This window comes from Chitinophaga niabensis (genome assembly GCF_039545795.1).
In the GTDB taxonomy this organism is placed as follows: domain Bacteria; phylum Bacteroidota; class Bacteroidia; order Chitinophagales; family Chitinophagaceae; genus Chitinophaga; species Chitinophaga niabensis_B.
The window spans coordinates 4,213,485-4,328,827 of sequence record NZ_CP154260.1 but is presented as its reverse complement, the minus strand read 5'-3'; the positions used below and the strand labels follow the sequence as shown (position 1 = coordinate 4,328,827).

89 protein-coding genes (2 of these 89 cut by a window edge) are annotated in these 115,343 nt (G+C 46.9%); 52 read left to right on the top strand and 37 right to left on the bottom strand.

Annotated elements, in window-relative coordinates:
• The 3 genes in view from AAHN97_RS17055 to AAHN97_RS17045 are tightly spaced (at most 28 nt apart) and all read left to right on the top strand, a layout consistent with a single transcriptional unit that may run on beyond the window.
• On the top strand, nt 1-547 hold the 3' portion of the coding sequence (locus tag AAHN97_RS17055) for an antibiotic biosynthesis monooxygenase (protein WP_343303266.1). 98 nt of this gene lie to the left of the window's left edge; 547 of the gene's 645 nt are visible here — the last part of the coding sequence; its start codon lies off the left edge, out of view; the stop codon is at nt 545-547.
• 28 nt (nt 548-575) lie between these two features.
• On the top strand, nt 576-1,367 hold the full coding sequence (locus AAHN97_RS17050; RefSeq protein WP_343303265.1) for a type 1 glutamine amidotransferase domain-containing protein: 792 nt from the start codon (nt 576-578) through the stop codon (nt 1,365-1,367).
• Nucleotides 1,368-1,375: 8 nt separating this feature from the next.
• Nucleotides 1,376-2,014, top strand: coding sequence for an NAD(P)H-binding protein (locus tag AAHN97_RS17045; protein ID WP_343303264.1), 639 nt, complete (start codon nt 1,376-1,378; stop codon nt 2,012-2,014).
• Between the two features lie 43 nt (nt 2,015-2,057).
• On the opposite strand, the gene AAHN97_RS17040 is transcribed toward AAHN97_RS17045, so the two are convergent.
• On the bottom strand, nt 2,058-2,390 hold the full coding sequence (locus tag AAHN97_RS17040; RefSeq protein WP_343303263.1) for a HopJ type III effector protein: 333 nt from the start codon (nt 2,388-2,390) through the stop codon (nt 2,058-2,060).
• Between the two features lie 85 nt (nt 2,391-2,475).
• On the opposite strand from AAHN97_RS17040, the gene AAHN97_RS17035 reads away from it, so the two are divergent.
• The 3 genes from AAHN97_RS17035 to AAHN97_RS17025 are packed head-to-tail and all read left to right on the top strand — an operon-like array spanning nt 2,476 to nt 3,897.
• Nucleotides 2,476-2,928, top strand: coding sequence for an SRPBCC family protein (locus AAHN97_RS17035; RefSeq protein WP_343303262.1), 453 nt, complete (start codon nt 2,476-2,478; stop codon nt 2,926-2,928).
• On the top strand, nt 2,909-3,232 hold the full coding sequence (locus tag AAHN97_RS17030) for an ArsR/SmtB family transcription factor (RefSeq protein ID WP_343303261.1): 324 nt from the start codon (nt 2,909-2,911) through the stop codon (nt 3,230-3,232). The genes AAHN97_RS17035 and AAHN97_RS17030 overlap by 20 nt, the downstream gene beginning before the upstream one ends.
• 2 nt (nt 3,233-3,234) lie before the next feature.
• On the top strand, nt 3,235-3,897 hold the full coding sequence (locus tag AAHN97_RS17025) for an NADPH-dependent F420 reductase (RefSeq protein WP_343303260.1): 663 nt from the start codon (nt 3,235-3,237) through the stop codon (nt 3,895-3,897).
• 176 nt (nt 3,898-4,073) lie between these two features.
• Here the strand turns inward: AAHN97_RS17025 and AAHN97_RS17020 are convergent, their stop codons facing one another.
• A complete protein-coding gene (locus AAHN97_RS17020) occupies nt 4,074-4,838 on the bottom strand; it encodes a MerR family transcriptional regulator (RefSeq protein ID WP_343303259.1) in 765 nt (254 codons plus the stop codon).
• A gap of 161 nt (nt 4,839-4,999) precedes the next feature.
• Here AAHN97_RS17020 and AAHN97_RS17015 point away from each other — a divergent pair, with 161 nt between their 5' ends.
• Nucleotides 5,000-5,833, top strand: coding sequence for an isocitrate lyase/PEP mutase family protein (locus AAHN97_RS17015; RefSeq protein WP_343303258.1), 834 nt, complete (start codon nt 5,000-5,002; stop codon nt 5,831-5,833).
• Between the two features lie 94 nt (nt 5,834-5,927).
• Complete coding sequence (locus tag AAHN97_RS17010) at nt 5,928-6,338, top strand: fasciclin domain-containing protein (protein ID WP_343303257.1); 411 nt, start codon at nt 5,928-5,930, stop codon at nt 6,336-6,338.
• A 38-nt stretch (nt 6,339-6,376) separates the two neighbouring features.
• Here the strand turns inward: AAHN97_RS17010 and AAHN97_RS17005 are convergent, their stop codons facing one another.
• Nucleotides 6,377-7,168: an acetolactate decarboxylase gene (locus AAHN97_RS17005; protein ID WP_343303256.1), complete on the bottom strand. Its 792-nt coding sequence runs from the start codon at nt 7,166-7,168 to the stop codon at nt 6,377-6,379.
• A gap of 48 nt (nt 7,169-7,216) precedes the next feature.
• On the opposite strand from AAHN97_RS17005, the gene AAHN97_RS17000 reads away from it, so the two are divergent.
• Nucleotides 7,217-8,437 (top strand): hypothetical protein, encoded by a 1,221-nt coding sequence (locus AAHN97_RS17000; RefSeq protein ID WP_343303255.1) that lies wholly within the window; start codon nt 7,217-7,219, stop codon nt 8,435-8,437.
• Nucleotides 8,438-8,475: 38 nt separating this feature from the next.
• On the opposite strand, the gene AAHN97_RS16995 is transcribed toward AAHN97_RS17000, so the two are convergent.
• Nucleotides 8,476-9,453 (bottom strand): GlxA family transcriptional regulator, encoded by a 978-nt coding sequence (locus AAHN97_RS16995; protein WP_343303254.1) that lies wholly within the window; start codon nt 9,451-9,453, stop codon nt 8,476-8,478.
• Between the two features lie 151 nt (nt 9,454-9,604).
• On the opposite strand from AAHN97_RS16995, the gene AAHN97_RS16990 reads away from it, so the two are divergent.
• The 9 genes from AAHN97_RS16990 to AAHN97_RS16950 all read left to right on the top strand — a co-directional run bounded on the left by AAHN97_RS16990 (nt 9,605) and on the right by AAHN97_RS16950 (nt 32,201).
• Entirely contained in the window at nt 9,605-13,579 is a 3,975-nt protein-coding gene (locus AAHN97_RS16990) for a hybrid sensor histidine kinase/response regulator transcription factor (RefSeq protein ID WP_343303253.1), read from the top strand.
• Between the two features lie 111 nt (nt 13,580-13,690).
• Nucleotides 13,691-16,534, top strand: coding sequence for a TIM-barrel domain-containing protein (locus tag AAHN97_RS16985; RefSeq protein ID WP_343303252.1), 2,844 nt, complete (start codon nt 13,691-13,693; stop codon nt 16,532-16,534).
• A 5-nt stretch (nt 16,535-16,539) separates the two neighbouring features.
• Complete coding sequence (locus AAHN97_RS16980) at nt 16,540-19,659, top strand: SusC/RagA family TonB-linked outer membrane protein (protein WP_343303251.1); 3,120 nt, start codon at nt 16,540-16,542, stop codon at nt 19,657-19,659.
• A 23-nt stretch (nt 19,660-19,682) separates the two neighbouring features.
• The gene (locus tag AAHN97_RS16975; protein ID WP_343303250.1) at nt 19,683-21,260 is read left to right on the top strand and encodes a RagB/SusD family nutrient uptake outer membrane protein; all 1,578 of its coding nucleotides are present in this window, start codon (nt 19,683-19,685) and stop codon (nt 21,258-21,260) included.
• Between the two features lie 55 nt (nt 21,261-21,315).
• Nucleotides 21,316-22,959: a glycoside hydrolase family 9 protein gene (locus AAHN97_RS16970; RefSeq protein ID WP_343303249.1), complete on the top strand. Its 1,644-nt coding sequence runs from the start codon at nt 21,316-21,318 to the stop codon at nt 22,957-22,959.
• A 16-nt stretch (nt 22,960-22,975) separates the two neighbouring features.
• The gene (locus AAHN97_RS16965) at nt 22,976-23,911 is read left to right on the top strand and encodes an ABC transporter ATP-binding protein (protein WP_343303248.1); all 936 of its coding nucleotides are present in this window, start codon (nt 22,976-22,978) and stop codon (nt 23,909-23,911) included.
• 19 nt (nt 23,912-23,930) lie between these two features.
• On the top strand, nt 23,931-25,679 hold the full coding sequence (recD, locus tag AAHN97_RS16960; RefSeq protein ID WP_343303247.1) for an exodeoxyribonuclease V subunit alpha: 1,749 nt from the start codon (nt 23,931-23,933) through the stop codon (nt 25,677-25,679).
• Nucleotides 25,679-28,843, top strand: coding sequence for an exodeoxyribonuclease V subunit gamma (gene recC / locus AAHN97_RS16955; protein WP_343303246.1), 3,165 nt, complete (start codon nt 25,679-25,681; stop codon nt 28,841-28,843). Before recD ends, recC begins: the two co-directional genes overlap by 1 nt.
• Nucleotides 28,836-32,201 (top strand): UvrD-helicase domain-containing protein, encoded by a 3,366-nt coding sequence (locus AAHN97_RS16950; RefSeq protein WP_343303245.1) that lies wholly within the window; start codon nt 28,836-28,838, stop codon nt 32,199-32,201. Before recC ends, AAHN97_RS16950 begins: the two co-directional genes overlap by 8 nt.
• Here AAHN97_RS16950 and AAHN97_RS16945 read toward each other — a convergent pair.
• A complete protein-coding gene (locus AAHN97_RS16945; RefSeq protein WP_343303244.1) occupies nt 32,178-32,591 on the bottom strand; it encodes an SWIM zinc finger family protein in 414 nt (137 codons plus the stop codon). The two genes, AAHN97_RS16950 and AAHN97_RS16945, sit on opposite strands and share 24 nt — an antisense overlap.
• 22 nt (nt 32,592-32,613) lie before the next feature.
• Complete coding sequence (locus AAHN97_RS16940) at nt 32,614-33,501, bottom strand: SMP-30/gluconolactonase/LRE family protein (RefSeq protein ID WP_343303243.1); 888 nt, start codon at nt 33,499-33,501, stop codon at nt 32,614-32,616.
• Nucleotides 33,502-33,551: 50 nt separating this feature from the next.
• Between AAHN97_RS16940 and AAHN97_RS16935 the strand changes: the two genes are divergently transcribed.
• Nucleotides 33,552-34,694, top strand: coding sequence for a methionine aminotransferase (locus tag AAHN97_RS16935; RefSeq protein WP_343303242.1), 1,143 nt, complete (start codon nt 33,552-33,554; stop codon nt 34,692-34,694).
• Nucleotides 34,695-34,726: 32 nt separating this feature from the next.
• On the top strand, nt 34,727-35,515 hold the full coding sequence (locus tag AAHN97_RS16930; RefSeq protein WP_343303241.1) for a DUF5995 family protein: 789 nt from the start codon (nt 34,727-34,729) through the stop codon (nt 35,513-35,515).
• On the opposite strand, the gene AAHN97_RS16925 is transcribed toward AAHN97_RS16930, so the two are convergent.
• Both AAHN97_RS16925 and AAHN97_RS16920 read right to left on the bottom strand, forming a co-directional pair.
• Nucleotides 35,516-37,639, bottom strand: a complete 2,124-nt coding sequence (locus AAHN97_RS16925; protein WP_343303240.1) for a gamma-glutamyltransferase family protein — start codon at nt 37,637-37,639, stop codon at nt 35,516-35,518. It abuts the gene before it with no gap.
• A gap of 303 nt (nt 37,640-37,942) precedes the next feature.
• The gene (locus AAHN97_RS16920; RefSeq protein WP_343303239.1) at nt 37,943-38,812 is read right to left on the bottom strand and encodes an acyl-CoA desaturase; all 870 of its coding nucleotides are present in this window, start codon (nt 38,810-38,812) and stop codon (nt 37,943-37,945) included.
• A 383-nt stretch (nt 38,813-39,195) separates the two neighbouring features.
• Between AAHN97_RS16920 and AAHN97_RS16915 the strand changes: the two genes are divergently transcribed.
• From AAHN97_RS16915 to AAHN97_RS16905, 3 genes are read left to right on the top strand one after another with little or no spacing between them, the layout of a single operon-like run.
• A complete protein-coding gene (locus AAHN97_RS16915) occupies nt 39,196-42,315 on the top strand; it encodes a SusC/RagA family TonB-linked outer membrane protein (RefSeq protein WP_343303238.1) in 3,120 nt (1,039 codons plus the stop codon).
• 11 nt (nt 42,316-42,326) lie between these two features.
• Nucleotides 42,327-43,808 carry a RagB/SusD family nutrient uptake outer membrane protein gene (locus AAHN97_RS16910; RefSeq protein ID WP_343303237.1) on the top strand — a complete coding sequence of 494 codons (1,482 nt, stop codon included), beginning with the start codon at nt 42,327-42,329 and terminating at the stop codon, nt 43,806-43,808.
• Nucleotides 43,805-44,779: a TlpA disulfide reductase family protein gene (locus tag AAHN97_RS16905; protein WP_343303236.1), complete on the top strand. Its 975-nt coding sequence runs from the start codon at nt 43,805-43,807 to the stop codon at nt 44,777-44,779. The genes AAHN97_RS16910 and AAHN97_RS16905 overlap by 4 nt, the downstream gene beginning before the upstream one ends.
• Nucleotides 44,780-44,845: 66 nt before the next feature.
• On the opposite strand, the gene AAHN97_RS16900 is transcribed toward AAHN97_RS16905, so the two are convergent.
• From AAHN97_RS16900 to AAHN97_RS16890, 3 genes are all read right to left on the bottom strand, one after another.
• Nucleotides 44,846-45,046 carry a hypothetical protein gene (locus AAHN97_RS16900; RefSeq protein ID WP_343303235.1) on the bottom strand — a complete coding sequence of 67 codons (201 nt, stop codon included), beginning with the start codon at nt 45,044-45,046 and terminating at the stop codon, nt 44,846-44,848.
• Nucleotides 45,047-45,253: 207 nt separating this feature from the next.
• Nucleotides 45,254-46,300 (bottom strand): agmatine deiminase family protein, encoded by a 1,047-nt coding sequence (locus AAHN97_RS16895; protein ID WP_343303234.1) that lies wholly within the window; start codon nt 46,298-46,300, stop codon nt 45,254-45,256.
• Nucleotides 46,297-47,175: a carbon-nitrogen hydrolase gene (locus AAHN97_RS16890; protein ID WP_343303233.1), complete on the bottom strand. Its 879-nt coding sequence runs from the start codon at nt 47,173-47,175 to the stop codon at nt 46,297-46,299. The genes AAHN97_RS16895 and AAHN97_RS16890 overlap by 4 nt, the downstream gene beginning before the upstream one ends.
• Before the next feature lie 126 nt (nt 47,176-47,301).
• Here AAHN97_RS16890 and AAHN97_RS16885 point away from each other — a divergent pair, with 126 nt between their 5' ends.
• The 3 genes from AAHN97_RS16885 to AAHN97_RS16875 all read left to right on the top strand — a co-directional run bounded on the left by AAHN97_RS16885 (nt 47,302) and on the right by AAHN97_RS16875 (nt 50,849).
• On the top strand, nt 47,302-48,807 hold the full coding sequence (locus AAHN97_RS16885) for a sensor histidine kinase (RefSeq protein WP_343303232.1): 1,506 nt from the start codon (nt 47,302-47,304) through the stop codon (nt 48,805-48,807).
• Entirely contained in the window at nt 48,804-49,967 is a 1,164-nt protein-coding gene (locus AAHN97_RS16880) for a DUF4407 domain-containing protein (RefSeq protein ID WP_343303231.1), read from the top strand. Before AAHN97_RS16885 ends, AAHN97_RS16880 begins: the two co-directional genes overlap by 4 nt.
• Before the next feature lie 180 nt (nt 49,968-50,147).
• Nucleotides 50,148-50,849: a LytR/AlgR family response regulator transcription factor gene (locus AAHN97_RS16875; RefSeq protein WP_343303230.1), complete on the top strand. Its 702-nt coding sequence runs from the start codon at nt 50,148-50,150 to the stop codon at nt 50,847-50,849.
• A gap of 56 nt (nt 50,850-50,905) precedes the next feature.
• Here AAHN97_RS16875 and AAHN97_RS16870 read toward each other — a convergent pair whose 3' ends face one another.
• Nucleotides 50,906-51,340: a hypothetical protein gene (locus tag AAHN97_RS16870; protein ID WP_343303229.1), complete on the bottom strand. Its 435-nt coding sequence runs from the start codon at nt 51,338-51,340 to the stop codon at nt 50,906-50,908.
• A gap of 127 nt (nt 51,341-51,467) precedes the next feature.
• On the opposite strand from AAHN97_RS16870, the gene AAHN97_RS16865 reads away from it, so the two are divergent.
• Nucleotides 51,468-51,944: a DUF4920 domain-containing protein gene (locus AAHN97_RS16865; protein ID WP_343303228.1), complete on the top strand. Its 477-nt coding sequence runs from the start codon at nt 51,468-51,470 to the stop codon at nt 51,942-51,944.
• Between the two features lie 56 nt (nt 51,945-52,000).
• Here the strand turns inward: AAHN97_RS16865 and AAHN97_RS16860 are convergent, their stop codons facing one another.
• Nucleotides 52,001-52,693, bottom strand: coding sequence for an alpha/beta fold hydrolase (locus tag AAHN97_RS16860; protein ID WP_343303227.1), 693 nt, complete (start codon nt 52,691-52,693; stop codon nt 52,001-52,003).
• 227 nt (nt 52,694-52,920) lie between these two features.
• The gene (locus tag AAHN97_RS16855; RefSeq protein ID WP_343303226.1) at nt 52,921-53,313 is read right to left on the bottom strand and encodes a VOC family protein; all 393 of its coding nucleotides are present in this window, start codon (nt 53,311-53,313) and stop codon (nt 52,921-52,923) included.
• Nucleotides 53,314-53,497: 184 nt separating this feature from the next.
• Between AAHN97_RS16855 and recQ the strand changes: the two genes are divergently transcribed.
• The 3 genes from recQ to AAHN97_RS16840 all read left to right on the top strand — a co-directional run bounded on the left by recQ (nt 53,498) and on the right by AAHN97_RS16840 (nt 57,156).
• Complete coding sequence (recQ, locus tag AAHN97_RS16850; RefSeq protein ID WP_343303225.1) at nt 53,498-55,663, top strand: DNA helicase RecQ; 2,166 nt, start codon at nt 53,498-53,500, stop codon at nt 55,661-55,663.
• A gap of 111 nt (nt 55,664-55,774) precedes the next feature.
• Nucleotides 55,775-56,806 carry a sugar phosphate isomerase/epimerase family protein gene (locus AAHN97_RS16845; RefSeq protein WP_343303224.1) on the top strand — a complete coding sequence of 344 codons (1,032 nt, stop codon included), beginning with the start codon at nt 55,775-55,777 and terminating at the stop codon, nt 56,804-56,806.
• An 11-nt stretch (nt 56,807-56,817) separates the two neighbouring features.
• Nucleotides 56,818-57,156 (top strand): hypothetical protein, encoded by a 339-nt coding sequence (locus AAHN97_RS16840; protein WP_343303223.1) that lies wholly within the window; start codon nt 56,818-56,820, stop codon nt 57,154-57,156.
• Between the two features lie 48 nt (nt 57,157-57,204).
• Here the strand turns inward: AAHN97_RS16840 and AAHN97_RS16835 are convergent, their stop codons facing one another.
• Nucleotides 57,205-57,987: a FecR family protein gene (locus tag AAHN97_RS16835; RefSeq protein WP_343303222.1), complete on the bottom strand. Its 783-nt coding sequence runs from the start codon at nt 57,985-57,987 to the stop codon at nt 57,205-57,207.
• A 115-nt stretch (nt 57,988-58,102) separates the two neighbouring features.
• Complete coding sequence (locus AAHN97_RS16830; RefSeq protein WP_343303221.1) at nt 58,103-58,669, bottom strand: RNA polymerase sigma factor; 567 nt, start codon at nt 58,667-58,669, stop codon at nt 58,103-58,105.
• A 163-nt stretch (nt 58,670-58,832) separates the two neighbouring features.
• Between AAHN97_RS16830 and AAHN97_RS16825 the strand changes: the two genes are divergently transcribed.
• The 4 genes from AAHN97_RS16825 (at nt 58,833) to AAHN97_RS16810 (ending at nt 66,621) form a co-directional block, all read left to right on the top strand.
• Nucleotides 58,833-59,852, top strand: a complete 1,020-nt coding sequence (locus AAHN97_RS16825) for a FecR family protein (RefSeq protein ID WP_343303220.1) — start codon at nt 58,833-58,835, stop codon at nt 59,850-59,852.
• Between the two features lie 236 nt (nt 59,853-60,088).
• Nucleotides 60,089-63,478 (top strand): SusC/RagA family TonB-linked outer membrane protein, encoded by a 3,390-nt coding sequence (locus tag AAHN97_RS16820; RefSeq protein ID WP_343303219.1) that lies wholly within the window; start codon nt 60,089-60,091, stop codon nt 63,476-63,478.
• 21 nt (nt 63,479-63,499) lie between these two features.
• Nucleotides 63,500-65,317: a RagB/SusD family nutrient uptake outer membrane protein gene (locus tag AAHN97_RS16815; protein WP_343303218.1), complete on the top strand. Its 1,818-nt coding sequence runs from the start codon at nt 63,500-63,502 to the stop codon at nt 65,315-65,317.
• Nucleotides 65,318-65,442: 125 nt separating this feature from the next.
• The gene (locus AAHN97_RS16810) at nt 65,443-66,621 is read left to right on the top strand and encodes a proline dehydrogenase family protein (RefSeq protein WP_343303217.1); all 1,179 of its coding nucleotides are present in this window, start codon (nt 65,443-65,445) and stop codon (nt 66,619-66,621) included.
• Between the two features lie 54 nt (nt 66,622-66,675).
• On the opposite strand, the gene AAHN97_RS16805 is transcribed toward AAHN97_RS16810, so the two are convergent.
• Nucleotides 66,676-67,974, bottom strand: a complete 1,299-nt coding sequence (locus AAHN97_RS16805; protein ID WP_343303216.1) for a RagB/SusD family nutrient uptake outer membrane protein — start codon at nt 67,972-67,974, stop codon at nt 66,676-66,678.
• Nucleotides 67,975-68,002: 28 nt separating this feature from the next.
• Complete coding sequence (locus AAHN97_RS16800; RefSeq protein WP_343303215.1) at nt 68,003-70,969, bottom strand: SusC/RagA family TonB-linked outer membrane protein; 2,967 nt, start codon at nt 70,967-70,969, stop codon at nt 68,003-68,005.
• Between the two features lie 586 nt (nt 70,970-71,555).
• Between AAHN97_RS16800 and AAHN97_RS16795 the strand changes: the two genes are divergently transcribed.
• On the top strand, nt 71,556-72,350 hold the full coding sequence (locus tag AAHN97_RS16795; protein WP_343303214.1) for a thymidylate synthase: 795 nt from the start codon (nt 71,556-71,558) through the stop codon (nt 72,348-72,350).
• Nucleotides 72,347-72,868 (top strand): type 3 dihydrofolate reductase, encoded by a 522-nt coding sequence (folA, locus tag AAHN97_RS16790; RefSeq protein WP_343303213.1) that lies wholly within the window; start codon nt 72,347-72,349, stop codon nt 72,866-72,868. Before AAHN97_RS16795 ends, folA begins: the two co-directional genes overlap by 4 nt.
• A gap of 147 nt (nt 72,869-73,015) precedes the next feature.
• Here the strand turns inward: folA and dnaG are convergent, their stop codons facing one another.
• Nucleotides 73,016-75,031, bottom strand: a complete 2,016-nt coding sequence (gene dnaG, locus AAHN97_RS16785) for a DNA primase (protein ID WP_343303212.1) — start codon at nt 75,029-75,031, stop codon at nt 73,016-73,018.
• Between the two features lie 115 nt (nt 75,032-75,146).
• On the opposite strand from dnaG, the gene AAHN97_RS16780 reads away from it, so the two are divergent.
• Nucleotides 75,147-76,319, top strand: coding sequence for an acetyl-CoA C-acyltransferase (locus AAHN97_RS16780; protein ID WP_343303211.1), 1,173 nt, complete (start codon nt 75,147-75,149; stop codon nt 76,317-76,319).
• 89 nt (nt 76,320-76,408) lie between these two features.
• Nucleotides 76,409-77,392, top strand: a complete 984-nt coding sequence (locus tag AAHN97_RS16775; protein ID WP_343303210.1) for a pyruvate dehydrogenase complex E1 component subunit beta — start codon at nt 76,409-76,411, stop codon at nt 77,390-77,392.
• A gap of 261 nt (nt 77,393-77,653) precedes the next feature.
• Here the strand turns inward: AAHN97_RS16775 and cysM are convergent, their stop codons facing one another.
• Together cysM and AAHN97_RS16765 are read right to left on the bottom strand one after the other, a co-directional pair.
• Nucleotides 77,654-78,538 (bottom strand): cysteine synthase CysM, encoded by an 885-nt coding sequence (gene cysM, locus AAHN97_RS16770; protein WP_343303209.1) that lies wholly within the window; start codon nt 78,536-78,538, stop codon nt 77,654-77,656.
• A 2-nt stretch (nt 78,539-78,540) separates the two neighbouring features.
• Complete coding sequence (locus tag AAHN97_RS16765) at nt 78,541-79,341, bottom strand: serine O-acetyltransferase (protein ID WP_343303208.1); 801 nt, start codon at nt 79,339-79,341, stop codon at nt 78,541-78,543.
• A 222-nt stretch (nt 79,342-79,563) separates the two neighbouring features.
• On the opposite strand from AAHN97_RS16765, the gene AAHN97_RS16760 reads away from it, so the two are divergent.
• Genes AAHN97_RS16760 through AAHN97_RS16750 form a run of 3 tightly spaced genes read left to right on the top strand, consistent with a single transcriptional unit; the run spans nt 79,564 to nt 81,591 of the window.
• Nucleotides 79,564-80,748: a sigma-54-dependent transcriptional regulator gene (locus AAHN97_RS16760; protein ID WP_343303207.1), complete on the top strand. Its 1,185-nt coding sequence runs from the start codon at nt 79,564-79,566 to the stop codon at nt 80,746-80,748.
• Nucleotides 80,749-80,762: 14 nt separating this feature from the next.
• Nucleotides 80,763-80,942 (top strand): helix-turn-helix domain-containing protein, encoded by a 180-nt coding sequence (locus AAHN97_RS16755; protein WP_343308276.1) that lies wholly within the window; start codon nt 80,763-80,765, stop codon nt 80,940-80,942.
• Nucleotides 80,935-81,591, top strand: coding sequence for an alpha/beta hydrolase (locus tag AAHN97_RS16750; protein WP_343303206.1), 657 nt, complete (start codon nt 80,935-80,937; stop codon nt 81,589-81,591). The genes AAHN97_RS16755 and AAHN97_RS16750 overlap by 8 nt, the downstream gene beginning before the upstream one ends.
• Here AAHN97_RS16750 and AAHN97_RS16745 read toward each other — a convergent pair.
• Entirely contained in the window at nt 81,586-82,479 is an 894-nt protein-coding gene (locus tag AAHN97_RS16745; protein ID WP_343303205.1) for a MerR family transcriptional regulator, read from the bottom strand. The two genes, AAHN97_RS16750 and AAHN97_RS16745, sit on opposite strands and share 6 nt — an antisense overlap.
• Nucleotides 82,480-82,646: 167 nt before the next feature.
• On the opposite strand from AAHN97_RS16745, the gene lepB reads away from it, so the two are divergent.
• From lepB to AAHN97_RS16730, 3 genes are all read left to right on the top strand, one after another.
• Nucleotides 82,647-83,822, top strand: a complete 1,176-nt coding sequence (gene lepB / locus AAHN97_RS16740; protein WP_343303204.1) for a signal peptidase I — start codon at nt 82,647-82,649, stop codon at nt 83,820-83,822.
• A gap of 108 nt (nt 83,823-83,930) precedes the next feature.
• A complete protein-coding gene (locus AAHN97_RS16735) occupies nt 83,931-84,428 on the top strand; it encodes a cytidine deaminase (protein ID WP_343303203.1) in 498 nt (165 codons plus the stop codon).
• A gap of 46 nt (nt 84,429-84,474) precedes the next feature.
• Nucleotides 84,475-85,485, top strand: coding sequence for a tetratricopeptide repeat protein (locus AAHN97_RS16730; RefSeq protein ID WP_343303202.1), 1,011 nt, complete (start codon nt 84,475-84,477; stop codon nt 85,483-85,485).
• A 3-nt stretch (nt 85,486-85,488) separates the two neighbouring features.
• Here AAHN97_RS16730 and AAHN97_RS16725 read toward each other — a convergent pair whose 3' ends face one another.
• Nucleotides 85,489-87,420: an arginine--tRNA ligase gene (locus tag AAHN97_RS16725; RefSeq protein WP_343303201.1), complete on the bottom strand. Its 1,932-nt coding sequence runs from the start codon at nt 87,418-87,420 to the stop codon at nt 85,489-85,491.
• A gap of 107 nt (nt 87,421-87,527) precedes the next feature.
• On the opposite strand from AAHN97_RS16725, the gene AAHN97_RS16720 reads away from it, so the two are divergent.
• Nucleotides 87,528-88,187, top strand: coding sequence for an HAD family hydrolase (locus AAHN97_RS16720; RefSeq protein ID WP_343303200.1), 660 nt, complete (start codon nt 87,528-87,530; stop codon nt 88,185-88,187).
• Nucleotides 88,188-88,220: 33 nt separating this feature from the next.
• Here AAHN97_RS16720 and AAHN97_RS16715 read toward each other — a convergent pair whose 3' ends face one another.
• Nucleotides 88,221-88,805 carry a porin family protein gene (locus AAHN97_RS16715; protein WP_343303199.1) on the bottom strand — a complete coding sequence of 195 codons (585 nt, stop codon included), beginning with the start codon at nt 88,803-88,805 and terminating at the stop codon, nt 88,221-88,223.
• A 108-nt stretch (nt 88,806-88,913) separates the two neighbouring features.
• Nucleotides 88,914-90,278, bottom strand: a complete 1,365-nt coding sequence (locus AAHN97_RS16710) for an OmpA family protein (RefSeq protein WP_343303198.1) — start codon at nt 90,276-90,278, stop codon at nt 88,914-88,916.
• A gap of 208 nt (nt 90,279-90,486) precedes the next feature.
• Between AAHN97_RS16710 and dnaK the strand changes: the two genes are divergently transcribed.
• On the top strand, nt 90,487-92,403 hold the full coding sequence (dnaK, locus tag AAHN97_RS16705; RefSeq protein WP_343303197.1) for a molecular chaperone DnaK: 1,917 nt from the start codon (nt 90,487-90,489) through the stop codon (nt 92,401-92,403).
• An 86-nt stretch (nt 92,404-92,489) separates the two neighbouring features.
• Here dnaK and AAHN97_RS16700 read toward each other — a convergent pair whose 3' ends face one another.
• The 3 genes from AAHN97_RS16700 to AAHN97_RS16690 all read right to left on the bottom strand — a co-directional run bounded on the left by AAHN97_RS16700 (nt 92,490) and on the right by AAHN97_RS16690 (nt 95,956).
• Nucleotides 92,490-93,782: an amidohydrolase gene (locus AAHN97_RS16700; protein WP_343303196.1), complete on the bottom strand. Its 1,293-nt coding sequence runs from the start codon at nt 93,780-93,782 to the stop codon at nt 92,490-92,492.
• Between the two features lie 56 nt (nt 93,783-93,838).
• Nucleotides 93,839-94,366: an ester cyclase gene (locus tag AAHN97_RS16695; RefSeq protein WP_343303195.1), complete on the bottom strand. Its 528-nt coding sequence runs from the start codon at nt 94,364-94,366 to the stop codon at nt 93,839-93,841.
• 111 nt (nt 94,367-94,477) lie between these two features.
• Nucleotides 94,478-95,956, bottom strand: a complete 1,479-nt coding sequence (locus tag AAHN97_RS16690; RefSeq protein WP_343303194.1) for a discoidin domain-containing protein — start codon at nt 95,954-95,956, stop codon at nt 94,478-94,480.
• Between the two features lie 375 nt (nt 95,957-96,331).
• On the opposite strand from AAHN97_RS16690, the gene AAHN97_RS16685 reads away from it, so the two are divergent.
• The 3 genes from AAHN97_RS16685 to AAHN97_RS16675 all read left to right on the top strand — a co-directional run bounded on the left by AAHN97_RS16685 (nt 96,332) and on the right by AAHN97_RS16675 (nt 102,237).
• On the top strand, nt 96,332-98,698 hold the full coding sequence (locus AAHN97_RS16685) for a cellulase family glycosylhydrolase (RefSeq protein WP_343303193.1): 2,367 nt from the start codon (nt 96,332-96,334) through the stop codon (nt 98,696-98,698).
• A gap of 75 nt (nt 98,699-98,773) precedes the next feature.
• Complete coding sequence (locus AAHN97_RS16680) at nt 98,774-101,185, top strand: 4-alpha-glucanotransferase (RefSeq protein ID WP_343303192.1); 2,412 nt, start codon at nt 98,774-98,776, stop codon at nt 101,183-101,185.
• A gap of 32 nt (nt 101,186-101,217) precedes the next feature.
• Nucleotides 101,218-102,237 carry a dipeptide epimerase gene (locus AAHN97_RS16675; protein WP_343303191.1) on the top strand — a complete coding sequence of 340 codons (1,020 nt, stop codon included), beginning with the start codon at nt 101,218-101,220 and terminating at the stop codon, nt 102,235-102,237.
• On the opposite strand, the gene AAHN97_RS16670 is transcribed toward AAHN97_RS16675, so the two are convergent.
• The 3 genes from AAHN97_RS16670 to AAHN97_RS16660 all read right to left on the bottom strand — a co-directional run bounded on the left by AAHN97_RS16670 (nt 102,234) and on the right by AAHN97_RS16660 (nt 104,641).
• Complete coding sequence (locus AAHN97_RS16670; RefSeq protein WP_343303190.1) at nt 102,234-102,767, bottom strand: hypothetical protein; 534 nt, start codon at nt 102,765-102,767, stop codon at nt 102,234-102,236. The genes AAHN97_RS16675 and AAHN97_RS16670 overlap by 4 nt on opposite strands.
• Before the next feature lie 112 nt (nt 102,768-102,879).
• On the bottom strand, nt 102,880-103,158 hold the full coding sequence (locus tag AAHN97_RS16665; protein ID WP_343303189.1) for a hypothetical protein: 279 nt from the start codon (nt 103,156-103,158) through the stop codon (nt 102,880-102,882).
• Complete coding sequence (locus tag AAHN97_RS16660; protein WP_343303188.1) at nt 103,145-104,641, bottom strand: hypothetical protein; 1,497 nt, start codon at nt 104,639-104,641, stop codon at nt 103,145-103,147. The genes AAHN97_RS16665 and AAHN97_RS16660 overlap by 14 nt, the downstream gene beginning before the upstream one ends.
• Before the next feature lie 141 nt (nt 104,642-104,782).
• Here AAHN97_RS16660 and AAHN97_RS16655 point away from each other — a divergent pair, with 141 nt between their 5' ends.
• Nucleotides 104,783-105,967: a PmoA family protein gene (locus AAHN97_RS16655; protein ID WP_343303187.1), complete on the top strand. Its 1,185-nt coding sequence runs from the start codon at nt 104,783-104,785 to the stop codon at nt 105,965-105,967.
• Here the strand turns inward: AAHN97_RS16655 and AAHN97_RS16650 are convergent.
• From AAHN97_RS16650 to AAHN97_RS16635, 4 genes are all read right to left on the bottom strand, one after another.
• Nucleotides 105,931-106,716 (bottom strand): polysaccharide deacetylase family protein, encoded by a 786-nt coding sequence (locus tag AAHN97_RS16650; RefSeq protein WP_343303186.1) that lies wholly within the window; start codon nt 106,714-106,716, stop codon nt 105,931-105,933. The two genes, AAHN97_RS16655 and AAHN97_RS16650, sit on opposite strands and share 37 nt — an antisense overlap.
• Before the next feature lies 1 nt (nt 106,717).
• Nucleotides 106,718-107,497 (bottom strand): glycosyltransferase family 2 protein, encoded by a 780-nt coding sequence (locus AAHN97_RS16645; protein ID WP_343303185.1) that lies wholly within the window; start codon nt 107,495-107,497, stop codon nt 106,718-106,720.
• A gap of 9 nt (nt 107,498-107,506) precedes the next feature.
• Complete coding sequence (locus AAHN97_RS16640) at nt 107,507-108,670, bottom strand: glycosyltransferase family 87 protein (protein WP_343303184.1); 1,164 nt, start codon at nt 108,668-108,670, stop codon at nt 107,507-107,509.
• Nucleotides 108,671-108,829: 159 nt separating this feature from the next.
• Nucleotides 108,830-110,185, bottom strand: coding sequence for an NAD-dependent succinate-semialdehyde dehydrogenase (locus tag AAHN97_RS16635; protein ID WP_343303183.1), 1,356 nt, complete (start codon nt 110,183-110,185; stop codon nt 108,830-108,832).
• A 65-nt stretch (nt 110,186-110,250) separates the two neighbouring features.
• Between AAHN97_RS16635 and AAHN97_RS16630 the strand changes: the two genes are divergently transcribed.
• Nucleotides 110,251-111,426 carry an MFS transporter gene (locus AAHN97_RS16630; RefSeq protein WP_343303182.1) on the top strand — a complete coding sequence of 392 codons (1,176 nt, stop codon included), beginning with the start codon at nt 110,251-110,253 and terminating at the stop codon, nt 111,424-111,426.
• 16 nt (nt 111,427-111,442) lie between these two features.
• Here the strand turns inward: AAHN97_RS16630 and pyk are convergent, their stop codons facing one another.
• Both pyk and pfkA read right to left on the bottom strand, forming a co-directional pair.
• Nucleotides 111,443-112,933, bottom strand: a complete 1,491-nt coding sequence (gene pyk, locus AAHN97_RS16625) for a pyruvate kinase (RefSeq protein WP_343303180.1) — start codon at nt 112,931-112,933, stop codon at nt 111,443-111,445.
• A gap of 10 nt (nt 112,934-112,943) precedes the next feature.
• The gene (gene pfkA, locus AAHN97_RS16620; RefSeq protein ID WP_343303179.1) at nt 112,944-113,924 is read right to left on the bottom strand and encodes a 6-phosphofructokinase; all 981 of its coding nucleotides are present in this window, start codon (nt 113,922-113,924) and stop codon (nt 112,944-112,946) included.
• A gap of 193 nt (nt 113,925-114,117) precedes the next feature.
• Here pfkA and AAHN97_RS16615 point away from each other — a divergent pair, with 193 nt between their 5' ends.
• On the top strand, nt 114,118-115,343 hold the 5' portion of the coding sequence (locus tag AAHN97_RS16615) for a prolyl oligopeptidase family serine peptidase (protein WP_343303178.1). Its footprint extends 904 nt past the window's final position; 1,226 of the gene's 2,130 nt are visible here — the first part of the coding sequence; its start codon is at nt 114,118-114,120; its stop codon lies off the right edge, out of view.

Sequence of the window (115,343 nt, the reverse complement as noted above, 5' to 3'; positions counted from 1 at the left end):
TAAGTATGTGAGGTATGCTATTGGTCTTGAAAGTAACATTATGGCAGAAGCATATTATGAGCAGGAGAACCCCTCCATACTATGGCTTATAGAAAGATGGAGCAGCAAAGGCGCACTGGAAAATGGGTGGAAATTAAACCAGATACGGCTGATACAACCTGCAGAAAAGATCTACATAAAAGACCTGGAGCCGATTTCAAAAAATGAATGGCGAAAGGCGCCCAAAAAAGATGATAAGCCGGTCACCATCATGTTATTTGTGGATAGCAGGGAGGGCACCGAAGGCAATTTTAAAGCAGTGTATCACACTGCCATGCCACAGTTCCGAAGTGAACCGGGTGTTATTAATTACCAACTTTCACAACTTGAAGAGGACAGTACCCGGTTTGTTACTTATGAAAAATTCAGGAGCGAAGATGCCTTTCAGTATCACCTGAATTTTCCTCCCATACAACCTGTGATTGATTATCTGAATACCAGTATCAAAAAACAACCTTTTCAAACCGGCCTTCACAGGCTTATACCGTTTTCACCTAAAAAACCATAATAAAATGAGATCTATTAAACTAATCATCATGACAGGCACAATAGGAATAATTACTGCATTTAATGCAACGGCTCAGGATAGAGTAAGAGCCGCACAGATCAGTGACCATGAACTGTCTGTATTGAATCAGCTGGCCTCTCCTTCAGTTGTTGTTAACATGCCTGTATCGCAATTGCTGAATGCTCCCGGAAACGAGGCATTACGGGCATTCTTTTTTACCCCGGTAAAGGATGCAACAGTATTAAAGGATAAAAGAATAGCCGTGCTTGCCGCCGATGGTTTTGAGGAAATTGAATTATTAGGCCCCGTATGGTATTTCAAACAACTGGGTGCTAAAGTAGACATCGTGGCGCCAAAATACAGTCCAGCCCCCGAGAGATATGGCCTTATGTATCCTGAAATGGCAAAAACACATATCATGGCCATACAATACCTGCAGCCTGTGGGCTGGGTGAAATTTGACCGTACTGCAGATCAGGTCAAAGTAGGGGATTACGATGCTGTGTTCATTCCTGGTGGTGCATGGAATCCGGATAACCTGCGATACGATAAGGACGTGATAAAATTCATACAGGACTTCAACAAGTCCGGAAAACTGATCGCGGCTATCTGTCACGCACCTGTTGTATTAGCTTCCGCTGATATTTTGAAAGGCAGAAAGTTGACAGGTTATTGGAACATACAGGTTGATCTGAAGAATGCGGGAGGAATTGTATCGGATCAACCAGTGGTAACAGAGGGGAACCTGGTTACCAGCAGGCATCCTATTGATGTGGCTGATTTTTCAAGAGCAGTGGAAAGTTGGCTGATTAAAAAGTGATCAGAGATATGAAAGCATTGATCATAGGAGCAACAGGCGCCACGGGCAAAGATCTTGTTCAGGTATTGTTGCAGGACCCTGACTATACAGCGGTTGTAATATTTGTGCGCCGTTCCGCCGGAATCGTTCATCCAAAACTGGTAGAGATCACGATTGACTTTGATAAATTGGAAAATGAATCGAACCTCATCAAAGGGGATGTGTGGTTTTCCTGCCTGGGAACTACGATGAAAACAGCTGGCTCCAGAGAAAAACAGTGGCATATAGATTATGATATCCCTGCAAAATTTGCTGAGATCGCCAAACGGAACGGCGTTTCCAAAGTAGTGCTGCTATCCGCCTATGGTGCTTCCGCCAAAAGCAATGTATTTTATTCCAAAGTAAAGGGTAACCTGGAAGACAGGATCACCAGCCTGGCATTTGAACAATTCATTATTTTCAGGCCGGGATTATTGCAGCGAAAGGATACGGACCGCCTGGGTGAACGAATAACCGCTGGTATATTAGAGCTGCTGAATTGTTTTGGATTGATCAGGAAGTTCCGCCCATTACCCACATTTACACTCGCTGAGAAATTAGCCAAAGCGCCGAAAGTACTCACACCCGGATTGCACCTGATAGAGTTGGAAAAGATATTCAGTTTTTAGAGCAAGCTATGGATCATCGATCCATAGCTGCTTATAATTCAAGTTACCTCGCCCGCAAAGCCTCTCTCTCAAAAACAATCCCAGACCAGCCATGCTTCATAAACTGCCTGATATTCTGGTGATCTGTCCCTTCCGGATTACCTAACACGGATTGATAGTGTTCTGCAAACAGGTATAATGTATCGGCTGCACTTAAGCCATTTAATTGAGCGAATGCAAAAACCTTGGCACTCCCCTGGTTTTGAGTTGCTTCATTATATGTTTCCCCATTTTTAAAAGCTGTCGGTTGATGTTGATATTGCGTTTCAATGAATTCAATCACCTCCTTGAACGGCAGGGAATTATCCTTTAATTTTTTAATCAGTTGCTCTTTCATACAGGCAAAAATAGGAATCCTGAGAAAATTATTTGCGTAACTTGAAAGTTACCTATATATTTGTGTAACTTAAAAGTTACTTATTATGGCCAGAAGTATTAAACACCAGTTTTCCTTCCCCCATCCACCTGCAATAGTTTGGGAATACCTGACAAGATCAGAATTGATGGAGTTATGGCTGATGAAGAACAATTTTCAGCCAATTGTGGGAGCCGACTTTCAATTCAGAACAAATCCCATCCCCGGTCTTGATTTCGATGGTATCTTCTACTGCAGGGTATTAGAGATCGTTCCCTTTAAAAAACTTTCTTATTCCTGGCAAAGCGGCCCGGGTAATGGCGAGATCACACTTGATTCCGTTGTTGTATGGAAGTTGGAGGCAACTGATAAAGGCACGGAACTTTTCCTGGAGCACAGTGGCTTCGCGAAAGAAGAAAACCTCAATTTCTACAACGGTTTAACAAATGGATGGCTGGAGAAATTCCCCAGGATCGCAGACCTTTTAAATGCAGCGCAACATGTCAACCCCAACGCTTGATGTATTCCAGGTCATAGGAGACCCCAGCAGAAGAAAGATGCTGATGTTGCTCTCGTCAGATAGCCTCACCATCAACACCCTGGCAGATCATTTCGACATGAGCCGCCCTGCTGTTTCAAAGCATATTAAAATACTATATAACGCAGGATTTATCTCCATCCAGGACATTGGCCGGGAGCGCTATTGCACGTTGAAGAAAGATGGCTTTGAAGAACTGCAGGCCTGGATCTCTTACTTCGATGAGTTCTGGAAATTTAAACTGAAAAAGCTGGAAACCTTATTAAATAAAAAACTATCCAATTAAGCATGAACATAGCCATTATCGGTTCAGGCGAAATGGGAGGTTGCCTGGCAGCAATGCTTATTAAGCTGGGGCATACTGTTTCGGTGGCTAACTCCAGGGGGCCTGCCATAGAAGAAGTTGTGGAAAATAAAGAGGTCATCATTGTTTCCATTCCACAAAAGAATATACCCACTCTTTCTAAACGCTTTCCAAAGGATGCGGTGGTTATTGATACAGGAAATTATTACCCCAATCTCCGCGATGGAAATATACCAGCTCTTGACCAAAGTGGTATTGATAGCCTGTGGGTGCAGGAGCAATTAGGCGTTCCTGTTGTTAAAGTATTTAACTCCATTCTTGCCACCAGCCTGAAAGACAAGAGCACACACAAGAGAATCGCTTTAGCCGTATCCGGGGATGATGCAAAAGCAAAGGAAGTGGTATTTAAGATGGTGGAAGATCTGGGCTTTGATCACTTTGATATTGGTACTATTGCCCAATCATGGAAGCAACAACCTGGCTCTGTTATTTATTGCAGGGATATTAATCTTGAAGAACTTAAAAGGAGAGTTGATACAATGGGCAATGATATGCAGGCCGTGATCACAAAACGAAAAGCAGACGAAGTGCTAATGAAGAATGATTACCCGGCTTATCTGGAGTATTTGCAGCGCGGCCTGCAGTAACCAGCATTTTGGAGACCTGATGTCGCACTGGGGGTAGGTTTCACACGTTATCCTTGCTTCATCCTAGCTTCAAAGTAGCTTAAACCCGCTCCGGACTGCAACATGAAGCAAGGATGAAGCAAGGATGGTGCTACCATAGCGGATTTAAAAAGGGGCCCCGCGGGGCCCCTTTTAGTTTATTCCTGTGTTTTAACATAATAGTCCGTGGCCTCTTTCAGAAAGAGTGCCAGCTCCTTACTGGGCATGCCATTCACTGTCGCATAGCGATTATCTGCTACGTATAACTCCCCCAGCTTCCTGAAATACTCCAGTTTGCCCATTTCTATTTTTCCACCGCTCAGCCGGAGGATAATCTGATATCGCCGGGCAATATGCTGTTGTACCTCCGGGCTTTTGGGATCGCCGGACATGAGGGCCGTTAACTTGCCGGAGATCTCATTCAGCTCAGTTTTCAGGGCATCCATTTCATCTTTGCTAAATCCACGCAAGGTATCTTCAGCATTTAAAATGGTATCCTTGCCCCATTTAGCCATGGCTTCCGTACGGTAGGCCTCCATTTTATCCCGGGGAATGCCTTCATATAGATCTTCTACCTGTAACATAGTGTTGTTTTTAATTGTTACCAATGTTTTGTCTATGGTACCAACCAATGTGTTTATCCTTTCCTTCTTTGCCAGCAGCGCTTTCCTGTGCCCTTCCAAAGCCTGCACCAGATCAAATGCAGGATCGTCCAGAATGGCGCAGATATCTTTCAGCGGAAAATCCAGTTCCCGGTAAAAGAGTATCTGCTGCAACCGCAACAGTTCTTTTTCGCCATACAGCCGGTACCTGGCCTCGGTACGGACGGAAGGTTTTAATAAGCCCATCTTATCATACAGATGTAAGGTGCGCACACTCACACCCGCCAGTTTAGAGAGCTTTTTTACAGAATACTTGTCCATCGTTTGGATTTATACCTTGTTGGGAGCAAATATAGGGTATGACGTAAGGGGAGAGTCAAGAGAAAAGTCAAATTTTTTCTGAATAAATAAAAATCATCAAACAGTTTGGTGTGAAAGGATGGAATGGTATTTGAGCGATTGAGGTAAATAAGCAAATTAAGATGTTAACAGCGCAACACAGCAAAGCCACTGCCCTCAAAGCCCTCCACGAACGGGAAGGTATTTTTGCTATACCCAATCCATGGGACGCCGGCTCTGCAAAACTACTGGCCCATCTTGGATTTGAAGCCCTGGCCACTACAAGTGCCGGCCTGGCCTTTATGCTCGGAAAACCCGATGGAGAAGGAGCTGTAACCCGGGAAGAAACACTGAAGAATGTACAGGATATTGTAGCAGCCACTACACTGCCTGTTTCTGCAGATCTGGAAAACGGTTATGGAGATGAACCGGAAGCATGTGCCGCTACAATTCTGCAGGCCGCAAAAGCAGGCCTTGTCGGAGGTTCTATTGAAGATGCCACCGGCCGTCCGGATGATCCCATCTATCCTTTTGAGCTTTCGGTAGAGCGTGTACGCGCAGCTATAAAAGCCGCACGCAGTCTGTCATTCCCTTTTACATTCACTGCAAGGGCAGAAAATCTTATATATGGACGCATAGATCTGAAGGATACCATAAAACGTTTAGTAGCTTATGCTGAAGCAGGCGCGGATGTACTCTTTGCTCCCGGGTTGAAAACACGGGAAGAAATTGAAAGCGTTGTAAAAGCTGTTGCACCTAAACCGGTGAGTGTAGTAATGGGATTAGGCAGTGTTGTTTTCTCATTGGAAGAACTGCAGCAAATGGGTGTAAAAAGAGTAAGCCTGGGCTCTTCTCTTTCACGTGCAGCATATGGTAGTTTCTACCAGGCTGCACAGGAGATTAGAGAAAAGGGCACTTTTTCTTTTGCGAAAGATGCTATCGCCTATGCAGAATTAAATAGGATCTATCACATGTAGTATTACTGACCTATATAACATTTCCGGTAGTTACGTTTAATTAAGCTTACCTTTTGATGTTGCCGGCTATACTGCCGGCAGGTAAATCAACAAAATGTCAAATATTACGCAGGTTGTTAACACAGACAAATACCTGAAAACTTTAAAGAAAGGTGTACATGCTTCAGACCTGGACCAGTTACTGAGCAGCAGAGGCCCTTTCACTTTTTTTGCACCGAATGACGTTGCTTTTGAGAAATTGGAAAGTGGACTGATGGAAGGCCTTCTTGCAAAAGAAAAAAAGCAGCAACTTACTGATCTGATGAATAATCATATCGTGAATGGAAAGATCCTTTTCAAAGACCTGAAAAACGGAGATAAATTAAATACATTGGGCGGCACTGTGCTGGCGGTAGAAGTGCAGAATGGAAAAGTGAGCATCGGCGGCGCTGTTATCCTTGAACGTGAAGCCAGAATAACAAACGGTACAATACATTCCACTGATACAGTCTTTGTGAAAAGCTGATAATTCAAAAGAAGGTCGTACAGACCTTCTTTTTTTAATTAATTCTTTCCGCCCCGCTCCACACTTTTAATATCTTCCTCTCTGTTCTTTTTAAAGTCAAAATGTTCAAAGTCTTTCGTTGACGGAACCTGTACCGTATAACTATCCAGTACATCTATTTCAATGACAATATCCGATGCTTTCAGATCTATGATATGCCCACCAGCATTCTTCTGCTGAGAGAGGTAATGAAAGTGATAACCTGAAATATTGGTATTGTCCATAAAAGGAGGCAGGCGGTATCCAATAAGGTCTCCCTGGCAATCCTTAAATTCAAAGAATTGCTGCAGGGGCAGCATATCTGCTAATGGTGTATGCTGATGTGCTTTAACGGGAGGGAAAGCCCTCGTTTTGAGGTAACTGAATTTCCCACTTATATGGATCGCATACATACCATTGACATTGCTCAACACACTATCCAGGTACTGAAAGAGTATGGCTTTATCCATAGGCTGAGGGGGAGTGATCTTTTTGTCCGGATGAAAGAAGTTCACCATGGCGAAAGGTGTGAGCGCCTTATCATCCACGATAAAAGTTTTACCGCTATGTTGCGTCTGATAGATCTTTCCTTTGAATACAACAATCTCTCCATCCAGTTTATCCGGTGCCCCCAGCCCAAAATCACCATGTGCCTTCAGTGACTTATAAGGATAGATGCCATCATAAAGACCACCGATCAGCCCTGCGCCGATGCCAACAGTAAACAGGGAATTGTGGCCTTTGGAAGGAGTGAGGCCGGCAGATAGGGTAATGATCATCACTGCCGGGAAAAAGATATGGATAAGTCGCATGTTATTGATATGTTTCGGGAAGTAAATATAAATCATTAATTTTCAGCATTGAACTGGAAACTGCTCATATGGCTTATGTTGTTAACCGGCACTGTAAAGGCACAGGCTGATAAATGGACTGGTACCTGGCAGATGAGCAGTAAGCCCTGGCCCCATATCCCCGCCATCATCCTTGATTTCCAGATAGGCGTTCCGGAACAGGGTGTGCTCTATCCTGCAAAGATCAAATTGCAATACGGATCATTCACTGGTATTTACGAAGTACTGCTGGCAAAGAAAAATGATCATCAGCTGGGCATCGGCCGTGCTAAATATCCTTTGCAGCAATCCCCTTTCAAGCTGGGGATCTGGATGTGGTACCTGAATGGCACCCTGGATTTCCATAATACAAAGCTCACGCTGAACAGGATGTGGATAGATGGTTTTGGCATCTGGATGCGCGGATTATATGATGATGATGAGATCTTCGTGAACACCAAAGTGATGTTGCGGAATTTCCTGTATCATGATTCCATTACTCTCAAAAAGATCAATAACCAACCCCTGGCTGATTCTTCCGTACGGAGGATACTGGGTATACAAACTTCCGAGATCTACTACGGCATCTATGACCGTATCTTCTCTTCAGATAGTGTTATCACCATGCAGGTGGAGGACCAGGAGAAATATGATAAGGATACCGTTACCCTGTTGCATAACAACAGAACGATCTTTAGCCGGCAGGAAATAAATGACCAGAACCGGCGTCAGCAGATACAACTGGATACCGGCCGGAACCTCTTTGTATTCTTTGCCGATAATTATGGCCGCCTTCCACCCAATACCGGAAACCTGTACACGAAGATCGGGGAGAAGGAATACAGTTTTGACTTCAGCCACCGTTCCAATGCCTTTGCTACTTTTGTGGTAGCGGATATCTATTATAAACAAAGCGCCCAAAGAGAATCCATTCCCCTCGCCAATATAAAAGTAGATACCGCGAATATTATACTGGAGCTGTGGGATAGTGCAAAAGAAGATGGCGATAGTATTTCCCTGCGCCTGAACGGGCAATGGATCATGACTGGTTTTCCTGTAAAGAATACCCTGCAAAAGATCCCCATTAAACTACAACCGGGAGAAAATACGCTTTTATTTACAGCAGATAATCTCGGGTCTATCCCTCCAAATACAGCAGAGCTGCGCATCCGGTATGGAACTAAAAGCAAGACCCTGCGCCTTAGTACGGACATGAAAAAGAATAATGAGATCAGGCTGATCCTGGAATAAGATAACCCGGGCCGCTGTACTTTTGAAGAAAGTGGTGATCACATCTGATGCACCCTGTTATATTTACTCCGGTATTCTTTGGGCAGCAGTCCGGTTACCATTTTGAAAGAAGTTCTGAAAGTTTTGGTATCTGAGTAACCCACTTCATACATAATATCATTGATCTTTTTGCTGCTCATTTCCAGGTGTTTCTTAGCAGCTTCAATTTTCACCCTTTGCGTGTATTCATTAAGCGTATTAGCGGTTGCTTTTTTAAATCTCCTTTCAAGGCTTCTCTTTCCAACAGCCAGCATACCCGCTAACTGGTCCACTGTTATTTTCTGCTGGAAATTATTCTCTATATAGTTCTGTGCCTGTTTCACGGGTTCATCGTTATGATCTTTCTGGCCCTGGAAAATACTGAATACGGATTGGGTATGCCGGTCTGCATCCACCTGGAAGAATTTTGCACAATAGATGGCGGTATCTTTTCCTGCATATTTTTCAACCAGGTATACGATCAGGTTCAGGAATGAAATACCGCCGCTGCTGGAATAGATGCCCGCTTCATCTGTAATGATCTTATCTACTACCAGGTTTACATCCGGGTACATGCTCCTGAATTTGTTGGCAGCCTTCCAGTGTGTTACGCATTTCTTTCCGTTCAATAGTCCTGTAGCCGCTAATAAAAAGGCGCCTACACAGAGGCTGGCCAGCTCAGCTCCTTTGTTATATTGATCCTTCATCCATTCGATCAGTTCAAGATTATTTTTCACTGATTCAGACATATCGCCATGCACCGCCGGGATAATGATCAGATCGCTTTTCTTTGCTTCTTTGATGGTAAAGTGTGTTTGGATGGTGAAGAGCCCATCATTTAACTGAATGGACTTTGCCGTACCTACAAACTGGATCTTAAATATGGGAGCCTTTCCCTGGCTGGCCAGGTGATCATTGATCTCCGTAAATACCTGGCGGGGAAATTCTATGTTGGATAATGCCCCGCCGGCCGGAACAATTATGGATATTAGCTTCATGTATTAAAAATACAAAATTGCCTGATACCCTATGTTGTTGTTGGTAGGTTGGAAACGGTTATTCACCGGCATGAACGGCCACTTTGTTCCACCCAGGGTTACCATAAGTCTGATTAATACCTTAAATTGGCATAGTCACTAATAATATTCCATGTTGAAAAAGGTCATTCTGCTGGTAAGTATCCTCTGCAGCCCGCTTATCCTTCCGGCTCAGTCGTTTGATGCCATTGATAGCAGGAACGGCCTGTCTAATAACCAGGTGAACACCATCGCGAAAGACGAAAAGGGCTTTGTATGGTTCGGTACCATGTCTGGTCTCAACAGGTACGATGGTTACAGCTTTAAGGTATTCAAACACAAAGCAGGAGACTCTACTACCATCAATGACGACTTCATCAGCCAGATCGTACCCGGCCCGCATCATGCACTGTGGGTACAAACCCCTAACGGCTGGAATGTTTTCAACCCCCGCACGGAAAAATTCACCGCACGCCTGCAGGACTACCTGAACATTAAAGAAGAAAACTTCACAGCCATCGTGCCGGATGGAAGAGGGCATTTCTGGTTTGTATTGCCGGGCACCGGGCTTTACAAATATGATAACCAGCATAACAGCACTTTTTACAGGAACCCTGGTAATATCACTGCCTTAACACCGGACCATGCAGGTTTCATCTGGATCGCTTATGCGGAAGGTATCCTGGAGAAGCGGGATACGGCTTACAGGCTGATCAGCCAAACAAAGGTATTACAGCAGTACGAACCCAATACGGATTACAAACTTTTCGCGGATGCAGACAATGACCTCTGGATCTATTCAAATGGTAAGATCAAAGGTGTTTATTATTATAATACAAGAACAGGCAGCTTGCTGCCAATAAGAAAGGATGGAGCGAAGCTGCGCCTGAATAATGATATCATTAATGGCATTACGCAGGACGATAAAGGGAATATCTGGGTGGCCACGGATCACGGCGGTATTAACCTGATCGATAAAAAGAATTTCACGGCCAGGTATATCTTGAATAACGAAAATGATCCAAAAAGCCTGCGCCAGAACAGCGTGAACACCATCTATAAAGATAATAGCGGTATTATATGGCTGGGCACGTTTAAAAAAGGGGTCAACTATTTCCATGAAAGCAATCTGAAGTTCCCGCTATATCAGCATCCCGGTAATTTTGTATACAATGATGTGAACCGTTTTGTGGAAGATAAAAAAGGCAATCTCTGGATCGGTACCAACGGCGGTGGGCTTATTTACTACGACCGGGCAAAAGGTACTTCCAGGCAATATCTCCACGGCGGGCCCAACACTCTTTCTAATAATGTGATCGTTAGTTTATGCATCGATAAAGAAGATAAGCTTTGGATCGGTACATACTATGGCGGGCTGGACTGCTTCGATGGAAAGAAATTCATCAATTATAAACACGATGAAAAAAATCCCTACAGCCTGGCGGACGACAGGGTATGGGAGATCTTTGAAGATAGTCAGCAACGTTTATGGATCGGTACATTATCTGAAGGACTGACACTGTTTGACAGGAAAGAAAATAAGTTCATCCGCTACAAACCCCCGGCCAGCCAGTCGAATTACATCTCTTCCATTATGGAAGATAAAAGCGGTAATATCTGGGTAGGCACAGCTGTAGGGATTGACATCCTCGATAAACGTACAGGCCTTTTCCGCCATTATGAACATATAGACAACAACCCCCAAAGCCTGAGCCATAATATTGTGATCGATATTTTGCAGGACAGCAGGGGATTGATCTGGATCGCTACCAGGGATGGCCTCAATGTATTTGATCCGGCTAAACGTACATTCAAAACCTACCGTGTGGAAGATGGCCTGCCGGATAATACCATCCTTACCCTGCTGGAAGATAACGATCATCACCTCTGGCTGAGCACGCCGAATGGGTTATCCAATATTATCGTTACAGCTTCGGGTATCCAATGCAAAAACTATGATGAGGCAGACGGATTACAAGGCAGCCAGTTCAATGAAAATGCCGCCCTGAAAACAAAGGGTGGAGAATTATTCTTTGGTGGCGCCAATGGCTTTAACGGTTTTCAGCCTTCAGGGCTTAAAGAGAACAAAGCGGTGCCGCAACTGGTGTTAACAGGTTTGCAGATCTTTAATACACCCGTTAAAATAGGAGAGAAGTATAATGGCAGAACGGTACTCAGGCAATCTGTTACAGAAGCAAAGGAGCTTAGCCTGAAATACAACCAGCATGTATTCTCCATAGAATTCGCCGCGCTGGAATATCTCAATGCCAGTAAAATAAAATATGCGTATCAGCTGAAAGGCTTTAGTGACGAATGGCTAACTACAGATGCAAAAGACCGCAAAGCCACTTTTACCAACCTCAATCCCGGTGAGTATACCCTGTTCGTAAAAGCCAGTAATGAAGACGGTAAATGGGGTGATAAGCCCCTGGCTTTAACCATCCACATCCTGCCGCCTTTCTGGTTAACCCCCTTTGCATGGGGGGCTTATATATTGATCATTATTGCCGCGCTGATCTTCGGCAGGAAAATGATCCTGCGCCGGGCAAAGATGAAGTTCCAGATGGAACAGGAACGGCAGGAAGCCCATCGGCTGCATGAACTGGATATGATGAAGATAAAGTTCTTTACCAATGTAAGCCATGAGTTCAGAACCCCTTTATCCCTGATCATTACCCCCGTAGAAAAACTGATCGGGCAAACCGGCCAGCCGGAGGAAAAGAAACAGTTCCAGCTGATCCACCGGAATGCCAGGCGCTTACTGAATATGGTGAACCAGTTGCTGGACTTCCGGAAGCTGGAAGAGCAGGAACTGCGCCTGAACAGAACAACCGCGGATATTATCCGCTTCCTGAAAGAACTGTCCTGGTCTTTCACAGACATTGCGGAGAACAAACGGATCAGTTTCTCTTTTGAAACCAGCCTGGAACTACTGTTCACCAGCTTCGACCAGGAGAAGCTGGAACGGATCATGTTCAATCTCCTGAGCAATGCATTTAAGTTTACGCCCCTTGGAGGCGCTGTAACGGTAATGGTATCTGCTGAAGAGAAGGTATTAAGGATAAAGGTGAAAGATACCGGCATTGGTATTCCCCGGGATAAACAGGAAAAGATCTTTGAAAGGTTCTTTCAGAACGAAGTACCAGGTTCCATGGTAAATCAGGGAAGCGGCATCGGTTTATCCATTACCAAAGAATTTGTGCGCCTTCATGGTGGAGAGTTGACCGTGGAAAGTAAAGTGAACGAAGGAAGTGTTTTTACCGTATTGCTCCCTCTTACCCCTGTGGAAGAAGAGGGTTTAACGGTAAGAGAAGAAAAGGAAGTACAGCCTGCCCGGAATAAAAGAAAGAAAACCCTGCTGGTGGTAGAAGATAACGATGATTTCAGGTTCTACATTAAAGATAACCTGAAAGAATACTACAACATCCTGGAAGCCAGGAATGGGAAGGCAGGTTGGCAAAAAGCACTGGCGGACCATCCGGACCTCATCGTTTGTGATATCAGCATGCCGGAAATGAATGGTATTGAACTCTGCCGGAAGATACGGGACGATAAACGGACAGCCTGCATCCCCCTCATCCTGCTCACGGCCCTCACTGGTGAAGAATATCAGCTGGAAGGTCTCCATACCGGCGCCAGCGATTATATGACCAAACCCTTCAACTTCGAGATCCTGCATTCCAAGATCAAAAACCTCCTGTCCCAGCAGGAACAGTTCAAAAAAACCTATCAGAAGCAGGTACAGGCCCAGCCCTCAGAAATTTCCGGACCTTCTGCCGGAGATGTTTTTATTCAGCAGGCCCTGGCCATTGTAGAAAAGAATATCTCCAACCCGGATTTTTCCGTGGAAGAAATGAGCCGGGAAATGTTCATGAGCCGTGGCGCCCTGTACAAAAAAATGTTCAGCCTAACAGGACAGACCCCCATAGAATTCATCCGCTCCATTCGATTGCAGCGTGCTGCACAATTGCTGGAAAAAGGAGAAATGACGGTGGCAGAAGTAGCTTATGAAGTTGGTTTCAATAACCCTAAATATTTCTCCAAATACTTCAGGGATACCTTCAATGTACTCCCCTCTGCTTATAATAAAAATAATGATAATCAATAACTTGTAAAAACAGGTATACATTTTAATACCTAATCAGGAACATTTGACTCCCCTGTCTTTTTACGCCTTCCGTTAACTTTCGGTTCAGAGATAAATCGAGAAACGAACGTTATGAAAGGAAGATATTATATCCTGCTCTATGCTGTTTTTGTAATTTTTAACCACGTTGAAGCAAAGGTCCCCCGCAAACCGGTTCAGGAAACCAGTGATGGAGTGATCGTTTATCCGGAGCTTAACTTTTCCGGCAACACGAAGGCCGTTAAATTACAGGTGGTCTCTGACAGGATCATCCGGGTGATCGCTTCCCCCGCTGAGAACCTGCCACCTGTTAAAAGCCTGATCACAGTATATGGCCCGGCTTTGAAGAACTGGACCATTACGGAGAAAGGTGACAAAGTGATCCTGAAAACCCCCGCCCTTACAGCTACTGTATTATTATCCACCGGCGCAGTATCCTTTGCAGACAAAAGTGGCAAACTCCTGCTGGCTGAACGGCAGTTTTCCGGGCGTTCCTTTTCCCCTGCCGTGTTTGAAGGGCAGCAATCATATGGCATCACCCAGGTTTTTGAGACCACGGCAGACGATGCTTATTATGGCCTTGGCCAGCACCAGGCTGGTCAGTATAATTACAAAGGCCAGCAGGTTTTCCTCTTTCAGAACAATACGGAGGTAGCCATCCCTTTTTTAGTGAGCCGTAAAAACTATGGTATCCTCTGGGATAATTATTCCCTCACAAAAGTGGGAGATACCCGGGAATTCATGCCGCTCTCCAGGCTCAAACTGTATTCAAAGGAAGGCGATTCAGGATGGCTAACGGCTTCTTACTATAACAAACCAGGTGAGGTCGCTTTTACGAATGCGGAATCCAAAATAGATTATCCTTACCTGGGAGATACCAAAAAGAACCTCCCTGCGGCATTTCAATTACAGGATGGAATGGTCACCTGGGAAGGTGCTATCGCTTCAGACTTTGAGGGTATGCATAAATTCCGGATCACTTACGGCGGTTATGCAAAAATCTGGATCGATGGGAAATTGCTGACAGATAACTGGCGGCAATCCTGGAATCCCGGCTCGGTGATATTAGACTTGCCACTCCAAAAGAACAAAAAATATCCGCTTAAGATAGAATGGAAACCAGATGGCGCTGAATCCTATTTCAGCGTGAACTGGCTAGACCCCATTCCCGCAGCTGATCAGCATGCCTTCTCTTTCTCTTCAGAAGCCGGCAAACAACTGGATTACTATTTCATTCATGGGAATAGTATGGACGATGTGATTGGCGGGTACCGTACTGTTACCGGCAATGCCACAATTGTGCCTAAATGGGCCATGGGTTTCTGGCAAAGCAGGGAACGTTATAAAACGCAAACAGAGATCCTGCAGACCGTGGCAGAGTTCAGAAAACGGAAGATCCCGCTGGATAATATTGTGCTGGACTGGAGTTACTGGAAAGAAGATGCATGGGGCAGCCAGGAGTTCGATAAAACCCGCTTTTCCGATCCCGACAGTATGATCCGCGTGCTGCATGATCAGTATCACACAAAGTTCATGATCTCCGTATGGCCTAAAATGTACGAAGGCATTCCTGCGTATGATGATTTTGATAAGAAAGGCTGGTTGTATAAAAGGAATATAGCAGACCGGCAGAAAGACTGGATAGGCAAAGGGTACATCTCCACTTTTTATGATGCCTTCAATGAAGAAGCAAAACAGGGCTTCTGGAAATTACTGCAACACAAACTATATAATAAAGGTATTGATGCCTGGTGGATGGATGCCAGTGAGCCGGACATCCTTTCCAACGTTTCCCCTGAAAAACGGAAAGCCCAGATGTCACCCACCGCAGCAGGTATTGCAGCAGAATATCTGAACGCTTATCCCCTGGAGAATGCAAAAGGTATTTATAAGGGGCAGCGTGGAGTGGATAAAGATAAACGGGTATTTCTTTTAACCCGTTCCGGTTATGCCGGTTCCCAACATTATGGCGCTGCTATCTGGAGCGGGGATATTGCTTCCCGCTGGGAGGATATGAAAGCACAGATCCCGGCTGGGATCAACTTCTCTATGTCCGGCCTTCCCTTCTGGACAATGGATATCGGAGGTTTTGCTGTGGAAAATAGGTTTGTTAAACCGCAGGGCCCTGATCTGGAGGAATGGAAGGAACTGCAAACAAGGTGGTTCCAGTTCGGGGCCTTTGTTCCCATCTTTCGCGCACATGGGCAATTCCCTTACCGGGAAATATTCAACATTGCGGAGGAAGATCATCCTGCCTATAAAAGCATGTTGTATTACAACAGGCTGCGTTACCGCCTGATGCCTTATATCTATACGCTGGCCGGTATGACCTACCATCAGCAGTATACCATTATGCGCGGCCTGGTGATGGATTTTCCGAAAGACGAGGCGGTGAAGAATATCGGTGACCAGTTTATGTTCGGCCCCTCTTTACTGATCAACCCGGTATATCATTATAAAGAAAGAAACAAGAAATTATACCTGCCTGCAGGGCAGGGCTGGTATGATCTGCTTACTGGTGAATACTTTCAGGGAGGCCGGCATATCACTGTAGCTGCACCTTATGAAAAGATACCGGTATTTGTAAAGGAAGGATCTATTATCCCCACCGGGCCTGATCTGCAATACACAGAAGAGAAACCTGCAGATACCATTACACTGCACATTTACACCGGAAAAGATGCCACGTTCACTTTATACGAAGATGAAAACACGAATTATAATTATGAAAAAGGGGCTTTCAGCCAGATACCCATGAAGTATAATGAAGCAACCAAAACCCTCACGATCGGTGAAAGAAAAGGAAGTTTCCACGGTATGCTCACAGATCGCGTATTTAAAATTGTATGGATCAGCAGAACTGGTACTGCCACCGTAGATCAGCCCCTGCGGTACAACGGTCAAACTCAAATAGTTCCACAGTTAAAACAAAAATGAAGATCATGAAACAAAAATTACTTAAAATGATGCGGGCGCTCTTTTTGCTGCTCCTATGCAGCGCCGCCGTATCCGCCCAGAGCGTAAAAGTTTCCGGGAAAATAACAGATGAGGCGGGTGCGCCCTTGCCGGGTGCCTCTGTATCGGAAGATGGAAAAGCCAGAGGTGTTTTTGCCGATGAGAACGGATATTATACACTCACAGTAGGCAGCAACAGCCGCCTGGTGTTCTCCTTTATTGGTTATACCACGCAGCGTATAGCCGTAGGAGATATGAGCATTGTCAATGTAACCATGAAACTTTCTAATGATGCCAGCCTGAATGAAGTAGTAGTGATCGGTTATGGTACGGCAAGAAGAAAAGATGTGACCGGCGCTATCAATACCATTACCAGCAAAGATTTTGGGAACAACTCTGCCACCACACCCAGCCAGTTGCTGCAGGGTAAATCTCCCGGTGTGCAGATCGTAAATACCAGTGGCATCCCGGGAAGCGGTGCCAATATCATCATTCGCGGGGTAGGCTCATTTACAAATGTCAGCCCCCTGTATGTAATTGACGGTATTCAAAGCGATGCTGGTCTTTTTAATGCCATCAATCCACAGGATATTGAAAGTGTGACCATCCTGAAAGATGCCGCCTCTACTGCCATCTATGGCGCTGCAGCTGCCAACGGAGTAGTGCTCATTACAACAAAGCGGGCAAAAGCGGGCGTTCCCAGGGTAAACATTACCAGCCAGTGGGGATTTGCCAAAAGGTCCAAAAAACTGGATGTGCTCAATGCTGCACAATACCTGGAGCTGGCAAAAGACTATGCCGCTGCACAAGGCTCTACTTTACCGGACAAATTCAATTCTCCGGATATCACTGTTACGCGTACAGATTGGCAGGATGCCATTTTCAGAACAGGTGCGCTTTCTAATAACGCAGTGAGTGTGAGCGGTGGTTCAGAGAATGTATTGTACAATTTTTCTGCAGGATATATTAACCAGGAAGCGATCGTAAAAGATTACCGGTATAAAGCCATCAACCTCCGTTTTTCGCTGGAAGAAAAGCTGGGCATCTTCCGTTTCGGTCAATCCCTGAACACACAGTTCACGAATAACACGGGCACTGCCGCAGATGTAACATCTGCATTATACATGCCCCCTTATTTCGACATTTATGATCCCACACGGGAAGGAGGATTTACCGCTGCCACGAATGTGAAAGACCTGAGCAATGCGGGCAACCCATTGGTAAAAGTGGCCAACCTGAATATGGTGAACAGGAATTTCATTTTGTATCCGCAGTTCTTTGGAGAAGTAAACCTGCTGAAGTCATTGAAGGTGCGGTCCCAGATAGCATTGTCCTTTGGCGGCAACAACACAAGTGAATACCAGAAGCCTTATATAGATGGGAACGATCTGGCTACAGGCCGCTCTGCCACAGAATCTCAATCCACTTATAACTGGTACCTGCTGGAAAACTATGCCACCTGGAACCAGACCTTTGCCGGCAAACATACCTTGGAAGTAACTGTTGGTAATACCTATAAAGATAAAGGCAGAAGCTCTTTCCTGAAATCCCAGGGAACCGGTATCGCCAATGATTATGTGCAGAACATTTCCGTGGCACTCAGTAATACTGTTACGGGCGCCAATGTGGGATATGGAAATAACAACGTGGGTATTTCTTATTTCGGCCGCCTGGTATACAACTTTAACGACAAGTACATTCTGTCTGCCAGCATCCGCAGAGATGGTTCTTCCGTTTTTGGCCCTGCTAATAAGTTCGGTAATTTCCCCGGTGTTGGTCTTGCCTGGAATGTATCCAACGAAACATTCATGAAATCCATTCCGCAGGTGAATGATCTGAAAGTTCGGGTGAGCTGGGGTAAAACAGGTAATAATAATATTGCTGCCTATCAGACCACACCACTTACTTACAGCGGAAGCCCCACCGGTAACCTGGTATACAGTTTCGGCAATGCAGAAGGTTTCTTTTCTGGTACCACTGTCAGCAATATTCCTAATCCCAACCTGAAATGGGAAGAAACCATACAAACAAATGCCGGTTTCGATCTGGCCTTATTCAACAATGCCCTTAACATTAATTTCGATTGGTACAACCGGAAGAACAACGATCTGCTGGTGAATGTACCTATCCCTAATTCAACCGGCGCCGGTGGCGTTTCCGGAAGTCCTACTATTGCCAGCAACGCTGCTTCCGCCAAGAACACCGGTTTTGAACTGGCAGTTGCTTACAGGAAGGTAAGCAGCGGAGGATTTGGATATAGTATTGGTGTGAATGGCGGATATAATAAGAACGAAGTGATCTCTCTCGGCAACGAATTTTCTGCGCCTATCCGTGATGGGTCTTTCAATCAGAACAGCGCTGCCACTTATACCGCCAAAGGATTTCCCATCGGTTCTTTCTACGGCCGCTTAGTAGACCATGTGGCCATTGATCAGGCAGATATCAACAAGTACAATGACCTGGCACGCAAGATCACGAACGACCCTGCTGCTATTTACCAGAATAATTTAAAACCCGGCGACTTCATTTTTAAAGACATTGATGGAAACGGTATTGTGGACGACAGAGATGTAACAGTGCTGGGTAACCCCATTCCTAAATTTGTATATGGTTTTACGATCAATCTCAACTACAGGAATTTCGATCTCAACCTGGCTGCCTCAGGCGTATCTGGCTTAAAGATCTATAAGGACCAGAATTATGTATTGCTGGGAACAGCAGCGCTGCATAATGTAAGCACAGATTATCTGAACAGATGGAGGAAAGCAGGCGATGTGGCCATGTATCCGGCTGCCGGCCAGAACCAGACCGCCAACCTGGTACCCTCTGATTTCTATATAGAAAATGGTGCTTACACGCGCTTACGTATGCTCACACTGGGATATACTTTTCCCCGTACTTTCCTGAGCAATGCCAGCAAAGGCGTATTGAACAATGTAAGGGTATATGTTTCCGCAGAGAACCTGATCACGCTCACTGATTACAGTGGTTATGATCCGGAGATCAGCACGCCCAGCGGTTCCAATTTCATCTTTGCGCGGGGTATAGACAGAGGCCAGCTTCCACAACCTAAAACAGTACTGTTCGGCATACAGATCGGCCTTTAATTCCTTACTTGAAAATTCAACGTATGAAAAAGATATTCTCACTTGCTATAATAATGTTCCTGCTGGGAAGCATGAGCTGCAAAAAATCCCGCCTGGATGTGGAGAACCCGGGTGCTTACAGCTATGATAATTATTTCACCAGCGCAACACAGATGAACGAAGCTGTAGTGGCCACTTACGCGGTATTACTCCACCCCGGCTTATGGTCCCGCGAATACTATTTTATTTTCGATCTCCTGGGGAACGATGCACAACGGGATGCACCACTTCAGGGTGATATCCGTCCCCTGTCTGATTTTACTTTCACCGCATCCAACAGCATCCTCACCAATCTATGGGCTTCCCTGTACCGCCTGGTATTGAGGAGTAATGTAGTGATAGACCGTGCCGCCGCATGGAAACCAACCGCTGCAGCAGATCTGGCATTGCAGAAACAATATATTGCAGAGGCAAAATTCCTGCGTGCCTATGCTAATATGCAACTGGTAACACTCTGGGGAAGAGTGCCCCTTCGTAATAATTACGCAGAAACAGTAGCCAACCTCTATCCTGAAAGAACCGCCATAGCGGCTATCTGGACAGCCGTAGAAGCTGACCTGAATGCAGCTGTCGCCGATCTGCCTTTACCGAAAGACCAGGCTGCAGCAGATCTGGGAAGAACAAACAAAGGCGCTGCTATTGCTTTATTAGGAAGAGCTTACCTCTATCAGAAGAAATGGGCAGAAGCACAAACAGCGTTGCTGCAATTAACGAAAGCACCTTACACCTATCAGCTCACCACCACCTATGACGAACTGTTCTCGCAGAACAACCAGGTGAATACAGAAACTATTTTCCAGGCCATGCATGCTAAATGGACAGACTGGGGCATCGGCAATCAGTATTATGTTTTCGGCGGACAGGAAACCTGGGGCGGAAAAGCCACGCATAGCGACAGGGCACAGGAGTATGGCTTTAACGACTGGCGGAATGCTTTCGTATCCAATGCACTTGTAAAAGCATTCAAATACAATAATGAAGCGGGCGTTCTCTACACAGACCCCAGAGCAAAAATGGTGATGTATGGTGATGCAGCCAGTGGTGCTAAAACAGACTATTGCAACAATTGTCCCGGCGGCACAAAGCCCTATCCCTTTGCTGCAAGCGAAGGCGGATACCGCTGGCGTAAATACCAGTATTATGAAGATGTGCCCAGCTACGGCGGCCCCCAAAGCAGTATTAACTCTCAGATCATCCGGTATGCGGATGTGCTGCTGATGATCGCGGAAACTTACATTCAAACCAATGATCCTGGTTCTGCATTACCATATATCAACCAGGTAAGGCAACGTGCAGGCGCATTCCAATATACCACACTTGGTTCGCAGGCACAGGCATTGCAATTGCTGATCCGGGAAAGACAGATAGAGTTATCCGGTGAACAGTTACGTTACTTCGACCTGCTCCGCTGGGGGCTCCTTAAACAAACCCTTAATCCGGAATTGCAGGCGCAGTATGGTGCTGCTACCTTCCAGGATAGGAATGTACTGCTGCCTATTCCGCAGCAGGAAAAGGATACCAATCCGAAAGTATCCGCTGACGTGCAGAATAGCTGGAATTAAATAACAAAGAAAAAGCCCGTAATATGTCTGCGGGCTTTTTTTATTATATTGATACATGTTTTTACTCTCCTTATACATCGTGCTCAACCAGGCGGGCTTTTACCCGGATGCACCAAAAGTAGCAGTGGTTACCAACGCTCCCGCAGCTTCGAAATTCTACGTGATCAACGCAGATAAAAAAGACACTGTTTTCTTCGCTGACCTGGGCGAAGAAAAACAATCCGGCAATTCCGATACTAAAACCAGGATTGCGGATTTCACGAAACTCACCACAAAAGGCAATTTCTTCATACATGTTCCCGGTGTTGGAAACTCTTATATTTTTAAGATCAGCGATGATGCGAACAGAGAAGTAGCCATTGCTACCCTAAAAGGTTTCTACTACCAAAGAGTGTCCATGCCCCTGGAAGAAAAATACGCAGGCAAATGGCATCGCCCGGCAGGGCATCCGGATACGGCAGTATATATTCATCCCTCTGCAGCAGATGAGAAACGCCCCGCAGGAACAATTATTTCTTCTCCCGGAGGATGGTACGATGCGGGAGATTATAATAAGTACATCGTGAACTCAGGTATCACAATGGGCACGCTTTTATCTGCCTATGAAGATTTCCCTGTTTACTTTTCAAAGTTCCATACCAATATCCCTGAAAGCAATAATACCATCCCGGATATCCTGGATGAAATGATCTATAACCTCCGCTGGATGCTCAGCATGCAGGACCCGAACGATGGAGGTGTATACAACAAATGCACCAATGCTTCTTTCGATGGCATGGTAATGCCCGGTGTTACAAAAGCCCCGCGCTATGTAGTGCAAAAAGGTACCGCTGCTGCTTTGGACTTTGCAGCAGTGACCGCACAGGCAAGCCGCGTTTTAAAACAGTACAACAAAGGTCTGGCAGATACCTGCCTGAAAGCAGCAGAAAGAGCCTGGGAATGGGCGAAACTGCATCCTGCCATGGAATACGACCAAAAGAATTTTCAACCACCTGTTACCACAGGCCCATATGGCGACAAATACTTTAAAGACGAATGGTTCTGGGCAGGAGCGGAATTATATGTCACAACAAAACAAGAGCAATACAAACCGGAAATAATTGAAGCAGGGCTGCCATCATGGTCTAATGTAGGTATGCTCGGTTATTACACCTTGCTCCGTTTCAATGCAGCGCCGCAACTCAAAGAAAAAGTGATTCGCATGGCCGATAGGTACGCTGAAAACTTAAGTGCTTTTCAAACTCCCATGGGCCAGTCTGTGAGAGATTTTAACTGGGGGTCAAATTCAAATGCAGCCAACCAGGGCATTCTGCTGATCAACGCCTACAAATTAACCGGGGATAAAAAATATATAGACCTGGCCTTGTCCAATCTTGATTACCTGCTGGGCAGAAATGCCACCGGCTATTGTTTCGTAACGGGCATCGGTAGTAAATCACCCATGCATCCGCATCACCGTCCATCGGAGGCAGATGGCATTAAAGAACCCGTACCCGGTTTACTGGCAGGTGGCCCTAATCCCGGCATGCAGGATAAATGTAAGTACGAATTCACCGCTCCGGAATTAGCGTATGCAGATATTGAATGTTCCTATGCTTCAAACGAGATTGCAATCAACTGGAATGCCCCCATTGTTTACCTGGCGAATGCTTTGGAGGCCCTGAAGCACAGGGTGGGCTATACTCAGCCTAAAAAGTAGTATTTTTATCGCCGAAATGAACTTACTAACAGTATCAGACATACAAAAGAAGGAAGGAGAGGATTTTGCACTGAAAGGGATCAGCTTTACGCAACAGCCGTTCTACAACATCGCTGTCACCGGCGAATCCGGCTCCGGCAAAAGCACTTTAATGAAGATCATTGCAGGGTTGGTGCAGCCTGATGCCGGCGAAGTATATTTCGAAGGTCAGAAAGTAAAAGGCCCCAACGATAAACTGATTCCCGGCCATCCCGGCATCGCTTATCTGTCCCAGCACTTTGAACTCAGGAACAACTACAGGATAGAGGAACTCCTCTCATACGCCAACAAATTATCAGACGAAGACGCACTGAACCTCTATAAAATAGCGCAGATCGACCATTTCCTGAAAAGAAAGAACGACCAGCTCTCCGGCGGAGAAAAACAACGCATTGCACTGGCGCGCCTTCTGGTCACTGCACCACGACTCTTAATCCTGGACGAACCATTCTCCAACCTGGACCTCATTCACAAGAACACCCTTAAGTCCGTGATCCACGATATCGGGGAAAAACTCAGGATCTCCTGTCTCCTTGTATCCCACGACCCTTTGGATACACTTTCCTGGGCCGATGAGATCATTGTGATGAAAGATGGAGCTGTTGTACAGCAGGGAAAACCCGAAGAGATCTACCAAAAGCCGGCAAACGAGTATGTGGCAGGGTTATTTGGAAAATACAACCTGGTAGGTTCCAAACGTTTATTTGTGCGCCCGGAGAACTTCAAAATAGTAAAGGGTGGCAGCTTTGCGATGGAAGGTACCGTAGAAAAAGTGGCCTTCCTGGGAAGCGCCTGGGAATTAACGGTACAATTAAAGGAACAAAGGATCACCGTACAAACAGATCTGCGGAGTATCTCCAAAGGGGATACCTTGTATGTATCAGTACCGCAGGAAGGTGCCTGGTTCCTGTAAAAAGTTCTTATATTAGAATATGTTCACCATAAATGATGTTCATCAGCAGTTCGCAGAATATTTTGATATACCCGTTTTAAAGCCCTACGCTTATCTCTTATCCAAAAAGATCAGCGAAGGGCATATCTGTTTGCACCTGGATGATCTGCAGGGTCAGTCAGAAGAATTGCCTGCCTACTGCGCAAATATGGTACCCGGTACAGCGCCACTGGAAACAGTTGCGCTGGTCGCAAAAGACGGAAAGGATGATCAGCCTTTTGTACTGTTCCAGGACAGGCTGTACCTGCAAAGATATTTCCGTTACGAAACCACTTTCCTCCGCCGCATTTACCAGTTCCTGGAAACAGAAAAAGTACTGGAAGAAGAAAGACTGGCACAGCTGGAAGAACATGCAGACCTTATAAAAGCACAATTCCCATCAGCCAGCAACACCGCACCGGATTGGCAACTCGCAGCAGCTATCACAGGCGTACTGAATAATTTTACCATCATCACCGGTGGCCCCGGTACAGGAAAAACCACTACGGTGGCAAAGATCCTGAACATTTTATATGGTATAGACCCTGCATTGAAAGTAGTACTGGCAGCCCCTACAGGCAAAGCTGCAGCCAGGCTGGCAGAAAGCCTCCGCAACTTTAAGAATGAAAAGTTTCAGTCGCTCAGCCCCGGTACGATTCATCGCTTGTTGAAATCAAAACGGGATAGTCCTTATTTTCATCACAATGCATCCAACCCGCTTAACTACGATGTAGTGATCGTGGATGAATGTTCGATGATAGATGTAGCCCTGTTTGCCAAACTGCTGGATGCCATTGGCCCTAAAACACGCCTGATATTACTGGGAGATAAAGACCAGCTGGCTTCTGTGGAAGCGGGTAGTTTCTTTGGTGATCTTTGCCAGGCACAGGGTGCTATTAACCTGTTCAGGCCCCAACGCATCCAGGTGATGAATAAGTTCGGTGCAAACCTTACACAGCTGCATGAAAGTGCAAATGATAAACATCCGCTTTTTCAGCACCTGGTGGAATTAAGAACAAGCCATCGTTTCTCGGACGACAAAGGCATTGGCAAATTCAGTAAAGCCATTATCAGGAATGAAAAAGCAGCCATCCTGGAATTTCTACAAGAAAACGCTGATGAACAGGTGGTGATAGATCAGGTGTATTCAAAAGAATTATTCGAACAGTTTATTGCAGGGTATGAAGCATTTATCAAAGAACCAGATACGCTTAACGCATTGAAAAAGATGAATGCCCTGCGCGTATTATGTGCTGTAAGACAGGGGGAGCAAGGACTGTATACTGTCAATAAAGCCATTGAGAAATATTTACACGATAAAAAACTGATCAGGGCGAATGTGGAGTTCTATGAGAACCGCCCTATCATTCTTACAAGGAATTATTACGAGCATAATTTGTTCAATGGTGATACGGGTGTTATTCGTCCGGATGCCAATGGTATACTGATGGCCTGGTTTGAAGATGGACAGGGCGAATTAAAAGCTGTCCTGCCCGGATACCTTACCGATGCAGAAACCGTATTTGCCATGACCATTCATAAAAGCCAGGGCTCGGAGTTTAACGAAGTATTGGTAGTACTCCCGCAAACAACGGAAGTAGCCATTTTAACGCGGGAGTTACTGTACACCGCCATTACAAGGGCTAGGTCAAAAGTATATGTACAGGCTTCAGAAGCTGTATTGCTCCTGGCCGCACAACGTTTTGTAGAAAGAGCATCCGGTATCGCAACAAGATTTATAGAAAGCTGATGGCATTATATCTCAAAGTTTCAAATTCGCTGGAAAGCCTGGCACATGTGCTTGCGCAGGACCTTCAAACGTCCGGCAACAGTGTGTTTGAGCCACACCTGATTGTTACGCAAACGGAGGGGATGAACAACTGGCTCAGGATGCAGATCGCGGAATACCACGGGATTGCTGCCAACTGCCGCTTTCTGAAACCCAACGATCTCATTCATCAGTTATATTTCCTGCTGGGAGGGCCTTTTACAGAATTGCTATCCGCGCAGAACCTAACCTGGCTGTTGTTTAAACTGCTGGGAGAAAAGGATTTCATTAAACGTTTCCCTGCTGTATCTGCCTATTATGAGAAAAGCGGGTCTGATAAAGACCTCAAGCGTATGGCGCTGGCAGAAAAAGCGGCTGACCTGTTCGACCAGTACCAGGTATACCGCCCGGAAATGATCCGGGAATGGAACAATGAGAACCTGCAAACAAAGGAGTGGCAGGAGTATCTCTGGGCCAAAGCAAAGATAGCCTCCGGTAACAGCCTGCCGGATAAAACGGTGATAGGGCATTACATCCTGGAGGCATTAAAAGACCCGAATAAACAGGAGGCGCTGAAAGAGCGGATGAAAACAGTACACCTCTTCGGCCTGTCCATCATCACTGCCTATCACGTGCAGATCCTGCACGAAGTGGCTGCTTTCATCGATATACATTTTCATATCATCAATCCCGCACCGGCTGTTTATTGGTTTGAAGACAAGAGCGAAAAACAACTCGCACGCTGGAAAGATAAGCTGATAGACGAAGCTGCCGGTAACCCATTGATCACCGGCTGGGGAAGAGTGGTGCAGGATACTTTCGGCCTGTTCTTTAAATACGATGCCTTTATCAATGCATATGATGATCAGGAGATCGTGGAGCCGGTACCGGATAGTTTATTGCACAAGATCCAGCACGATGTATTTGTAAGCGCCACGGCGGACAGGCATCCCATCACAGCAGAAGATCTCAGTGATGGTTCCGTTACCATCAATACCTGCTACACAGTAGCAAGAGAAGTAGAGGTGCTCTATAATTACCTGGTATACCTGGTAGATAAAAGGAAAGAATCACTTTCACCAAGGGATATTGTGGTGATGGTGAGTGATATAGACAGTTACGCGCCTTACATCAAAGCTGTATTCAATAACGCACCTTATAAGTTCCGTTACACGATAGCAGATGAAAGTTATGCGGACAGTGATAACATCTTCAATGCTATTCACGCCATCCTGCAGGTAACGGAAGAGAATTTCAAAGCCGAAGAGGTATTGCAACTCCTGGATTCCTCTTATATCCGCAAGAGGTTTCAGGTCGAAGATATATCCCTGATCAGAAGGGTAGTGGATGCTGCCAATATCCGTTTTGGGATGGAAGGTGAGCTGGAAGATGAAACTTACCTGATCAGCTGGAAATACGGTCTGAAAAGGATCATGTATGGTATTTGTATGAGTGGGGGAGAAGAATATGGGGAAGGTGTAGGCAGCTTTTATCCCATCGATGTACTGGAAGGAAGCGCCACACAGGAGGTAGTACGTTTCTGCCATTTTGTGGAAGTACTGATGGATGCGGTGAAAGAAAGAAAACGTGCCCGTACGATCAATGAATGGGTATTGTATGTGGAAAGTGTACTGCACAACCTGGTATACGAACCACAGGAAGATATAGATGAAGATTACAATGCCCTCATGCAGCAACTCACAGATTATAACCTGCTGAATGAATACATGAGTGATGCGGTGGCTTTTGATGTATTTGGTCATAGTTTCCTGCAAACACTTACCGGCAACACCCGTTCCGGTTTGTTTGTGAATGGTGGTATCACTTTCTGTTCACTGATTCCCATGCGTAGTATTCCTTTTAAAGTAGTGGCCTTGCTGGGGCTTAACTATGATAAGTTCCCCAGGAAGGAACAACCCGCCGGTTTCAATCTCATGGAAAGAGACCGCCAGCGGGGAGACCGGAATGTGAAGGAGAATGATAAACACCTCTTCCTCGAAACCATCCTCTCTGCACGGGAGTATCTGTACATCAGTTATGTAGGCCAGAGTGTCAAAGACAATACACGCATGCCACCCTCCGCACTGGTAGATGAACTGATCGATTACATCGCCTCCGGTACTACAGATCCGGAAGGGGTAAGGGAGCAGTTGGTGACTTTGCATCCCCTGCAAAGTTTCAGCCGGAAATATACCGGCGGCAGATTATATAACTACCTCAATAACAGATCCACCGGCCGGAAGAAGATCACCAATGATACAAAAGAAATCAGTTCCTTCGGCTTTGAAGAGATAGACCTGGAAGACCTGGTACGTTTCTTCAAGAACCCTTTCAAAGCTTATTACAATAAAGTACTGGGCATTTATTACAGCGATGAACAGATCCTGCTCAATGAAACAGAGATCTTCAACCTGGACAGCTTACAGGAATGGGTGTTAAAGAACGAACTGTTGCCCTTACAGCCGGAGGACATGCCCAACCTGAAGATGCAACTGGTAAAAACAGGCGCGCTGCCTTTAAAGAACATGGCAGAAGTGGCTCTGCAGCAGGCGGAGGAAAAAGCAGCACCGGTAAGGATGATGTTCAAAGATGTTACCCGTGGCATGGAACCGGAGATAGTACCGGTGGAACTGAATATAGGAGACAGCCTGATAAGAGGAAATATTCAGCAGGTATACGATGGCCGGTATGTACAGGTGTCCTGGTCAAAGAATGAAGCCAAGTACCTGGTGGAAGCGTATATCCGTTATCTGGCAGGAGCAGCAGCCGGTGTATTGAATGGCGTATGCCTGATCTCCGGTGCTAAAAGGAAAGCGGTGTATGAAGGAGAACGGTTAACGCAAGGAGAAGCATTGCAGCGTTTAAGTATCCTGATCAGGATCTACAAAGAGGGTTTCAATCTGATTGCACCTTTCTCTCCTGATTTTGATATCAAACCGGAGATTGTAGAGGAACTGGATTTCGAGACCTTCACAAAGATCGTGGACAGGAAGCTGAGCGGATTTGCATCATTCAGCGAACCCTATATCCTCAGAGCTTATAACGATGGTTTATTTGCCGATCCCACGGTACTGGAATCCTATAAGTTCATTTGCACGCATTTGATCGTACCATTAGTAGAATTATTTCCGGGCTATCATGAATAGTAAGAATACATATAAGGAATTTGATGCCGCCACGGTAGCGCTGGAAGGAAGCAACCTCATAGAGGCCAGCGCCGGAACCGGCAAAACATATTCCATTGCCATACTGGTATTACGCCTGGTATTGGAGCAGCAGCTTTCAGTGAAGGAAATATTAATGGTAACTTTCACCAAAGCCGCCGTAGCTGAACTGGAAGAAAGGATCCGTTTGTTTATCCGCAATGCCTATAAAGTAAGCACAGGCAAAACCATCAAAGACGATAATATCACCAGCCTTGTACAAAAGGCGATTGCGGCTTCAGATGCAAAACAGGTAGAACAACGCCTGAAAGAAGCAGTACTCTTCCTGGATGAAACTTCTGTGTTAACCATCCATAGTTTCTGCCAGCAGACCCTCAATGAATTCGCCTTTGAAACAGACCAGCTCTTTGGCGCAGAAATGCTGGAAGACCCGCAACAGCTGGTAGAAGATGAAGTACAACGGTTCTGGCGAAAATATGTAACTACCCTTAAAGTAGAGCTCCTGCAGCAAATATGGAGTAAAGACCTGATGGAGAATATCGTCAAAGCATCCATAGAACACTTGAGCGGCAAGAAATACCTCAGCTATGATGACGCGAAAGACTATTCCATCACGGAGGCAGAGCAGGATGAATGGGTAAAGGAATTAACCGCAGTCACACAAAAGAAAGAAGCAGCTGCCACTGCAGTGCTGGAATATATCATCACGCACACAGCCCGGTTAAAAGCACTCAGCGAAAGCAATGGCTATGCTAAAAAATCATTGCTGCTCTTAATTGATACACCTGCCGCTTTCTTAAGCGAGATGCTGAAGAAGAGAACGTCTGCCTACATCCCCAAGTTATACCAGGATGTACTGGACCTCGCGGATCAGGCAGAAATGGCAGAGGAAGCCCATAAAGCGATCAGTAATGCCATTCATATCCGCCTGCAATGTTTCGCGATCAGTGAGGTAGCTGCAGGGGTACAGGAATTTAAACAACGGAACAACCTGCTCGGATATGATGATATGATCAGCAACCTGCACAAAGCATTGGTGGAAAGGGACAACCCTGCATTGATGGCAGCCATGCAGAACAAGTATAAAGCTGTTTTCGTAGATGAGTTCCAGGATACGGACCGCCAGCAGTTCGAGATCTTTGATAAAGCATATGGTGCAGGCACCATCCTTTTCTATATCGGTGATCCCAAACAAAGTATTTACGCATGGCGTAAGGCAGACATCTTCACTTATTTCAAAGCCCGTGATGGCGTAAGCAACCTGTACAGCATGAACCGGAACTACCGTTCTTCCGCTCCGCTCATCAGCGCCATGAATAACTTCTTCCTCCCCACACCTGATTTCGATACTTTTTATTTTAAGGGGGAAGAGGACGTGATAGATTACCAGGAAGTGGAGAGCCCGGCACAAAATACCAAAGGGCTTTTCTATAAAAATAATGTGGCAGATGCCCCTATCTCTACTTATAAGTTACCCAATACAGAACAACTCGTAGAAGCCGTAGGCGCACAGGTAGCCCTGTTGCTACAACCGGGATCCTACCGCATAGAAGATGAACCCATCCGCCCTTCTGATATAGGCATCCTGGTAAGAAGCCGCAGGCAGGGTATGGATGTAAAAGCAGCATTGGCCAGGCTGGGCATTCCTGCCGTTACCATAGATGATGCCAAAGTATTACAAACAGAAGAAGCCACTTACCTGCTCTACCTGATGGAAGCAATGACGGACCCGGACCGTTCTTCTATCAACCGCGCATTATTATCTCCTTTCACTGGTCTCACAGTAGCAGAGATCCTGATCCTGGATGATGAAGCTACATTAGGCCTGTTCAGCAATTACAAGAACCGCTGGACGCAGGATGGTATCTACACTGCCCTCATGGATTTTGTGGCGGACTTTGATGTGCGGAACATCTTACTGCAATCAGAGAACGGAGAACGCATTATGACCAATCTCTTCCAGCTGATAGAACTGGTGCATCAGGCCCAGAGCCGTAAGAACCTGTCCATGGCGGAACTGATCTCCTGGTTAAAGCGCGGTATTGATGGCATGGCAACAGATGGGGATGAATACATGCTGCGGGTGGAAAGTGATGAAGAAGCTGTGAAGATCGTTACTATTCATAAAAGCAAAGGTCTCGAGTATAAGATCGTATTGGCGCCTTTCCTGGATTTTGCTGAGAGCAGGAACATTGAGCTGGTGAGTTACCGTGATCCTGAAACAGGGGATTATGTGGCAGCAGAAAAGAGTAAACTCACGGAAGACCAGGAGAAGTGGTACAAACAGCAGGCAGAGCAGGAAAACCGCCGTTTGCTGTATGTAGCTATCACCCGCGCGGTATATAAGTGTTACATCTTCCGCAATAGCTATTACTACGTTTCTACTTTACTGGAATTTCTGAAAGCCATCAATCCGGATGATGTTTTAATAAAAGCAGAAACAGAAATACCTGAAGCAAAAGGGTACCGTTACAGGGAAAACATTCCCGCACCCGCACGCATCACGCAGGATACTGTACATTTCAGCCTGAAAGAACAGTACTGGCGAAAAATGAGTTACACCATGCTGGCTGCCAAACATGAGATTCTTCCAAGAGAACGCGCACTGCCACAGGAGAATGAATACGATACCTTTATTTTCAATACCCTGAGAAGAGGCGCCAAAACAGGTAACCTGCTTCACTTTATATTTGAGAAAGTAGATTTTACAGATGATACCCGCTGGGGTAAATGGCTGGAAGAAGCGGTACGCCGTTTTGCACCGGGCCAGCAGGAATTATATCTGCCCATGCTCCGCCAGTTACTGGAGCATGTATTGAATGCTGTCATCCATATCGAAGGCGAAACTTTCTCATTATCCTCTGTAGCCCTCAGAAGACGGATCACAGAGTTTGAATTTGATTTCCCGGTAGCCGCATTTGAAACAGCACAACTGAACAGTCTTTCTGATACAGTAGCCACCGTATCGGTGAAACTGAATAACGGGGAACTGGAAGGGATCATGAATGGGAAAATGGACTTATTCTTTGAGCACAATGGAAAGTACTATATCCTTGACTGGAAATCCAACTACCTGGGATTCTCCATGCCGGATTATTCCCCGGAAGCCCTGGCTGCTGCGTTGAACGAAAACAATTATCACCTGCAATATCTCTTATACACGGTTGCCGCCAAAAAATACCTGGAGACGCGTCTGCCGGCATTTGATTATGAAACACAGTTTGGTGGTGTGATCTATCTCTTTGTGAGAGGGGTAAGAAAAGAAGGGGATACCGGCATCTTTGTCACCAAACCCGCATATGAGCGTATTCTGGCACTAGAGACTATCCTTGCCGGGTAAAGGATGGGAAGCAAAATGTGCCAGTAGAATGTTCTTAAAACCTTCATAGTTACTGCCATGTGCAATAACAAATTGCCTTAATTCCGCTTCAGGAATACTGTTCACCAGTTCAATAAAATTCACTTTGCCGGACTTGCCTTTGATGGCATACAGCACGCCTACCACATGTTTGCAATGTGATGCCTGATGCGGGCAGGTACAGGATACTTCCGTGATCTCCTTTTCCTTCAGCGTAATGTTTACCCTGTATACCTCAGACCCTGCAATGGTAGCCTGCCACATGCCCGGTTGCTTTTCTTCCAGGTGATGTACAGATCCCTTGCTGTAAAAAGTTAATCCTTTTTGCAGTTGCTGAAGTTCTACATGTTGTTCAAAGTTCTCTATCGTCATGCGCACAAAGTTACTGATAATACTATTCTACTCCCTTCACCTTCATCTGTAAAGTATACACCGTTTCAGATGCTGTAATAAAAAGTGTTTTCCTGTCCTTCCCGCCAAAGCAAAGATTGGCCGTCCATTTTTCCGGTACATCTATGTGCAGGATCTGTTCTCCTTTTGGATTAAATACAAAAATGCCATTGCCTGCTATATACACATTGCCTTTTTCATCCACCGTCATGCCATCTCCGCCTTTGTTGCAAAAGAGCTGCGGATCAGAGAGGCTGCCATCTTTATTGATCCTGTATTTGTAGATCTTGTTATCACCAATATCCGCCACGTACAATGTTTTGCCGTCCTTAGTACCTGCAATGCCATTGGGTTTCTTGATATTGTCTGCCACCATCACGGCCTGCTTTTTACCCGGCGCCAGGAAGTAAACCCTTTGGGAATCTATCTCCGGTTTTTTACGCTCCCAGTATTTACGCTGATAGTAAGGGTCCGTAAAATAGATGCCGCCTTTTGACGTGATCCAGAGGTCATTGGGGCCATTGAATTTCCTGCCCTGGTAATCCGTCAGCAATACGGTTACTTTACCGGATGGAGAAATAGACCAAAGCTCATTCTTATCATCCGCACAGGCGATGATATTCCCTTTTTTATCGAAGTACAAACCATTGGAACGGCCGGCGCTGTCCATGAAGAGGGAGAGTTTGCCCTCCGTATCGTATTTCCAGATCGTGTTATTGGGTTGATCTGTAAAGTATACATTCCCTTTTTTATCAGGGGCCGGGCCTTCAGTAAAAGAGAATTGTTTAGAGATCAGCACGGGTTGTGCATTGTCGGCTACCAGGCCAGGGTTTTGCTGGCCGTAAGTATAAGCTGCTAACGTGGAAAGGAGCAGTGTAATGATAATTTTCATAGCTTATTACTATTTTAGTGGACGATTTTGACTAAAATAAACAATATACCTTGCAAATTTCTTCAAAACTTCCAAATACCGGTACCACCATCTTCAGTGTAATGAGTGCCCTGGCAAACGAGTATAAAGCAGTTAACCTGGGCCAGGGATTCCCGGACTATCCCATGAACGAGGCTTTGGTGGCAAAAGTGAATGAAGCCATGCAGGCAGGGTTTAACCAGTATGCACCCATGCAGGGGCATCTCCCTTTGCGGGAAGTACTGGCAGAAAAGGTACAGTTCCTCTATGGTACCACCATCAACCCTGATACCCAGATCACCATTACCCCCGGCGGTACTTATGGCATCTATACTTCCCTCACCACCGTATTACAACCCGGCGATGAAGTGATCATCTTTGAACCGGCATACGACAGTTATGTACCCAATGTATTGGTGAATGGTGCGGTACCCGTACTGATAGAACTGCAATTCCCTGATTATAAAATAAACTGGGAAGAAGTACGCAGAAAGATAACGCCCCGCACAAAGTTCATCATGCTGAACACCCCGCATAACCCTACAGGCGCTGTATTGGGAGAAGGTGATATTCAGCAGCTGAGGTCCATCGTGGAAGGCACGAATATATTTATACTCAGCGATGAAGTATATGAACACCTCATCTATGATAATATCCCGCACCAGAGTATACTCCGTTACCCGGAGCTGCTGGAGCGTAGTTTTGTAACCTTCTCTTTCGGGAAGTTATATCATTGCACCGGTTGGAAGATGGGTTATTGCATCAGTTCTCCGGCCTTAATGCAGGAGTTCAGAAAGGTGCATCAGTATAACTGTTTCTCCTGTCATACCCCTTCACAGGTAGCGCTGGCGGGATTTCTGAAAGACAAAGACTCCTATTTGCAGTTAAGCAGTTTCATGCAGGCCAAACGTGATTATTTTCACGGGCTGATGTCTAACACCCGTTTTTCTCCAATGCCCAGCTATGGCAGTTATTTCCAGTGTTACCAGTATAACAGGATCAGTGAGGAAGGGGATGCAGATTTTGCAGTGCGCATCACAAAAGAATTTGGTGTAGCCACTGTGCCCGTATCTGCATTCTATCAATCAGGCAGGGACCATAAAGTGATCCGGTTCTGTTTTGCGAAGAAGGAAGAAACATTGGAAAGGGCCGTAGAGCGCCTGATTAAAGTATAGCATTTTCATTCACCCCAAAAAGCACCAATTAAATGGCAGCTAATACCATTGATGAAGTCATCCTTCAATTGGAACAATTAATTGAAGAATGCATTGATACCAACAGCCGCATCGGTTTTTTCGCTTCCCTCTATTACAAAGTAACAGTAAGAGTGAAAGAAGGGATCCTCAATAATGAGTTTGAAGACGGTCCGCGTATGGAAAGACTGGACGTTTTCTTTGCCAATCGCTACCTGGAAGCCGTGCAGCAATGGAAGGCAAAAAAGCCTGTCTCCGGCCCCTGGGCATCTGCATTCAGCGGTACAAAGAAACCTACCGTGATCCTCCTGCAGCAATTACTGCTGGGCATGAACGCACATATTAATTATGATCTGGGCATTGCGGCTGTGGATGCAGCAGCAGGGCAGGATATACAATCCCTGCATAAAGACTTTATCAGCATCAATACCATCATCGGATCCCTCACCTTTGAGGTAACGAATGCCATCAGCCGTATCTCTCCTTTGTTATCGCTGGTGGGCATGCATGCCAATAACGGAGAATCTATCCTTATTCAATTCAGTATCTCCAATGCACGGGATGGGGCATGGAGTTTTGCGGAAGAGCTGGCCGGTAAAACAGGTGAGGAGAGAGCAGCATGCCTGGCCGCCAGGGATCAGAGCATCACAAAACTGGCAGATGCTTTAAAAAGCCCCAAAGGTTTTGTGAAGATCACCACCTTTATCATTTTCCTCTTTGAATGGAAAAGCCCCCGCAAGATCATACGGGTCTTATATGATTACAAGAAGAAGTTCTTTCATTATAACCAGAAAGCGGCATAACTACCAGCCGATACCATAATCTTCCCCATGATTACTGCTGCCGCCCCAGAAGCTGCCATGCACCCTGTCGAAGAAGATGGCATTGATGGGGCCGCTGCTCCTGGCTACAAAACTGAGCGTATACCCCATGTTCTGCAGCGCTGTTCTTGTTTTTTCCGGTGTACTGGTACTGAGTAATATACTGCCCGGTTTTGGCTGGCGCTCTTTGATGGTCATGCCACCAAGGGATAGCCATAATTGATTGCTGTTGATATTGGCTGCTTCTGTGGCCTGCTGTACCGTCATACCAAACTCTACCATGTTCAGGAAGAACTGCAGGAGGTTCTGATCTTGTGTATCACCGCCCTGTACAGCAAAGGAGAGGAAAGGTTTTCCTTCTTTCAATGCCATGGAAGGTGTTAGTGTAACGCGGGGTCTTTTGCCCGGTGCCAATACGTTAAAAGGATTCAATGCAGAATCCAGTACAAAGCTCTGCAAACGCTGGCTCATGCCAACGCCTGTGCGTCCTGCAATGCAGGCCGGCATCCATCCGCCGCTGGGGGTAATGGATACTACCCAGCCTTCTTCATCTGCTGCTTCCACACTGGTAGTGCCACGCCATAAACGATCTGCGTAGGCACTGTCTGCTTGTTGCTGAAAGGCTATTGCGTCAGCACGCAGCAAACTTTCCGCCTGTTGCTGAAAAGTCATTGCATTAGCATGCAGCAAACTTTCCGCCTGTTGCTGAAAAGTCATTGCATCAGCACGCAGCAAACTTTCCGCCTGTTGCTGAAAGGCCATTGCATCAGCATGCAGCAAAGGCTCTGCCTGTTGCCGGTAAACCATTGCATCATTAGCAGCACCACGTTGCAAATGTTCCGCCATCGCATCATGTTTCGGCACAAAACCATCCCGCTTTTTATTCCCGGTAGAATCAGTAAAAGAAGCCCTTTCCGGCAACAGGTACAATACAGGATTCTTTCTGCCCTCAAAAGGGTAGGGGTCTCCCGGTTGTGCACCCGGATTATTTTTAGCAGGATCGATCAGCTTAGCCCTTTCTTTTGCATAGGCTTTACTCAGTAATCCTTTAATAGGCGGCTTCGGTGAAAAGTAAGGATCACCATAATAGAAATCCCTGTCCGCAAAGGTCAGGTTCATGGTTTGATAAAGGGTATGAATATAGGCAGGAGAATTGTAGCCCATGCTCTTAAGATCAAAGTTCTCCAGTATATTCAGGCTTTGCAGTAACATGGGGCCCTGCGTCCATTCCCGTAATTTATATACTTCAATGCCTTTGTAATTTACATGTAATGGTTCCTCTTCAATAGGTTTCCATTTAGCGAGGTCTTCCATGGTGATCAGCCCTCCCTGTTCTTTACTGCCTCTTACAAATTCAGCTGCGATATCTCCTTTGTAAAAACGATCGTATGCAGCCATGATCGCTTCTTTACGGCTCTTTTTTTGCTTCAGCGCATTTTGTTCCGCTTCCACCATTTTAGTGAGTGTAGCCAGCAGGTCCTTCTGCACAAAGATCTCTCCTGCATCAGGTGCTACTCTTTCCCTTTCCGGATGTGTAAAGAAAACTTTTTTGCTGTAAGGCCATTCCTCAATGTATTTTTTGCCGCGTTCTATGCTGTTGGCCGTTTGTGCTTCTATGGGGTAACCCGCCGCCATTTCCATGGCAGGAGCCAGCACTTCTTTCAGGCTGAGCGTTCCATACTGCGCCAGCATATAACAAAGCCCGCCGGGTGTACCAGGTGTGGTAGCTGCCAGCGGACCATATTCCGGAGGAAAACTATATCCTTTCTTTTTAAAGAATTCAACGGTAGCGCCTGTTGGTGCAACACCCATGGCATTGATCGCAATCACCTTACCGGTTTTGGGATGATAGATGAGCGCCTGTGTTTCCCCACCCCAGCTGAGTACATCCCACATGGTGCAGGTAGCAGCCAGCATAGCGCATGCAGCATCCACTGCATTACCCCCTTTCTGAAAGATCATAGCACCAGCCGTAGCAGCAAGTGGTTTGCCGGTAACGGCCATCCAGTGTTTGCCATGTAATGGTGGTTTCTGGGTTTGGGTTTGTTGGGCCTTACTATGTAGGAATGCAGGTAAAAGAACCAGGGTAAGCAGGAAGCGGTACATGTCAATTTAGATAATGATTGGTACTAAATTAAGAAAATACCAGCCGATTATCAGTAAATTTTAAAGGCCTTCAATTCCCGCAGTCCTGTTGATTTTTCGAGGGCGGGTGCCTGTTTGGGCAGTGCCCGGGAAAGCGCCCACCTCATCATTCACCTGTTTGAAGACTCCCTTGGTTATCTGAAGTGAAGATACCTGCAGCAGAAAGTGGAGGGCTTTGCGGGATGAGTCATCAGGAGCGAGCGTTAATATTTGATCTTCAGAAAACTGCAAGGGATAAATTATTTCCCATGAAGGCAGAAAATCCTATGCTACTTTATTATTGTCTTTTACTTTCTGTGGAACACCCCGGATATCCCAGACAATGCCAAATAAACCCAGCATGCGGAGCACATAATAAGTAATGTCTATTTCCCACCAATAGAAACCCTGCCGCGTTGCGCTCTGATAATAGTGGTGATTATTATGCCATCCTTCACCAAGTGTTACCAGCGCCAGGATCAGGTTGTTTTTAGATTCATCGCCTGTTTTGTAACGCGGCTTACCGATCTTGTGCATCAGGGAGTTGATGGTGAAAGTACCATGGAATAATAAAATGGTGCTCAGGAAGAAACCGATGAACAAAGTAGAGAGACCCGCCTGCCAGTCGAACCAACCTGCGCCATTTACTTTATTACCAACAAAATACACCACCGCAGCCAGGATCACCGGCGGCACCCAATGGTATTTATTCAGCCAGAAGAGTTCTTTTTCTTTTACATCCTTGATCAGGTCGAAACGGGTAGGCTTATGCTCAGGACCCATGATCCAGCCGATGTGCGCATACCAGAATCCATATATTTTAGCAGAATGCGGATCTTCCGGTGTATCACTGTGTTTATGGTGAATGCGGTGATTGGCAGCCCACCAGATAGCACCCTTCTGGAAACTCGATTGTGCGCCAAATGCCAGGATGAACTGGAAGAACCGTGAAGTTTTATACGATCGGTGAGAAAAATACCGGTGATAACCACCTGTTACAAAAAACATGCGTACCACATACAGTACCGCACACAGGATCCAGTCGAATGCCGTTACATGCGTAAAAATGGCCAGCAGGGGAACCAGGTGAATACCAATGAAATCCATTTCGTGCAGCCAGTTTATTCTTGCTCTTTTTGCCAGGTTAGTAGTCATAACCCAAAAGTATAACCCTATTTTTAATTGACCAATGATTTATGTCAATGTAAAAGCTGCTAAAGTTCTTGCTGAAGAACGAATCAGGTGTTTTTTAACATTAAGTTAACGATTGCGGCATGGGATAAAGTCCGTTTATCACTTTTAAATGCAATTAAAACATTAAGTCTACAAAATTCATAGACTAACTTGGTTATATTGTTAAACGTCTATACATTTGCATCGTAAACAAGGTGCATTCCCCGGCATAGGGGGATGTGCATCAACTATGCTGTACCAGGAATGAGCCAACCACTCTTCCTCTTCTTTCTTCATAATACATACAGGAAAAATTCGCGGTCAGTAAAAACCGCCAGGAAATCTATTGCCTAAAAAGAACTGAAATGAAAACATTTACATGCTTAATGACATTGCTGTTTGCATTGCAATGGGCGCATGCGCAGGATAGACGTGTACAGGGTACTGTCCGTTCCGGCGACAATGTTGCACTGCCCGGCGCCAGCGTTCGCCTGAAAGGCACACAAACCGGAACCGTAACGGATGCTTCCGGCCGTTTTTCCATACAGGTACCCGGTAAAGGCGCTGTATTAATATTCAGCTACACCGGTTTTCAGACACAGGAAGCCCCGGTATCTGATACTGCCGTTAATATCACACTCTCCGGCGCAGCCACACTCAACGAAGTATTAGTGGTGGCATATGGTACCGCTAATAAAATATCTTACACAGGATCTGCTTCCACCGTGAGTGCCAAAGACCTGGAACGCCAGCAGGTATCCAGTATCAGCAGGGCTTTGCAGGGTACAGTGCCTGGTGTGCAATCTGTTTCCTCAGCAGGGCAGCCCGGCAGTAATGCCACTATCCGCATCCGGGGGATTGGTTCTATCAATGCTTCGAGTGATCCTTTATATGTGGTGGACGGAGTGCCTTTCTCCGGAAATATCAACTCCATCAATCCGGCCGATATTCAGTCTATCAGTGTATTGAAAGATGCAGCCGCCAGTGCCTTGTATGGTTCGCGTGGTGCAAATGGCGTGATCATTATCGCTACCAAACAGGGCCGCCTCAATTCCAAACCAGTAGTAACACTGAGTGCCAGCACAGGATATTCCAACCGCGCAGTGAAAGATTATGAAAAACTGGATGCGAAAGAATATTTTGAAATGCAGTGGGAAGCCTTGCGTAATAAACAACTGGGCCTTGGCAGAACGGCTGCAGTAGCCGCACAGTATGCTACGGATAACGTAGTGAGCAGCTTAAAGATCAATCCCTTCGGCTCTCAATACCCTACCCCCGTTGGTACAGACGGTAAACTGGTAGCCGGCGCAAAACCATTCTGGACAGACGATTGGGGTGAATCTACCCAGCGTACCGGCATCCGCCAGCAGATAGATCTGAATGTAAGCGGTGGCAGTGAACAAAGTAAATATTTTGTATCCGCAGGTTACCTGAATGATGATGGATTTATCATCGGGTCAGGTTATACACGTTACAATGGCCGTGTGAATTACACGACTAAAGTGAACAGGTGGTTTGAGACCGGCGTGAATGTAGCACTCAGCTCTGCCAAACAGGATGCGCCACCACAAAGTGATAGCGACCAGGGTAACCTGGCCAACTTCGGCAGGATCGTAGCGAATATTTATCCTATCTACGAAAGGAATCCTGATGGTTCCCTGAAACTGGACCAGAATGGCAATAAGGTATATGATTTCGGTAACTACCGCCCCAGCGCTGCAGCTACCGGTAATAACCTGCTCGGTTCTTCCGTGCTGAACAAATACCTCAGCCGTTTGGATAACCTCACTTTCCGTGGTTACATCCAGATCAATATCCTGGAGAATTTAAAACTGAAGAGCAGCATCAATGCTGATTATAACAATACGCTCACGCATAACTACACCAATCCCTTGTTCGGTGGTGGTGTAAGTACCCGCGGTTCTGTTAGCAAAGGGGAAACCCGCTTCCTCGCTTATACGGTGAATAATATCCTGGATTATACCTTTGCTTTCCAACAGCATCATTTTAATGTGCTGGCAGGACAGGAGGTATACATCCTGAATACTTCTTCCCTCTCGGGCAGCAAAAGTAATTTCGGCTTCCTGGGTAAGGATGAACCAAACGCAGCTTCTCTGCTGACGGGTTTCAGCGGCAGCTCTGATAATTACAAACTGGCCAGTTACCTCGCCAAAGTAGATTATGATTTTGCAGATAAATATTTCCTCTCCGGTAGTTTCCGCAGAGACGGTTCTTCCCGTTTCCACCCGGATTCCCGCTGGGGTAACTTCTGGTCTGTGGGGGCATCCTGGAATGTAACAAAAGAAGATTTCTTCCATGCACCTTCCTGGCTGGATATACTGAAACTCCGCGCCAGCTATGGTGCGCAGGGTAATGATAACTTAGGTGGTTATTACCAGTACCAGGATCTGTATTCCATTTATAACAGTTTGGGTGAAGCCGGTGTGATCACTTCCCGCCTTCCAACACCAGGCCTTAAATGGGAAACCAACCTGAACTTTAATGCCGGCGTGGATGTGGCATTCCTGAAGAACAGGATCATCCTCTCTGCCGAATATTTTGACCGTAGTTCAAAGGACCTGTTATATCAAAGGCCGCTTGCACCATCCCTGGGTTTCCCGGCCATTGACGATAACATCGGTTCACTTACCAATAAAGGATGGGAGCTGCAATTGCAAACCACGCCTGTGTTAACGAAGGATTTCAAATGGGATGTAGGTGTGAACCTCAGCCATTTCAACAATGAGATCACTTCCCTGCCGGCAAAAGAAATTGTACCGGCTAATACTTCCGTGATAGGCCCCACCAAAAAACTCACCGTAGGTGGTTCTGTGTACGACTTCTTTATCCGCGAATGGGCGGGTGTTGATCCCGTAACAGGTTTGCCTTTATGGTATAAGAACACTTACGAAACATTACCTAACGGAGAAAGAAAGATCACCGGCCGCACTACCACGAGTGTGTATGCACAGGCAGACCAATATATTGTTGGTACTTCCTTACCTGACCTCACCGGTGGTGTGAACACAGTGCTGAACTATAAAGGCATTGAACTGAGTGCCCTGCTGGCCTTCAGCATTGGTGGTAAAATACTGGATTACGACCAGGTAATGTTATCCCACAGTGGTAACAACACAGGCCGTACCTGGAGTAAAGAAATACTGAACCGCTGGACGCCGGACAATAAGAACACCAATGTTCCCCGCCTCACTACAGACGCTACTAACTGGAACAGTGCTTCCACCCGTTTCCTGTATGACGCTACCTACGCCAGGCTCCGTAACGTTGGGCTGAGTTACGCTTTACCGGCTAACTGGACTTCCCGCTTGCGTTTGCAACAGATCAGGGTATATACACGCGGAGAGAACCTCCTTACTTTTTATAAACACAAAGGGCTGGATCCTGAGCAGGCGCTGGATGGTGTAACCTTCTACCGCTACCCTGCACAGAAAACTTTCTCCTTCGGTTTTGATGTTTCATTCTAAAAGACAGTACGATGAAAAGAGTTTATATATTACTAACAGGAACTGTGATATTGCTGGCCGCTTGTGGTAAATCATTCTTCGAAACTTCTCCTTCCGGCAGTTTAACCGGTAAAGAGTTGTATGCATCTACCAAGAATATTGATGCATTGGTGAACGGTACCATCCGTTACATCATGGAGAGTTCCACCTCTCAGGATAACCCTGGTTATTCCGCTATCATCCTTTCACAGGAAGCAATGGGCGGCGATGCTGTATTGCGTGATGGTGTTTATGGTTTCCTGGCCACCTACGGTTTCCTGGACCCTTCTGATAACACTACCCGCCGCGCACTTTTTTTCTGGACCTTCCAGTATAAAGTGATCGACAACTGTAATAACATCATTGCAAATGTGGATGCTGCTTCCGGTACAGACAGTGAGAAGAAATTCCTCAAAGGCCAGGCACTTGCGCTGCGTGCTTTCACTTACCTGAACCTGGTGCGTCAATACCAGTTCACTTATGCGAAAGACAAAAATGCGAAAGGTGTGCCTTTATATACCACACCTACCAATCCTGATTCCAAACCACAGCCAAGAGCTACGGTAGGGGCTATTTATGACCAGGTGATCGCAGACCTGAGAGAAGCAGACGGATTGTTACAGGGCTTCAACCGCACGGTAAAGAACCGTCCCAATCAACAGGTGGTAAGAGGTTTGCTGGCACGTGCTTTCCTCACACAGGAGAACTGGGATTCTGCTGCTGTACGCGCCAAACAGGCCAGAACAGGATTCCCGCTCATGGAGCCGATAGAATACCTCAAAGGGTTCAGCGATGTAAGTAATGTAGAATGGATCTGGGGCCATCCGCAGGCTACCGATCAGAACCTGGGTGGCGCTTCTTATTTCGGTTATATTGATGTAACACCGCCAACTGGTTACAGAAGTGTAATGGCAGATCCTCATTTCAGGGCACTCTTCACAGATGGCGATATCCGCAAAACATTGTTCAAACCGGTAGCGGATACTACAGACCCCTTGTTAGGATGGCTGAAGTATACCAAGTTCGTGAATAAAACAGATCAGTCCGGGCACATTGTATTAATGCGCTCCGCTGAAATGGTATTGATAGAAGCGGAAAGCAAAGCCAGGCTCAACGACATCGGTGGTGCCTTTGATGCACTGAATGAATTAAGGGTGAAAAGAAGTTTGCCCGGGCTGTTGAATGGCTCACTCACACAACCGCAATTAATAGAAGAGATATTAAAAGAAAGAAGAAGGGAATTATGGGGTGAGGGATTTGCATTGCCTGATATCCTGCGTTTACAGCGTACACTGGTGCGTACGCCTTCTGCGGAAATACTCAAAGTACCAAGGGCAGACGGTTCATTCAGGGATGTTCCTTTAAAAGGGCATCATCAGCTGAAGTTCCCGGATAAAACAGACTTTGTTCCGAACAGTCAGTATTATCTCTTCTCCATTCCCATTAATGAAATAAACTCCAATCCAAATCTATGATACGTTCTCTTTTAAGCATCGTATTGCTCTCCGGCACTTTATCTGCTAACGCGCAGAACTTTGCCGTCACGGGCACTGTAAAGGGTGTGAGTACAGGAAAGGTTTATCTGCAACGCTTTGCGAATAAAATGTTCTTTACCATAGATTCCAGTAACATCACGGATGGTAAATTTTATTTTACCAAGAAACCCAGACTGCCTGAACTGTATGGCATTACGCTGAACCCTTCAGCCAGTCCTTTATTCATCTTTTTAGAAGATAAGAAGATAGAAGTGGAGCTGGATTCAGCTGCCTACTACAGCAGATCTGTGGTAAAAGGCTCTGATGCGCAGGACCTGTTCACTACCTACAGGAACAGCCGGAATGTGAAGGTGGATGAATTCATTAAGGCGAATCCATCTTCCATTGTAGCAGCTTATGTATTATACCGCGATTACTCTTACCGTTTAACACCGGATGAGATTGATAATAATGTAAAGCTGTTAAGCCCCTCCCTGCAAAAGACACAATATGTGAACGTGCTGAGGGAACTTTCCCCCACTTTGCGTAAAGTAGGCATCGGTGAGGTAGCGCCTGAATTTACATTGGCAGATACAGATGGCAAACCTGTGAAGTTTTCCGGCTATTCAGGTAAATACCTGCTGCTGGATTTCTGGGCAGGATGGTGTGGCCCTTGCAGAAGGGAGAACCCCAACCTGGTAAGAGTATACGAAAAGTACAAAGGAAAAGGTTTTGATATTTTTGCCGTGTCGCTGGACAAACAGAAGGAGCAATGGGTGAAAGCGATCGCAGATGATAAGCTCACCTGGACGCAGGTATCAGACCTCAAATTCTGGGACAGTGCACCGGCGAAGTTATATGGTGTAAGGGCTATCCCTTCCAACGTATTGATCGGCCCGGACGGAAAGATCGTAGCGCGCAACCTGAGAGGGAAGGAGCTGGAAGAAAAACTGGCAACGTTGTTACAATAGCAAAAGAAAGAGGGTGTATCAAATGTGATACACCCTCTTAGTATATGTTGACTGATGCGAAAAATTTTAAGCCATTTGCTCTTGCACCATATGGTTAGCTCTTTGGCCAGCCTTTCTTGCGCGCTTATCCATTTTACGATATGCGTTCTTTGCCGCATCCTTAATATCATTGAGTGCGGACTCTGCACGGTTGCGATTCTTCATTAACCAGAATGCACCTGCTACGGCTGTTCCAACAAGGGAAGCTGCGATAATTATCTTCTTCATGACTCTTTGATTTGGTTCATGTATAGTAAAACAATGGTCGTGCCAAAAATGCTAATCCTTGCTTCATCCTAGCTTCAAAGTAGCTTAAACCCGCCCCGGACTGCAACATGAAGCAAGGATAAAGCAAGGATGAAGCTACCATAGCGGGTTTGTAAAACCTATTTAACATAAAAAAGGCTGCCTCGTGAAAGGCAGCCTTTTTTTAAGCTATACGGCTGGTTCCTGCTGGCTCAGGCAGTGAAAACTCCCCAATCCCCAGATGATCTCCGTAGAGTCGATACCGATCACCTCCCGGTCTTTAAAACAACCGGAAATGATCTGCAGTGCGGCATCGTCCTTTTTGCATTGGAAAGTAGGCACAATCACATATTTATTGCTGATATAGAAATTCGCATAAGAGGCAGGTAAACGCTGCTCGTCGTAAATAACGGCATCGGGCATAGGCAGCTCAATGATATTCAGTTGTTTACCGTTGAGGAGGCGCATTTGCTTCAGCTGGTGCAGGTTCTGTTGCAGCAGTTCGTAATTCTCGTCCTGTTTATCCGTTTCTACTACCGTCAGCACCGTATCTTCGTTCACAAAACGGATGGTGTCATCAATATGCCCGTCTGTATCATCTCCCACAATCCCGTCTTCTACCCATAACACCTGCTCTGCCCCATAATACTGGTGGAGGTATTCTTCCACCTGGTCCCGGTTCAGATGCGGGTTACGGTTCTCATTCAGGAGGCAGCAGGTAGAGGTGAGGATAGTACCTTTTCCGTTAAATTCCACAGAGCCGCCTTCCATGATAATACCGGGGTGAAATACCGGCAGTTGATAATGATTGGCAATGAGGGTAGGGATCACATCATCCTGCTCAAAAGGAGGGTATTTGCCGCCCCAGGCGTTATAATTCCAGTCTACCACCACTTTCTTTTCAGCTGCATCCGGGTTGATCAGGAAAGCAGGGCCATGGTCCCGGCACCAGGCATCGTTGGTAGGGTGCAGAAAGAATTCCACATTGGCGAGGTTCACGCCTTCCGCCTGCAAATGCCCGGTGGCAAATGCTTTCATCGTTTCATCCAATACATTGACGCGCACTTTCTCACTATCCGCCAGGTATTTTACAAAACGGCTGTAGTAAGGGAAGATGGTATGGATCTTTCCCGGCCAGCTGGCTTCTTTATGCGGCCAGCTTAACCATGTGGCAATGTGTGGATGAAATTCTGCGGGGAAATAATAGCCAAGTTGCTTGGGAGTAGGTTGCATCATGCTTCGTCGTCAATATATCTTTTGGTAATAGGTTGGTAGGAATCGATCCTTCTGTCGCGCAGGAATGGCCAGTGCGTGCGGTACCTGTCTGTTTTGGAAAGCTCCAGTTCCAGCACCACGGTTTCTTCCTGGTCGTGCGAACTGAGGTGCAGCAGGGAGCCGAAAGGGTTGGCAATGAAAGAGCCGCCCCAGAACTTCATCAATCCGTCCTGTTCCAGGCCCACGCGGTTCACGCTTACCACGTGAATGCCGTTGGCTACAGCATGGCTCCGCTGAATGGTCTGCCAGGCATTGTATTGTTCCACATTGGTGGCTTCATCCTGGCTGGTAGCCCAACCGATGGCGGTAGGGTAAAAGAGGATCTCTGCACCCATCAGGGCAGTGATACGGGCTGCCTCAGGGTACCATTGGTCCCAGCAGATCAGTACACCTATCTTCGCGAACTTCGTCTGGAATACCTTGTAACCCAGGTCGCCCGGTGTGAAGTAGAATTTTTCGTAATAAGCCGGGTCATCCGGGATGTGCATCTTGCGGTATTTGCCGAGATACTTTCCGTCTGCGTCCAGAACGGCAGTAGTATTATGATATAAGCCCTCTGCTCTTTTTTCGAACAGGGAAGCAATGATCACTACGCCCAGTTCAGCAGCTACCTTACCCAGGGCCTCTGTGGAGGGGCCGGGAACAGGTTCTGCCAGTTTGAAGTTCTCATAATCTTCCACATCGCAGAAGTAAAGAGAAGTGAACAACTCCTGCAGGCAAATGATCTGTGCGCCTTTGGCAGCGGCTTCCCTTACTTTGTCGATGGCTTTTGCCAGATTCTGCGCTTTGTCCGCAGAACAGCTCATCTGTACGATTCCTGTTTTTACTTTTGCCATGATACCCATTATTAAACGGGTACAAAGGTATAAAAAACCAACCTTCATCCCATATTCCTGCAATTTCGTACCATTTAGCCACGCCAGCCACACTTGTTTATTATTATTGCATCAAATAATAGTTTCATGGAAAAATTCAGGAAAGCAGAGTTTTGGATCGCTACAGGGTTTTATCTCCTGGTAGTGGTTGCAGTGCTCTTTCCCTTTTTATTAAGCGGTGAAGAATCCGGAACTTACTGGATAGCAAGGGCTTTTGACAGGAACAATATGGATTTCGATGTATTCATACACGTTTTACTGCCTAAGCTCACCATCGCCACCTTCAGTTACTTCGCATTCCTGCTGGTCAATAACTGGGTAGTGCCTTTCTTCCTGGAAAAGAAACATTATTATGCCGGGGTGCCTTTAGTGATTGCGGCATTTGGACTATTGTTCCTGTTTACAATGATCGCTTTTACATACCGTTATGGCTATCAGCTGGGTTATAAAGAGATGCAGGCATTCCATGCCTCCTGTGCCCGGAGGGCCTTTGGTACTACGCTTGTATGTGCAATCGCTTACGCCTTTTATTATGCAGTCAAATATCTTTATTTCACTCATTTGCATGGATGGTTCCAGAAAAACAACATCTGGCGTAAAATAACAGTAGAGATCGTATTGTTCTTCATTGTCTGGATTGTATCCCTCGTAATGATATCACAGGATAATGGGGGGACCATCTTCGTATTCGTCCTTTTTACAGGTTTTTTCTATCAGCTCACGTATATCGTTGCTTACTACTATATTTTCCCGCCCTTCCATAATAAACGCCATGGATGGGGTATACTCTGGAGAAATTTACTCATCACAATAATGTTATCATGCGGCCTTACCATCTTCATGGTGGGGATTAGTGCCAGATCAACATCCATGGAGGCACTTGCCTTCATGATCCTGCTGGGCGAAGTTATGTTTGTATTTCCCATTGCATGGTGGCTGTCGAAATTACGTTCAAAGCAAAAAGATGAGGTGTTAGTTTTGGAGAAAGCGCTGGGTCGTTCTTCCGCCAATCTGGACTTTCTGCGCTCCCAGATTAACCCTCATTTTCTTTTTAATGCCCTCAATACCCTGTATGGCACTGCTTTGCAGGAGAATGCGCCCCGTACCAGTGAAGGGGTACAGAAGCTGGGTGATATGATGCGCTTTATGCTGCATGAGAATCACCAGGAAAAAATAGAACTGAGCAAAGAAGTAGGTTACCTGCAAAACTATATTGCCCTGCAGCGCCTGCGGATCCAGGAATCCAATGATATCAAAATTGCCGTGAACATTACGGAGGATGAATGTGATCATCCTATTGCGCCGATGCTGCTGATCCCCTTTGTGGAAAATGCGTTTAAACATGGTATCAGCCTGCGCAACCGTTCCTGGATAGTGGTATCCCTTTCCTGCGATGCCAGCCATATTTACTTTGATGCTTACAACAGTGTGCATGTGAAACCAGAGAACGATCCGGAAAAAACGAGTCTGGGCATCGGCTTGAATAATGTGAAGAACAGGCTGGCCCTGCTCTACCCGCGCAAGCATGAATTGAGTATCCGCCAAACCGCCACCGAGTTTTTTGTACACCTTACAATAGAGATCAGTAAATGAACCAACAGCAAAAGGAACCGGATGGTTTCAGTAAATTCCTGTGGTGGCTGGCTACCGCAGATGCAGAGATATTGAAGGATTGTAAAGTAGATAAGGAAAGGTATCGTATAATAGGTATAGCCGTGCTCGTTACCTGGTTGTTTGCTACACTGGCCTGGGGATATTTTTTCTCCACCGTAGTGAAAGACGACCTGGTGATTGCCGGCCTGGCGCTGTTCTTTGGCTTCGCCATATTGTCGATAGACAGAAGCCTGATCGCTGCCATGAGCCGCAATGGTGGTAAACCACAGTTCCTGCCGGTGGCCTTCCGCCTGTTGCTGGCTATTACCATTGGCCTCTTCATTTCACAACCTGTTGTGCTGATGTTGTTTAAAAAAGACATTGACGCACAGATGGTGCTGGACAGGCAAAGCAAATTGGACCATTTCCGGAAGGAACAGGCAGATCTGAACCTTGTACGTACCAAAGAACTCCGGCAACAGCTCAGTACCCTCAACAGCCAGCAAACGCAAAAAGAAGAACAGGTAAAGGAGTATAAAGACGGATATATCCGGGAAACAGATGGTACCGGCGGCTCCGGCAAGATCGGTGAATCTGCCATCGCCAAAGTGAAGAAAGGAGAGTACCTGAAATCAGAAGAGGAACTGCGCAAACTTAAAAAAGAACTGGAACCAGCCCGCCTTGAAAAAGAAGCACAGCTGGCCACCCTCTTCTCCGAAGACAGCCTGAAGGAACAAGCCTATATGGCTACCTTAACAGATGGTTTCCTTTCACAGACGGAAGCCCTCAATACCTTAACAGAAGAGCACCCGCCATTGAAGCAACGTTACCGCCTGATCGTATTCATTATTACATTGATAGAGATCATGCCCCTGCTGACCAAACTGATGATGCCCAAAGGAGAGTACGAAGAAAAACTCGCGGCAATCACAGCAGGCAGCACCAATGAATCCAAAGTGCAGCAGGAGTTGCAGGGCCATTACCAGGCCGGCGCCGCTGTAGCAGACGGCCAGGTGATAGATCACCTGTTCAATCTCACAGAAGCCCAGCGCCGGAAAGAAGCAGAGAAAGTAGTGAAGGATTGGGAAGCCGCGGATGGCCGTAGTTTCAAGAATTTATGGGCCAGTGCGAAGAGGTTGTTATTGTTGCATAAGGTGTAATTGTTGCTGTATAAACACTGACTGTTCTTTTAAAAAAAGAAACATGCACTTCTCAATAAAAAAAGCATCCTCCCGGCACCGGAGGCTTTATACTGATAAGGTGAAATCACTTCTTAATAAAAAAACCTCCTGCACCGGAGGCTTTATGCTGATAATCTGTAATTGACGTATCTTGTTCATATGAAGATGACCGCCATAGCGATCGATGATGAGCCTGTAGCCCTTTCCGTAATAAAGGCACACGCAGCCAAAGTTCCTTTCATGGAATTAAAAGGCACATTCACCAATGCCTTTGACGCCATGGAACTATTACGCAAAGAAAAAATAGACCTCCTCTTCCTGGACATCAAAATGCCCGACATCTCAGGCCTGGATTTCCTTTCCAGCCTGCACGAACCACCCATGACCATTTTCACCACCGCCTATTCAGAACACGCCGTACAAAGCTTTGAACTGGACGCCATAGACTATTTACTCAAACCCTTCTCACTGGCACGTTTCCTCAAAGCCTGCAATAAAGCGCACAGCTTATTACAGCTGAAACAGGAACGCCCGCAAAACCCGGGATACATCTTCATCAAATCAGGTTATGAACAATTTAAAGTACAGCTGGATGAAGTACTCTACCTGGAAAGCGCCGGTAATTACGTGAATTTTGTACTGCAGGATAAGAAAGTAATGTCCCGCCTCTCCATGCAGGAAGCCATGGCATTATTACCCTTAGCCAGTTTCACCCGCGTACACCGTTCCTTCATTGTAGCCAATCATAAAATAGACCGGATAGACCGCAGCTGCATCTATATCCGGCAAGCCGTGATCCCTATCGGCGCCGCATTCGGCGAAGCCGTGAACAGGATCTCCGGCGGCGGGGAAGAGGAATAAAAAAAAACAGGCGCCGCAAATGCAGCACCCGTGTCCTGTATGTGTATTCGTTAACACTACTTTTTAAAGATAGTTGCCACCGTTGCTTTGGTGGTAACCCCATGCACTACAATGATCTGCGGCTCAGAAAAACTCATCTCACCCGCATGGATATAATCTATCCTGAAATCATCACTTCCTGCACCGGTACAGCTTGGATTGGGTGAGATCACAATGGAACGCCCATTGATCCTGTAAAAATTCACCTCTGCTGCCTGACCATGATCTACAACATATACGGTATCACTCTCCCGGAAAGCAACGTAATCGCCTTCCACAAGAATGTTGGTGGTATCTCTGATAATTTGACCCTGAAAAACAGCTGTAGTGACCTGGTAGGTGGCCTTCCATTGACCCGCAATAGGGCCGAGGGTTCCCTGGTCTTCTTTTTTACAGGCAGTAGCAAACAGCGCCAGGCATAAGGCGCCAGCCAGCAGTTTGATGATTTTCATAGGAAGGGTAGTTTCTATAGCAAATATACATTAAAATATAATACAAATTAAAGTAATATTAATGTGTGTGGACGGGAAGGTCCCGGATGGCCGTAATTGCTTATATTTGAGGCAATAAAATCTAATTATGAGAAAAACATATTTGCTGTTGCTGGCTGGTTTATTTGCTGCCACAGCCTCCATTGCCCAGACAAACATCACCCCAGCCGAGGCGGGTGTTACTTACGGAAAAGCCATCAATGCAGAACAGGCTATTGAAATGGCAGACCTTCATCAGAAATTACAGTCAGACACTATTTATACCGGTAAAGTAGAAGGAAAAGTAGTGGAAGTATGCAAAAAGAAAGGCTGCTTCATGAAACTGGAAAGAGCTTCCGGCGAGCCCGTGATGGTAAAGTTCACAGATTATGCCTTCTTTATGCCACAGAATATTGTAGGAAAAACAGTAGTGGTGGAAGGTGTTGCCAAAGTGAATGAAACCTCTGTAGAGCGTTTAAAACACTTTGCAGAAGATGCCGGTAAAAGCAAAGCAGAAATTGCAAAGATCACCGCACCAAAGAAAGATATCGTGATTGTGGCAGATGGTGTGGTAGTTGTAAAATAACTATAGGAAGCATCATTTTTAAAGGGCCTGTCCGTTTACCGGGCAGGCCCTTTACTTTATAAGTTAATGGCGGACCGGATGGCATGCACCAATGTTCCGCAATCTACTTTTTCAAGGGGATGTTTTACCCCCGGCAGTATGGTCATAGATCCCCTCGGCAGACTCTTAAAAGCAGCATTGGTTTCTTCGACGCTGACCATGGTATCCAGCTCTCCCACCATCACCCTCACGGGTATGGTTATATTTTTTAAGGTTTTATTTGTTAATGGAGGATCATCTCCCAACTGCAGCATTAAAGAAGCCGTGCCGGCCAACAGCAGTTCCCAGCCTGGTTCCCCGTGTAATGCTTTCAGCTGTTCCGCAAAAGCAGGCACCTTTTCCTGTAATATTTTAGCATCCAGCAGGCGGGTTTCCTTTGCGGCTGTTTCCGGCGTCCAGTTGAATTTGGTGGCCAGGGTACCCACTTTCAGGAAAGCCTCCGGTTGCTGCAATGCAGCTGTTAATGCTACATAACCACCCATACTATACCCGAATACGGCAACAGGCGCCAACTTATTTGAATGGATGTAATCCAGCAGCTGTTGTGCAAAAACAGCGATACTAATACCTTCTGCAGGGTATTCAGTACGTCCGTGGCCGTAAAAATTGAACTGGTGAATGGTGTACTGCTCACTTAACGCGGGTATTATGGTATCAAACTGCTGTGATGCTCCCAGGGCACCATGTAAGAGGAGTAAGGTTGGTTTCATTTTTTTAATGGGGTATAAAAGATCGGAAAATATTAGCGAATTTAGTTTATATTTAGACTCTGAACCTTTGCTTTCTAACAAGACTACGCCAGATCTTATTTTCTATAAACTTATTACCGTCTAAACAAAATTGTCCTCGAAAACCCAGTTGTCGCAGCAGGAAAGTGAGTAAAAATGGATAATAGCCGCAGCACAAAGTGCTGCGGTTTTTTTTATGTATTATTATATCAGGCAGAGATCTGCTGGCCGAATTGCAGCAGGTAGCCGTTGTTATCGTAGATGCCGAATTCACGCATGCCATAGTCGAAATCCTGTACAGGAAAACATACTTCGGCTTTGTCCTTTACCTTCTCCCATAATTCATCGATGCCATTGCCATCTATATGGATGTAAATAGCGCCCGTGAACACAGGTTCATCAAAAGGGCCGGGACTGCTGCTGAAAGGGAAACTTGCCTGTGGATGCACCAGTTGCATCGTCACATTGTCTTTGTTAATGGAAGCGAACTTCGATTGATCATCCATGGTGTTGCAGGTGAAATCCAGTACGGAAACGTAAAAGTTCACTGTATCCTGTAACGAAGGGGCGGTCAATGCCGGAATGGGCTCGAGTAGTTTCATACGTGTAAAATTGTTTGGGCCAAAAGGTGAATAACAGTTGTGTATTAAGTTAGAATGACTCTCTCTTATAAATTTAATAAAATAATTCACCTGTCAAAGGTTGTTGGCATTTTATTTTATTAACATTTTTCCCATCTCCCCAAAAGCCTGATTTATTCTATCTTTACTTATTCGAGGTAATTCTATGCAACAATCATTGTTAACTCTGTTAAAGCATCATTTCGGCTATACACATTTCCGTCATAACCAACAGGCTATCATCGAAAATGTGCTCCAGGGCAAGGATACCATGGTATTAATGCCCACCGGCGGTGGTAAATCCATCTGCTATCAGCTTCCTGCGCTTGCTTTTGGCGGAGTCACCATCGTAGTTTCCCCCCTGATCGCTTTGATGAAGGACCAGGTGGATGCCCTTACGCAGAACGGTATCCCGGCAGCCTTCCTCAATTCCACACAATCTGTTGCCCAGCAGCAGATCATTATCCGCCTGCTCCGGGAGAAACGGCTGAAACTCCTGTACCTGGCCCCGGAACGCCTGGTAGGGGAAGGCAATTTCATGCAGTTCCTCGAAGAGCTGGATGTATCCCTTTTTGCAGTTGATGAGGCGCACTGTATCAGCCACTGGGGGCACGACTTCCGCCAGGAATACCTGACACTGGGCCAGCTGAAAGACAGGTTCCCCCATATCCCCGTGATTGCCCTAACGGCCACGGCAGATGGGTTGACCAAACAGGATATTATCGAAAAACTTAACCTGAAGAACTATACGGTCTACGAAAACTCTTTCAACAGGCCGAACATCTTCTACAGCATCCGTCCCAAAAAGAATCATTACGATGAACTCACCGCTTACCTGGAAGCGCACAAAGAAGACAGTGGTATCATCTACTGCCTTTCCCGTGCTTCTACGGAAACCCTGGCATCTAACCTGCAGGGCGACGGATTTTCTGCCGCAGCTTATCATGCAGGGCTGGACCGCCATGTGCGGGAAGAAAGACAGGAACAGTTCCTGAGAGATGAAGTACGCATCATGGTAGCCACCATTGCCTTTGGCATGGGTATCAATAAAAGTAATGTGCGTTTTGTAGTGCATGCGGACCTCCCCAAGAACATAGAAGGTTATTACCAGGAAACAGGCCGTGCCGGAAGGGACGGGCTGGCCAGTGAAGCCATCCTGTATTATAGCGCAGGGGATGTATTCAAAATGAAAAGGTTCGCCAGTGTGGAAGGTAATGAAGCTCAAACAGCTGTGATGCTGAAAAAGCTGGACCAGATGGCCGGCCTCGCGGAAACCCGCCAGTGCCGCCGCCAGTACCTCCTGCAGTATTTTGGAGAAGAAGCACCGGACCATTGCGGCAATTGTGATATCTGCCTCGGTCAGTTCGAACGTGCGGATGGTACCATCGTTGCCCAGAAATTCCTCAGTGCCGTTTACCGTTTGCAGGAAAGGTTCGGGATGAACTACGTGGTGGATTTCCTGCGTGGCAGCGCTACCATCAAAGAGGTACATAAGGAGATCAAAACCTACGGCATCGGAAAGGATATTGCCAAAGAACAATGGAAACAATATGGAAGGGAACTCATGCAAATGGGCTACCTCCAGCAATCTGCCGGAGAATATCCTATCCTGCAACTAACAGATACCAGCTGGCGGTTATTGAAAGGAGAAGAGAATGTGATGCTCACCGTACCTGTAAAAACCGCAGAAACGGCCAGCCAGGCTCCCACCAAACAATCCGCAGAAACGGATAACCCTGTATTATTCCAGGAACTGAAACAACTGCGCCGCCAGTTTGCGGACCGGGATAATGTACCGCCTTATATCGTGTTCTCTGATGCCACGCTCGCAGAGCTGGTTACCTATTTACCCTTAACACCCACCGATATTGCAAAGATCTCCGGCTTCGGAGATGCGAAGCTCGCCAAATATGGGGAGGCTTTCCTGGACGCGGTGCAAACCTATTGCATCCGTCATGGATTAAAAACGCAAATGCAATTAAAGGCGCCGAAACAAAAAGCCCGCAGATCCGTTAAGTCAGATACGGGAAGTAGTCAGCGTCAAAGCCTTGAGTTATTCCTGGAAGGGAATGCCGTAGAAGAGATTGCCGCCAGGCGTAACCTGGCACAAAGTACCATAGAAAGCCACCTGGCTGAATTTGTGCGGAAAGGGGAACTGGATATCAGGGAAGTAGTACCGGATAGGCAAAGGGTGCAAACCATCCTCCAGGCCGTGGAAAAAGCAGGCGGTTATGCCGTAGGCCCTATTAAAGAATGGCTGGGAGAAAGTTTTAGCTATGGAGAGATCAGGATGGTGATGAACTATTATTTCTGGTTGCAGGAGCAATCCTGAGGTGGAAGTTTTAAGTTTTTTCAGTACTTTGTTATATGCTTCCACGTTTTAAGCGTTAAGCGTTTATTCATCACTGTTATGATTTCATTACCTAATCCAAACTATTGATCCATGTCATCATCCACGAACCGCAGACATTTTTTACGGCAGCTGGGACTCTTTACCGCTGGCGCAACTTTAGGACCCGCTTTTCTCACAGCCTGTAACAGCGCAGGCCCCAGATCCGGTACAGATTCTTCTGCCAGGGAAGACAGTGCAGCCGGCCCCGGCGCTGCAAGAGACCTGTTCTTCAAGATCTCTCTCGCAGAATGGTCTTACCACAACGCCATCTTCAGTGGTAAAATGACCAACCTGGACTTTGCCGCAAAAGCAAAGAACGATTTTGGCATTACCGGTATTGAATACGTGAACCAGTTCTTTAAAGACAAAGCAAAAGATAAAACCTACCTCGCTGATCTCAAACAACGCGCAGATGATAATGGCGTACGCAGCGTACTCATTATGTGCGATGGAGAAGGTGAGCTGGGAGACAGTGATGAAAAGCTTCGCAAACAGGCAGTAGAGAATCATTACAAATGGGTGGAAGCAGCACAGTTCCTGGGTTGCCATTCTATTCGTGTGAATGCAGCCGGTGCAGGCAAAGCGGAAGAAGTGGCCAAACATGCCGCGGATGGTTTGGGTAAGCTCGCCGCTTTCGCCAAAGACTTTAACATCGGCGTGATCGTAGAGAACCATGGCAGCTACTCCTCCAACGGTCTCTGGCTGAGTGATGTAATGAAATCCGTGAACAACCCTAACCTCGGTACATTGCCGGACTTCGGGAACTTCTGCATCAAACGCAGCATACCAACGGATGCCAGTCCTGAAGCATGGGCTAAAACCACCTGCCTCGAAGAATACGATCGTTATAAGGGTGTACAGGAACTGATGCCTTTCGCAAAAGGTGTAAGTGCCAAATCCCACGATTTTGATGCAGAAGGCAATTGCATAGAAACAGATTACAATAAAATGCTGAAGATCGTAAAAGACGCCGGTTATACCGGGTACATCGGAATCGAATATGAAGGCCATAAAGATTCAGAAGACGAAGGTATCCGCAAAACACTGGCACTGCTGAAAAAAGCAGGTGCCTTACTCAGCTAAATGTTACCCATATGGAAACAAAACCGGAAGGAATGACCACACTGACCCGTGTACTGGAAGTACTCGCAGAACGTGGCTACGATAATGAATTCAAATTCATGGAAGACGGACGGCTGGAATACGTTAACAACGGCCAGTTGTATGACCAGGAAGGCCTGAAGATCATCCGCACCTACCGTTTTGAAGGAGATTCCAATCCTTCTGACTCCGCGGTGCTGTACCTCCTGGAAAATCAATATGGCCTCATTGGCTATATTATTAATGCATACGGCATGTACAGCGATTTTGAAGGAGATGGTTTTGATAATTTCATACGAAAACTACCCGTGGAAGAACGGGAGTTTGAATAAATTAAAAAGCCGCCTTGCAATAAGGCGGCTTTTTTTATAAGGTTAAGATTAAAATTTGATCACCACTTTTTCCCGCGTAATGCGGTAACTGAAGCCCACACTATCTCCCAGCGCCTTCAGCATATCCTGTAAAGAATCACTGTGGAACACACCAGAAATGCCCTGTGGCGGTGTATCCCTGCCTTGCAGCACCATTTCTACCCCAAACCAGTCCTCTATCTTTTTGAACACGGTATGCACCGGCGTGTTATTGAACACCAGTTTACCTTCCAGGCAATCCTGCTGTTCAGCCAGCGGAAAGGTTTCCTTTTCCATCAGGTCTATATCCTTGTTAGCCAGGATCATTTCCCCGCCCAGCAGATTCTCCGGTTGATTATCTGTAGTGGAATGATAAGACTTGGTTACCAATGCCGCACCGCTTAATAAGTAAAAGGTGGCGCCGGACTGCTTTTCCAGGGAACGCATCCGGAAGGTGCCTTCAGCGGAAACAGCTTTCAGTTTATCTGTAGTGAGCACAAATGCTTCATTGCCTTCGTTATGTACGCGGAAGAACGCTTCTCCGTCCAGGATCACCTGACGCCCTGCTGCAGGATAACCGGCAGGAACATAAAGACTTGAACGTGAGTTGAGTAGTACCGTGGTACTATCTGCCAGCGTGATCGTTTTCCTTTCACCATATGGGCATTGATAAACGGTATACTGCTTGCCTGCCTCTAAGATGGAAGAACTGGTATGATGGCGGCTGGCGGCGTAATACAGCACACCGGATGCTATGAGCATAACCATGATCAACGCCAGGGCAACAGGTTGCCAGTTGCGTCGTTTTTTCATATACAGTGGAAGCCTCGGCCGCCGGAATTGCTTATTCGCTGCATTCATTAATGTGGAGTAAAGGATTTTGGTGTAACTGTCCGTCCAGCTTACAATATAGTAAAAATCGGGAAATCTATATCTTTACTCTCCTGGATACCTCCATTTCAAGGGTAAAACTAACCGCCTTGGTAAGTTTGCGTAATGCTATAGCTAATTGGTTCTCTACGGTTTTGGCAGAAAGGTCTAAGATGGCCGCTACTTCTTTATAACGCAGGCCATATTGTTTGGTGAGGATAAATACTTCTCTGCATTTAGGAGGAAGGGCCCTGATCGCTTCTTCCATCCTGCCCATCATTTCATTTGTGATCAGTAATTGCTCCGGGTCCGGTGTAAAATGGATCTCTTCCTCACGTAAGGCTACATTCCGGTTGGAGGATTGTTTGCGCATATGATCTACCACGCGGTTGCGGGCTGCTACAAAAAGATATACCTGCGGATTACGTACATTGGTCAGTTCCCGGCGCTTTTGCCAGCATTGAACAAATACATCGTGCGTGATCTCTTCAGCCAACTCCCGCTCCTTTGTTAAAGAACAGGTGAAACGGAATAGCGTCACAAAAAAATGATCATAGAATTGCCGGAAAGCAAGTTGGTCATTTTCTCCAGTCATTTTACTGAATAAGGCTGCAGTGTCTATCATACCGGCTGCAATTTATCATACATACATTACGCTAAAGTTAACAAATTCTAAACAGCAAAAAAATAATCCAAAAGCTTTGGGGGATTTTTAGTGAAGGACTCGTCCTTCAGGTGTAAAAGGAATTATTTTAATGAACGAGATGCACGAAAAAATTTATACGTTAATGTCCAGGAAGGTGTCGGGAGAGGCTACGGTGGCTGAATTAAAGGAACTGGACGATTTGTTGGCAACTAACCCGGAGCTGCAATATGCTTTTAATATCGTAGAAGAATTATCCCCCCTGCCCCAAATGAAAGCAGCACCAGATGCGGATGAGCTGGCGCGCAAACAAAAAGGGCTGGACAGGCTGCAAGCTGTGCTGGACGAGGAAAACACCCGGCCGGTAAGGAAAATGAACACGGGTATGTATAAATGGCTGGCAGCAGCCAGTGTAATACTGGTTGCCGGCCTTTCACTGGTTTTTTATGTAAACAGAAGGCCCGCGGAACAACTGGTACAAACCAGCCACGGGGATACAGGGAGGGAAATAGTACTGCCGGATGGTACACAGGTGATCCTGAATGCAGGCAGCCGCCTGCAATATGATTCCGCCGCATTATCAGCAGGGGAGAGGATCGTAACCTTATATGGAGAAGGATTCTTTAAAGTAAAGGCGGATGAAAACCATCCCTTTATGATCAAAACAGGTAAAGTGGATGTGCGGGTATTAGGTACCGTTTTCAACCTGAAAGCCTATCCGGAAGATAACCGCGTAGAAACTTACCTGCTCAGCGGAAAAGTAGAGGTAGCCTACAAAAATAAAGACAAAGAAACGCGCACACAGCTGAAACCACGGGAACGTTTTGTGATCAACCTGCCCGCTGAAGAAGCCACCGCCCAAAAACAACCGGTTGCAAGGCTGATGAAACCCAAAGAAAATGAAATGCCGGAAGATGCCATCGCAGAACCAGGCTGGATGCAAAACCGCCTGGAGTTTGAGAACGTAACATTTGAGCAGCTCAGCAATGAACTGGAAAGATGGTATAACGTTCGGATAGAGATTAAAAATGAAAAGCTGAAAGAAGAGGTGTTCTCCGGAGCATTTAATAATAAACCACTGCCGGAAGTATTAGAGGCATTGCAATACACGCTGCAGTTCAAATATAAGATCAACAAGGATGCAAACCTGGTAGAGCTCTGGTAACATTATTCAACTGGTAAAAAAAACGCCTATGTAAAGAATTACACACCATTACGGAAGGCCATAAAAAAGGGAAGTGCGCTAACACCTCCCTGATGTTGATGGTCAAAAAACTTCGCCGCCTGTCTCGCAAACATGGGATGGCTCATTTATTCAACCGACAATTCAAAAATATGAAAAAAAATCGTTCGTGCATTTTACCCATACCTGACGAGTTAATTAATAAAATATTACTGCGTATGAAAATGATTTCCTTCCTGCTGCTGGCTGCAATCATGCAGGTAAGCGCAAATGGATATTCGCAGGAAAGGTTGAGTCTGGATTACAGTAACATCAACATCAAAAAACTGCTGAACGTGGTCAGCAAAAAGAGTGATTATACCTTTTTGTACAGGAACGTTACCATTCCGGATAAGAACATCTCTATCCGCGTAAAGGACGCGCACGTGCTGAAAGTGCTGGAAGAAACACTGGCAGGTACCTCCCTCTCTTTTAAAGTGCTGTCCGGTAAACTGGTGGTAATTATGCCGGCAGGCGAAACCGTGGAAGAGCGTACAGTGAAAGGGCGCGTAACGGATCATGAAGGCCAGGCCCTTCCGGGCGTTACCGTAATGGTTAAAGGCTCTCAGAAAGGAACACAAACAAATTCAAACGGTGAATACAGCCTGGATGTTCCGGAAAATGCCGTACTGGTTTTCTCCTACATCGGCCATGAAACACAGGAAGTGTTGCTGAAAGCAGGACAGAACGATTTTAATATTGCACTGAAAGCCGGCGCCAGCGGACTTACAGAAGTAGTGGTAGTAGGATATGGTGCACAAAAAAGAATTAATCTCAGCGGTGCGGTAGATATGATCTCCGGCAAAGCTTTGGAGAACAGGCCCATTACTAATTTAGCGAATGGTTTGCAAGGATTATTACCCAACCTGAATATAACTGCCAGCAGTGGGCGCATTTCTTCGCAACCTTCTTTTAATATCCGTGGCCTTACTTCTTTAACAGGAGGAGTACCTTTCATTCTGGTGGATAATATACCCTCTACCGCTGAAGAACTTTCCCGCCTCAATCCAAGTGATGTAGAGAGTGTTACCGTTTTGAAAGATGCTGCTTCTGCTGCTATCTATGGCGCCAGGGCTGCATTCGGGGTAATATTGATCACTACAAAATCCGGTGTCTCCAAAAAGTTAGCTATTTCCGTAAATACTAATTATGCTTTACGCACATTGGGTAAAGTGCCCGAAGTGGAACTGGATCCATATATTGTAATGGATTACAAACACAGGGCTGCTACGCCGCTATACAATCTCTATCCGGATGCTGTGCGCGAGTATGCGAAGAAACGTTCTGCAGATCCTTCTCTTCCTGCAGTGATCGTTGATCCTAACAACCCTAATGCCTACGCATATTATGGCAACACTAACTGGCTGGATGAAACGTATAACAAAACCGCACCTTCTTCCAACACCAGCTTTTCTATATCCAAAAAAGATGATAAGCTCGCTTTCTATTTATCCGGTGAATATTATCGTTATGATGGACAATTGAAGTATGGCAATGATAAGTATAATCGTTACAGCCTTCGCGCAAAAGCTACCTATGATCTGAGCGACAGGTTAAAGGTGGGTGCCAATACGGTATTCTCCAGCAGCGATTATAACACGCCGGTGTTTATTGACGGAGACTTCTTTCATAACGTGAACCGTACGCCTTCTCTCTCTGTTATCCGCAACCCGGATGGTTCATGGACGCAGGATGGTGCTAATCTGTTTGGCCGCCTGCAGGATGGCGGACGTTCCAAGAATTATCTGAATGAATTTACGGCTACTTTAAATGGGGAGTATGCTATCGTAAAAGATATATGGAGCATCAAAGGAGATGCTACTTTCCGCCGTTCTAATAATACAGTGAATGCATACGATATTTCCATTCCTTATAACAATGGCCCCAACCAGCCTTTGAAATATACAGGTGCAAATCCTTCTTATGCACGTAATGGCGCTGACGCAGTACGGTACAATGTTTTCAACGTGTATACAGACTTCCATAAAACCTTTGCTAAAAAACATTTTGTACAGGCACTGGCAGGGTTTAACCAGGAGTACCGGTATACCAATTCTTTTTCCACTACCCGTCAGGGACTGATCAGTACTTCACTGCCAAATCCGCAACTGGCTACCGGTACCATTACACAATCTGCCGGTATTATAGATTGGGCCGTGCGTGGTTTGTTCTACCGCCTGAATTATATCTATAATGATAAGTACATCCTTGAGCTGAATGGCCGTTATGACGGTACTTCCCGTTTCCCTAAGGAAGACCGCTGGGGCTTCTTCCCATCTGCTTCTGCTGCATGGGTGTTAAGTAATGAAACATTCTTCAAACCTATTGCACAGGCTGTAAAAATGGACCTGTTGAAATTCCGCGCATCCTATGGTTCATTGGGTAACCAGGTGATCTGGATCGGTAACAGGGAAGTATATTATCCTTACATCCCTACTATGAGTTCCGGCCAGATAGGCCAGATCCTGGATGGTGCAAGACCAGTAGCAGTAGGCCAGCCAGGCGCCGTTTCAGCCTCACTCAGCTGGGAGAAAGTATCTACTATAAACTATGGCGTTAACCTCGTGTTCCTGAATAACCGCTTAAGCATTGACGGGGACCTCTATACCCGTCATACAAAAGACATGCTGGTAAAAGGCAAAACATTACCGAATGTATTCGGTGCTGCAGAGCCACAGCAGAATGCAGCCGATCTTAAAACGAAAGGTTGGGAACTCAGCCTCCGCTGGAGCGATAAATTCAATGTGGGTGGCTCGCCATTCACTTATTCCGCACGTTTCATCCTGGCAGACAGCCGCGCTTATATTACCAAATACGATAACCCTGCCCGCCTGCTCAGCGATTATTATGTAGGCCAGCAGATCGGAGAAATATGGGGATTAACAAACGAAGGATTCTTCCAGAATGAAGATGAACTGAAGAACCATGCTGATCAGACAAGCGTGGGTTCTGATGACCAGGGATATAAATTCTATGTGGGAGATCTGAAGTTCAGAGACCTGAATGGTGATAAAAAAGTGAACTACGGGAAGAATACCGTGGATGATCCGGGAGATCGCAGGATCATAGGCAATAATACTAACCGTTTACCTTATAGTATTGACCTGAGCGGAGACTGGAAAGGGTTTGACCTTCGTGTATTCTTCCAGGGCATTGGTAAAAGAGATTGGTATCCCAATGCCGGCAATCACTATTTCTGGGGCGTGTTTGCACAACCCTGGACGAATGTGCAGAAGTTCAACCTGGACAGCTGGAGCCCGGAAAATCCGAATGCTTATTTCCCACGCGTAAAATCTTACATCGCAGAAGATGCATCAGAGTTAGGTGCGGCACAAACAGCTTATCTGCAGAATGCAGCATACATCCGTCTGAAGAATATTACTGTTGGTTACACTTTGCCCCGCTCACTCACCCAAAGAGCGCGTATTGAAAGAGTACGTTTCTATTTCAGTGCAGAGAATATTTTCACTAAAACCAAATTGAAAGGAAACCTTGATCCGGAAGGATTGAATGGTAGTGTGTATCCATTCCAGAAAACGTACTCCGGTGGTCTGAATCTGAATTTTTAATCGGGAAAGAAAAACAACATTATGAAAAAGATCAAGTTCTCTCTATATATCGGATTGCTCGCAGCAGCAACAGTTTCCTGTAAGAAAGATTTCCTGGACAGGTTCCCGCAAACAGAGGTCACCAAAGAAGTGTTCTTCAATAATCCGCAGGACCTGGAAACCTATAGCAATGGCTTTTACAACATGGTGCAGGCCGGCTGGGATGATATCAACTCAGATAACATCAGCAGTTACAGCGGTAGTGGCGAAGTGGATGTACTGGTTCGCGGTTCGATAGATCAAACGAATGTATCCGGCTGGGGTGGATGGGATAAAACTACCTGGGGCAATCTCCGGAAGATAAATTTCATGCTGGACAATGTGGGCAAAACACAGGGAGATCCTGTTGCTATCAAACATTACATTGGTATTGCCCGTTTCTTCAGAGCGCAGTTCTATATGGATAAAATGGCCCGCTATTCTGATGTACCATGGTATAATACCGCATTGGCCACTACAGATGAAACCATATATAAAGCAAGGGATCCCCGTGCATTGATCGCAGATTCCATTCTGAACGATCTTACCTATGCGGTAGAGAATATTAAACCGGATGAAGGCAACCGCACAAGGGTTAGCAGATGGTCTGCTTTGGCCCTGATGGTACGCTTTGGATTATCAGAAGGCACCTGGCGGAAATATCACGCGGAACTGAACCTCGGCAGCGATTATAAACGTTTCCTGGAAAAAGCTGTTTGGGCTGCAGAACAGGTAATGGCCAGCGGACGGTTTGTAGTGCATAATACCGGAAAGGGAGGAGAAGATTACCGTGCACTTTTTTCCAGCCTTACACTGAATGGCAATAAAGAAATGATCCAGTGGGTAGACTATCAGCAGGCCCTGGGCATAGGAAACAACACCCACGTAACTTTGGGGTGGACCTGGTCTCTCAGCCACAGCCTTGCGCTTACCTACCTCATGAAAGACGGTACACCTTTCACCGCGCAACCCGGATATGCTACCAGGAACTTTGTGGACATTTTCACAAACCGCGATCCGCGCATGGCTGAAACCATTGCTGGCCCCGGTTTTTCTCCTAACCTGGATGGCAAACCATATATCGCTAAACCCAACCTGGGAGGTTATGACCAGCTGAAGTTTTACCCACGCAATCCATCACAGCGCCAGGGCTGGGATTTAAACTATTCCGGCCTGCCTGCATTCCGTTATGCGGAAGTATTACTTTCCTATGCAGAAGCAAAAGCAGAACTGGAAACTATCACACAGGCAGACCTGGATAAAACCATCAACCTGCTCCGTACCCGTGTACTGATGCCTGCTATGAATATGGCCGCTGCCAACGCACAACCGGATAATGAACTGGCCCTCCAGTTCCCGGATGTAACCGGCAGCAACAAAGGCCTGATCCTGGAGATCAGAAGGGAACGCAGGGTGGAAATGGCCTGCGAAGGACGCCGTTTTGCAGACCTGATGCGCTGGAAGGCCGGTAAACGTTTACAAGACCAGCAGGGTGGTATGTACGTACCCGCATTGGGCGCATTGGATATCACCGGAGATGGTAACCCGGATATCGCCATCCTCGCATCCCCTAATGATGAATCACCCATTGCCGGTTTACCGGAAGATGTGAAGAAAGCCCTTTCCAAATTCTACCTGAAAGATGCCAGTGGAAAGGATAATAACTTCTACCTGAAGAACGGTACATCCGGCAACATCCTGTTCATCCGCGACAGGGACCAGCCGCGCAATTTTGTAGAGCCTAAATATTACTACCGTCCCATCCCGCAGGACCAGATCATTCTGAATAAGAACCTGAAGCAGATCTTCGGTTGGGAATAAAAAAACCACAAAGATACCGGCCCATGGCGCCGGTATCTTTGTTTATAGGGAGGTATGTCAGAAAACTATCATGAGTTAGAGGGCTTTTTTGTTAGAGTAATCTCATCCCCTTAACTTTGCCCGCCATGGAAAAGCAGCTATCATTATCATTCGAGAATACGGCCATTGCCTTTGAGCACATGTCTGACGGTGCATTGAAAAGAGCAAATTTCCTGTTCAGCAATATTGGTAAACCCTGGCTGGTAAAGCTGGGCGCTATTGCCACACCCATTGCTTTCAAGTTGCGGTTGCCTGTTAAAGGCATTATCAAAAGCACCATCTTTAACCAGTTCTGCGGTGGGGAAACACTGGATGAAGCCGTACGGGCAGCAGAAGAACTGGGAAAATTCGGTGTGGGCGTAGTGCTGGACTACAGCGTAGAAGCGGTGGAAGGAGAGGAGAATTACGATAATGCCGTTCCGGAGTTCCTAAGAGCCATCCAGTATGCAACCGGTAAAAAGCATATTCCATTTATAGCCATCAAGGTAACAGGTTTTGCCCGTTTCGGCCTGCTGGAAAAGATCCATGCAGGAGAAACACTCACTGCAGAAGAGCAGGCAGAGTTCAAAAGGGTGCACGATCGTATCCATACCATCTCAGCCGCTGCGGCCAAAGGAAAAGTAGGTTTGCTGATAGACGCGGAAGAATCCTGGGTACAGCAACCGGTAGATGATCTCGCAGATGAAATGATGGGCCTCTTCAATAAAGAACAGGTGATCGTTTACAATACCTTTCAACTCTACCGTCACGACAGATTGGAATTCCTGCAGGCCTCTTTCGAAAAAGCCAAAGCAGCAGGTTATCTGCTGGGTGCCAAACTGGTACGTGGTGCTTATATGGAAAAAGAGCGCAAACGTGCGGAAGAAGAATCTTACGCTTCACCCATTCAGCCCAATAAAGAATCGGCAGACCAGGATTATGATACGGCCATCCGTTTCTGCCTGGACCGCCTGAATGACCTGGGTTTGTTTATAGGAACACACAACGAAGACAGCTGTATGCTGGCCGCAGAACTCCTGCATGAAAAAGGCATTCCGCATGATCATCCGAGGGTAAGTTTTTCCCAGTTGTATGGCATGAGCGATAACATCACTTTTAACCTGGCGCATGCCGGTTACCGTGTTTCCAAATACCTGCCTTATGGCCCCGTGAAAGATGTAGTGCCTTACCTGATCCGCCGTGCACAGGAGAATACTTCTATCGCCGGAGCGATGGGCCGGGAGTTAGGATTGATCCGTTCGGAAATGAAACGAAGAAAAATATAAACGCATTGAAAAAGCCGCCCCCATTACAGGAGCGGCTTTTTACTTATACAACCTCTAATTCGCCTCTGCCAGTGGTATTGGGTATTTGTCCCACACTTTATCTCCCGGCCTCGTATTCGGTAATTCCGCCAACCTGTTATACCGGCGCATATCTACCCATCTGTGCCCTTCTGCAAAAAGAGAGAACCTTCTTTGCCGCAGCATTTCTGTGATCAACGCTGCCTGCGTAACAGCACCTACATAAACCGGCAGGTTATGGCCGGTGCGGATCCTGTTGAGCGCTACAATAGCATCCGGTATGGCAGACGTCTGGATCTTGGCTTCTGCATAAATGAGAACGAGTTCTTCATTCCTGATAATAGGGAAGAAGTCTGTATTGCTTTTAATAATCCATACGTCCCGGTCGGAAGTAAGATTATCTAATGTAATGGGTGCTGCACGCAGTGTGGCTTTTGCGAGACGGTCATCTCCTGCCGTGATGTCTGCTGCATAAGAAGGATGCGCCAATCTTTTTTCGCCCGGATTATTCTGGGGAAGGAAGAGGGGATTCAGTAAGTCACCGCTTGATCCGGAGAATTCATGTGAAATGCCTCTTGTGAAGGAGCCGTTTAAGTCGAAGAAAGATTCATTCAGCGCGGTTAACGCGGCGGGCCACTGTGCCCGGTAAACGGCCACCCTTGCCGCCAGGGCGCGATTGAACTGGATTAAACCTGCGGGTGTTTTGAATCCCGTATAACCGGAAGACAGGGGGAAGCTGATAGCGCTGCCGGTGAGATCAGCTTTTGCTTCATCCAGTAAAGCAGCAATATCTGTCAAAGCAGCCTGGTCAGGTTTGAATGGCCCCAGCTTTTCAGGGTCTTTTACATCTGTTCGGATACCGTTGCTGTAGGTCATGTTCAGGTTCATCAGCAATTGGTAAGCTATAATGGTTTTGGCATAACCAATATATCCTTTCTTTTCTTCCGCAGTGAGTACCGCAGAATTGGTAGCGGCATCAATGAGGATATAACCCTGCCGCACTACGCGGTACCGGGAGGTCCATGGGTTGGTGGTGTAAAAGGTATTGTTATTCAGTTCGCCGGTACCCATCATTTCTGTTGTCCAGCGCGGTTCAGATCCTGAAAAGCGGTACATCTCACGGCCCAGGATGCCTGTGCCGTCATAATAAGTAGCAATACTCAACCGTGTGCCGGATTCCAGGCCCACCACCAGTGTGGCGAGTTGTTCTTTTGTAGCTTTCCTGACCAGGTCACCCACAACAGGAGTGTTCAGGTTGGGGATCTCTCCCTTCTGGCAGGCCAGCGGCCCCAACAGGGCGATGCATATAATGAGCAGTTTGATACGATGTTTCATGGTTCAATGATTTAATGTTACACGTTGATCAGAAGGTTACAGACAAATGCAGTGATGCACGTTTGGAAGCCGGGTAAGGTGTTACTTCCACACCGGTGGAAACACCTGTACTGCCACGGGTTGTAGCGGTAGAAATGGTGTTACTGCCAAAGTTGGAAGACTCCGGATCATAACTCTTGTAGTCTGTAATCGTGAACCAGTTATTGGCAGAAGCACCAATGTTCACTGCCCGGATGTACCTGTTCTCGCGGATAGGGATGTTGTAATACAAACCTACCTCACGGAGCCGTACATACGAGGAGTTCTGTACGCGGATACCGGCTTCGTTTTTACCGGCTGCAGCCATACGGTCCAGGCCATCTTTTATGCCATTGCCATTGGCATCCGCATCATAATCATGTGAGGTGCCGAAGATATCTGAAAGGTATTCAGTGAGGTTAATGTTCTCACCACCTTGTTTCCAGTGGATCATGAAACGCAGGCTCAAATCACGGAACAGGGTAAGGTCGTTGAAGAAGCTCATCTGGAAGTCAGGCTCTGCATTTCCCAATACACCTACACCTTTACCAGTACCCAGTGTACCAATGATCTGTGTGGCAGATTTTCCCTGTTCAATGAAGAAGTTACCCAGCGTGTTACCAAATGCGCCCAGCGGGAAAGCAGGGATGGTAAGGCGGGTGATCTCTGAAGTGTTCTTCCAGAAGTTAACAGTGGAACTCCAGCGCACATTCTTCTTATTGATCGGTAAGGCATTGATACCTATTTCAACTCCCCTGTTCCGCAGGTCGCCTCCGTTCACCCATTGTTGGGCAAATCCGCTGGAAGGCTGCAGGTTCCTGCGTAACAACAGGTCAATGATCTTTTTGTTATAGTAAGTGGCTTCCAGGCTCAGGCGCCCGTTAAAGAAGCTCACATCCAATCCTGCTTCAAATTCTGTTTGCCTTTCCTGTTCAATGGTTTCATTACCCAATTGAACATCTACCAGCGATCCCGGCTGCTGACCTGTATTGCTGGCCGTTACTGCCAGGAAGCGTGAGCCATAGGGAGCTACGTTACCTGCCGCACCATATGCTGCCCGCAGTTTGAAACTGTTGACCGGCTGGATATTCCAGAAGGGCATCTTAGCAAGGTTCCATGATAAAGATGCTTTCGGCAGTACGAAGTATTTTTTGTAATCCCCGTTATTGGTAGAACGGTCGAAACGTACACCGGCAGAAGCCGTGATCGCATCCATGATCAGTATTTCCTCCTGTATGAAAATACCGTTATCGCGGTATTTCAAACGGAACTGTTGCAGGTTGGAATTGGAAGCCTGGTCCAGGTTACTTTGAGAAGGAATAAGATTGGTAGCAGTTGAAATGATATTATCCAGGTAGCTGGTTTCCAGCGTGGCACCCACGGAAGTGGTGAAGTTCAGATCAGGTGTTGCCATGAATTGATTCACGAGGATACCAGCCAGGTTGGTGTTCAGGTTATTGGTATTACCCTGTATGGAAGCGCCATCCAGCCCGCCTTTCATGAATTGAAGGGAACGTGGGAAAAGTGCTTCTGTTTTCAGGTTGAAGAAGTCTATACCACCCCGTACGATCAGTTTGGTATTGGTCTTGTCATTCTGATGCAGTACAGCTTTGATCTCACCACCTGTGATGAAGCGGTTGGTAGTTTCATTGTTCCGCATCTTATCTCTTGTTTCCAGCGGATTGGCAGCATTCGGGTTTACCGGGTAATTACCCTGTGCATCCGGATGTAATTCCAGGAACTGGGGAACGGTAGCGAGCGAAACACCATAGGTCACACTGTTATTATCGTTATTGGTTAAACCACGGTCTGCCGAGGTGTTCATGTAAGCGAACCGTAAACCTACGCTGATGCGGTCTGTGAGTTTATGGTCCACATTCAGGCGCAGCGCATTGTTGAGATAACCGGAGTTTTTGATAATACCTTCTTCTGATCTGCGGTTGGCGGAAAAATAGAAACCTGTTCTTTCATCCCCGCCACTCACACTCACGCCTGTATTCAGGATCAATCCTTTTTCTCCATACATCTCTTTTTCATAATCGTATAATTTGCCGGCATCGCGGGCTGCAATGAAATTGGCCCTGGCAGTAGCGCCACCAAGATCAAAAGCTGTTTGCTCTGTAAACTGCCTTACGCCCAGTAGTTTGCGGGCTACATTCACACCCACATCCTGCCGGAAACGTACCGTGGTCCTTCCCAAAGAAGAGCCTTTTTTAGTAGTGATCAGTATTACACCTGCCGCTGCTTTAGAGCCATAAATAGCAGCTGCAGAAGCACCTTTCAGGATCTCGATATTTTCAATATCGTCCGGGTTCAGGTCCGCAACACGACTGGAAGGGTTATCCTGGTTCTGCGGATTACCGGCGCTCGCAGCAGCAGTGATCAGGTTCAGACCTGCAGGCACGCTCACATTGCTGATGAACACGCCATCCACTACATACAGGGGTTGGGAGTTACCGAAGATGGAAGTAACCCCTCTCATTTTTACAGAGATACCGCCACCGGGCGCACCGGAGTTGGCAGTGATCAATGCGCCGGGGATCTTCCCGCTCAGCGCTGCATCGAAAGTTTGTGCAGGTGCCACACCATAGAGTTCTTTGGCAGAGATAGTAGCCACCGCATTTGCGAGGTTACTTCTCTTTACAGAAGTGGCGAGACCAGTGATCACTACCTCATCCAGGTTTGCATAGTCTTCCTGGAGGGTAACATTCACCGTAGCGCCGTTCACTACTACCTCGTGTGTTTTGTATCCGGTAAATGAAAAGGAAAGGGTGTTGCCGTTTGCTGCTTCCAGCGAATAACGGCCATTTACATCAGCAATGGTACCGCGATTGGATTGCAGTATCCGGATGGTTACTCCGGGAATACCATTTCCTGCCGCGTCAGTGACCCTTCCGGTCACCTTTTGCTGGGCGGCAGCAATGAGGGTGCTGCATAACATCATGAGCAGCAGCATCAAATGTTTGATTCGAAACATGTTCTGGCGATTTTAGAGGTTTAAGAATGATAAGGTTGATAAGAAAGAATTGGATAGGAAAGCAGGGCCATACAGGCCAGGCCCCTTAATGAAGTGCATTAAGTTGCATAGTGAAGCATTTTAGAGGTTGATAAATGGTTATAATGAGCAGGGTCAACTATCCGGTGCTGAATAGCTGCTGTAAATAATGACAGGTTTATGAACTAACTGAAAACAGGATATCTTTCTCCGGAAAGATCGGGTTCTTCCATACTAAACTGTGTGCTCCGTTTTGTTGTAACTGGGCCGGGTTAATTAATAAATCTGTGTTCCATTCATGCTGTTGAATTCGCTGACCTTACATAATAAATTTTGGCTGATGATAACCGGGTTCTGGACTTTTTTCTAAGCTGTTTTGATTTAGTTTTTCTGATTTAGTTTTGCGGTTTATGATTGCCTGCTTTAACACTGATATGGTCTCCTCAATTCATGCAGATTACTGAAATTTGCTGTAAAGTAGATTTGTTTCTTTTATCGATTTATTTTATATTATTACTTCGTGTAATCTGAACGCTTTGTTCAGCTAAAAAAAGTAATTTGCAGGGTCATGCAACAATACCTGAACTTATTACAAGATATCCTGGATAAAGGAAACGACAAAACTGACCGCACCGGCACCGGTACCCGTAGTTTATTTGGCTACCAGATGCGCTTTAACCTTCAGGAAGGTTTCCCGATGGTCACCACCAAAAAGCTGCACCTTAAATCTATCATATACGAACTGTTATGGTTCCTGAAAGGGGACACGAATGTGAAGTACCTGCAGGAGCATGGTGTGAAGATCTGGGATGAATGGGCAAATGCAGAAGGAGAGTTGGGGCCGGTATATGGCAAACAATGGCGCAGCTGGGAAGGCGCCAATGGCAAAACCTTCGACCAGATCACCGATGTAGTGAATCAGATAAAAAAGAACCCTGACTCCCGCCGCCTCATCGTAAATGCCTGGAACGTAGCAGACCTGCCGGATATGGCCCTCAGCCCCTGCCACTGCCTCTTTCAGTTTTATGTAGCGGACGGAAAGCTGAGCTGCCAGTTATACCAACGCAGCGCTGACGTATTCTTAGGAGTGCCTTTCAATATTGCCTCTTACGCATTGCTCACCATGATGCTGGCCCAGGTCTGCGACCTGCAGCCGGGAGATTTTGTTCACAGCTTCGGGGATGTACATCTTTACAATAACCATATGGAACAGGCCGCGCTGCAATTGACCCGCCAGCCCTATCCATTACCAACCATGAAGATCAACCCCGCAGTGAAGGACATCTATAGTTTTAACTATGAAGATTTCGAACTCGAAAACTACACCTTCCATCCACACATCAAAGCCCCGGTAGCAGTATGAGTTCTAACTCCAGTCAAAGTCCAAGTCCCATTATTTCAATTATAGTTGCTGCCTCAGAGAACAATGTGATCGGCATTCAAAACCGCTTACCCTGGAACCTCCCCGCAGACCTTCAATATTTCAAGAACACCACCTGGGCAATGCCCATCATCATGGGCCGCAAGACCTTTGAATCAATGGGCCAGCCCCTGAAAGGAAGACAGAACATTGTGATCACCCGCCAGAAGGATTACAGCCAACCGGGCATCACCGTAGTCACCTCCATAGATGAAGCCATCGCAGAAGCAGAGAAACAGGAAGTAAATGAGATCTTCATCACCGGAGGCACAGAAATTTTCCTTCAAGCCTTCCCAAAAGTAAACCGCATCTACATCACCCGCATACATGCACAGGTAGAAGGTGATGCATACTTCCCGGAAATAAATAAAGAGGAATGGGAACTAAAACGAAGTGAACCCCACGAGGCCGACGAAAAAAACACGCTGGCATATACCTTCGAAGTATGGGAAAGAAAATAATCTAATCTGCTAACTCTTCAGCCCTAAAAAACACCAGCGGAAATAAGCATAAAAAAAATTCGTCCGAAAACTGATCCCTATTGCCTCTGATAACCAATAGGCTAGTTTTTTCGGACGAATTTTTTTTATGCTTATTGGGAGCGGCGGTTATTTGAAGATCACCATCCCCAACTGCAACGTCAACTCCCGCTCAATCTGTTTAAGATGCTGATGCATCTCCACGCAAACCATCTGATCCGCAAGATCCTGCGCCCGCTCCATTTCCTGTTGATTCTCTATAATAAGTTTTTTGATCTTCCTGAGAATAAGGTATCCCGTTGTTGACCGCGTGTCTTTTAAGTAAGCATTATCCCCATACACCGTCTTTATCTCAAAACGATCCTTCCAGTTAGCACTGAGATCCGCCTCTTTGTCTTCGAGTATCTGCGCAACATTCTGCGCTATCTCCGCATCCTGGTGATAGAGGAACCATTTTTTATCCAGCGGAGAACCCTGGTCATATTGCGACTTATATTCACGGAGGATCTTCTTCACCACCTCACTATCTGCCAGTGATTCAAAATCATAAGGCAGGTGAAAGATGTAATCCGCCACCGTTTGTTTCCCTTCCAGGTTATCCGGGTTTTCTTCCTCCTCTTCACTGAGCGTGAGATAAGGTTTATCACCAAAGCGCAATAGTATTTTCACCAGCTCCCTTTCCTGCTTCTCATCTTTATTGAAAAGATTCTCAGCACCGGAAGAAGGCGCTTCATCCTGGAAGTGCTCGGGATATAGCTCAGCAAGGGAAGGCCCGTCACTATCCTGCTCCTGGTAAGATTGCTGTTTACTCTGCTGCGTAGCCTGCTTGGTAAGCCTGTCACGAATGTATTTGTTGACGAGGGTAACCATACCCTCTTCATCGATCTTTAATAACTGGCTGCACTGGCGAATGTAATCCTGCTGTTTGGTAAAATCCTCCACCTTATCAATGCGCGCGATCGTTTCCGCTATCTCATTTACAAGCTGGGATTTTTTGGTAGAATCGTTACCCGCTTCTTTTAAAGATACCTGCAGTTTGAAGAGGATAAAATCCTGTTTGTTTTCTGCAATGAATTGCCGGAAACCCTCAGCACCTACTTTACGCACATAGCTGTCCGGATCTTCTTTATCAGGAATGAGGGCCAGCTTTACGTTGAGGCCTTCTTCAATGGCCATGTCCAGCCCACGGAGTGCTGCCTTTACACCTGCATTATCACCATCATAGAGGATCGTGAGGTTGTTGGTGTATTTTTTTATCAGACGAAGCTGGTCCGTAGTAAGGGAAGTACCGCTGGATGCTACCACATTCTCAATGCCCGCCTGGTGAAGAGAAACAACGTCCGTATATCCTTCCACGAGGAAACATTCATCCAGCTTATCGATCGCATGCCGGGCGAAGTAAGTGCCATACAGCACTTTACTTTTTACATAGATATCGTTCTCCGGGGAGTTGATGTATTTAGGTGCGCGGTCTGATTTAACGAGGATGCGTGCGCCGAAGCCGAGTACTTTCCCGCTTTGGTTGTGAATGGGGAAGATCACACGGCCGCGATAGTTATCAGCCAGTTGTTCATTCCGCATGGCCACGAGCCCTGTTTTCTGGAGGTACTCTGCATTGTAGCCTTTACCAAGCGCTGCCTTCACAAAAGCATCGCGCTGATTAAGGCAGTAACCCAGCTGGAACTTACGCACGGTTTCTTCCGAAAACCCCCTTTCTTCAAAATAACTGAGCCCCACATTCTGCCCTTCTTCCGTTTCAAACATCGTTTTCACGAAATAGTCACGGGCAAAGTTGTTGATGATGAAGAGACTGTCCGCCAGTTGCTGCTGGAGTTTTACTTCCGGACTTACTTCTTTTTCTTCTATCTCTACATTGTACTTCTGGGCCAGCCAGCGCAATGCTTCCACATAGGAGTACTTTTCGTGCTCCATGAGGAAGTTGATGGAATTCCCGCTTTTCCCGCAACCGAAACATTTAAAGATCTCCTTACTCCCGGAAACGGTGAAGGAGGGACTTTTTTCATTGTGAAAAGGACAGAGGCCAAGGTAATTGGCGCCGCGTTTCTTCAGCTTCACGAAGGAGCCAACGATTTCCACGATGTCTATCCGGTTGAGGATCTGTTGTATAGTATTCTGAGAGATCAAACTTTTCTATAATTGGCTAACTGCAAACTTACCTGAAAAAATCTGGTTTTGGCACCGGTTCCACAATTCCTTAAATTTGGAGATTGTCCAAACGATTCACCAAAACAACAAAAGAATGAAAGAGGTATTTATTGTATCCGTAGCCAGAACGCCGATAGGCAGTTTCAACGGGGCTTTGGCAGGAGTGCCTGCCACTACATTGGGTGCTACGGTGATAAAGGCAGCATTGGAAAGAGCAAAAGTGGCACCGGAACAGGTGCAGGAAGTATATATGGGAAATGTGATCAGTGCAAATACAGGGCAGGCACCTGCCAACCAGGCCAGCCTGTATGCCGGCCTTCCCAATACCGTTCCCTGTACCACCGTGAACAAAGTATGTGCCTCCGGTATGAAAGCCGTTATGCTGGGCGCGCAAAGTATTATGCTGGGAGATAATGACGTAGTGGTAGCAGGCGGCATGGAAAGTATGAGCAATATTCCCTACTATCTCGATAAAGCGCGTAACGGGTACCGTTTAGGGCATGGAGCCGTGATTGATGGTATATTGAGGGATGGGCTCTGGGATCCTTATAAAGACTTCCACATGGGCAATGCCGCGGAAATTTGCGCGGCGGAGTATAAGATCACCCGCGAAGACCAGGATGCCTATGCTATCCAGAGCTATAAAAGAGCGGCGGCGGCAACAGAGAAAGGATACTTTAAGAACGAAATAGTACCCGTAGAAATTTCCGGCAAACAAACCACCACCGTTACGGAGGATGAGGATGTTAAAAAAGTGAATTTCGACAAGATCCCCACCCTGAAACCAACTTTCCAGAAAGACGGTACGGTAACAGCCGCTAACGCCTCCAATATCAACGATGGAGCCGCAGCGGTAGTGTTAGTGAGCGGAGAAAAGCTGAAAGAACTGGGCCTCAAACCTTTGGCGCGGATCGTAAGCTTCGCGGATGCTTCCCAGGCCCCCGAATGGTTCACCACTACGCCCGTTAAAGCGATCAATAAAGCCCTCGCCAAAGCAGGACTGACCATCGCGGACATGGACTTTTCCGAGATCAACGAAGCATTTTCCTGTGTAGCCCTCGCCAACGAGCGGGACCTGGGTATTAAGCCTGAAACATTGAACGTTTGGGGTGGCGCCGTGGCTTTAGGGCATCCTATCGGCTGCAGCGGAGCAAGGATATTGATCACCTTAACTTCCATTTTGCAGCAGGAAAATGGCCGCTATGGCGTAGCGGGCATCTGTAACGGAGGGGGCGGCGCCAGTGCGGTAGTAATAGAGAAAATGTAAATGCTTTGCTTTTTGGCAAACAAACGATATTTTTGCCCTGCCTTTTTACAAAAAGGTGTGTAATGTTCTCATAATATTTAAAGAATCAAATGCGTCAGATAGCCTTCAGACAAGCCTTAAGAGAAGCCCTCCAGGAAGAAATGCGCCGCGATGAGCGGGTATTCCTGATGGGTGAGGAAGTGGCAGAATACAACGGAGCTTATAAAGTTAGCCAGGGAATGCTGGATGAGTTTGGACCACGTAGGGTGATCGACACGCCTATTGCCGAGCTTGGTTTTACAGCTATTGGTGTTGGTGCCGCTCAGAACGGCCTTCGCCCTGTGTTGGAATTCATGACCTGGAACTTTGCCGTACTGGCACTGGACCAGATCCTCAATACCGCCTCCAAAATGCTCGCTATGAGCGGTGGCCAGGTGGGTTGTCCTATCGTTTTCCGCGGACCTAACGGTTCTGCCGGTCAGCTGGGTGCCCAGCACTCCACAGCCTTTGAAAGCTATTATGCAAACATTCCCGGCCTTAAAGTAATATCCGTATCCAATCCATACGATGCAAAAGGTCTCCTCAAAGCCGCTATCCGCGACGAGGACCCGGTTGTTTTCATGGAAAGTGAGCAGATGTACGGCGAGATGGGCGATGTTCCTGAAGAGGAATACATCATCCCTATCGGTAAAGCAGATATCAAACGCGCTGGTAAAGATGTTACCATCGTTTCCTTCAATAAAATGATGAAAGTAGCGCTTGGCGCTGCGGAAGAACTGGCTAAAGAAGGCATTGAAGCGGAGGTGATCGACCTTCGTACCATCCGCCCGCTGGACTGGTTCACCATCCTGGAATCTGTTAAGAAAACCAACCGCCTGGTGATCGTGGAAGAGCAATGGCCATTCGCCAGCATCTCTTCTGAGATCTCTTACCGTATCCAGAAAGAAGGATTTGACTACCTGGATGCTCCTATCCGCAGGATCACTGCCGTAGATGCTCCTATGCACTATGCACCTAACCTGGTGAAACTGTACCTCCCCGATGTGGAAAGAACAGTGAAACTGGTGAAGGAAGTGATGTACATGAAGAAATAACTGGTTTATACCATAGTAAAGGGCGTACCGATTGCCGGTACGCCCTTTTTTTATGCCTGCCCAAAAGCAGGATAAGCCTTCCTTTAGTTATAGATAAGCCGTAGATAAGCCGTATCTATAAGGGACGGCTTATCTACGGCTTATATACGGGTTATATACGGCTTATATACGGCTTATCCTATCTCAATCCAGCCATGGGCGCACAAAAAAGGCCGCCCGAAGGCAGCCTTTACTATATAAAGAAGTTAAATGGTTCTTAACTCAGCCAAACAGGTCAGAACTCAGGTACCGGTCGCCCCGGTCGCAGATGATGCACACGATCATCCCGCTTTCCAGCTCCCTGGATAACCTTACCGCCGCTGCAACAGCCCCTCCGCTGCTCATGCCGCAGAAGATGGCTTCTTCCCGGGCCAGCCGGTTGGTCATGATCCGGGCTTCTTCTTCCGCAATATCCATCGTTCTGTCCACCCGCTGCCTTTCGAAGATCTTAGGCAGGTATTCTTCCGGCCATTTGCGGATGCCGGGTATTTTAGAGCCTTCCGTAGGCTGACAGCCTACGATCTGCACTTTGTCATTCTTTTCCTTTAAGAACCTGCTCACGCCCATGATGGTGCCTGTTGTGCCCATCGCGGAAACGAAGTGGGTAACCCCGCCATCTGTATCCCGCCAGATCTCCGGGCCGGTAGTGCGGTAGTGCATGCCGTAATTGTCAGGGTTGGCAAACTGGTTCAGCATATGGTAACCGCCTTTGGCCAGCTGTGCATGCGCGTAGTCGATCGCGCCCTCCATACTTTGCTCTTTGGGGGTGAGTATCACTTTGGCGCCGAAGGCTTCCATGGATAATACCCTTTCCCGGGTAGCATCTTCCGGCATCACCAGTTCAATGGGTACTGAAAACAGGCTGGCTATCATAGCCAGGGCTATGCCTGTGTTACCGCTGGTAGCTTCTATCAGTGTAGTGCCGGGCTTTATCTCTCCACGGTCCAGCGCGCCTTTGATCATGCCATATGCGGCCCTGTCTTTCACACTGCCGCCAGGGTTATTACCTTCTAATTTGGCATAGATCGTTACATTCGGGTTTTCGGGAATTCGTTGCAAGGCCACCATCGGGGTGTTACCTACTAAATCCAATACTGATCTCGTCATGGTTAAACTACTTTAATACTGCCGTCTGCTTTATAATAGATCCGGGAGTGAGGCTCTGTTGATTTGATCAGCCATACGTTCCCGCCAATAATGCTATGATGCCCTATAATGGTATCTCCGCCCAGGATGGTAGCCCCTGCATAGATCACTACATGGTCTTCTATGGTAGGGTGGCGTTTGTTCTGAGCCATGGTTTTATCAATACTCAGCGCACCGAGGGTAACGCCCTGGTAGATCTTTACATGCTGGCCGATCACGGTGGTTTCACCGATCACCACACCACTGCCATGGTCTATGCAGAAGTAAGGCGCTATCACGGCAGCCGGGTGTATATCAATGCCGGTTTTGGCATGTGCAAATTCTGTGATCACCCTTGGTAATAAAGGTACGTCCAGGCTATGCAGGCCATGTGCCACGCGGTAAGCGGCAATGGCATAGAAACCCGGGTAGGCACGTATCACTTCGTAGAGACAGGTGGCAGCAGGGTCTCCCTGGAGGATGGCTTCCGCATCCTTTGTGAGATCGCTGTAAATGCCCGGTACCAGTTCCATGAACTGCCGGCTGGTGGTGGCCGCATCCTGTGGCAGGCGGGAACCCATGTTCTGCAACAGGTCCCTTAGCTGTGCCTCCAACTGAAGCGCGTATTGTTCCAGTTGTGCATCGTCCATCACCCTCCCTGTATGTTCAGGGAATAACCAGTTCACCAGGTCCCTGCAAAAAGCCCACACCTGTTCGGATGAGGGATATGCGTTTGCTGCAGCGGCCTGGTGGCGCTTTTTGAGTTGCTCCAATAATTGCTTCATAATGCTGAATAGTTACCTGCTACGTTCTGTCATAACGTGCCTTCTGGGGATAAAATTACACAAATTTGGTAGACTTCTGCGCCTTAAAGTCAATGCAGGCATGTAATTATTTATTTTGCTGCGGTTGAATGTGAGTATTTTGTTGTATCATTCTGAAAGATGAAGCTGGCTTTCATCTTTTTCTTATTTTTGGCGCTGACTGTTTAAAATATTAGACAACCTATGGCCAACATATTGATTATAGACGACGAGAAAAGTATCCGTAAAACGCTCTCCGAAATCCTGTCCTACGAAGGATATAAGATCGAAGAAGCTGCCGATGGGGCTGAAGGTTTCAAAATGTACAAGGAGAAAGCATATGATGCCGTGTTGTGCGACATCAAAATGCCGAAGATGGATGGCCTCGAATTTCTCGAAAAAGCAAAAGAGATCAACCCGGATGTTCCCATTATCATGGTATCCGGGCACGGTAATATAGATACTGCGGTGGAAGCCGTAAAAAAAGGCGCGTACGATTACATCTCCAAACCGCCGGACCTGAACCGCCTGCTGATCACGCTGCGGAATGCACTGGATAAAACCACCCTGGTGGCAGAAACCAAAACGCTGCGCAAAAAGGTGAACAAAACACCTGAAATGATCGGAGAGTCCAGCCCCATCGTTAAAATTAAAGACACCATTCATAAAGTAGCACCAACAGATGCCCGTGTACTGGTTACCGGGGAGAATGGGGCAGGAAAGGAGCTGGTAGCCCGCTGGATCCATGAGTACAGCAACCGCGCCAGTGGCCCGATGGTGGAAGTGAACTGCGCTGCTATTCCCAGCGAACTGATAGAAAGCGAATTATTCGGCCATGAAAAAGGTTCTTTTACCTCTGCCATCAAACAACGCATCGGCAAGTTTGAGCAGGCCAGCGGTGGTACCCTTTTCCTGGACGAGATCGGCGATATGAGCCTCAGCGCACAGGCTAAAGTACTGCGTGCGCTGCAGGAAGGTAAGATCACCCGCGTGGGCGGAGATAAAGAGATCAGTGTGGATGTACGCGTGGTGGCCGCTACCAATAAAGACCTGCTGAAGGAAGTGGAAGACAAGAATTTCCGTCTTGACCTCTACCACCGCCTCAGCGTGATCCTCATTCATGTACCTGCGCTGAACGACAGGAGAGAAGATGTGCCTTTGCTGGTAGATCACTTCCTGGACATTGTTTGCGCAGAGTATGGGATAGCGCGTAAATCTGCAGACAAAGATGCCATGAAAGCTTTGCAACAGCATAACTGGACGGGCAATATCCGTGAGCTGCGGAACGTAGTGGAAAGGCTGGTGATCCTTTCAGGGAAAACCATTTCGGCGGATGATGTGGAGAATTATGTAATTCCCAATCACGAGAAAAAAAAAGCCACTACCTGAATGATGAGTTGCTAGTGTTAACCCGGCTGCATGCTTTCCGTGATGAAGTTGAAAAAATCTTTATAGTATTTATGCTGAACAAGAATGGCTGGAATGTGTCTAAAACTGCCCAGGAGCTTGATATTCAGCGTAGTCACCTATACAACAAGATGGAGCGGTACGATATTCGCAAATCCGCGGAAGACAATGAGTAACAAACACATTTACCTGATCAGCGGACTCGGGGCTGATGAAAGGGTGTTTCAAAACCTGGAATTTCCGGAAGGTTATGAAACACATTTTCTCCCCTGGATCAAACCACTGAGCCACGATGAGCCCATAGAAGAATATGCGGCCCGCATGGCCCGGCGTATCCTGCATCCCAACCCCGTAATGCTGGGGCTTTCCTTTGGTGGTATGATGAGCATAGAAATTGCCCGTCAGCAACCGGTGGAAAAGGTGATCTTATTATCCAGCATCAAACACAAACGGGAACTGCCCCCTTATTACAACAAGCTGGCAAAGCGGTTGTTGCGGACCCTGCCGGATAAACTCGTGTTCGGCCAGCGCCAGTTCATTGTACGGCTGTTTATGCAAACGAGCACAGAGCAGGAAAGGCAGTTACTGCATGATTACCTGTACAGTCAGAATAAAGATCACTTCTATATGCGCTGGGCACTGAACGCGGTGCTGAGCTGGCAGAATGAATGGGTGCCGCCCTCTCTCGTACATATTCACGGGAGTAACGACCGGCCTTTCCCGCGCAGATTTGTACAACCTACCCATACGATCATAAAAGGCGGACACTTTATGGTGATGAACCGCGCCAGGGAAATTAACAGGATCCTGGAAAGAGAATTATAAAACCACCTTACGCCGCACATACTGCAGCACTTCTTCCATAGACATTAAAAGCGTCACATTGTCCGGCAGGGGCGGTGTGATCCGTACAATCTGGGGGCCGGAGATGGTAACCGGGATGCCGGGGAAAAGCCTTCCCAGGTCCCGCACAAAGTTATCCAGCGCCTTTTGCGGGAAATTGGTGATGATATGCGTGTAGATATGATCTACCTGTTTGCGTTCTGTGTAAAAGGTAAGATCTTCTAAGGGTACGTTCGCTCCGAAATTGATCACGGCGCAGCCATGTTTCTTGAGCATGTATTGGGTGAAAAGAAGGGGTACTTCGTGAAATTCGCCTTCCGGGAGAAAGAGCAGGAACTTTTCATCCTCTTCTTTGGGCAGGTCCAGCCCGTCTATGGCTACCATCAGCTTTTTACGGATGATATTGGCAGCGAAGTGTTCCTGTGCAGGGATCACACAGTCCACCAGCCAGAGCAGGCCAATCCGTTCCATATAAGGGTAGATCACTTTCAGGATGGTCTGTTCAAAACCCATCCGGAGCAATACATTATGGAAGATCTTCTCAAATTTGGTCTGATCAAAATCGATCATGGCCTCCACTAACTGATTGATATACACCTGGTGCAGGTGTGTACCCTTCTGCCCGCCTTCTTCCAGCGACAATTGCTTGATCTGCTCATCCGTCATCATGGCGATCTTGGAGATCTTGTAACCGTGACGGTATAAGTACGCAATGCGCATGATATGTTTAAGATCACCGTTGTCATATACCCGGTGATTTGTATCTTTCCGTTTAGGCCGCATTACATTATAGCGCTGTTCCCATATTCTGATGGTGTGCGCTTTGATGCCGGTGAGGCTTTCCAGATCCTTTATGGTGAAACTGTTCAATGTTACGTGTATAGTAATTAAACAAAAATAGCTATAAACTGTTTGACCTGCGCGTTGATTTTACCGAACTATCGTGGGATTTTTTTATGAAAACTTTTGCGAAGGAAAACTAGCTTACAATTGGTAGAATATTATATTTGTTCTTTCAACTAACTAAACGATATCGAATGAACCTGGCATTTTGGAGAAAGAAGGATGGTCAGCCTAAGAAGAAAAAGTCCGCAGTACGCGAATGGCTGGATGCAGCTTTATTCGCCGTAATAGCGGCTACGCTGATCCGCACCTTCATTTTTGAAGCATATACCATACCTACGCCTTCAATGGAAAAAACCTTACTGGTGAATGATTTCCTGTTCGTCAGCAAAGTTAGTTACGGTCCCCGCATCCCTATGACACCATTAGCAGTACCCTTTACACATCATACCCTTCCCCTGACAAAATATACCAAAGCCTATTCGGAGGCAGTTTCCTGGAAGTACAGGCGCATGCCCGGTTTTGGTGATATCAAACGGAACGATGTAGTGGTATTCAACTTCCCTGAAGGAGATACCGTAGCCCTTGAGCATCAGGACGAAAGCTATTACGAGCTGGTTCGCCGGATGGGGAGGGACGAAGTGTGGAGGCAATTCCAGGTTACTTCCCGCCCCGTAGATAAACGCGAAAACTATATCAAACGTTGTGTAGGTATTGCAGGTGATTCCCTGGCCGTAAGAGACGGTATCGTGATCGTGAATGGCAGACCTGAAACACCGCCGCCGGCCAGCCAGCGTTTTTATCATGTTACCACTTCAGAGAATCAGACCCTGAACCCGATGCGCCTCGAAGAAATGGGGGTGGACAATACCCCGGAAATGAAAGTAGCGGGCAGGATGAGTTATAATCTTACGCCTTCAGAAGCCAAAGAGATCGGTGCTTTCCCCATCGTGAACAACAACATCCAGCCTTTCCTGGATAATACGGAAGATGGGGTTTGGCCGCAGGATACCGCGCATTTCAAATTCACCATCGATAACTTCGGTCCCATCTATATTCCTCAAAAAGGCGCTACCGTAACACTGGATAGCAGCAATATTGAGTTATACCGCCGCATTATTGCCGTATATGAGAACAATACCCTGGAAACCAAAGGTGGCCAGTTTGTTATCAATGGCAAAGCCACTAATATCTACACCTTTAAAATGAACTACTACTGGATGATGGGGGATAACCGTCATAAATCCCTGGATTCCCGCTATTGGGGATTTGTTCCGGAGGACCATGTGGTAGGGAAGGCCTGGCTCATCTGGATGAGCTACGGTAAAGGTGGCATCCGCTGGAGCCGCCTGTTCAGAACTATCCGGTAATTACGCTCAAAAGGTTCATAACCAACAGGGAGCAGCATCGTTGAATTTCGAAAAGCATTACCTTCGGAATCCGGCATTTGCTGCTCCCTGTTTAATTAAACCCAATGTATGGAACTGAGATCCCAACAGATCATATTTGAAGAACACACGGACATTTCTTCCTTATCCCCGGCTGATGCTGCTCTGCTCCGGGCGGCAAGGGAAGCCACCAAACACGCTTATGCACCCTATTCCCATTTCAGGGTCGGCGCCGTATTACAGCTGGCTAACGGCAAACAGGTAGTGGGTACCAACCAGGAGAATGCTTCCTACCCGGTAGGGATCTGTGCGGAAAGAACAGGGCTTTCGGCCGCTTCTTCCCAATACCCGGATGTGCCGGTACAAACCATTGCCGTGAGCTACCATAATGAGCAGGGAGACAGTTCCAGGCCCATCAGCCCCTGCGGTCTCTGCCGGCAGACCCTGGCGGAATACCAGCAGCGGTTCAGGGCTCCCATCCGGCTGATCCTCTCCGGCCTTACCGGGAAGGTGATCGTGATCGGGGATGCCCTCCAGTTACTGCCCCTTTCTTTTTCCTCAGATGACATGAAATATTTTTCGTTATAAATTAATCTTTATTTATATTTGTCAAAGCACGTAAAGTGCTTTTTATATGTTCCTATACCGTATCCTACACCTATGCACCTTTGTGCTGGCGATGTTTATTATTGTGCCGGCCTTTGCGGGATCACCATCCGGTGATAACCGTGCCAGGAAACTATATAAGGAGGGATTGCAGCTGAAGAAGGATGGCCGCCTGGATGAAGCGCAACAGCGTTTTATGGCTGCTATTGCTGCTGACGGGGCTTTTGCGGCAGCATATATAGAACTGGCCGGGATCTACCGCCTGCAGCAGCAGCCGGAACCGGCTAAACAACAATTACTCATTTTACTGGAAAAGTCTCCTGAACATCCGGCTGCGCTGGAAACGCTGGCGGGCATCTTTTACGAGCAAAAAGCGTATGAGGATGCACTGACCTATGCTTACCGCGCGCAACAACAGGGCTGCCGCAAAATGCACAGGATCATCGGGTTAAGTTATTCTTACCTCGATCATCCGGCAGAAGCCATCCCTGCGCTGGAAAATGCCTGTAAGGAAGAACCGCGGAAGGCAGAATTACTCTGCCAGGTTGCGCGGTTGTACGCCCAGCAGGAAGATTATAAACAAAGCATCCGTTATTACGAGTTATCACTGCAGGGAGACAGTACCTCGCCGGATGTATATTACGAACTGGGAATGATGAATTTCAATATGGAAAACTACAAAACCGCCACGGGGGCATTTGAGCAGGCAGCCAGGTTAGGGCGCCCCGTAGACGCAGATCTTTATTTAAACCTGGGTATGGCCCACCTTAAACAGGCCGCTTATGATGACGCCATACGTAACCTGCTCTCCGCTTTAGCAATAAGACCTAAAGATGTTCAGGTAATGACGAACCTCGCCAATGCCTATTACAAGAAACAGGAATTTAAGAACGCTATCACGCAATGGAATAACATTCTCCTGCAGCAGCCATTGAACGGCTTTGCCATGTTCATGCTCGGGAAATCGTATATCTGTTCCGGTGAGGTTGCCCGCGGGCAGGCTATCTGCGATCAGGCTTTAACCTTAGGGGAGCGGTGATCATTACATCCGCTCTGGTACCGAAATACCCATGAACTTCAAACTTTGTTTGATTGTGTTCGCCGTGAGGGTAGCCATCTGCAGACGCAGTTTCTTCTTATTCTCATTTTCTGCATCTCTCACAGAGTAAATGTATTTACCCTGCTCCTTTTTAGCATAAAAGGAATTGAAGGTCTGTGCCAGTAAAAATGCATAATTGGCAATCACAGCCGGGCTCATTTCCTTTTGTGCTTCCAGCAGGATGGTATCGAACTGCTCACATAACATGATCAGCTCTTTTTCCATGGGCAGTAATGAGTCGTTATGCGTATACGCTGTAAGGCCTTCCAGGTCTGCCGTGCTGAATTCACGCAGGATGGACTGGATACGCGCATAGCTGTATTGTATAAAGGGGCCGGTGAAACCGTGAAGGTCAATAGACTCTTCGGGATTGAACACCATTTTCTTTTTAGGATCTACTTTCAGCAGAAAGAATTTCATGGCGCCCAAACCAATGGTTTCGTACAACTCACGTAATTCTTCTTCAGAGAAACCTTTCGTTTTACCTAATTCTTCTGTTTGTGTGGCGGCAGTGTGCACCATTTCTTCAATCAGATCATCTGCATCCACTACGGTGCCTTCCCTGCTTTTCATACGGCCATGCGGTAATTCCACCATGCCGTAGGAGAGATGGTAAATACCATCTGCGCAAGGTTCCTGCAGTTTCTGTAAGATCAGTTTCAATACCTTGAAATGATAGTTCTGTTCATCTGCTACCACGTACAGGCTTTCTTCCATCTGGTAATCGTCATACTTCAAACGCGCAGTGCCCAGGTCCTGCGTCATGTATACAGATGTACCGTCTCCACGGAGCAATAATTTCTCATCCAGCCCGTCTGCCGTAAGATCTATCCATACGGAGTTATCTTCTTTACGGAACAGCACACCTTTCCGCAAACCTTCTTCCACCAGGTCTTTTCCCAGCAGGTAGGTATTGCTTTCGTAATACATTTTGTCGAAATCAATGCCAAGGCGCTGGTAGGTTTTATTAAAACCTTCGTACACCCATCCGTTCATGGTAGCCCAGAGTGCGCGTACCTCAGGGTTACCGGCTTCCCACTGCTGCAGCATGATCTTAGCCTGCTGCATGATCTCTGTTTTATTACGGCTCAGTTCTTTTATCTCATCCTGTACTTTAGCCAGCTTCTCTTTATCTGCCTGCACTTCCGGTTTGTGGGTGGCATTGTGCAGTTTTTCTATCTTATCCTTTTCCGCGCCTTCAAAATCTTTCAGGTTGCCTTCCAGTACGCGGGAGATGATCGGCTCTGCCTGATCACGCAGTATTTTTTCGAAATGTACATAGTAGTCACCTACCAGGTGATCTCCTTTAATGCCGGTGGTTTCAGGTGTATCACCATGTGCAAATAACTGCCATGCAAGCATGGATTTGCAGATGTGGATACCACGGTCATTCACCAGGTTGGCTTTGATCACTTCAAACCCATTCGCTTTATAAATTTCCGCTACGGAGTAACCCAGGAAATTATTGCGCAGGTGCCCCAGGTGTAAGGGTTTATTGGTGTTGGGAGAAGAATATTCCACCATCACTTTACGGCCATTGGCAGGCTTCTGGCCAACGGCTTTATTACTATGTGCGTTTTGCAGGTATTGTATCCAGTATTGATCCTGGATCTGGAGGTTGAGGAAACCTTTCACTACGTTAAAGCCCGCAAAAAGCGCAGGGTTATTGGCTAAAAGGTATTCGCCCAGTTGTTTGCCGGTTTCTTCCGGTTTCAGGCGGCTGAACTTTGTGAATGAAAATACGACAACAGTATATTCCCCTTCGAATTCTGGCTTGGTGGTGTTAACAGACACATCGTCAGCAGTGAAATTCTGCTGGTATAAGGCCTGAATGGCCGCTGCTGCGGCGTTTTTGATAGCAATAACTACACTCATTCTGAAAAATGTTAATGCAAATTTAGACAGCAAAGGTAGTTTTATTAAACCTAATTTAACAGCCTGCTCCCGGATGGCCGGGCAATTTTGCGTAACTTTGTGATACCATGCAAACACAGCCCTTTAGGAAGATGGCCATTTTTGATATGGACAATACCCTTCTGCACAAAAGCTTTATTTACACTGCAGCTGAGAAGCTTGGCTTTATGCCGGAGCTGCGGGCTATTATACAAGCGGGTTATTCAGATATCATACGCACACAAAAGATCGCACAATTGCTGAAAGGAAGAACGCAGGAAGAACTGATAGCTGTCGTACGATCGATCCCGTTAGTAGGAGATGCCGTAAGTGTGATAAAGGGATTGAAAGAAAAGGGATATGTATGCGGCATCATCAGTGATAGTTATACCTGCATCACCAATTACGTGAAAGAGCAGCTGGGCATGCATTTCTCCTGCGCCAATGTGCTGGAGTTTCATGATAATATTGCTACCGGCGTTGTGAGCATTCCCGCTAATTTTTTAAAGCTGCCGGATAATGACTGTAACCATGATTACTGCAAATGTAACATGATGCAGCATGTACGTGGTCAGTATGACATTGAGATGCAGAACATCCTCGCTATCGGAGACGGTGTAAATGATATCTGTATGGTGCGCAAAGCGGGTATAGGCATTGCTTTTAATACAGAGCATGACAGGTTGAAGGAAGTGGCAGATCACATTTTTGAAGAACGTGCTTTTATGCCATTGCTGGGATTGGCTTAGAACAGAACAGCAGCAATAAATGCTGCCGTTCAATTATCTTTTAAACTTCCCAAGGGTATAATATAACCCGAACTGTGCAACGGAATTCTTCTGGCTCTCATCGTGATCATACACATCCGTTAATCCGAAATTATACCTTGCACCGATACCTACACCGAAGTCAAAGTCGTAACCCAGTCCAAAGCCCAGCCCAAAGTCTACCCCTCTCGTGTGGTTTTGGATATCCACGGTAGTGTTACCGTGTTTGTTTTTGGCAGCTACCATAAAACCCAGCTGAGGGCCTGCTTCCAGGTAAAATTCAGGAATGAGATGATACTGTACCATCACAGGCAGGTTGATGTAATTCAGGCGCACCTTGTATTCTCCCAGGATAGGAACATTGTATTTGAGCCCCTGGCCGGAGTAGAATAATTCCGGCTGAACACTCCAGCTTTCGTTAAAAGTTACACGGGCAAAGCCGCCAAGGTAAATGGCAGCACGGGTCTTCTCATCGTTGAAGATGGTGTTGGTTACTTTGGCAACGTTAAGACCACCTTTTACACCAAGAGAGAGCTCCTGTGCGTTCGCCTGCTGGGTGAACAGGCCCCCGAATAATGCTAGAAAAGCAATTTTTTTCATAATATGTTATTTTAGCAGGGTGTCTTTTGGCAAATAGTATGCCGCAAAAAAGGGCGCCGATCTTACATCGGCGCCCTTGGTATGATGACATGTAAAACTGTCAGATTATCAATAGATAGTGAACTCTACGCGGCGATTCTGCTGGCGTCCTGCGGCTGTTTTATTGGTCGCAATCGGCTGTGTTTCACCGTATCCGGTAGCTTCTATCCGGCTTGGGTTAACGCCCTTGCCAACGAGGTAAGCTTTCACGGATTCTGCCCTGTTCTTGGATAAGATCATGTTGCTGGCGTCTTTACCTACATTATCTGTATGGCCTGCCAGTTTAAGGCTCAGGTTCTTACGTTTGATAAGGTCTGCCACTCTATCCAGTGAAGCAAAGGAACTTGGTTTGATATCGGCTTTACCGGTAGCAAATTCCAGGTTGGCAATAGCTTCCCTTACCAGGCGGCGGTCATCTTCCGTAATGATCACTTTTACTTCCGGTTTCAATGTGTCAGGTTTCGGCAGCGGGCAGCCGGAACCGTCTACTTTATCACCTGCAGCAGTGTTCGGGCATTTATCAAAGAGATCAGAAACACCGTCACCATCACTGTCTGCCTGCAGTTTAGCTACACTGGCAGCCAGTTTGGCGTTGTTTTCCTTTTCTGCATCCAGTTCCATCTTCAGTTGATTGCGGGAAGCTTCCAGCTGATCATACATCACTGCCGGGGCATTATGCCATTGCAGTTGTGGTTTGCTGCGATTGCCAAGGCTGAATTCCAGGCCGGCATAACCATAGGCGTATTTATCCTTGGAAGGCGCTTTGTTATAGCCGTCCAGGTTATCCCCGTCCAGGTAATGCATCGTATAGCCGAGATCGAGGTTCACACCTTCTGAGAGTTTGAACTTCAAACCGGCCCCAACAGGTACAAAAAACTCTTTGATAGCCCCGCTGGGTTTGTACTCCGTGGTAACACCGCCCGGGGTGGTCACTTCCGGGTTATAACCTGCCAAACCGCCACCTACAGACACATACAATGTTGCGGCACTCTGTTTGTGCAGCCAGTTAATAGTGGCCAGGTTGAAAACGGCGTTTAAACTACCGGACCATTTAAGAGATGTTTCGAACGATGCGTAAGGACTGTTTGGTGCCTGGCCATTGCCTAATTCACGGCTGTTGTCTGCCTTCAGCTTACCTGCTACAAAGTCCCCCCGGAGAGCGAGGAAGTGCAGCAATTGCCATTTAAGATAGGCGCCATAGCCGTAATTGACCTGCCATTTGGTGAAATCGTTGCTACCGCCGGTAGCAACAGAGGGTATCAATACACCGCCATTAATGCCTATGGAGAAAGTGCGGAAGTTCTTACTTCCGCCAAAAACGCCGCCGGAGGATGGTGTGACCTCCGCGGTTTCTGAGGTGGTTGACGGGGTCTGCGCCATGCTTGCGAGGGGTAAGACGGTCAACAAGTAAATGACCCATTTGATTTTTTTCATATGATTACGGTTAGTGATACCCATGGAAAACAAATTTTGCGCCACTGTGTTCTACCAAAAAGACATAGTTTTTATTGATATACAAGATCTGACCTGAAAAACTGACATAATTGCATAAAAGCTGGCTTGGCATAATCATTGACAAAACATGGTCAAGGTCCGGAAACGTCCGGGCCACACTGTTTCACAAAGGAGAACATTAATTATTATGGGAAAAATCATAGGTATTGACTTAGGAACTACCAACTCTTGCGTTGCCGTAATGGAAGGTAACGAACCGGTAGTTATTGCCAACGATGAAGGCCGCCGTACAACGCCTTCCGTTGTTGCATTTTTAAAGAACGGCGAAAGGAAAGTAGGTGATCCGGCTAAACGCCAGGCCATTACTAATCCTATCAACACTATCATGTCTGTGAAGCGTTTTATGGGTCGCCATTACGATGAAGTATCCAGCGAACTGAATCACGTGAGTTACAAAGTGACAAAAGGCGATAATAACACTACACGTATTGATATAGACGGCAGATTATACACTCCGCAGGAAATCTCTGCCATGATCCTGCAAAAAATGAAGAAAACTGCGGAAGATTACCTGGGCCAGGAAGTAACGGAAGCCGTTATCACTGTTCCGGCGTACTTCAACGACGCGCAACGCCAGGCAACGAAAGAAGCCGGTGAAATTGCCGGTCTTACCGTTCGCAGGATCATCAACGAACCTACCGCAGCCGCACTGGCTTACGGTTTGGATAAGAAACATAACGATAGCATGATCGCCGTGTTTGACCTTGGTGGTGGTACTTTCGATATCTCTATCCTCGAACTGGGTGATGGCGTATTCGAAGTAAAATCTACCAATGGTGATACCCATCTGGGTGGTGATGACTTTGATAAAGTGATCATGGACTGGCTGGCAGATGAATTCAAGAAAGACGAAGCAGTAGATCTGCATAAAGATCCAATGAGCTGGCAGCGTTTGAAAGAAGCTTCCGAGAAAGCGAAGATCGAATTATCTTCTTCCCAGGAAACCGAGATCAATCTGCCATACATCACTGCAGTAGACGGTGTACCTAAACACCTTGTAAAGAAACTCACCCGCGCTAAATTTGAGCAACTGAGCGATAGCCTGATCCAAAGAACGCTGGAACCATGTAAGAAAGCCCTGGCCGATTCCGGTCTCGACCTTTCCAGGATCGATGAAGTGATCCTCGTAGGTGGTTCTACCCGTATTCCAAAGATCCAGGAAGTAGTAGAGAAATTCTTTGGTAAAAAGCCGAACAGAGGCGTGAACCCGGATGAAGTAGTAGCCATTGGTGCTGCTATCCAGGGTGGTGTACTCACCGGTGAAGTGAAGGATGTGTTGTTGCTGGACGTTACACCATTGTCCCTCGGTATCGAAACCATGGGCGGTGTGTTCACCAAACTGATCGAATCCAACACTACCATTCCTACCAAGAAGAGTGAGGTATTCTCCACCGCTGCTGATAACCAGCCAAGCGTAGAGATCCATGTACTGCAAGGTGAAAGGCCTTTAGCTTCTCAGAACAGAACGCTGGGTAAATTCATCCTGAACGATCTGCCACCTGCACAACGTGGTGTGCCGAAGATCGAAGTGATCTTTGACATTGATGCCAACGGTATCCTCCATGTAACAGCTAAAGATCAGGGCACTGGTAAATCTCAGAACATCCGTATCGAAGCCGGTAGCGGTTTGAGCAAGGAAGAGATTGAAAAGATGAAGGCAGAAGCGAAAGCAAATGAGTCTGAAGATAAACTGGCACGTGAGAAGATCGAAAAAGTGAACCAGGCTGAAAGCTTAGTATTCCAAACAGAGAAACAACTGAAAGAATACGGCGATAAAATTCCTGCTGAGAAGAAAGCGCCTATCGAATCCGCACTGGAGAAAGTTCGTGAAGCGGTGAAAACACAGGATCTGGCACAGATCGATGCTACCACTGCAGAATTGAATAATGCATGGACAGCTGCTTCTGAAGAAATGTACAAAGCCACACAAGGCCAGCCAGGCGCTGATGGCGGAGCACAGGCAGGTGCACAACAAGGTAGTGCTGGTCAGCAGGGTGCTGCCGGTGATACCGTAACAGATGCAGAATTTGAAGAAGTGAAGTAAGGATTTCTGAATATTTAAAAAGCCCGGACGCATTAAACGTCCGGGCTTTTTTTTATTTCTTCAATAAGGCAAAAAGGATACAGTCTTTATTTCTTCTTATAATCAAAAACGAGATTACAGAATGCTTTCACACCCACATCCAGCATACTATCGTCAATGTAAAAATCCGGTGTATGGTGGCTGGGAGCCTGTTTGGGATCTTTGCCTTTGGGCATACCACCCAGGTAGAAAAAGAAAGCAGGTGCTTTAGTACCATAGAAAGAAAAATCTTCTGCACCCGTTACCCAGTTCATGATACTCACTTTACCATTACCTGCCGCTTTCTGTAAAGAGGGGAGCATGCGGGATACCAATGCGGAGTCATTAAAGGTGACCAGCGTTTTCTTATCTATGGTAACAGTGGCCTGTGCGTTGGAAGCTTCTGCTATTTTGGTTGCCGTACGGCGGATACGTTCATGCACATCCGTTTGCATTTTACTGTCCAGCGTGCGGATAGTACCCTCCAGTAATGCTTCTTCCGGAATGATATTACTCCTTACACCGGAATGGAATTTACCCACTGTGATCACCACCGGCGCATCCACAATATTAGCCTGGCGGCTTACAATGGTTTGCAGGCTGTTGATGATCTGTGTGCCCACAACAATAGGATCTATACTGTTCCAGGGAGAGGAGCCATGTGATGGTTTTCCTTTAATGGCAATGGTGAACCAGTCAGAAGAAGCCATCATTGCTCCCTGTTTATACTGGATCTTTCCTATCTCAATGGAAGAGCTGATATGTAATCCGAATATGGCATCCACCACAGGATTTTCCATCACTCCTTCTTTCACCATCAGGGGAGCGCCGCCTTCTTCTGTGCCCGGAGGGCCTTCTTCTGCCGGCTGAAAGATAAACTTAACAGTACCGGGGAGATCCTTCTTCATCGCCGCCAGCACCTCCGCAGTGCCCATTAGAATGGCAACATGACTATCGTGTCCACAGGCATGCATCACGGGAACTGTTTGCCCCAGGTATTCTGCGGTAACAGTGGATTTAAAAGGAACATCCGCTTTCTCCAATACGGGTAACGCATCCATATCCGCACGCAGGGCAACAACAGGCCCTGGTTTGCCGCCTTTCAGCAAACCTACCACGCCGGTTTTGGCGATGCCTGTCTGCACTTCAATACCTAAGCTGCGCAAATGTGCTGCAACGTATTCTGCAGTTTTGGTTTCACGGTTGGAAAGTTCCGGGTGTTCATGAAGGTATCTCCGCCATTCAATAACCTTAGGTAAAAGCGCAGTGGCCTTTTGTGCGATCTGTGCCTGGAAGTCCTGCGCATGCAGGGATAAAGAGGATACAAGAAGGGTGATCAGGATGGTTGATGATCTGTTCATATAGTTCGCGTTGACTTATGATAAATAAAATAAGCCAGTTCCGCGAATTATCCTAATTATTGCGCCAACCCTATCTGTTTCATGATCCCCAGGTTGTCGTAGAATATATATTCCTCCTTCATCTTTCCACCCTCCCAATGCCCGACAGTGACCATGGGGAACCTGAACCGCTTACCTGTAGGAGCAATCGTTTTATCGCCTGCAGGCATAACGTTGGAGAAAGTGCCTTCCACGATGCCTATCACACAGGTCCATTCCCCGGAGCCAAAACTTACGGGATGGCTGGTAACCTTCGTGTCCGGGGCAAATACGAACTGGGATTTAAGCAAATCTATATGCGCCGGGAAAAGGCCCTGGGAGGTAGACCCATCGGGGTAGAATGCTTTAACGTCATCCGTATGACTGAGGCTGAGAGAGTCCCATTGCTGGTTACTATAAAACTGGAAATCCAATGAGTCCATACGGATAAGGCGTTGTGCCGTGATCTTTTCAGCCGCTTCGTATGCATCTATTTTCCTTTGTAATTCCTGCACTTTGCTGCTATTACAGGATATAAAGGCCAGTGCTGCCAGAAGATATTTCATGTGAATATTATTTTGGTGTTATACACATTAGTACAATCTGACGGGCCCTAAGGTTTTTCAGGATGCATCAGTTTGAGTAAATACTTACTCAAACTGATGCACAAAGAAGGATCAGAGCTTCTGTAATTTCCTGGAAACAGACCTGCCCCCGTGTTGTAACCGGAGAATGTACGATCCTGGGGGTGTTTCCGCACACTTGAAGGGAATGGTATGTTTACCGGCTGGTAAGTTCCCGTTCACCAGCACCGCCACTACCTTGCCTGTAATATCATATACAGCCAGCCTGGTCTGCCCGGCGGTTTTCAGATCAAAGCTCACGGTAGTTTGCTGTGTGAATGGATTAGGTGTAGCGTTTAACGCTTCTGAATTGTCTGCTATTGCTTTACCCAGGCTGGAAACAAAGCTGCTGCCATTCAATACCTTCATCTCCGTATAACTGTTCCAGGCATTTACGGTATTGCCATGCCCTACAATGCGCACATATCTGGCGGACTGCGGAGAGAAGTTAAATGTTTCCAGCGCATTGCTGGTGCCGCTGCTTTGCAGGCCGGTGGCAACATTGGTGAAAGAAGTGCCATTCGTTGAAACCTGGATATCAAAATTAGAGCGGCGGGTAGTACCACTATAGAAAGCAATCTGCACGCCGGATACGGTTTGTGTGGAACTCAAACAAAGCTGGATCCACTGCGGGTTACCGGAAGCGGACCAACGGGTATTGAGATCGTTATCCAATACATTGGCGGGCACGTTGCCATCATCCGTACTTGCAGAGGCGGGTACACAGGCTGTTCCAACACCGCTGGGGCAAAGGTTGGTAGTACCTTTTGTTACACAGATATCTGCAAGATAGATGGTTTCATCGCGCAGGTAAGAAGGACTGGTGAGGCTGCGGTAAAAACCGAATTTGGGTGCACCATAACCAGCGCCATCTTCCCACATATCCAGGCTGTTGTTGGTATAAGACAACAGCGTTACACCATCGCTCAGTCTTTTGATCACAAATTCCAGCGTGCCGTTATTATCGTGTTTGATCTTTACATGGGCTTCTGCCCAAACACCTTTAAACAGGCTCAGGTTGGCGGTGGCAACAGCGCCACCAAGCCCTGTATGGCCTATTTCCATTTTGTTGTTATAACGCGGCGTGAGGGTAATGATAGGTGCGCCGCTGCCGTGGCCATTACCATATGCTTTCAGTTGCATGATATGGCAGAAGTTGGGAGACTCCTGGAAGTTAGCATCCAGTTTAAACTTCCAGCGATAATAACTGGTAGAGCCTTGCGTGCCCTGCTGCTCACTTCCTTTACCTCTCAGTTCAATCCGCTGCCTGTCTGTTGCGCCGCAGCGGTCGTCATCCAGGTCGCGGTGCAGTGTGAAAGCAAATACATATTTACCCAGCTGTGCGTCCATCACTTCGTTGATATGTTTCACAGCATGGCCGCAATCAGGGGATTCAACACCGTATCCTTTCTGATCCATTAATTCATAAGTATTGCCGGGGCCGTCAGCAATAACAGTTACCTGCGCCTGTACAGCAGCAGAGGTCAATAACAGCAAACATAAGAAGCTACGGATAAAGTACGCCTGCATCATGGGAAGAGGGTTTTAAAGATTAACAATGATCCTGCAGCGTGGGAATATAATAAAGGGAATTGAGGTGATCAGGCCGTTAGAGGCCTTTTTAGATCCTGGTTTGTTTTCATAAGTGGAATTATTATTCTGCTACTAATTTAGATTATTTTTTCCTGTTTATATGAAATTGCCTATATTTATGCAAACGATTGCACTTTTAGCCAGAAAGATGAGTGAAAGCCCGATTGATCTTTAACACGTTATGAAGCCGTTGTCAGGGACTTACACTACAACCCTCCACATCTCCTTTTAATTATCGCGATTGTCCTAAACCGGGACGGGGCATTGTATTGCCTGCAACCGAAGCCTAAGTCGTAACCCTTAATATTAACCTTTATGAAAACACATTTATCCTTTAAGCTATTGCTGTCTTTGTGCCTGTTATTGGTAACCAATATCCTCCGGGCGCAAACACCTGTTGCGCAGAACGGACAATTACAGGTGATCGGTCTTAAGTTATGTAATCAGTATGGTAACCCAATTCAGTTGCGTGGTATGAGTACACACGGCATCCAGTGGTATGGATGGGGGAGTTGTTTAACAGAAGCTTCGCTGGATGCACTGGCATATGATTGGGGTGCGGATATCCTGCGCATTTCCCTGTATGTGCAGGAAGGTGGTTATGATACCGATCCGGCGGGTTTCACTGCACAGGTGAGCCGTTTGATCGATGAAGCCACAGAGCGGGGCATGTATGCGCTGGTAGACTGGCATCAGCTAACACCCGGCGATCCCAATGCCAACCTCGCTAAAGCGAAAACGTTCTTCACCGCTATTGCCAATCAGCACAAGAACAAGAACAACATCATTTACGATGTATGTAATGAGCCGAACGGGGTTACCTGGGCAAGGATCAAAACCTATGCAGATCAGATCATTCCTGTGATCCGTGCAATCGACAGTGATGCGGTGATCCTGGTAGGTACACATGCATGGGGCTCTATGGGTATTTCCGATGGTCGTTCCGCACAGGATATTGTGAGCAATCCTTTGAGCTTTACCAATATCATGTACACTTTTCACTTTTATGCAAAGTCTCACGGCAGTGTGTACTTAAATGAACTGAACTGGGCATCAGACCGCCTGCCGGTGTTTGTAACAGAGTTTGGTTCACAGGAAGCCAGTGGCGATGGCCCCAACGACTTCACGATGACGCAGCAGTACATTGACCTGATGCGTAACAAAAAGATCAGCTGGACTAACTGGAACTATTCTGATGATAACCGTTCCGGTGCGGTATGGCTTAGCGGAACCTGCTCTGCAGGCCCATGGGCCACAGCCCGTCTGAAACCTGCGGGTACCTGGATCCGTCAGCGGATACTAAGTCCTGCAGATGATTTCCCCGGTGGTGGTAATCAACTGCCTACTGTAAGTATTACTTCACCTTCCAACGGCGCCACCTTTACCGCACCTGCATCTGTTACTATTGATGCCACTGCTGCGGATACAGATGGTACCATTTCCAAAGTGGAATTCTTCCAGGGCACCACTAAACTGGGAGAAGATCTGAACAGCCCATATTCTTTCAGCTGGACAAATGTGGGAGCAGGTACTTATAGTCTTACTGCAAAAGCAACAGATAATTCCAATGGAACTAAAACGTCAACACCTGTAAGCATCACTGTACAAGGTGCTCCGGGCTGCACGCCTGTTTCTGCGAGTGGAGATGATGGCAATGTGCCGGCGAATGTGCTGGATAATAACCTGGCTACCCGCTGGTCTGCCAATGGAGACGGGCAATGGATCCAGTTCTGTTTAAATAATATTGTAACCGTAACGGGTGTGAAGATTGCATTTTATAATGGCAATACGCGCAGTTCCAATTTTGATATACAGGTTTCAACGGACGGTACTTCTTTCACGAATGTAGCTACCGGTTTGAGCAGCAGCGGAACTTCCACGGCGCTGGAGACCTTTAACTTTGCTGCGGCATCCGCCAAGTGGGTACGCATTGTAGGGCATGGTAACAGTGTAAATGCCTGGAACAGTTATACGGAAGTACAGGTGGTACAGCAAACTTCACCTCCCTGTGTACCTGCCTCTGCAAGTACAGACGATGGCAATGTGCCGGCGAATGTACTGGATAATGATCTCAACACCCGCTGGTCTGCCTCCGGTAACCCGCAGTGGATCCAGCTTTGCTTGAGCACCACACAAACCGTATCCGGTGTGCAGATCGCTTTCTATAATGGCAATGTGCGCACGTCCAATTTTGACATACAGGTTTCAACGAATGGTACTTCTTTTACCAATGTAGCCACCGGCTTGAACAGCAGTGGTACTACCACGGCCCTGGAAACATTTAACTTCTCCCCGCAGTCCGCCAAATATGTGCGCATTGTAGGGCATGGTAACAGCGTGAATGCCTGGAACAGTTATACGGAAATAAAAGTACTGAACGGCAGCAGCTTTGTTGCCCGCATCGCTAAAACAGAAGAGGCTGCACCGGAAATTGAATTAACTACTGCCCCTAATCCATTCACACAACAAACCACCGTGAGCTTTGACCTGAAAGCTGCGGGTAAGACCAGGCTGGCTGTATATGATATTAACGGCAAGGTGGTGGCAGTACTGGTGAACGGGAACTTACCAGCCGGTAAACATACCATTCCCTTCAAGTGTGCGGAAACACCAGCAGGATCATATATCCTCCAGTTGCAACATGGCGGAAAGTCTGTTTCCAGGAAATTACAAAAGCTTTGAGCACTGCTAAATAGTCAAACTGAACAATGCCTGTACCTTTTGGTGCAGGCATGTTTTTTTTCGTAATTTCCCTGCATGACGCTTCACTTGTATGTTCGTTTTTCATCTGCCTGGGGGCAGGAGCTCTATGTAGCTGTTTGCCATGACCAGGGGGAAACGAAGTTATTGATGGAGTATTACAATGCCATTTACTGGCGGCTGACCATCCAGGTGGATGACCCGGCTGTATTCCGTTACAGGTATTACCTGGGAACGCTGGCAGAAAGAAATGCCCGTACTATTTATTGCTTCCCTTCTGATAAAGAACTAACGGTAAGGGATATCTGGATATGGCCTGGTATGGTAGAGAATGCCTGGTTAACCGCTCCCTTTAGTGAGGTGTTCTTTAAACGGGAAACTATTGCACTTCCTTCGCCTGCACTGTATACTTTCAGGGTACATGCTCCTTTGTTAAAAGCAACAGCAACTGTTTATATCATCGGTAACATTCCGGAGCTGGGCGCATGGAATGTAAAACAGGCTATTCCTTTAACTTATACGGCAGAAGGTGATTTTATAACCCTGGCAGATATTCCCCGTGGTGTATTGATCGAGTATAAGTATGGAAAAAGGGAAGGTGAGCAATTCATCTATGAGGAAGGAGAGAACCGGGTGTTGTTCACCGGTGAATTCAATATACATGGCCGTACTATTATCCATGACGGGTTTGCAAGGTTCAACGTAACACACTGGAAAGGCGCGGGTGTTGCAGTGCCGGTGTTTTCACTTCGTTCTGAAAAGGGATTAGGCATCGGGGAGTTTGCTGATCTGAAATTACTGGCGGACTGGGCGGCAGCTACCGGCCAGCGCATCCTGCAACTGTTGCCGGTGAATGATACCACCGTGAATTACAGCTGGACGGATTCTTATCCTTACGCCGCTATTTCCGCATTTGCATTACATCCTGCGTATATTCATTTACCCGCTGCAGGTAAAGTAAAACAGTACAAAGAGCACCAGGCAAAACTGAACGAACTGCCTTCGCTGGATTATGAGCAGGTAATCCGCATTAAGATGGAAGTGCTGAAAGAGTTGTTCACTGCGTTTAAACCAGATAGCACTTACCATACCTGGGCAGCAGCCAATCAACATTGGCTGGAACCTTATGCCCGCTTCAGTTGTGAGCGGGATATGAAACTTACTGGCCAGCCAACGGAAGCAGCTTTTTATTTCTTCATTCAATATCAGTTGCATAACCAGTTACTGGATGCCGTTAACTATGCACACAGCAAAGGAGTGGTTATCAAAGGTGATCTGCCGATAGGTGTGTTCCTCCAAAGTGTGGAGGTAAAAGAAGCACCGGAACTCTTTAATGTAAATGTGCAGGCAGGCGCACCGCCGGATGATTTTTCGGTAAAGGGGCAGAACTGGGGATTTCCTGTATACAACTGGGCGGAGATGGCAGCAACAGGGTATAGCTGGTGGAAGGAAAGACTGGCGCACATGGCATTGTATTTCTCTGCTTTCCGTATTGATCATATCCTTGGGTTCTTCCGCATCTGGCAAATACCCCGCGATACTTTTGACGGATTACTGGGATACTTTGATCCTGCCATCCCTTTTACCATAGATGAATTGCGGGCGGCAGGCATTCCATTCGACCGTTCCCGTTATTGCCAGCCTTATATCACAGATCCGATCCTTTATAATACTTTCAGCGATGCCACGCCTGCTGTAAAGGGCATTTACTTTGAACCGAACGGCGATGGTACTTTCCGGCTACAAGCCCCTTACACTACCCAACAGTCGGTGGCGGAAGAGCCGGATCCCTTTATCCGCCAGGGATTACTGGACCTGATCACGAATGTGTTATTCCTTGAACCGGTGGAAGGCGAATTCCATCCCCGTTTCCATATGCACCTCACCTCTTCTTTTGAAGCACTGGAACCTGCTGTGCAGCACAAACTCCGGAAGTTATCTGATCAGTATTTTTTCCACCGTCATAACGCGCTTTGGGAACAGGAGGCGCTGAAGAAATTACCGGTGTTGCAACAGGCTACGGATATGCTGGTTTGCGGGGAAGACCTTGGTATGGTACCGCATTGTGTACCGGGTGTGATGCAGTTACTGGGGATCCTCAGCCTGGAAGTGCAGCGTATGCCCAAGCGGGGAGACAGTACGCTGGCATCCGCTCCCTATCTTTCTGTTGTAACACCTTCCACGCACGATATGAGCACGATCCGCGAGTGGGCAGAAGAGAATTATGATACACTGGTTGAAGAACATTTACAGTCACCTGCTATGTGGTGTATTCTGCAGCTGCAGGACTGGCTGGCGCTGGATGAAAGCCTTCCCCGGACAGCGCCTGAGGAAGAGCGGATCAATGTTCCTGCTGTTTCTCCCTGGTACTGGCGCTACCGCATGCCACTCAGCCTGGAAGCGCTGCTGAAAGCAGAGGGACTTACAACAACCATTCGCAGGATGATCAGTATGGCAGGAAGGGGTTAGGAAATATCATTGTACATTGTGTATATTTAATTATGGAACTAACACTTTATCCCTTCGAGTTAAGATTCCGCCACACGTTTACTATTTCGAGAAAAAGCAAGGATGTACAACCGCTATTGGTAGCAGAACTGCAGGAAGACGGATGGAGCGGCCTCGGAGAAACTGCTGACAATTCTTATTACAACATTACGGTACCCATACTGATGGCAGCAATCAATGCCCATCGCCCTTTTATTGAAGCTTACAAACTGGATACGCCGGAAGCTTTCTGGGAAGCCATGTATCCTAAGTTATCTGATAATCTGTTCGCGCTTTGCGCGCTGGACCTTGCTGCGCACGACCTCTATGCAAAGCGGCTCGGTAAAAAGCTGTATGAGATCTGGGGATTGGAGCCTTCTCATAATCCTTTAACAGATTACACCATCGGGATAGATACGGTGGAGAATATGGTGAAGAAGTTACAGGAATTCCCCTGGCCCATTTACAAGATCAAACTGGGTACCAAAGATGATATTGCTATCATCACGGAATTACGTAAACATACCAGTGCCATTTTTCGTGTAGATGCCAATTGTGCCTGGGGTGTGGAAGAAACCCTCCGGAATGCCGCTGCTTTTAAAGAGCTGGGTGTTGAATTCATTGAGCAGCCCATGCCTGCAGCAGATTGGGAAGGCATGAAAAAGGTATACGAAAGTTCCGCCTTACCACTCATTGCAGATGAAAGCTGTATTGTGGAAGCAGATGTAAAGAACTGCCATGGCTATTTCCACGGCATCAATATAAAACTCACCAAATGCGGCGGCATCACGCCTGCCCGCAGGATGATCCTGGAAGCAAAACAGCTGGGCATGAAAGTGATGACGGGCAGTATGAATGAAAGCACCGTTGGTACTTCTGCCGTAGCGCACCTGCTGCCCTATCTGGATTATACTGACATGGACGGCCCGTTGCTGCTGGCAGAAGATACCGCAGATGGCGTTAAGATCCGGAACGGCAAGATCATCTATGCCAACCGGAATGGTACCGGCGCTGAGTTATACAGGGCCTTTTAAGGTTTAGTACTTAAGGAAACCAAAACCTTCTCCGGCTCTTTTTCAGGCTCCTGCTTCATACCGGAGAAGCTGTACATCCGGTTATCCATATCATTTGTAGCGAGCATATACCCGTTAATGATATTCGGCTCCCGGATAGAGAAATAGGTTTTGTTGTTCAGCAGCCATTCATGCGGCTGGCAGATAAGTTTATACGGTGTGCCGTATTCGAGGTCAGGCTTCATGATGAAGTCGTACCCTTTGCGTTCAGCCAGCAAGCCTTTGATGCGGCAGACTTCCCGGCGGGATGGGTGGTAATTGGTGTCGTTTTCAAGGGAACCGAAAAAGAACATCCCACGCGCACTGTCTATGTGCAACACGTAACGCAAAGTGCCTCTTTCTGATTTAAAGGATACCAGGTATTTACCCAGGAGTGCAGCGGTTTTTTGCTGCATGATACGATTAGGCTGACTGTTTCCCTGCAGGGGGATACATAACAGATATGCTGCAAGAACAAGAACAGTCTGCCGGATAAGAGAATGGCGGATCATATCGACAGGTTTTTGTTACTATAAATTTACACGCTAAATATGGCTTTTGCCAACAATATGGACGGGTGGATTAAACAGGATTAATTGGGGGCGGGGATTGGGGGTGAACGGTTTATCCTTTTGATCCGGCTTCTTCTTCCGTGATCTCCTTCCAGGTTTTTGCAAAGAAAACATAACTGCTCTTACGGCCCTGAGCCTCAATGTATTTCCCCGCCAGGGCGGCCAGGGGATTATCCATAAACGGATTACCCCCTGCCGGCCGGATGAGGAAGGTGCCATCTGCTGTTTGCAGGTACACACCTAAACTTTCGCTTTTAGTGGTTCTGGCGAAAGTCTTTAATATAATTTGCCCTTTTACCTTTTTAGGGGCTGGTTTCTTATCTTCTGACATATTCTCTGTATCCCATTATTTCACCGTTCTTTTCCTTCACTACCAATACCTTGGTTTTCTTATGCTTACCGCTGGTAGAAGAGGATGAATATACGTGAAATTTCACCGGTGTGTTGAAAGCCTTCATGTCCCGCGTCAACGCATTGGGCTTTGGTGCCGTTTCAAAAACCTGTTTGGTGGCCTTTTCTGAGAACTTTTTATCCTTCAGTAAAGCCCGCACGTTCGCTGCAAATTCTGTACCCTCTTTTTTAGCACTTACTAAAGTAGGTGTTGCAATGAAGTTGCTGAGGGCAGCACCTTTGGAGATCATATTATCCCGGCTGTTCCTGCGGGCATTGAGGGACTTGGATACCGGAGCGCCGGCCACCGGTACAACAGATGGTTCTCCCAGCAGGTAGAACTGCGCGATGGTTTTCAGTTCATAAGGGTCCAGGGTAGGACCCATTTTATCCAGGAAGCTTTGCCTGGCTTCCAGTAAAGCGCGTCCGGTAGAAGCGCCTTTGATGGTATTGATAAGGAATTCCTGTGTAATGATGTCCGCCAGGCCCTGTCCTTCTGTAGGACCATAGGCAATGGTGGAACTTCCCATAAAGGCAATGGCGTGATTGATCAGGTAGGTATTGGCCACACTCATCTGTGTGGTTTCCGTTTCATTGGGATTATAGAGCTGTGCCCCGTAACAGCATTCTGCCGCCGCAATAGTGCCTTTGCTGATCATTTTGGCCAGCATGCTGGCATTTAAGGCTTCGGGGTAATTTGAGCCTCTCTGGCCATAATAACAATGATCTTCCAGGGAGCCATGGCAATTGATGAAGTGTGTTTTTGGTTTCATCTGTGCGGTTGTCCATTTGGGACCGCTGATGGGAGAGATCTGCATCAGCCCATTTTCGCCGAAGATATTATGCAGGCTTTCCTGGGTGGACAGGCGCCATTCGTATACACTCACAGAAAAATATTTGCGGTACTCTTTATCTTTCACCGGCTTGCTGGCCAGCACATCTTTTACCAGGGAATGGAAGTATGCGGGGTCTTTGCTGCCGGGGATGTCTGGCAAACGGCCCACCACGCGGGTAGGGGCAATGAACTTAGCCGGGTCTGTATGATAAGGTGCCTCGCAGGCATAGGGCAGATCACTGGGGATCAGCTCATCCTCATCATCATCGCTGGCTAAAAGGTTATGCAGTTCCTGGAAGGGAATTACATCCTGTGCTCCTGCGATCACCAGGTAGTCCGGCTGAAAGTGTTTGTACAAGGCATCGATGGCAGCTTTGTTCTGGCGCTGATCTTCCGGATCTTTTACCGGGGGGATCTTATACTTTTTCATGGCTGTGGCATCGTCAAGGAATACGATCCCGGTGCTCAGTTTCCGCTTTTTATCAAAGTCTTTAATAGCGGTGAGGTCTTTCAGGAATGTTTTGTGTTTACTGCCGTACTTTTTAACCAGGGCAGACCGGTTGGAAACAATCAGTTTATCCTTTTTCATTTTGGGGATATTTTGGGGGTGAATTAACCCTGTTAAGGTAAGGAAAGGTTATTAAATGTAAATGGGAATGAGTAATTTACTTCACATTCAATCGATTTCCATATGAGATACCCACGTTATGTGTTATTACTGGTTTTGCTTATGAGTACCTTATTTTCACAAGCACAGCTGCTTGGGCGCATCACGGTTAAAGCCGGGCCATATGCGCGGCATAATACTATTATGCGCGTTGCTCTGCCACAATTCCATATTGAACTAATGTCTACCGAGTTGATAAGTGTTGAGGGCGGGAAGAAGATTATTACCCCAACGCAAATGGAGGGCGAGCATACCATTGTATGGAGGCTGGAAAGAGATCTGCCGGCAGGGAAAGAGCGTGTATATGAACTTTGGTCAAAGAAAACTTATGATAGTGTTGCCAGCGTAAAGGTGCGTACAACAAATACCGCCTATATCATTGAAAAGGATAACAAGCCCATACTACAATACAATTATGCGGTAATGGAACCGCCGGCCGGTGTGGATACCGCTTTCAGGAGAAGTGGTTTTATTCACCCGGCATGGACACCTTCGGGAAAAGTGCTGACCAATATCCATCCCAAAGATCACTATCATCACTTCGGTATCTGGAACCCCTGGACGCATACAAAATTTGAAAACGATACTGTGGATTTCTGGAACCTGAAAAAATTATCAGGCACGGTGCGGTTTGCCAAACTTGCCCGTACATGGAATGGAAAGGTGTATGGTGGTTTCTCTTTATTCCAGGAACATGTAGTGTTGACTAAACCGGAAAAGGTTGCTATGATTGAGATACTGAATGTAACCGCGTATGATGGAGATGGAGATCAGCAGGTTTGGGATTATACTTCCACACTGCGTTGTGCAGGCAGATCTCCCATAACATTACTGGAATACCGGTATGGCGGAGGCTTTGCTATCAGGGGGGCAGGTGAGTGGAATAATGAGAACAGTGTAGTACTTACCTCTGAAGGAAAGAGCCGTAAAGATGCAGATAATACCCGTGCCCGCTGGTTTAAGATAACAGGTGCACTGAACGGAGGCAAAGGAGGTTTGCTGGTATTATCCTGGCGGTATAATTTCAACTCTCCGCAACCGGTGCGCATATGGCCGGAGAAAGACCAGAACGGCCAGGTGTTTGCGATGTTCAGCCCTACGAAGGATCGCGCATGGGAAATAGAGCCCGGTAAATTTTATCCGCAGAAATACCGTGTGATCACTTTCGATGGTGATCTTACTGTTGCACAGGCGGAAGCTTACTATAATGACTATGCCTTCCCGCCGGAGTGTACTTTCTCCAAATAATCACTATGTGATATAAATTCTCCTTTGGCACTGAGATAAGCTAAAAAGCGCCGCATCTTGTTATGCATCTTTGCGCCGGATATACTTTTCACTACCAGTGGCAGTTTGTAGGAGCTGAGGTCTTCCAGCTCCCAGGGATGGAAGTAAAAGGAAAAATAGTCTTCTTTCCGGAGGATCCTGCGGCTGCAATACCGCGTGAACCATAAAGGGAAGTTCTTCACGCTTAACCAGAATACCGGTAATCTTAAACGGGGTGTAACGGAAGAAGGCATCACCCATAATGCTCCTTTGCGATGCACATAGCGGGGTTGTTTACGGTTGTCGTAGCGCCCTGGTATCCAGGTTGGGTTGAGGGAAGCATCATAAGTATAACCTGCCTTTTCGAGGGATCCCATACTCACTGGTTTCAGGCGTGGCATGCGGAAGCCTTTCACCTGCTGCCCGCTGATATATTCCAGTTCATTCCGTGAATCCAAAAGATCCGTTTCATCAAAAGCATCATGGTAAAAAGCATGAGAGGCGATCTCATGTTTGGCTGCCATGCGTTTTACCATGTCAGGGAAATTCTGTGCCCAGTAGGCAGTGATGAAAAAGGTTGCGCGGATGTTCAGTTCATCGAACAGCGTCATCGTTTTCACTACGCCGCGATAGGATACGAGCAGTTTCTCCTGTAAAGGGATCTTCTGCCCGTATTCTTCCGGAATATCAAATTCCTCTACGTCTACGCTGATCAGTATCTTATTTTTCATCTTAACTCACAATGAGGATGCCCATGAAATTAACGAATTCCCGCAGTAATACTTTTGATCTGAATTCAGAGAAGCAGATGCCGGGCCTGCAAACGATCGGTATCGTGCGGATCTTCAGGGATTTGTTCTTTCCTGCACGGTGAACAAATTCACTGTCGTATAAAAAGCCATTGATGCGTGTGGCCAGGAATTCCCTGCGGCCTTTGCTGTTGAAGCCTTTCAGCCCTGCCTGTGCATCTGCTACCGGCAAATGCAGGAGATAACGGTTCATAAAGCGGTTCACCGTGGTGATCATTTTCCGTTTGCGGGGCAGCAGTTTTACATACTGTTCACCACGGATGCCGGCCACCACATCTGATCCATGCAGCAATTGTTCAAAGGCCTGCTTCACGGCTTTTACGCCGAAGGGAAAATCAAAGTCGGTACATACCTGGTAGTCGCCGGTGGCAACGGCTACGCCTAATCGAACGGCATATCCTTTTCCGCGGTTCACCGGGTGATTGATGATGCGCGCGCCGGGTATGCCTTCCGCCAGTTGCCGGAGATGGGCTTGAGTGACGTTGCGTACGGAGCCATCATTCACCAGGATCAGCTGAATGGCCGTTTCCGGCATCATGTCCTGTAATTCCCAATAATCTGCGATCATCTGTGCTACCCATCCTTCCGGCGGGTTGCAGCAGGGGATCACCAGATCGAGATGATGCGTTGCCCTGTTGTTTTGAATAGTCAGGTTGTTAATCGGAACAGGGAACGTAGTAGGTTCTGGTGTTACTAGTTGCATAGTTAGTTGTTAGGTTACATGTGCTTTTCCATGTTGTTTGCTCATGATCACGGTGCGCCATTGCAGAAAGAGCAGCACAGCAAAACAGGGTAGGGCTTTCACACGATAATTAACAGCGATCACATTGATCGCTTTCGGAACGAAGTCCGTTGGACACAGGCAGGTGACCACAAAAGTGGTGCAGAGTAAAATGGTGGTCCATTTGTTATAGGGGAGCAGGAGTAAACCCATCCCCACGCCGGTAACGGCCATAATATAGGTAGGTGATTCGGTGCTTTGATTGAATATAACGATCCATATGAGCAGATAAGCGGCAGTAAGCCATGGTGAGATGGCCTGCCTTTTTATCAAACCTGTGGTGAACATCGCTGCCAGGCCTGCGATGGCTGCCAGCAGAATGATCGTATCATCTACCCGCCATATGGTATGCAGGAAGCCCAGGAGGGAACCATCTTCTTTAATGGTGCTGCTGGTAAGCAGTTCCACCCAGGAAATATAATAACCGGTGAGCGTGTCCGGCGATACAAAAAGTAAAGGCAGCAGGGTGCCTGCAATGCCAAACAAAAAGCAATACTGTATGTAATGCCATTTCTTTGGATAGAAAAGGAATATCAGACCTATCACCGCGCCGTACCCTTTAATAAAAAAAGTCAGGCAGGTGAAGAAAGCAGCTCTGCCCGGATTGCCTTTATCCAGGTGTACCACGGTGAGCAGCATAAAGGCGGTCATGGCGGGGTTGGTCTGTGAAGATTGCAGGGCATTACCTAATTCCAGTAAAAGGAACCAGAAAAGCGCTGTGCGGGCATTGCCGCTGAGTGGTATTTTACTGAGTGCATAGAGGAAGATGCCGGCGCTGAAAAGAAGCCACAGGAGCAAACCCACCTGCTGCGGAAATATTGCAAAGGGAGAAAAGAGAACCGGGAAACTTGGGTGATAAAGGAAGTAGTCGAAGTACTCACCATTGTACAGATCATACAAGGGCAATCCCGCGGTGAGGTGCCGCCAGGAACTGCGAAAAATGATGAAGTTATTATATCTGCCTGTGAGCACGGATTGCAGGTACAGACCTACGGCCACAAGTAAGTATATAATTACTATGCTGGAGGTGGAATGCCACCATCCCCGCCGGTCAGTTTCCACGGAGGAAACCGCCGATCCGGCTACGTTATGCATGATGTTAGGTTAAATGAGCACGTTTACTAAATACGTGGCTACGGTATATAGACGGCAAAGGTAAAGTTTACCCCCATCCGTTCCACATAATTTCTCAAAATACAACGTTCGTTTAACGTAGTTGAGCCAGAGGATGTTACACTGACAACTCTGTTGTCTTTATTGGATATAAACGGTTTTTATATTGAGGAATTCGTGCACGCCTTCCAGTGATAATTCCCTGCCGTGGCCGGAGAGCTTTACACCGCCAAAAGGCAGCCTTGCATCGGAGCGTACCATGGCATTGATGAATACATTCCCACTGTCTATAAGGGTAGCAAGGCGTGCTGCTTTTTCTATGTCTTTCGTCCAGAGGGAGGCGCCTAAGCCAAAGGGTGTTTGGTTGGCGAGGCGGATGGCAGCTCCTTCATCATTGGCGCTAATGATGGCGGCCAGAGGGCCGAAGGTTTCTTCTTCAAAGGCGGCCATACCGGGTTGTACACCGGTTAATAATGCGGGTATGAAATTGCAACCATCCTGCTCACCGCCTGCAAGTAATTGCGCGCCCTGTTCAATGCTTTTATCCATCTGCCGGCCCAGCTCTTCTGCCAGGTCCGGGCGGGCCATTGGGCCGGTATCTGTATCCGCTGCAAAAGGATCGCCCTGTTTCAGGGAAGTGATGAGGGATTGCACCTGCTGCGTGAAATCATCTGCAATGGCTTTATCTACTATCCAGCGTTTGGCTGCTATGCATGATTGCCCTGCGTTTTGCATACGTGCTTTCACGGCGGTCTTTGCTGCTTCTGCAAGATTGGCATCTTTCAATACAATAAAAGGATCGCTGCCGCCCAGTTCCAGCACCGTTTTTTTGATATACTTACCTGCCAGTTGCGCAACACTCATGCCCGCAGGTGTGCTGCCAGTGATGGTTACGCCCTGTATGCGGTTATCGCCGATAATAGGTTCAATGTCTTTGGAAGAAACGAGCAGGGCCTGAAAAGTACCTTCCGGGAAACCGGCTTCACGGAATAATTTTTCCATAGCCAGCCCGCAGCCGCTTACATTACTGGCATGTTTCAGTACTACGGTATTGCCTGCGAGTATATTGGGAATGGCAAAGCGGAACACCTGCCAGTAAGGGAAGTTCCAGGGCATGATAGCCAGTACAATGCCTTTGGGTTCAAAGGCGGCATAACTTTTCTTAGCATCTGAAGTAATGATGCGCGGTTGCAGCATAGCGCCGATATTGGCGGTATAATATTCTGCAGTGGAAGCGCATTTCAGTACTTCCGCTTTGGCTTCTTTTAAGGTTTTGCCCATTTCCTGTGTAATGAGCGTGGCGTGTTCCGTAACCTGGTCCTTAAGCAGTGTGGCTGCCTTTACCATCCATTCCGATCGTTGTTCAAGGCTGGCCTGTTTCAGGGCGGCAAATGCCTTCCAGCCCTCCTGCAATTTCTTCTCCAGTTCCTCTTTTGTATGGGCAGGATATTCCGCAATGGTTTCCTGCGTATACGGATATATGCTTTTGAACGTCATGTTATAAAGTTAAGGATTTTACGGGGCAGGTACACTTGTTACAAAAGGCATAACTTTGCAGCCTTATGTCATCGTTAAGCAAATGGAATATCGCCATCATGGCGCTGTGTACAGGCCTGATCGTAGCCAATATCTATTACTGCCAGCCGCTGGTGGTGCTGATCAGCAGGGAGTTTGAGGTATCAGAAAGTAATGCCGGCCAGGTGACCTTCTTTACACAGATCGGGTATGCATTGGGGTTATTGTTCTGTGTGCCTCTGGGCGATAAACTGGAACGCAAAAAGCAGATCCTGTTCATGACGGGTGCAGCAGTAGCGGCACTCTGTGCGGCAGCGCTTTCCGTTAATATCGGCATGCTCAAGATCACGGGACTGATCATTGGTTTTACCTCCATTGTACCACAACTGATATTGCCGCTGGCAGCCAGCCTGGCAGCGCCGGAACGCCGTGGTAAAGTGATTGGTGTGATCATGAGCGGATTACTGATAGGCATTCTTTTATCCAGGACACTGAGCGGTATCATCGGCGAGCATTTTGGCTGGCGGGCAATGTTCTGGATAGCAGGCGGGATGACCTTTGTGATGATGATAACGATCCTGTTCACATTTCCGCAAAGCAAACCTTCGTTTAATGGCAGCTATGGCGCATTGATGCGTTCCGTATTCACCCTCATCCGGGATCAGCCTTTATTAAGGGAGGCATCTACTATTAATGCCTGTGCTTTTGGTGTTTTCGGGCTTTTCTGGACCACTTCTGTATTCCTCTTATCCAATCCTCCCTACAACTTTGGCAGCGATGTAATAGGCCTTATGGGGCTGGCTGCGGCAACGGGTGCACTGGGTGCTCCGCTGATCGGGCGCATTGCAGATAAAAAGAACCCGCGTATTGCTATCGGGTATGGTATTGCCTGCATCCTGGCAGGGTATATCATCTTCTGGTTCTTCCGTAATTCCCTGGTAGGTGTGATCATTGGCATCGTGTTGCTGGACCTGGGTTTGCAGGGTGTACATGTATCCAATCAAACAAGGGTGTATGCGCTGTTGCCGGAAGCACGTAACCGGATGAATACGGTGTACATGACGATGAGTTTTATCGGTACTTCGCTGGGTTCAGGCATTGGCCTGCTGGTATGGGATATCAATAAATGGGCAGGTGTTTGTATGGCAGGAGTGGGGATCACTTTTATAGCGATATTGATCTATGGTGTTACCTATAAAAAAGAAAAGGCTGTCGTTTCGTGACAGCCTTTTCTTTTATTTATTCAGGTACTTTTGTAATCTTCAGCATGTTGGTGGGTAAGTGTTCCGCGATGGGCGTACTACCTGTGTTCACCACTACATCATTTCCTTTGATGAACTTCCTTTCCCGCAGGATGTTGATCTGATCAGAGAAAATATCATCCAGGCTTTCTTCTTCCGCATAATGGAAGGCACGTACACCCCAGCTGAGGCTCAACTGGTTTACCAGTGTGCGCTCTTTGGTGAATACATACAGCGGAGATTTAGGACGGTAGCTGGACAGCATGAAACCGGTGTAACCGGATTGCGTCATACCGATCAGGCCATCTGCTTCCAGGTCTTCTGCGATCTTACAGGCATTGTAGCACAGTGCATCGCTGAGGAAGGTAGGAGAGTGGCGGTGAGGGATGAGGTTACGGTTGTAGATGATCTCTTCTTTCTCTACTTCACCGATGATCTTACGCATGGTCTGGATCACCAGGGTAGGGTGCATACCGGTAGCGGTTTCGCCACTCAGCATCACGGCATCAGCGCCTTCGAGTACTGCGTTAGCCACGTCAGTGATCTCACTGCGGTTAGGACGGGAGCGGTCTATCATGCTTTCCATCATTTGCGTAGCCACAATAACGGGCTTGGCACGGTGGATACATTTGCGGATAATATCTTTCTGGATCATCGGGATCATCTCAACAGGCAGTTCCACACCCAGGTCACCACGGGCGATCATTACGCCATCGCTTTCCCAGATGATCTCTTTCAGGTTCTGGATCGCCTCCGGTTTCTCGATCTTGGAGATGATCTTCATTTTGGAATTACGTTCTTTCAGGCGTTTGCGCAGGAGACCGAGGTCTTTTACGTTACGTACAAAAGAAAGCGCTACCCAGTCGCACTCATGGTCAATGATGAATTCCAGGTCTATCACGTCTTTTTCTGTCAGTGCAGGCAGGGAAACTTTGGTATCCGGCAGGTTGAAGCCTTTTTTGGAGGAGAGCACGCCACCCAGCAGTACTTCAGCTTTGATCTCATGCTGTGGTGTTACTTCTCTTACGATGGTTTCGATCTTACCGTCATCCAGGAGGATCTTCTGGCCGGGACGAACGTCTTTATGCAGGTCGTGGTAAGAAACATAGATACGCTCCATGGTTCCCAGGCATTTTTCGTTCACGAAAGTGAGGATGTCTCCGGCTTTCAGCGGCAGTGCATTATTTTCAATGTCTCCCACACGCAGTTTAGGTCCCTGCAGGTCTGCCAGGATGGCTACGTTGTAAGGTTCAGTTTTGTTGATTTGGCGGATGTAACCGATGATCCTCAGCTTATCCTCATGGCTGCCATGGGAAAAGTTCAGGCGGAATACGTTCACACCGGCTTTTACGAGTTCCAATAATTTCTCATAGGTATCGCATGCTGGTCCTACGGTGGCTACAATCTTCGTTTTTTGCTTAGAATGCGCCAAAGCGGCTTCGTTGTCCATACCGCTGTGGAAGTATTTGGACAGATCTTTTGTACTCATAGACGTTTATTTAACTCGCAAGAATTTTGACAATCTTAAACCATTCCGCATCGATCTTTTGTTTAGCTTTTACGGCTTTATCGAGCGGGGTGAACTGAATTTTATTGTTGACGATGCCGATCATGACGTTGTTATTGCCTTCGATGAGGGCGTCTACGGCGGCGTAGCCCATCCTGCTGGCAATAAGCCGGTCTATGCAGGTGGGTGATCCACCCCGCTGGATGTGCCCGAGTATGCAAACGCGGGTATCCAGTTGCGGCATTCTTTCTTTTACGTGACGGGCTACTTCGTTGGCACCGCCAAATTCATCTCCTTCCGCTACTACAATGAGGTTCACCATCTTGCTGCGGCGTTCGTTGGCCAGCAGCTGATCGATCACGTCATCAATGTCTGTTTTGCGTTCAGGGATGAGGATGTGTTCCGCACCGGTGGCAATACCGCTGTGGAGGGCAATGTAACCGGCATCGCGGCCCATTACTTCTATAATGAAGAGGCGGTCGTGTGCGTCCGCAGTATCCCTGATCTTGTCGATCGCTTCTACCGCAGTGTTCACCGCCGTGTCGAAACCGATGGTAAAATCGGTACCGGCAATATCTTTATCGATTGTTCCGGGAAGGCCAATACATGGAATGTCAAATTCCTGGCTGAATTTCTGTGCGCCTTTGAAAGAGCCGTCTCCCCCGATCACCACCAACCCGTCTATCCCGAACTTTTTGAGGTTCTGGTAGGCTTTTTTGCGGCCTTCCGCTTCATAGAACTCCTTGCAACGTGCTGTTTTAAGGATAGTGCCCCCACGCTGAATGATGTTGGCCACTGATTTGGATTCCATAGGAAAGATGTCGCCGGTGAGCATACCCCGGTAACCATACATCACGCCGTATACATTCAAACCATGATAATTTCCCGTCCTTACTACTGCCCTTACGGCTGCGTTCATACCCGGAGCATCGCCCCCGGATGTAAGAACTGCGATGTTGTTCACTTTTTTCATGTGAGATCTAATAATTTTCTATATTATGGCCACATGTAATGGTCATTTCATAGTAATTTGCCTAAAATTGGTCCTTTAAAAGGGCGCACAAAATTAACTTTTTTTAATAGTTTTCTATCAGATATTCTATGAATTAACCTAAAAGTTTAAAATTAATCAAATAAGAGGCAGACTTTTTTTAAAAAACATATGTATGTCTAAAATTAACCATAAGCATGTTGCCATGAGTGTAATGATGACTTTTACGGCGGGCAGTTTGGCAGCACAGCAGAACGCTCCATTAGTTTATCCCGTTACCAAAAAAGTAGATACGGTAGATGATTACCACGGGAAAAAGATCGCAGACCCTTACCGCTGGCTGGAAGATGACCACAGCGCAGAAACAAAGGAATGGGTGGATGCACAGAATAAAGTAACGCAGAACTACCTGGCCACCATCCCTTTCCGGGGGAAAATAAAACAACGCCTGGAGGCTTTGTGGAACTATCCCCGGTACGGTTCCCCCTTCCGCGAGGGCCGGTATTATTATTTTTATAAGAATGACGGTTTGCAGAACCAGGCGGTCCTGTACCGCCAGTTAGGGCTGGATGGCACCCCCGAGGTGTTCATTGACCCCAATAAACTCTCTGATAAAGGTACTGCCGCCCTGGGCAGCCTTAGTTTTTCCAAAGATGGTAAATACCTGGCCTACCTGATAGCCAAAGCGGGGTCAGACTGGCAGGAAGCCTTTGTGATGGATGTGGCTACCAAACAGCTGCTGAGCGACCGCCTGGACTGGATCAAATTCTCCGGTCTTTCCTGGAAGGGAGACGGTTTTTACTACAGCCGCTATGATAAACCGGATGAAAAGAGCAAACTCTCCAAAAAGAACGAGTTCCATAAAGTGTATTACCACAAAATAGGCACCACGCAAGAGCAGGATGAACTGATCTATGTGGATAAAGAACATCCTTTGCGTAACGCCGGCGTGGGTTTAACAGAAGACGAACGTTTCCTGATCCTCAGCACTACAGAAGGCACCAGCGGACGCGAACTCTGGTATCGCGACCTGCAGGATGCTTCCCAGAAGGATTTTGCCCTGCTGGTGAAAGGCTTTGATTATGACCCCGGTGTGATTGAGAACGTAGGGGATAAACTGCTGATGCGCACCAACCATGATGCACCTAATTTCAAAGTAGTACTGGTAGATCCTAAGAACCCCGCTAAAGAAAACTGGAAAGTGGTGATCCCTGAGCAAAAAGAGGTATTGCTGGGCGTAGGCACGGCAGGCGGCAGGCTGTTTGCCAATTACCTGAAAGATGCTTCCTCCCGGATCGAGCAATACGACTTCAGCGGTAAACTGGAACGCAGCATTACCCTGCCGGGTATTGGTACCGCAGGTGGTTTTGGCGGGAAGGCGGAAGATAAAACCCTCTTCTA

Bases quoted from the DNA above. Each gene is read 5' to 3' on its own strand.
- AAHN97_RS17015 (WP_343303258.1), top strand. From the start codon at position 5,000: ATGTTAACAGCGCAACACAGCAAAGCCACTGCCCTCAAAGCCCTCCAC.
- folA (WP_343303213.1), top strand. From the start codon at position 72,347: ATGAGTTCTAACTCCAGTCAAAGTCCAAGTCCCATTATTTCAATTATA.
- AAHN97_RS16890 (WP_343303233.1), bottom strand. From the start codon at position 47,175: ATGGCAAAAGTAAAAACAGGAATCGTACAGATGAGCTGTTCTGCGGAC.
- AAHN97_RS16900 (WP_343303235.1), bottom strand. From the start codon at position 45,046: ATGAAGAAGATAATTATCGCAGCTTCCCTTGTTGGAACAGCCGTAGCA.
- AAHN97_RS16930 (WP_343303241.1), top strand. From the start codon at position 34,727: ATGGCAGCTAATACCATTGATGAAGTCATCCTTCAATTGGAACAATTA.
- AAHN97_RS16870 (WP_343303229.1), bottom strand. From the start codon at position 51,340: ATGAAAATCATCAAACTGCTGGCTGGCGCCTTATGCCTGGCGCTGTTT.
- AAHN97_RS16965 (WP_343303248.1), top strand. From the start codon at position 22,976: ATGAACTTACTAACAGTATCAGACATACAAAAGAAGGAAGGAGAGGAT.
- AAHN97_RS17025 (WP_343303260.1), top strand. From the start codon at position 3,235: ATGAACATAGCCATTATCGGTTCAGGCGAAATGGGAGGTTGCCTGGCA.
- AAHN97_RS16730 (WP_343303202.1), top strand. From the start codon at position 84,475: ATGTTCCTATACCGTATCCTACACCTATGCACCTTTGTGCTGGCGATG.
- AAHN97_RS17045 (WP_343303264.1), top strand. From the start codon at position 1,376: ATGAAAGCATTGATCATAGGAGCAACAGGCGCCACGGGCAAAGATCTT.
- AAHN97_RS16895 (WP_343303234.1), bottom strand. From the start codon at position 46,300: ATGATGCAACCTACTCCCAAGCAACTTGGCTATTATTTCCCCGCAGAA.
- AAHN97_RS16725 (WP_343303201.1), bottom strand. From the start codon at position 87,420: ATGAGTGTAGTTATTGCTATCAAAAACGCCGCAGCAGCGGCCATTCAG.
- lepB (WP_343303204.1), top strand. From the start codon at position 82,647: ATGAACCTGGCATTTTGGAGAAAGAAGGATGGTCAGCCTAAGAAGAAA.
- AAHN97_RS16880 (WP_343303231.1), top strand. From the start codon at position 48,804: ATGAACCAACAGCAAAAGGAACCGGATGGTTTCAGTAAATTCCTGTGG.
- AAHN97_RS16980 (WP_343303251.1), top strand. From the start codon at position 16,540: ATGAAACAAAAATTACTTAAAATGATGCGGGCGCTCTTTTTGCTGCTC.
- AAHN97_RS16995 (WP_343303254.1), bottom strand. From the start codon at position 9,453: ATGAAGCTAATATCCATAATTGTTCCGGCCGGCGGGGCATTATCCAAC.
- AAHN97_RS16820 (WP_343303219.1), top strand. From the start codon at position 60,089: ATGAAAATGATTTCCTTCCTGCTGCTGGCTGCAATCATGCAGGTAAGC.
- AAHN97_RS16985 (WP_343303252.1), top strand. From the start codon at position 13,691: ATGAAAGGAAGATATTATATCCTGCTCTATGCTGTTTTTGTAATTTTT.
- AAHN97_RS16855 (WP_343303226.1), bottom strand. From the start codon at position 53,313: ATGAAACTACTCGAGCCCATTCCGGCATTGACCGCCCCTTCGTTACAG.
- dnaK (WP_343303197.1), top strand. From the start codon at position 90,487: ATGGGAAAAATCATAGGTATTGACTTAGGAACTACCAACTCTTGCGTT.
- AAHN97_RS16780 (WP_343303211.1), top strand. From the start codon at position 75,147: ATGAAAGAGGTATTTATTGTATCCGTAGCCAGAACGCCGATAGGCAGT.
- AAHN97_RS16920 (WP_343303239.1), bottom strand. From the start codon at position 38,812: ATGACTACTAACCTGGCAAAAAGAGCAAGAATAAACTGGCTGCACGAA.
- AAHN97_RS16720 (WP_343303200.1), top strand. From the start codon at position 87,528: ATGCAAACACAGCCCTTTAGGAAGATGGCCATTTTTGATATGGACAAT.
- pyk (WP_343303180.1), bottom strand. From the start codon at position 112,933: ATGAGTACAAAAGATCTGTCCAAATACTTCCACAGCGGTATGGACAAC.
- AAHN97_RS16845 (WP_343303224.1), top strand. From the start codon at position 55,775: ATGTCATCATCCACGAACCGCAGACATTTTTTACGGCAGCTGGGACTC.
- AAHN97_RS16805 (WP_343303216.1), bottom strand. From the start codon at position 67,974: ATGAAACATCGTATCAAACTGCTCATTATATGCATCGCCCTGTTGGGG.
- AAHN97_RS17040 (WP_343303263.1), bottom strand. From the start codon at position 2,390: ATGAAAGAGCAACTGATTAAAAAATTAAAGGATAATTCCCTGCCGTTC.
- AAHN97_RS16690 (WP_343303194.1), bottom strand. From the start codon at position 95,956: ATGATGCAGGCGTACTTTATCCGTAGCTTCTTATGTTTGCTGTTATTG.
- AAHN97_RS16715 (WP_343303199.1), bottom strand. From the start codon at position 88,805: ATGAAAAAAATTGCTTTTCTAGCATTATTCGGGGGCCTGTTCACCCAG.
- AAHN97_RS16660 (WP_343303188.1), bottom strand. From the start codon at position 104,641: ATGAAAAAGGATAAACTGATTGTTTCCAACCGGTCTGCCCTGGTTAAA.
- AAHN97_RS17050 (WP_343303265.1), top strand. From the start codon at position 576: ATGACAGGCACAATAGGAATAATTACTGCATTTAATGCAACGGCTCAG.
- AAHN97_RS16915 (WP_343303238.1), top strand. From the start codon at position 39,196: ATGAAAACATTTACATGCTTAATGACATTGCTGTTTGCATTGCAATGG.
- AAHN97_RS16990 (WP_343303253.1), top strand. From the start codon at position 9,605: ATGTTGAAAAAGGTCATTCTGCTGGTAAGTATCCTCTGCAGCCCGCTT.
- AAHN97_RS16885 (WP_343303232.1), top strand. From the start codon at position 47,302: ATGGAAAAATTCAGGAAAGCAGAGTTTTGGATCGCTACAGGGTTTTAT.
- AAHN97_RS16795 (WP_343303214.1), top strand. From the start codon at position 71,556: ATGCAACAATACCTGAACTTATTACAAGATATCCTGGATAAAGGAAAC.
- AAHN97_RS16635 (WP_343303183.1), bottom strand. From the start codon at position 110,185: ATGACGTTCAAAAGCATATATCCGTATACGCAGGAAACCATTGCGGAA.
- AAHN97_RS16925 (WP_343303240.1), bottom strand. From the start codon at position 37,639: ATGTACCGCTTCCTGCTTACCCTGGTTCTTTTACCTGCATTCCTACAT.
- AAHN97_RS16800 (WP_343303215.1), bottom strand. From the start codon at position 70,969: ATGTTTCGAATCAAACATTTGATGCTGCTGCTCATGATGTTATGCAGC.
- AAHN97_RS16970 (WP_343303249.1), top strand. From the start codon at position 21,316: ATGTTTTTACTCTCCTTATACATCGTGCTCAACCAGGCGGGCTTTTAC.
- cysM (WP_343303209.1), bottom strand. From the start codon at position 78,538: ATGACGAGATCAGTATTGGATTTAGTAGGTAACACCCCGATGGTGGCC.
- pfkA (WP_343303179.1), bottom strand. From the start codon at position 113,924: ATGAAAAAAGTGAACAACATCGCAGTTCTTACATCCGGGGGCGATGCT.
- AAHN97_RS16710 (WP_343303198.1), bottom strand. From the start codon at position 90,278: ATGAAAAAAATCAAATGGGTCATTTACTTGTTGACCGTCTTACCCCTC.
- AAHN97_RS16945 (WP_343303244.1), bottom strand. From the start codon at position 32,591: ATGACGATAGAGAACTTTGAACAACATGTAGAACTTCAGCAACTGCAA.
- AAHN97_RS16685 (WP_343303193.1), top strand. From the start codon at position 96,332: ATGAAAACACATTTATCCTTTAAGCTATTGCTGTCTTTGTGCCTGTTA.
- AAHN97_RS16905 (WP_343303236.1), top strand. From the start codon at position 43,805: ATGATACGTTCTCTTTTAAGCATCGTATTGCTCTCCGGCACTTTATCT.
- AAHN97_RS16840 (WP_343303223.1), top strand. From the start codon at position 56,818: ATGGAAACAAAACCGGAAGGAATGACCACACTGACCCGTGTACTGGAA.
- AAHN97_RS16830 (WP_343303221.1), bottom strand. From the start codon at position 58,669: ATGATAGACACTGCAGCCTTATTCAGTAAAATGACTGGAGAAAATGAC.
- AAHN97_RS16750 (WP_343303206.1), top strand. From the start codon at position 80,935: ATGAGTAACAAACACATTTACCTGATCAGCGGACTCGGGGCTGATGAA.
- AAHN97_RS17035 (WP_343303262.1), top strand. From the start codon at position 2,476: ATGGCCAGAAGTATTAAACACCAGTTTTCCTTCCCCCATCCACCTGCA.
- AAHN97_RS16875 (WP_343303230.1), top strand. From the start codon at position 50,148: ATGAAGATGACCGCCATAGCGATCGATGATGAGCCTGTAGCCCTTTCC.
- AAHN97_RS17010 (WP_343303257.1), top strand. From the start codon at position 5,928: ATGTCAAATATTACGCAGGTTGTTAACACAGACAAATACCTGAAAACT.
- AAHN97_RS16950 (WP_343303245.1), top strand. From the start codon at position 28,836: ATGAATAGTAAGAATACATATAAGGAATTTGATGCCGCCACGGTAGCG.
- AAHN97_RS16645 (WP_343303185.1), bottom strand. From the start codon at position 107,497: ATGCAACTAGTAACACCAGAACCTACTACGTTCCCTGTTCCGATTAAC.
- AAHN97_RS17005 (WP_343303256.1), bottom strand. From the start codon at position 7,168: ATGCGACTTATCCATATCTTTTTCCCGGCAGTGATGATCATTACCCTA.
- AAHN97_RS16865 (WP_343303228.1), top strand. From the start codon at position 51,468: ATGAGAAAAACATATTTGCTGTTGCTGGCTGGTTTATTTGCTGCCACA.
- AAHN97_RS16630 (WP_343303182.1), top strand. From the start codon at position 110,251: ATGTCATCGTTAAGCAAATGGAATATCGCCATCATGGCGCTGTGTACA.
- AAHN97_RS16860 (WP_343303227.1), bottom strand. From the start codon at position 52,693: ATGAAACCAACCTTACTCCTCTTACATGGTGCCCTGGGAGCATCACAG.
- AAHN97_RS16775 (WP_343303210.1), top strand. From the start codon at position 76,409: ATGCGTCAGATAGCCTTCAGACAAGCCTTAAGAGAAGCCCTCCAGGAA.
- AAHN97_RS16765 (WP_343303208.1), bottom strand. From the start codon at position 79,341: ATGAAGCAATTATTGGAGCAACTCAAAAAGCGCCACCAGGCCGCTGCA.
- AAHN97_RS16700 (WP_343303196.1), bottom strand. From the start codon at position 93,782: ATGAACAGATCATCAACCATCCTGATCACCCTTCTTGTATCCTCTTTA.
- AAHN97_RS16735 (WP_343303203.1), top strand. From the start codon at position 83,931: ATGGAACTGAGATCCCAACAGATCATATTTGAAGAACACACGGACATT.
- AAHN97_RS16760 (WP_343303207.1), top strand. From the start codon at position 79,564: ATGGCCAACATATTGATTATAGACGACGAGAAAAGTATCCGTAAAACG.
- AAHN97_RS16680 (WP_343303192.1), top strand. From the start codon at position 98,774: ATGACGCTTCACTTGTATGTTCGTTTTTCATCTGCCTGGGGGCAGGAG.
- AAHN97_RS16815 (WP_343303218.1), top strand. From the start codon at position 63,500: ATGAAAAAGATCAAGTTCTCTCTATATATCGGATTGCTCGCAGCAGCA.
- AAHN97_RS16640 (WP_343303184.1), bottom strand. From the start codon at position 108,670: ATGCATAACGTAGCCGGATCGGCGGTTTCCTCCGTGGAAACTGACCGG.
- AAHN97_RS16650 (WP_343303186.1), bottom strand. From the start codon at position 106,716: ATGAAAAATAAGATACTGATCAGCGTAGACGTAGAGGAATTTGATATT.
- recD (WP_343303247.1), top strand. From the start codon at position 23,931: ATGTTCACCATAAATGATGTTCATCAGCAGTTCGCAGAATATTTTGAT.
- AAHN97_RS16810 (WP_343303217.1), top strand. From the start codon at position 65,443: ATGGAAAAGCAGCTATCATTATCATTCGAGAATACGGCCATTGCCTTT.
- recQ (WP_343303225.1), top strand. From the start codon at position 53,498: ATGCAACAATCATTGTTAACTCTGTTAAAGCATCATTTCGGCTATACA.
- AAHN97_RS16910 (WP_343303237.1), top strand. From the start codon at position 42,327: ATGAAAAGAGTTTATATATTACTAACAGGAACTGTGATATTGCTGGCC.
- AAHN97_RS16675 (WP_343303191.1), top strand. From the start codon at position 101,218: ATGGAACTAACACTTTATCCCTTCGAGTTAAGATTCCGCCACACGTTT.
- AAHN97_RS16670 (WP_343303190.1), bottom strand. From the start codon at position 102,767: ATGATCCGCCATTCTCTTATCCGGCAGACTGTTCTTGTTCTTGCAGCA.
- AAHN97_RS16665 (WP_343303189.1), bottom strand. From the start codon at position 103,158: ATGTCAGAAGATAAGAAACCAGCCCCTAAAAAGGTAAAAGGGCAAATT.
- AAHN97_RS16825 (WP_343303220.1), top strand. From the start codon at position 58,833: ATGTCCAGGAAGGTGTCGGGAGAGGCTACGGTGGCTGAATTAAAGGAA.
- AAHN97_RS16655 (WP_343303187.1), top strand. From the start codon at position 104,783: ATGAGTACCTTATTTTCACAAGCACAGCTGCTTGGGCGCATCACGGTT.
- AAHN97_RS16975 (WP_343303250.1), top strand. From the start codon at position 19,683: ATGAAAAAGATATTCTCACTTGCTATAATAATGTTCCTGCTGGGAAGC.
- AAHN97_RS17030 (WP_343303261.1), top strand. From the start codon at position 2,909: ATGTCAACCCCAACGCTTGATGTATTCCAGGTCATAGGAGACCCCAGC.
- AAHN97_RS16695 (WP_343303195.1), bottom strand. From the start codon at position 94,366: ATGAAATATCTTCTGGCAGCACTGGCCTTTATATCCTGTAATAGCAGC.
- AAHN97_RS17020 (WP_343303259.1), bottom strand. From the start codon at position 4,838: ATGGACAAGTATTCTGTAAAAAAGCTCTCTAAACTGGCGGGTGTGAGT.
- AAHN97_RS16835 (WP_343303222.1), bottom strand. From the start codon at position 57,987: ATGAAAAAACGACGCAACTGGCAACCTGTTGCCCTGGCGTTGATCATG.
- recC (WP_343303246.1), top strand. From the start codon at position 25,679: ATGGCATTATATCTCAAAGTTTCAAATTCGCTGGAAAGCCTGGCACAT.
- AAHN97_RS16940 (WP_343303243.1), bottom strand. From the start codon at position 33,501: ATGAAAATTATCATTACACTGCTCCTTTCCACGTTAGCAGCTTATACT.